Origin of the sequence: Rossellomorea sp. FM04394 (assembly GCF_041889765.1) — a bacterium.
Lineage (GTDB): Bacteria > Bacillota > Bacilli > Bacillales > Bacillaceae_B > Rossellomorea > Rossellomorea aquimaris_B.
Window position 1 is genome coordinate 4,030,001 of the sequence record NZ_CP168654.1, and the last position, 115,343, is coordinate 4,145,343.

The 115,343-nt window shown below is 41.2% G+C and carries 95 protein-coding genes, 17 tRNA genes and 1 riboswitch (1 of these 113 cut by a window edge); of the genes, 24 read left to right on the forward strand and 88 right to left on the reverse strand.

Annotation, left to right across the window (positions count from 1 at the left end):
• Window positions 1-80 precede the first annotated feature (80 nt).
• From ACCB35_RS20230 to ACCB35_RS20355, 26 genes are all read right to left on the reverse strand, one after another.
• Window positions 81-164 (reverse strand) — tRNA-Tyr (locus ACCB35_RS20230).
• 36 nt (window positions 165-200) lie between these two features.
• Window positions 201-276, reverse strand: a tRNA-Phe gene (locus tag ACCB35_RS20235).
• Window positions 277-337: 61 nt separating this feature from the next.
• Window positions 338-414: transfer RNA gene (locus ACCB35_RS20240), tRNA-Asp, on the reverse strand.
• A 106-nt stretch (window positions 415-520) separates the two neighbouring features.
• A tRNA-Met gene (locus tag ACCB35_RS20245) sits at window positions 521-594 on the reverse strand.
• Window positions 595-624: 30 nt separating this feature from the next.
• Window positions 625-717: transfer RNA gene (locus ACCB35_RS20250), tRNA-Ser, on the reverse strand.
• Window positions 718-725: 8 nt separating this feature from the next.
• Window positions 726-799, reverse strand: a tRNA-Ile gene (locus ACCB35_RS20255).
• Window positions 800-828: 29 nt separating this feature from the next.
• Window positions 829-902: transfer RNA gene (locus tag ACCB35_RS20260), tRNA-Met, on the reverse strand.
• Between the two features lie 46 nt (window positions 903-948).
• Window positions 949-1,024, reverse strand: a tRNA-Ala gene (locus ACCB35_RS20265).
• Between the two features lie 7 nt (window positions 1,025-1,031).
• Window positions 1,032-1,108: transfer RNA gene (locus ACCB35_RS20270), tRNA-Pro, on the reverse strand.
• A gap of 7 nt (window positions 1,109-1,115) precedes the next feature.
• A tRNA-Arg gene (locus ACCB35_RS20275) sits at window positions 1,116-1,192 on the reverse strand.
• A 56-nt stretch (window positions 1,193-1,248) separates the two neighbouring features.
• Window positions 1,249-1,337 (reverse strand) — tRNA-Leu (locus tag ACCB35_RS20280).
• A 7-nt stretch (window positions 1,338-1,344) separates the two neighbouring features.
• Window positions 1,345-1,419, reverse strand: a tRNA-Gly gene (locus tag ACCB35_RS20285).
• An 8-nt stretch (window positions 1,420-1,427) separates the two neighbouring features.
• Window positions 1,428-1,512, reverse strand: a tRNA-Leu gene (locus ACCB35_RS20290).
• 35 nt (window positions 1,513-1,547) lie between these two features.
• Window positions 1,548-1,623 (reverse strand) — tRNA-Lys (locus tag ACCB35_RS20295).
• 22 nt (window positions 1,624-1,645) lie between these two features.
• Window positions 1,646-1,721: transfer RNA gene (locus tag ACCB35_RS20300), tRNA-Thr, on the reverse strand.
• 25 nt (window positions 1,722-1,746) lie between these two features.
• Window positions 1,747-1,822: transfer RNA gene (locus ACCB35_RS20305), tRNA-Val, on the reverse strand.
• 41 nt (window positions 1,823-1,863) lie between these two features.
• Window positions 1,864-1,938 (reverse strand) — tRNA-Glu (locus ACCB35_RS20310).
• A gap of 262 nt (window positions 1,939-2,200) precedes the next feature.
• On the reverse strand, window positions 2,201-3,103 hold the full coding sequence (locus ACCB35_RS20315; RefSeq protein ID WP_374055055.1) for an AEC family transporter: 903 nt from the start codon (window positions 3,101-3,103) through the stop codon (window positions 2,201-2,203).
• Window positions 3,104-3,192: 89 nt separating this feature from the next.
• Window positions 3,193-4,623, reverse strand: coding sequence for an aldehyde dehydrogenase family protein (locus ACCB35_RS20320; RefSeq protein WP_374055056.1), 1,431 nt, complete (start codon window positions 4,621-4,623; stop codon window positions 3,193-3,195).
• Between the two features lie 20 nt (window positions 4,624-4,643).
• Window positions 4,644-5,534: a ketose-bisphosphate aldolase gene (locus tag ACCB35_RS20325; RefSeq protein WP_374055057.1), complete on the reverse strand. Its 891-nt coding sequence runs from the start codon at window positions 5,532-5,534 to the stop codon at window positions 4,644-4,646.
• A 13-nt stretch (window positions 5,535-5,547) separates the two neighbouring features.
• Entirely contained in the window at window positions 5,548-6,282 is a 735-nt protein-coding gene (locus ACCB35_RS20330) for a GntR family transcriptional regulator (RefSeq protein ID WP_374055058.1), read from the reverse strand.
• A complete protein-coding gene (locus ACCB35_RS20335) occupies window positions 6,272-7,435 on the reverse strand; it encodes a diphosphate--fructose-6-phosphate 1-phosphotransferase (protein ID WP_374055059.1) in 1,164 nt (387 codons plus the stop codon). The genes ACCB35_RS20330 and ACCB35_RS20335 overlap by 11 nt, the downstream gene beginning before the upstream one ends.
• Before the next feature lie 15 nt (window positions 7,436-7,450).
• Window positions 7,451-8,779, reverse strand: a complete 1,329-nt coding sequence (locus ACCB35_RS20340; RefSeq protein WP_374055060.1) for an L-fucose/L-arabinose isomerase family protein — start codon at window positions 8,777-8,779, stop codon at window positions 7,451-7,453.
• Window positions 8,780-8,870: 91 nt separating this feature from the next.
• Window positions 8,871-10,919 carry an alpha-glucosidase gene (locus ACCB35_RS20345; protein ID WP_374055061.1) on the reverse strand — a complete coding sequence of 683 codons (2,049 nt, stop codon included), beginning with the start codon at window positions 10,917-10,919 and terminating at the stop codon, window positions 8,871-8,873.
• Between the two features lie 29 nt (window positions 10,920-10,948).
• Window positions 10,949-12,718, reverse strand: coding sequence for a solute:sodium symporter family transporter (locus ACCB35_RS20350; protein WP_374055062.1), 1,770 nt, complete (start codon window positions 12,716-12,718; stop codon window positions 10,949-10,951).
• 18 nt (window positions 12,719-12,736) lie between these two features.
• Window positions 12,737-13,423 (reverse strand): DUF4867 family protein, encoded by a 687-nt coding sequence (locus ACCB35_RS20355; protein WP_374055063.1) that lies wholly within the window; start codon window positions 13,421-13,423, stop codon window positions 12,737-12,739.
• 564 nt (window positions 13,424-13,987) lie between these two features.
• Between ACCB35_RS20355 and ACCB35_RS20360 the strand changes: the two genes are divergently transcribed.
• Window positions 13,988-16,060, forward strand: a complete 2,073-nt coding sequence (locus ACCB35_RS20360; protein WP_374055064.1) for a hypothetical protein — start codon at window positions 13,988-13,990, stop codon at window positions 16,058-16,060.
• A gap of 306 nt (window positions 16,061-16,366) precedes the next feature.
• Window positions 16,367-16,452: riboswitch (cyclic di-GMP riboswitch) on the reverse strand.
• Window positions 16,453-16,788: 336 nt separating this feature from the next.
• On the opposite strand, the gene ACCB35_RS20365 is transcribed toward ACCB35_RS20360, so the two are convergent.
• The 3 genes from ACCB35_RS20365 to ACCB35_RS20375 form a co-directional block, all read right to left on the reverse strand.
• Window positions 16,789-17,892, reverse strand: a complete 1,104-nt coding sequence (locus tag ACCB35_RS20365) for an SGNH/GDSL hydrolase family protein (protein ID WP_374055065.1) — start codon at window positions 17,890-17,892, stop codon at window positions 16,789-16,791.
• A gap of 53 nt (window positions 17,893-17,945) precedes the next feature.
• On the reverse strand, window positions 17,946-18,728 hold the full coding sequence (locus ACCB35_RS20370; RefSeq protein ID WP_374055066.1) for a CatB-related O-acetyltransferase: 783 nt from the start codon (window positions 18,726-18,728) through the stop codon (window positions 17,946-17,948).
• Between the two features lie 152 nt (window positions 18,729-18,880).
• On the reverse strand, window positions 18,881-21,049 hold the full coding sequence (locus tag ACCB35_RS20375; RefSeq protein ID WP_374055067.1) for a S8 family serine peptidase: 2,169 nt from the start codon (window positions 21,047-21,049) through the stop codon (window positions 18,881-18,883).
• A 346-nt stretch (window positions 21,050-21,395) separates the two neighbouring features.
• Between ACCB35_RS20375 and ACCB35_RS20380 the strand changes: the two genes are divergently transcribed.
• Together ACCB35_RS20380 and ACCB35_RS20385 are read left to right on the forward strand one after the other, a co-directional pair.
• Window positions 21,396-22,424 (forward strand): hypothetical protein, encoded by a 1,029-nt coding sequence (locus tag ACCB35_RS20380; RefSeq protein ID WP_374055068.1) that lies wholly within the window; start codon window positions 21,396-21,398, stop codon window positions 22,422-22,424.
• A gap of 108 nt (window positions 22,425-22,532) precedes the next feature.
• Complete coding sequence (locus tag ACCB35_RS20385; RefSeq protein WP_374055069.1) at window positions 22,533-23,828, forward strand: hypothetical protein; 1,296 nt, start codon at window positions 22,533-22,535, stop codon at window positions 23,826-23,828.
• Between the two features lie 179 nt (window positions 23,829-24,007).
• On the opposite strand, the gene ACCB35_RS20390 is transcribed toward ACCB35_RS20385, so the two are convergent.
• The 8 genes from ACCB35_RS20390 to ACCB35_RS20425 form a co-directional block, all read right to left on the reverse strand.
• The gene (locus ACCB35_RS20390; protein ID WP_374055070.1) at window positions 24,008-29,590 is read right to left on the reverse strand and encodes a pullulanase; all 5,583 of its coding nucleotides are present in this window, start codon (window positions 29,588-29,590) and stop codon (window positions 24,008-24,010) included.
• 327 nt (window positions 29,591-29,917) lie between these two features.
• A complete protein-coding gene (locus ACCB35_RS20395) occupies window positions 29,918-32,026 on the reverse strand; it encodes an SA1320 family protein (protein ID WP_374055071.1) in 2,109 nt (702 codons plus the stop codon).
• A 15-nt stretch (window positions 32,027-32,041) separates the two neighbouring features.
• Window positions 32,042-32,986 (reverse strand): DUF1672 family protein, encoded by a 945-nt coding sequence (locus ACCB35_RS20400; RefSeq protein WP_374055072.1) that lies wholly within the window; start codon window positions 32,984-32,986, stop codon window positions 32,042-32,044.
• 343 nt (window positions 32,987-33,329) lie between these two features.
• Window positions 33,330-33,515, reverse strand: a complete 186-nt coding sequence (locus ACCB35_RS20405) for a hypothetical protein (RefSeq protein ID WP_374055073.1) — start codon at window positions 33,513-33,515, stop codon at window positions 33,330-33,332.
• Window positions 33,516-33,569: 54 nt separating this feature from the next.
• Window positions 33,570-34,493, reverse strand: coding sequence for a DUF1672 family protein (locus ACCB35_RS20410; protein WP_374055074.1), 924 nt, complete (start codon window positions 34,491-34,493; stop codon window positions 33,570-33,572).
• 40 nt (window positions 34,494-34,533) lie between these two features.
• Entirely contained in the window at window positions 34,534-35,328 is a 795-nt protein-coding gene (locus tag ACCB35_RS20415; protein ID WP_374055075.1) for a DUF1672 family protein, read from the reverse strand.
• Entirely contained in the window at window positions 35,261-35,443 is a 183-nt protein-coding gene (locus ACCB35_RS20420; RefSeq protein WP_374055076.1) for a hypothetical protein, read from the reverse strand. The genes ACCB35_RS20415 and ACCB35_RS20420 overlap by 68 nt, the downstream gene beginning before the upstream one ends.
• 24 nt (window positions 35,444-35,467) lie before the next feature.
• On the reverse strand, window positions 35,468-36,358 hold the full coding sequence (locus ACCB35_RS20425; RefSeq protein WP_374055077.1) for a DUF1672 family protein: 891 nt from the start codon (window positions 36,356-36,358) through the stop codon (window positions 35,468-35,470).
• Window positions 36,359-36,823: 465 nt separating this feature from the next.
• Here ACCB35_RS20425 and ACCB35_RS20430 point away from each other — a divergent pair, with 465 nt between their 5' ends.
• The 3 genes from ACCB35_RS20430 (at window position 36,824) to ACCB35_RS20440 (ending at window position 40,328) form a co-directional block, all read left to right on the forward strand.
• Window positions 36,824-37,396 (forward strand): DUF5317 domain-containing protein, encoded by a 573-nt coding sequence (locus ACCB35_RS20430; RefSeq protein ID WP_374055078.1) that lies wholly within the window; start codon window positions 36,824-36,826, stop codon window positions 37,394-37,396.
• 173 nt (window positions 37,397-37,569) lie between these two features.
• Window positions 37,570-39,399, forward strand: coding sequence for a diguanylate cyclase (locus tag ACCB35_RS20435; RefSeq protein WP_374055079.1), 1,830 nt, complete (start codon window positions 37,570-37,572; stop codon window positions 39,397-39,399).
• A 47-nt stretch (window positions 39,400-39,446) separates the two neighbouring features.
• Window positions 39,447-40,328: a helix-turn-helix domain-containing protein gene (locus ACCB35_RS20440; RefSeq protein ID WP_374055080.1), complete on the forward strand. Its 882-nt coding sequence runs from the start codon at window positions 39,447-39,449 to the stop codon at window positions 40,326-40,328.
• A 38-nt stretch (window positions 40,329-40,366) separates the two neighbouring features.
• Here the strand turns inward: ACCB35_RS20440 and ACCB35_RS20445 are convergent, their stop codons facing one another.
• The 3 genes from ACCB35_RS20445 to ACCB35_RS20455 form a co-directional block, all read right to left on the reverse strand.
• A complete protein-coding gene (locus ACCB35_RS20445) occupies window positions 40,367-41,122 on the reverse strand; it encodes a transposase (protein WP_374055081.1) in 756 nt (251 codons plus the stop codon).
• Between the two features lie 429 nt (window positions 41,123-41,551).
• On the reverse strand, window positions 41,552-42,523 hold the full coding sequence (locus ACCB35_RS20450) for a glycosyltransferase family 2 protein (protein ID WP_374055082.1): 972 nt from the start codon (window positions 42,521-42,523) through the stop codon (window positions 41,552-41,554).
• A 20-nt stretch (window positions 42,524-42,543) separates the two neighbouring features.
• On the reverse strand, window positions 42,544-42,921 hold the full coding sequence (locus ACCB35_RS20455) for a GtrA family protein (RefSeq protein WP_374055083.1): 378 nt from the start codon (window positions 42,919-42,921) through the stop codon (window positions 42,544-42,546).
• 183 nt (window positions 42,922-43,104) lie between these two features.
• On the opposite strand from ACCB35_RS20455, the gene ACCB35_RS20460 reads away from it, so the two are divergent.
• Window positions 43,105-44,604, forward strand: a complete 1,500-nt coding sequence (locus tag ACCB35_RS20460; protein WP_374055084.1) for a hypothetical protein — start codon at window positions 43,105-43,107, stop codon at window positions 44,602-44,604.
• Between the two features lie 103 nt (window positions 44,605-44,707).
• On the opposite strand, the gene ACCB35_RS20465 is transcribed toward ACCB35_RS20460, so the two are convergent.
• A complete protein-coding gene (locus ACCB35_RS20465; RefSeq protein ID WP_374055085.1) occupies window positions 44,708-45,010 on the reverse strand; it encodes a DUF5658 family protein in 303 nt (100 codons plus the stop codon).
• 293 nt (window positions 45,011-45,303) lie between these two features.
• Here ACCB35_RS20465 and ACCB35_RS20470 point away from each other — a divergent pair, with 293 nt between their 5' ends.
• Window positions 45,304-47,406 carry a GDYXXLXY domain-containing protein gene (locus ACCB35_RS20470; RefSeq protein WP_374055086.1) on the forward strand — a complete coding sequence of 701 codons (2,103 nt, stop codon included), beginning with the start codon at window positions 45,304-45,306 and terminating at the stop codon, window positions 47,404-47,406.
• A gap of 335 nt (window positions 47,407-47,741) precedes the next feature.
• On the opposite strand, the gene ACCB35_RS20475 is transcribed toward ACCB35_RS20470, so the two are convergent.
• From ACCB35_RS20475 to ACCB35_RS20490, 4 genes are all read right to left on the reverse strand, one after another.
• Entirely contained in the window at window positions 47,742-47,969 is a 228-nt protein-coding gene (locus ACCB35_RS20475) for a ferredoxin (RefSeq protein WP_374055087.1), read from the reverse strand.
• A gap of 12 nt (window positions 47,970-47,981) precedes the next feature.
• A complete protein-coding gene (locus ACCB35_RS20480) occupies window positions 47,982-49,004 on the reverse strand; it encodes an NAD(P)/FAD-dependent oxidoreductase (RefSeq protein WP_374055088.1) in 1,023 nt (340 codons plus the stop codon).
• 34 nt (window positions 49,005-49,038) lie between these two features.
• Window positions 49,039-49,518 (reverse strand): RidA family protein, encoded by a 480-nt coding sequence (locus ACCB35_RS20485; protein WP_253275557.1) that lies wholly within the window; start codon window positions 49,516-49,518, stop codon window positions 49,039-49,041.
• Between the two features lie 263 nt (window positions 49,519-49,781).
• On the reverse strand, window positions 49,782-50,129 hold the full coding sequence (locus ACCB35_RS20490; protein WP_044339899.1) for a 2Fe-2S iron-sulfur cluster-binding protein: 348 nt from the start codon (window positions 50,127-50,129) through the stop codon (window positions 49,782-49,784).
• 174 nt (window positions 50,130-50,303) lie between these two features.
• Between ACCB35_RS20490 and ACCB35_RS20495 the strand changes: the two genes are divergently transcribed.
• A complete protein-coding gene (locus ACCB35_RS20495; RefSeq protein ID WP_374055089.1) occupies window positions 50,304-51,110 on the forward strand; it encodes an aspartate dehydrogenase in 807 nt (268 codons plus the stop codon).
• Window positions 51,111-51,165: 55 nt separating this feature from the next.
• On the opposite strand, the gene ACCB35_RS20500 is transcribed toward ACCB35_RS20495, so the two are convergent.
• The 9 genes from ACCB35_RS20500 to ACCB35_RS20540 form a co-directional block, all read right to left on the reverse strand.
• Window positions 51,166-51,843, reverse strand: a complete 678-nt coding sequence (locus tag ACCB35_RS20500) for a GntR family transcriptional regulator (protein WP_044339901.1) — start codon at window positions 51,841-51,843, stop codon at window positions 51,166-51,168.
• Window positions 51,844-51,984: 141 nt separating this feature from the next.
• Window positions 51,985-52,518 (reverse strand): chromate transporter, encoded by a 534-nt coding sequence (locus ACCB35_RS20505; protein ID WP_044339902.1) that lies wholly within the window; start codon window positions 52,516-52,518, stop codon window positions 51,985-51,987.
• A complete protein-coding gene (locus ACCB35_RS20510; protein WP_374055090.1) occupies window positions 52,515-53,111 on the reverse strand; it encodes a chromate transporter in 597 nt (198 codons plus the stop codon). The genes ACCB35_RS20505 and ACCB35_RS20510 overlap by 4 nt, the downstream gene beginning before the upstream one ends.
• Before the next feature lie 49 nt (window positions 53,112-53,160).
• The gene (locus ACCB35_RS20515) at window positions 53,161-53,634 is read right to left on the reverse strand and encodes a heme-binding protein (RefSeq protein ID WP_299744478.1); all 474 of its coding nucleotides are present in this window, start codon (window positions 53,632-53,634) and stop codon (window positions 53,161-53,163) included.
• A 23-nt stretch (window positions 53,635-53,657) separates the two neighbouring features.
• Window positions 53,658-55,121 carry an aldehyde dehydrogenase family protein gene (locus ACCB35_RS20520; protein ID WP_374055091.1) on the reverse strand — a complete coding sequence of 488 codons (1,464 nt, stop codon included), beginning with the start codon at window positions 55,119-55,121 and terminating at the stop codon, window positions 53,658-53,660.
• Between the two features lie 102 nt (window positions 55,122-55,223).
• The gene (locus tag ACCB35_RS20525) at window positions 55,224-55,952 is read right to left on the reverse strand and encodes a TenA family transcriptional regulator (RefSeq protein WP_299744472.1); all 729 of its coding nucleotides are present in this window, start codon (window positions 55,950-55,952) and stop codon (window positions 55,224-55,226) included.
• A gap of 253 nt (window positions 55,953-56,205) precedes the next feature.
• Window positions 56,206-57,672 carry a hypothetical protein gene (locus tag ACCB35_RS20530; protein WP_374057083.1) on the reverse strand — a complete coding sequence of 489 codons (1,467 nt, stop codon included), beginning with the start codon at window positions 57,670-57,672 and terminating at the stop codon, window positions 56,206-56,208.
• A 32-nt stretch (window positions 57,673-57,704) separates the two neighbouring features.
• Entirely contained in the window at window positions 57,705-58,475 is a 771-nt protein-coding gene (locus tag ACCB35_RS20535) for a creatininase family protein (protein WP_374055092.1), read from the reverse strand.
• Between the two features lie 59 nt (window positions 58,476-58,534).
• Window positions 58,535-58,864 (reverse strand): 2Fe-2S iron-sulfur cluster-binding protein, encoded by a 330-nt coding sequence (locus tag ACCB35_RS20540; RefSeq protein WP_374055093.1) that lies wholly within the window; start codon window positions 58,862-58,864, stop codon window positions 58,535-58,537.
• Window positions 58,865-59,145: 281 nt separating this feature from the next.
• Here ACCB35_RS20540 and ACCB35_RS20545 point away from each other — a divergent pair, with 281 nt between their 5' ends.
• Window positions 59,146-59,481, forward strand: a complete 336-nt coding sequence (locus ACCB35_RS20545; RefSeq protein ID WP_044339910.1) for a hypothetical protein — start codon at window positions 59,146-59,148, stop codon at window positions 59,479-59,481.
• Between the two features lie 628 nt (window positions 59,482-60,109).
• Here ACCB35_RS20545 and ACCB35_RS20550 read toward each other — a convergent pair.
• On the reverse strand, window positions 60,110-61,495 hold the full coding sequence (locus tag ACCB35_RS20550) for a hypothetical protein (RefSeq protein ID WP_374055094.1): 1,386 nt from the start codon (window positions 61,493-61,495) through the stop codon (window positions 60,110-60,112).
• A gap of 660 nt (window positions 61,496-62,155) precedes the next feature.
• Here ACCB35_RS20550 and ACCB35_RS20555 point away from each other — a divergent pair.
• Together ACCB35_RS20555 and ACCB35_RS20560 are read left to right on the forward strand one after the other, a co-directional pair.
• Window positions 62,156-63,067, forward strand: a complete 912-nt coding sequence (locus tag ACCB35_RS20555) for a helix-turn-helix domain-containing protein (protein WP_374055095.1) — start codon at window positions 62,156-62,158, stop codon at window positions 63,065-63,067.
• A gap of 92 nt (window positions 63,068-63,159) precedes the next feature.
• Entirely contained in the window at window positions 63,160-63,702 is a 543-nt protein-coding gene (locus ACCB35_RS20560) for a hypothetical protein (protein ID WP_374055096.1), read from the forward strand.
• A 180-nt stretch (window positions 63,703-63,882) separates the two neighbouring features.
• On the opposite strand, the gene ACCB35_RS20565 is transcribed toward ACCB35_RS20560, so the two are convergent.
• From ACCB35_RS20565 to ACCB35_RS20580, 4 genes are all read right to left on the reverse strand, one after another.
• Window positions 63,883-67,302 carry a S8 family serine peptidase gene (locus ACCB35_RS20565; protein ID WP_374055097.1) on the reverse strand — a complete coding sequence of 1,140 codons (3,420 nt, stop codon included), beginning with the start codon at window positions 67,300-67,302 and terminating at the stop codon, window positions 63,883-63,885.
• Between the two features lie 341 nt (window positions 67,303-67,643).
• Window positions 67,644-68,273 (reverse strand): TasA family protein, encoded by a 630-nt coding sequence (locus ACCB35_RS20570; protein ID WP_374055098.1) that lies wholly within the window; start codon window positions 68,271-68,273, stop codon window positions 67,644-67,646.
• Window positions 68,274-68,353: 80 nt separating this feature from the next.
• On the reverse strand, window positions 68,354-68,899 hold the full coding sequence (sipW, locus tag ACCB35_RS20575) for a signal peptidase I SipW (RefSeq protein WP_374055099.1): 546 nt from the start codon (window positions 68,897-68,899) through the stop codon (window positions 68,354-68,356).
• On the reverse strand, window positions 68,868-69,626 hold the full coding sequence (locus ACCB35_RS20580) for a hypothetical protein (protein WP_374055100.1): 759 nt from the start codon (window positions 69,624-69,626) through the stop codon (window positions 68,868-68,870). Before ACCB35_RS20580 ends, sipW begins: the two co-directional genes overlap by 32 nt.
• Window positions 69,627-69,859: 233 nt before the next feature.
• Between ACCB35_RS20580 and ACCB35_RS20585 the strand changes: the two genes are divergently transcribed.
• Window positions 69,860-71,584: a M4 family metallopeptidase gene (locus ACCB35_RS20585; protein WP_374057084.1), complete on the forward strand. Its 1,725-nt coding sequence runs from the start codon at window positions 69,860-69,862 to the stop codon at window positions 71,582-71,584.
• Window positions 71,585-72,198: 614 nt separating this feature from the next.
• Here the strand turns inward: ACCB35_RS20585 and ACCB35_RS20590 are convergent.
• Window positions 72,199-72,483 (reverse strand): hypothetical protein, encoded by a 285-nt coding sequence (locus tag ACCB35_RS20590; RefSeq protein WP_374055101.1) that lies wholly within the window; start codon window positions 72,481-72,483, stop codon window positions 72,199-72,201.
• A gap of 272 nt (window positions 72,484-72,755) precedes the next feature.
• Between ACCB35_RS20590 and ACCB35_RS20595 the strand changes: the two genes are divergently transcribed.
• The 7 genes from ACCB35_RS20595 (at window position 72,756) to ACCB35_RS20625 (ending at window position 80,405) form a co-directional block, all read left to right on the forward strand.
• Window positions 72,756-73,118, forward strand: a complete 363-nt coding sequence (locus ACCB35_RS20595; RefSeq protein WP_374055102.1) for a DUF948 domain-containing protein — start codon at window positions 72,756-72,758, stop codon at window positions 73,116-73,118.
• 153 nt (window positions 73,119-73,271) lie between these two features.
• Window positions 73,272-73,400 carry a hypothetical protein gene (locus tag ACCB35_RS20600; RefSeq protein WP_374055103.1) on the forward strand — a complete coding sequence of 43 codons (129 nt, stop codon included), beginning with the start codon at window positions 73,272-73,274 and terminating at the stop codon, window positions 73,398-73,400.
• Between the two features lie 152 nt (window positions 73,401-73,552).
• Complete coding sequence (locus tag ACCB35_RS20605; protein ID WP_374055104.1) at window positions 73,553-74,344, forward strand: hypothetical protein; 792 nt, start codon at window positions 73,553-73,555, stop codon at window positions 74,342-74,344.
• Between the two features lie 75 nt (window positions 74,345-74,419).
• The gene (locus tag ACCB35_RS20610; protein WP_374055105.1) at window positions 74,420-76,015 is read left to right on the forward strand and encodes a zinc ribbon domain-containing protein; all 1,596 of its coding nucleotides are present in this window, start codon (window positions 74,420-74,422) and stop codon (window positions 76,013-76,015) included.
• Window positions 76,016-76,133: 118 nt separating this feature from the next.
• On the forward strand, window positions 76,134-76,907 hold the full coding sequence (locus ACCB35_RS20615; RefSeq protein ID WP_374055106.1) for a hypothetical protein: 774 nt from the start codon (window positions 76,134-76,136) through the stop codon (window positions 76,905-76,907).
• Window positions 76,908-77,809: 902 nt separating this feature from the next.
• Complete coding sequence (locus tag ACCB35_RS20620) at window positions 77,810-78,649, forward strand: DUF2599 domain-containing protein (RefSeq protein ID WP_374055107.1); 840 nt, start codon at window positions 77,810-77,812, stop codon at window positions 78,647-78,649.
• A 943-nt stretch (window positions 78,650-79,592) separates the two neighbouring features.
• Entirely contained in the window at window positions 79,593-80,405 is an 813-nt protein-coding gene (locus tag ACCB35_RS20625) for an alpha/beta fold hydrolase (RefSeq protein ID WP_374055108.1), read from the forward strand.
• Between the two features lie 210 nt (window positions 80,406-80,615).
• Here the strand turns inward: ACCB35_RS20625 and ACCB35_RS20630 are convergent, their stop codons facing one another.
• The 3 genes from ACCB35_RS20630 to ACCB35_RS20640 all read right to left on the reverse strand — a co-directional run bounded on the left by ACCB35_RS20630 (window position 80,616) and on the right by ACCB35_RS20640 (window position 82,300).
• Complete coding sequence (locus tag ACCB35_RS20630) at window positions 80,616-81,485, reverse strand: alpha/beta hydrolase (protein ID WP_374055109.1); 870 nt, start codon at window positions 81,483-81,485, stop codon at window positions 80,616-80,618.
• A gap of 146 nt (window positions 81,486-81,631) precedes the next feature.
• Window positions 81,632-82,069: a hypothetical protein gene (locus ACCB35_RS20635; RefSeq protein ID WP_374055110.1), complete on the reverse strand. Its 438-nt coding sequence runs from the start codon at window positions 82,067-82,069 to the stop codon at window positions 81,632-81,634.
• Window positions 82,070-82,162: 93 nt separating this feature from the next.
• Window positions 82,163-82,300, reverse strand: a complete 138-nt coding sequence (locus ACCB35_RS20640; protein ID WP_374055111.1) for a hypothetical protein — start codon at window positions 82,298-82,300, stop codon at window positions 82,163-82,165.
• Between the two features lie 355 nt (window positions 82,301-82,655).
• Between ACCB35_RS20640 and ACCB35_RS20645 the strand changes: the two genes are divergently transcribed.
• Both ACCB35_RS20645 and ACCB35_RS20650 read left to right on the forward strand, forming a co-directional pair.
• Window positions 82,656-83,711, forward strand: a complete 1,056-nt coding sequence (locus ACCB35_RS20645; protein ID WP_374055112.1) for a YeiH family protein — start codon at window positions 82,656-82,658, stop codon at window positions 83,709-83,711.
• Window positions 83,712-83,744: 33 nt separating this feature from the next.
• Complete coding sequence (locus ACCB35_RS20650) at window positions 83,745-84,683, forward strand: selenium metabolism-associated LysR family transcriptional regulator (protein WP_374055113.1); 939 nt, start codon at window positions 83,745-83,747, stop codon at window positions 84,681-84,683.
• 30 nt (window positions 84,684-84,713) lie between these two features.
• Here ACCB35_RS20650 and ACCB35_RS20655 read toward each other — a convergent pair whose 3' ends face one another.
• A complete protein-coding gene (locus ACCB35_RS20655) occupies window positions 84,714-85,598 on the reverse strand; it encodes a LysR substrate-binding domain-containing protein (RefSeq protein WP_374055114.1) in 885 nt (294 codons plus the stop codon).
• Between the two features lie 128 nt (window positions 85,599-85,726).
• Between ACCB35_RS20655 and ACCB35_RS20660 the strand changes: the two genes are divergently transcribed.
• Window positions 85,727-86,722 carry a D-cysteine desulfhydrase gene (locus ACCB35_RS20660; RefSeq protein WP_374055115.1) on the forward strand — a complete coding sequence of 332 codons (996 nt, stop codon included), beginning with the start codon at window positions 85,727-85,729 and terminating at the stop codon, window positions 86,720-86,722.
• 76 nt (window positions 86,723-86,798) lie between these two features.
• The gene (locus ACCB35_RS20665; RefSeq protein WP_374055116.1) at window positions 86,799-88,220 is read left to right on the forward strand and encodes a Na+/H+ antiporter NhaC family protein; all 1,422 of its coding nucleotides are present in this window, start codon (window positions 86,799-86,801) and stop codon (window positions 88,218-88,220) included.
• Window positions 88,221-88,645: 425 nt separating this feature from the next.
• Here the strand turns inward: ACCB35_RS20665 and galE are convergent, their stop codons facing one another.
• The 24 genes from galE to ACCB35_RS20785 all read right to left on the reverse strand — a co-directional run.
• Entirely contained in the window at window positions 88,646-89,677 is a 1,032-nt protein-coding gene (gene galE, locus ACCB35_RS20670; protein WP_374055117.1) for a UDP-glucose 4-epimerase GalE, read from the reverse strand.
• Between the two features lie 296 nt (window positions 89,678-89,973).
• Entirely contained in the window at window positions 89,974-90,984 is a 1,011-nt protein-coding gene (locus tag ACCB35_RS20675) for a Gfo/Idh/MocA family protein (RefSeq protein ID WP_374055118.1), read from the reverse strand.
• 33 nt (window positions 90,985-91,017) lie between these two features.
• Window positions 91,018-92,148: a DegT/DnrJ/EryC1/StrS family aminotransferase gene (locus ACCB35_RS20680; RefSeq protein WP_374055119.1), complete on the reverse strand. Its 1,131-nt coding sequence runs from the start codon at window positions 92,146-92,148 to the stop codon at window positions 91,018-91,020.
• A gap of 17 nt (window positions 92,149-92,165) precedes the next feature.
• Entirely contained in the window at window positions 92,166-92,729 is a 564-nt protein-coding gene (locus tag ACCB35_RS20685; RefSeq protein WP_374055120.1) for a DapH/DapD/GlmU-related protein, read from the reverse strand.
• A 523-nt stretch (window positions 92,730-93,252) separates the two neighbouring features.
• On the reverse strand, window positions 93,253-94,308 hold the full coding sequence (gene wecB, locus ACCB35_RS20690) for a non-hydrolyzing UDP-N-acetylglucosamine 2-epimerase (RefSeq protein ID WP_374055121.1): 1,056 nt from the start codon (window positions 94,306-94,308) through the stop codon (window positions 93,253-93,255).
• 318 nt (window positions 94,309-94,626) lie between these two features.
• A complete protein-coding gene (locus ACCB35_RS20695) occupies window positions 94,627-95,940 on the reverse strand; it encodes a nucleotide sugar dehydrogenase (RefSeq protein ID WP_374055122.1) in 1,314 nt (437 codons plus the stop codon).
• 261 nt (window positions 95,941-96,201) lie between these two features.
• The gene (locus ACCB35_RS20700) at window positions 96,202-97,662 is read right to left on the reverse strand and encodes an oligosaccharide flippase family protein (RefSeq protein WP_374055123.1); all 1,461 of its coding nucleotides are present in this window, start codon (window positions 97,660-97,662) and stop codon (window positions 96,202-96,204) included.
• A gap of 14 nt (window positions 97,663-97,676) precedes the next feature.
• Complete coding sequence (locus ACCB35_RS20705; protein WP_374055124.1) at window positions 97,677-98,996, reverse strand: glycosyltransferase; 1,320 nt, start codon at window positions 98,994-98,996, stop codon at window positions 97,677-97,679.
• Between the two features lie 56 nt (window positions 98,997-99,052).
• Window positions 99,053-100,273: an O-antigen ligase family protein gene (locus ACCB35_RS20710; protein ID WP_374055125.1), complete on the reverse strand. Its 1,221-nt coding sequence runs from the start codon at window positions 100,271-100,273 to the stop codon at window positions 99,053-99,055.
• 18 nt (window positions 100,274-100,291) lie between these two features.
• Window positions 100,292-101,569: a glycosyltransferase gene (locus ACCB35_RS20715; protein WP_374055126.1), complete on the reverse strand. Its 1,278-nt coding sequence runs from the start codon at window positions 101,567-101,569 to the stop codon at window positions 100,292-100,294.
• A 55-nt stretch (window positions 101,570-101,624) separates the two neighbouring features.
• On the reverse strand, window positions 101,625-102,788 hold the full coding sequence (locus tag ACCB35_RS20720) for a glycosyltransferase family 4 protein (RefSeq protein WP_374055127.1): 1,164 nt from the start codon (window positions 102,786-102,788) through the stop codon (window positions 101,625-101,627).
• A gap of 6 nt (window positions 102,789-102,794) precedes the next feature.
• Complete coding sequence (gene wecB, locus ACCB35_RS20725) at window positions 102,795-103,919, reverse strand: non-hydrolyzing UDP-N-acetylglucosamine 2-epimerase (protein WP_374055128.1); 1,125 nt, start codon at window positions 103,917-103,919, stop codon at window positions 102,795-102,797.
• Between the two features lie 4 nt (window positions 103,920-103,923).
• Complete coding sequence (locus ACCB35_RS20730; protein ID WP_374055129.1) at window positions 103,924-105,033, reverse strand: capsular polysaccharide biosynthesis protein CapF; 1,110 nt, start codon at window positions 105,031-105,033, stop codon at window positions 103,924-103,926.
• On the reverse strand, window positions 105,030-106,052 hold the full coding sequence (locus tag ACCB35_RS20735) for a polysaccharide biosynthesis protein (protein WP_374055130.1): 1,023 nt from the start codon (window positions 106,050-106,052) through the stop codon (window positions 105,030-105,032). The genes ACCB35_RS20730 and ACCB35_RS20735 overlap by 4 nt, the downstream gene beginning before the upstream one ends.
• 16 nt (window positions 106,053-106,068) lie before the next feature.
• Window positions 106,069-107,283 carry a glycosyltransferase family 4 protein gene (locus ACCB35_RS20740; protein ID WP_374055131.1) on the reverse strand — a complete coding sequence of 405 codons (1,215 nt, stop codon included), beginning with the start codon at window positions 107,281-107,283 and terminating at the stop codon, window positions 106,069-106,071.
• A gap of 95 nt (window positions 107,284-107,378) precedes the next feature.
• Entirely contained in the window at window positions 107,379-108,203 is an 825-nt protein-coding gene (locus tag ACCB35_RS20745) for a 3-hydroxyacyl-CoA dehydrogenase family protein (RefSeq protein ID WP_374055132.1), read from the reverse strand.
• A gap of 17 nt (window positions 108,204-108,220) precedes the next feature.
• Entirely contained in the window at window positions 108,221-108,859 is a 639-nt protein-coding gene (locus ACCB35_RS20750) for an acetyltransferase (protein WP_374055133.1), read from the reverse strand.
• A gap of 3 nt (window positions 108,860-108,862) precedes the next feature.
• Window positions 108,863-109,507 carry a sugar transferase gene (locus ACCB35_RS20755; RefSeq protein ID WP_374055134.1) on the reverse strand — a complete coding sequence of 215 codons (645 nt, stop codon included), beginning with the start codon at window positions 109,505-109,507 and terminating at the stop codon, window positions 108,863-108,865.
• Complete coding sequence (locus ACCB35_RS20760) at window positions 109,507-110,622, reverse strand: DegT/DnrJ/EryC1/StrS family aminotransferase (RefSeq protein WP_374055135.1); 1,116 nt, start codon at window positions 110,620-110,622, stop codon at window positions 109,507-109,509. The genes ACCB35_RS20755 and ACCB35_RS20760 overlap by 1 nt, the downstream gene beginning before the upstream one ends.
• Window positions 110,623-110,678: 56 nt before the next feature.
• Window positions 110,679-112,502, reverse strand: coding sequence for a polysaccharide biosynthesis protein (locus ACCB35_RS20765; protein ID WP_374055136.1), 1,824 nt, complete (start codon window positions 112,500-112,502; stop codon window positions 110,679-110,681).
• 80 nt (window positions 112,503-112,582) lie between these two features.
• Window positions 112,583-112,711: a hypothetical protein gene (locus ACCB35_RS20770; protein WP_374055137.1), complete on the reverse strand. Its 129-nt coding sequence runs from the start codon at window positions 112,709-112,711 to the stop codon at window positions 112,583-112,585.
• Between the two features lie 336 nt (window positions 112,712-113,047).
• Window positions 113,048-113,815: a tyrosine-protein phosphatase gene (locus ACCB35_RS20775; protein ID WP_374055138.1), complete on the reverse strand. Its 768-nt coding sequence runs from the start codon at window positions 113,813-113,815 to the stop codon at window positions 113,048-113,050.
• A 114-nt stretch (window positions 113,816-113,929) separates the two neighbouring features.
• Window positions 113,930-114,601: a CpsD/CapB family tyrosine-protein kinase gene (locus ACCB35_RS20780; RefSeq protein WP_374057085.1), complete on the reverse strand. Its 672-nt coding sequence runs from the start codon at window positions 114,599-114,601 to the stop codon at window positions 113,930-113,932.
• Window positions 114,602-114,626: 25 nt separating this feature from the next.
• Window positions 114,627-115,343, reverse strand: the 3' portion of a protein-coding gene (locus ACCB35_RS20785) for a YveK family protein (RefSeq protein WP_374055139.1). It continues 24 nt past the right edge of the window; the window shows 717 of its 741 coding nt (coding positions 25-741); its start codon lies off the right edge, out of view; its stop codon occupies window positions 114,627-114,629.

The window sequence follows — 115,343 nt, forward strand, 5'->3', positions numbered from 1 at the left end:
CTTTGAAGCATAATGCTCCGCTTCGCTGCGCAAAGTTTAAGGGAGATTATTTTACTTCGCTGACGCTCCGTAAAAAATCCTGGTGGAGGGGGGCAGATTCGAACTGCCGAACCCGAAGGAGCGGATTTACAGTCCGCCGCGTTTAGCCACTTCGCTACCCCTCCAAATAAAAGAAATACTTAAAGGTTCTTAAGTATAAATGGTGGCTCAGGACGGAATCGAACCGCCGACACATGGATTTTCAGTCCATTGCTCTACCAACTGAGCTACTGAGCCATATTATATAGAAGATTAAATTTTCAAGTGATCAACTTCAATGTTACCGAGTAAATGAAAATGGCGGTCCGGACGGGACTCGAACCCGCGACCTCCTGCGTGACAGGCAGGCATTCTAACCAACTGAACTACCGGACCAAAGCTTTTTGCGCCAGCAAAATAGGTTTCAATATTCTGCGATAGCGAAAATAACTATCCATGCGTGACTCTTCAAGGGATATCCTATCCTAAGTCAAAAATGGTATTGCGGGGACAGGATTTGAACCTGCGACCTTCGGGTTATGAGCCCGACGAGCTACCGAACTGCTCCACCCCGCGACGATATGTAATTTACCATAAAAGGAAATATGGAGGAGGAAGGGGGATTCGAACCCCCGCGGGCTGTTACACCCCTGTCGGTTTTCAAGACCGATCCCTTCAGCCGGACTTGGGTATTCCTCCGTGTATAATGGACCCTGTAGGACTCGAACCTACGACCGGACGGTTATGAGCCGTCTGCTCTAACCAACTGAGCTAAGGGTCCTTATAAATCGTGCATCATGTATTTAGTAATAGCGGCGGAGGGGATCGAACCCCCGACCTCACGGGTATGAACCGTACGCTCTAGCCAGCTGAGCTACACCGCCACGAAATATTCATATCAAGAATGTTTTTTACTATCGTAAAAAAACTTGGTGGAGCCTAGCGGGATCGAACCGCTGACCTCCTGCGTGCAAAGCAGGCGCTCTCCCAGCTGAGCTAAGGCCCCAAAGAAGTGGTCGGGAAGACAGGATTCGAACCTGCGACCCCTTGGTCCCAAACCAAGTGCTCTACCAAGCTGAGCTACTTCCCGAAATATATGGCGCGCCCGAGAGGAGTCGAACCCCTAACCTTTTGATCCGTAGTCAAACGCTCTATCCAATTGAGCTACGGGCGCTAAACAATTCATTAATGACAAATCAAGAAAAGTTATTTTGCTGAAGCAAAAAACTTTGGTGCCGAGGACCGGAATCGAACCGGTACGGTAGTCACCTACCGCAGGATTTTAAGTCCTGTGCGTCTGCCAGTTCCGCCACCCCGGCATATGTTTGGAGCGGAAGACGGGATTCGAACCCGCGACCCCCACCTTGGCAAGGTGGTGTTCTACCACTGAACTACTTCCGCGAAATAAATGGTGCGGGTGAAGGGACTTGAACCCCCACGCCTTGCGGCGCCAGATCCTAAGTCTGGTGCGTCTGCCAATTCCGCCACACCCGCATGTATGATTGATAATTTGCTATTGCAAAAATCAATGGTGAGCCATGAAGGACTCGAACCTTCGACCCTCTGATTAAAAGTCAGATGCTCTACCAACTGAGCTAATGGCTCATCTATATAGTGAGAAACCAAATGGTGCCGGCAAGAGGACTTGAACCCCCAACCTACTGATTACAAGTCAGTTGCTCTACCAGTTGAGCTACACCGGCACATTAATTACCTGTTAATGAAAAATGGTGGAGGATGACGGGATCGAACCGCCGACCCTCTGCTTGTAAGGCAGATGCTCTCCCAGCTGAGCTAATCCTCCAAAATGAAAATGGTGAGTTGTTCTGCTTGCGCAAAAAACTTTGGTGACCCATACGGGATTCGAACCCGTGTTACCGCCGTGAAAGGGCGGTGTCTTAACCGCTTGACCAATGGGCCATATTTTCTTAACGTCCCGCTTAAGGACAAGTATTACTATATCATCTGATTTCGCAGAAGTCAACTTCTAAATCAGAAAAAAAGAATTCTTTTTTATCTGCACATCAAAACCATTTTTGTAAGCCGAAGAAGAATATACCACATCTTCAAACCACTAATCAATAGTAAAAATAAGATAATCTTCAAAGACAAAGTAGAGTTAATCTACTGATCCCGCTCCACTCATAATGAATAGTTCAGAGATCAGTAAATAAACCTTTGACTACATCGCTAAATATATAACAACCGGCAGCGTGACAATGCTCATAATAGTAGAAATCAGCGTAGCACTTGAAACATTCTGCGGTTCTGTCTGGAACTGGATCGCATACATCGTAGTATTTGCGGCTGTTGGTGTTGCCGCCATAATGATCATGATTTGCTTAGTCATGGCATCCAAAGGCATAGGCAGAACCAATAGAGCTGCAATCATTGGGGAGGCAATTAATTTCAGTGATAAAGATGTATAGAGCTTCTTCCAGTCAATCGCTTTGACCGAGATATTGGCTAATTGCATGCCAAGGGTAAGCATAATGAAGGGGATTGCTGCATCCGCTATGAAATCGATCGCTTGCATGAATGATTTGCTGATTGGCACATGAAGCAATTGGAAAGCGATGCCCCCCATTGCCCCATACACCATAGGCATTCTTTTCACTGCTTGCAGTGCTGCTTTTACACCGTTCTGTTGGGCACTCCCTTTTGCTGCATAGAATACTCCCAATGTACTCATCAATAGTTGTTGAATGACCATGAGGATAATGGCGATTTCAAGTCCTGCTGCCCCGAAGAGAAAAAATGTGAGCGGCGTCCCATAGTTTCCGTTATTCATGAAAGCCGATGATAATACAAGCCCGCATCGCTCCGGCTCTGTAAACCGGTACACTTTCGATAATATGGTAACCAGTAAGATAATGATCAAACATAAACCAATCATGTAGAGGGTCAAGAGACCGTACGTACTGTTAATAGCCTGTTCATAGAAAGTTCGAAACACTAAAAAAGGCACCATTACATAGATGGCCATTTTTGAAAGGTTCTTAGTATCAAGTGACAGGTATTTTTGTGAGACAAATCCTACCCCGAACACAAAGAAAATCGGAAGCAAAATGGTGATGAATGACATGTTTTGGTCCCTCCGTTGATGATAAAAGGACTGTTTCCGATAAGAAGGCAAACCCTCTTAAAGACAAACAGCCCTTATGTTCATTCAATTTATAAATTGAATACCACGATTCTTTCTTCAGTCATTTCCTGGATGGCATATTTAGGACCTTCTTTTCCAGACCCACTCTTCTTTACTCCTCCGTACGGCATTTGATCGACACGGTATCCTGAAGTATCATTGATCATCAGTCCACCGACTTCGATTTCATCGGCCACTTTCATGGCGAAGGCTAAATTATTTGTAAATAAGCCTGCTTGAAGCCCATACTCCGAGTCATTCACTCTTGCAATTACTTCTTCTTCTGTTTGATAGGTAGTGACGGCAACAACGGGACCAAATACTTCCTGACGGCACACTTTCATATCATCATGTACATTTGTGAGGATTGTAGGTTGATAGAATACACCCTCACGTTTGCCACCTGTTTCAATGACAGCACCACTGCTTACGGCTTCATTCACCCACTGCTCAACACGGATGGCTTCCTTTTCTGCAATCATCGGTCCGATATTGACTGATTCGTCTTTCGGATTTCCTACAACCAGGGAATTGGTAACTTCCTTCATTTTTGCCAGGAACTCTTCGTACACCTCTTCATGGACGTATACCCGTTGAACGGATATACATACTTGCCCTGCATTATTGAAGCTTTTTTGAGCTGTGACTGTCGCTGCTTCACTGATATCGGCATCCCTATGGATAATGGTCGCTGAGTTGTTCCCTAATTCCAGGGCTACCTTTCTCAAGCCTGCCTTCCCCCGGATCAACTGACCCACACGGGGGCTGCCCGTAAATGTGAACATATTGACATCCTGGTTATCCAATAGCCACCCACCGATAGCAGGACCTTCCCCTGTCAGCACGTGTAATCGTCCCGGGGGTAGCTGGGCTGCTTCGAATACTTCCGCTAACACAAGGGCCGTGATCGGCGTGACTTCTGCCGGCTTCAAGATGACACTATTTCCAGCCGCCAATGCAGGCCCGATTTTATGGCAGGCCAGATTAAGGGGTACGTTGAACGGCGTAATGGCTGCGACGACACCTACCGGAACCCGCTTCGTATAGGCTTGGCGATTCTCAGAACCGGGTGCCGCTTCAACCGGGATCCCTTCTCCATGAATGCGCTTAGCTTCTTCAGCAGAGATTTCCAATGTTTGAGCGGCTCTGGCTACCTCGCCTCTGGCTTCATTAATTGGTTTACCAACTTCTTCTGCGAGAATTACAGCTAATTCTTCTTGACGGGCCATTAATCCTTCAGCAGCTTTCTTTAGTACGGTATAGCGCTCATATGGGTGAAAAGATTTACGGAGTGCTTTTTTTGCAGATTCAACTGCATGATCCACATCTTCTTTTGTTGAAACAGATACAGTTCCGATCACACTGCCGGTACATTTATCGATAACTTCATCTAGATTGACTGTTTCTTTCCATTGTCCATCAATAAAGAGCCCATAATTCCGAGTTGCTATTGCGCTCATTAAACATACCTCCCTATAGGTTATAACGTTACGACCTTTTTGTTTAAAAGTAGCTCTTCCGCTCTTCCCTGACTGCCGAAGACACGGATTTTCTCCTGTACTTTTTCTTTCATTCTTCTTTTTCCATTCCCCAGTGAATCCGCTAATACGAATTGATCAGGATTTTCGTTAAATACTTCTTGAACCCCTCTTGTGAAAGCCTGGCGCAGTTCAGTATCCACGTTGATCTTGGCTACTCCCAATGAAATGGCTCGTTGAACTTGCTCATCCGGTACATCTGATCCTCCGTGGAGAACGATCGGACGATTCACCGCGTTAGCAATTTCCTTTAAACGATCAAAGCGCAGATTAGGTACCTCTTTGTAAATACCGTGAGCCGTTCCAATCGAAACAGCTAAATAATCAACATCTGTTGCCTCGGTAAACGCAATCGCTTCTTCAACCGTTGTTATGAGAGCATCCTTTTCATCGACGGTGATATCATCTTCCGTTCCGCCAATTTTCCCGATCTCCCCTTCGTTGCCAATCCCTAATGCACGTGCTGCATCGACTACCTTCTTGGTGATTTCAGCATTTTCTCCAAACGAATAACCTGATCCATCAAACATCACCGATTGGAATCCCAGTTGGATGGCTTCCATCGTCTGTTCGTACTGACGGCTGTGATCGAGGTGTATACAGACCGGTATCGTAGTATTTTTCGCAAAAGTATCGATCATCACTTTCATCGGTTCAAGACCTACGCTTTGGATTACCTTTTGACCCACTTGTATCATGATAGGTGCTTTTTCTTCCTCAGCTGCCTCCAGGATCGCTTGGATCGTTTCGGCATTATGGGCACTGAATGCCCCAATGCCGTATCCGTTTTCTTTTGCGTGGTGAAGCATTTCTTTTCCGCTGATAAATGGCATAATGTTCTCCCCTCTACCTCTTCAATTGGATATTGTAATGATATTGATCACTTCGATATTTCGTTTTCGCATATTCAATCGGTCGATCGTGGATGCCATGACTTAAACGTGTCATCTCAAGGAGGGCCTCTCCAGGACGAATCCCAAGATAATCTGCTTCATGGATGGTCGCGTTGATCGCCGTTATCCTCTCATTGGCACTTTTAAGATAAACAGAATAGTTCTCTAAAATCTCGTAATAGCGGGCCTGATGAAGGTCGTGCTTCAATAGGAGATCGCCTATTTCTTTCGGCCAGCATGTTCTCTCAAGTGCTATCGGGGTATCATCGGCAAATCGGATCCGCTCGATCAAAAGAATCGGCTCTCCTTCTTTCACCTCAAGCATATCGCTTTCATGAAACAAATCATCCCGATACTGGGCACGTAACAGCTTCGACCTTGGAATCTGCCCTTTCTCGACGACTTCTTCGGCAAACCCCTTTAACTGACCAAGGTTCCCCACAAGCTTTTGTTGTTTCACTACTGTTCCGCGACCTTGCTTCTTTTCAAGGAGTTCATTCTGGACCAGGATGGAAATGGCTTGACGGATGGTGGTACGGCTTACGTCGAATTCCTTCATCAGTTCCTGCTCCGTTGGAATCAATGTGTCAGCCTTCCATGCACCGCTTTGGATGCGGTCAATCAGGACATCTTTTATTTGTAAGTACAAAGCCTCTCCCTTGTTCGGATTGATCTTGCTAGTTGACATATAGGTCTCTCCTTTGAATGGGTGGAGGATAACTGGACAGGCCGTCCCCTACGAGTGGACGGAGCCATTTATAGTAATCTTCGGGATGTTGGATAAAGTGCATTGGCAGCATTCGTTCTCCCGCACTCACGACATCCTCCAGTGCCACTGGTATTGTATCTACATTATACCCTCTATCCTTTGATCTTTGCAGTGATACCATCACGCCGGAGTGACCTTGCCTCACCCAATGACCACCTGCTTTACCACAAAGGAAAGCTTCATATTGGTCGACAGTGGAAACAGCGTAAGAAAAGCTTCGCTGGTTCATACCAAGAATTTCGGCTCTTGCTGTTACATGTAGTTCTTCTTTCAAAAAGGACTCGATTTGTTTGGAGATCCCACCGAGGATCGTTCTTCCCGTAACCGTTTCAAGTTCTATCTGTTCTCCCCCGGTCCACTTCACTCCTTCACTGACGACGATCGTTGCACAGCCGTATCTTGACACGGCCTCGTCGACGGAAGAAACAAGTTCTTCTACGTTCAATTCTTTTTCAGGAAGGGCAATATAATGCGGGCCTTCTTCCTCAAACCTGCGGAGAAGACCGGATGAAGCTGCGAGCCAGCCGGCATTCCTACCCATCGTTTCAAGGATCCTTACCTGTTCGAAGTTTTGCATGGAATGGAGATCCCGGCTGATGTCATTGGTCGTTTGGGCTACATAACGGGCTGAGCTCCCAAAGCCCGGAGCATGGTCCGTACACCCAAGATCATTGTCGACGGTTTTCGGAAGTCCGATCAGCTGTAAGTCATACTGTTGACGTTTAGCCTCAGCCCCTATCAAGGAGAGCGCCTCCATTGTTCCATTCCCTCCGATGAAAACCAGGCTGTCGATCCCTTCATTCTTCAGGTGTCGAACGGCCGTTTCCATTTGGGCGGGACTGAACGGATAGCGACCTGAACCCAGGCAAGCACCTGGAACTCGTTCATTCTTCAAGACCCATTCCAATAATTCATCGGTTCCCTTCAGGAAATTCCCTTTCACCAGTCCCTCATATCCGTTCCGGACAAAGGATAGTAAATGATCTTTCATTGTATTTTTCACGAAGCCCGCCAGCGTAGCATTAATAACGGTTGTTGGTCCGCCGGCCTGCCCGATGGCAATTTTCTTCATAATTCTAGCTCCCTTTTAATCCCTTGTTAACAAAGTGGTCGGTAAACCAAGCTGACGGCCAAGCTCCACCAATTCGCTGACGACATCTTCATAGACAAGGGCGTAATGAGGCTCGAAGCCTTCTTCCATCAATTGATAAAGAGTGGATTGTACGTCTGTTTCAAGCTTCACTTCCACTGACGTCCCATCGAATCGCTTAGGTGTATCCAATGCGTCCCCGCGCATAATGAGAAGTCTGTACCCTTCCGGAGTATAGCTGACACGGAACATGGTGACTCTTCCGGCTTTTAGTCCGAATTCCATCGTCATGCCCATTTTTCTGTTCGGATGAACGCCTGCCTGTGCCCCTTGATCAGGATGCGCAAGAGAATAGGCACCGGCACCACAATGCCAGAATACAACGGAATTCGCAGCTTCATTGACGTGAACCAGGTCCCCTAGATAAGGAGCACTTCCACCGCTTAACTGCCTTAGGATGAACATGGATACAGATCCGTGGATGTCTGATTCACACGAGGAAACCACACCATCTTCCGTGAATTGAGACAGCGTCGAGCACGCTGCCGCTCCAAGCTCATTGAAGAAGTCCGGCCAGCAGCGGACGGCTATGGCTGAGATGTCCCGTTCTTCGATTTGATCCTTCACATACGTGGAGAACTGGGCAAATCGTTCCACGGTTTCATCGTTGCGGTTTAATCCGATGACCTGCTGCTCCGCTCGTTCGATGGCAGGTTCCCATTTTTCCCGGGGAAGCTTCCTGCACTCTTCAAACGCCTGGTGTAAATCGAAATGCTCCACTTGAACGCCCCACTGTTTATGAAGCGCTTCCTCATCCGTACCGGAAAAGAAGAATCCTGGTGGGTGCTCACCGATGACACCGATCTTCAGGTTATGTAAGTCATCTAACAGATTCTGTACCTTCAGCTTCACCTTCAGCATCATTTGAACATTTGCTTCATCGGCATTACCGAAGATGAAACTGTACGGATGTCCGGCGCAACGAAGGACGTGACTAGTACTGTTCCCTCCTGTCAGGGAATTCAAACGCAATCTTCCCCCGACACTCGGCTCACGGACCGACCATACAATCACGGGTGCTTTCACCTGTTGGATGATGGTCTCGATGAACTCTCCATCCGCAAAGGTCACGCTTTGATAAATCGTCGTCGATACCCGGTCCAAATCGACACTATCCAGAAAAGCTTTCAGGTCTTCAGGTGACGTGACAATTGAATCCGGCTCTATGACATGACGGGACACTTCGTGGAGAAAAGAAGAGCTTTTTCTTCTCTCGAGTTCTGCTGCTTCTAAATCAAATGTTTTACGTCCTATAGGTATATACAATACAGATGGATGCACTGGTATTCACAACCCCTTTACTTCATTCATGTTTGACTTCACTATATCATAGATACCTACGTTTTAAAATAGGTTATTACCTTTTAGGTGTATTTTTTGCTATAGCTTCAAATAGATCACGATAGACAGATTTCTTCCGGTAAAAGACAGGCGGCTCTCCGATCGGGGCGTTGACCGTGATTTGCCCACCACTGTATGTGTCACCCGTCCATAGGTGAATCCATTCGTCCTCTGGAAGATAAACATTTCGTGTGGAAGCTCCTTCTTCATAAACAGGTGCCACCAATACATCAGATCCCAGCATGTATTGATATTGAATATCGTAGGAAAAAGTGTCTTCCTCATATTCCATAAATAGTGGGCGCTGTACAGGTATGCCATGTTCCGCGTTTTCCTTCACCAGCATCTTCAGGTATGGGCCCATCTCTACATACACATTCGTCATTCGGACGAAGTGGTCCAGTGTTTCGTCGTCTCCATCATATTGGAAGCAGTCGTCGGGACGATTCCCTTCGTGTGTTCTCATCACCGGAGTAAAAGCCGCCATATCCACCCAGCGTAACAGGAGTTCCTTAGAACGTTTATTTCCGTGAAGACTCGTGTAGCCCCCGATATCACTATGACTGATTCCACAGCCCGTCAAGCCTGCAGATAAAGCCGCTGGAATGACAGAAGCAAGACCATCATCCATGCTCCAGTCGACACTTTGATCGCCTGCCCATAACAGGGGACAATATGCCTGGTTCCCAGTGTATCCGGCACGCATGAAGTAAGTGATATCTTCAGAACGACCCGATTTTTTCACCGCATCATGATTCACCTTTGCCCACATGGCAGGCCAGGCATTATGCATCTTCATGGCTGATTCACCATTTGACAGATTCACGTCGGTAGGTAAGTACTCTCCGAAGTCTGCCATCCATCCGTCTAGTCCGAACTCGATCATATTTTTTCGGATGACACCTTGATACCACTCGTTTGCTTCTTCATTTGTGAAGTCAACGACCCCGCAATAAAACTCTCCGAAATCGACAAGGTATTCTCCATCTTCATCATCCGTCGCCAGGAAGCCACGATCAAATGCTTCTTTATATAAAGGGCCGTCCACTGCCAAATAAGGATTGATATAACCAAGGAAACGAATGCCCTCTTCTTTCCACTCGTGGATTTTCTTATCTAATCCAGGGTACTCCTCAGGATTCCATGCCCAGTTCCACATAAGCCTTCTCCCAAAGGAAGTCACCCGTTTGCCTTGCCAGTCCTGGCACCAGACCGCTCCAACTTTAAGCCCTTTTTCTTTAGCCACTCTCAGCTTTTCTTCCACCACATCGGTTCCACCTTGAATACCAAGCCAGATTCCATCATATGTCCATTCCGGAAGTTCAGGTTGACGACCGAGTCTTGCCGTTAAGCGACGAACGACGTCCTTGTAGTCAGATCCGCATTCAAACAGGATGGAAGTAGGGACTTCCCAAATATGCAACTCATGAAAATCATGATGACGGAAGTTAAAGTCTGCATAAGCGGTTGTATCCACATGGCAGAAATACTTCTTTGTCGAAATGAATGTCGGCTGCGGAAAGTTGGTTGTGTAATAGTCGCCGCCCGCACGATCTTTTACATCGGCCTGCCACGTCGTATAAGTACTTTTATTTCTGCCGACACCCGGTTCCGAGGTCCACAGTGGAAAATTCTTTCCTCTTAGATTTAAATGGGAAAGCTGCTCCCCGCATCCATACACTTTTTCTTCATGATCAGCAGAGAGTCGGATCCAGAATCGGTTCACAAGTTTATCTTTCATATCAAAAGTGACCTTCAAGCCTTCACCACTCATAGAGAAATGTAGAGACAACATTTCAGGTTCCCCTATGAAGCGCCTGAATTTGACCCTGTATCCACTCGGTTCTTCGATTACATTCGCATAACGCAATGCTGTGCGTTCATCGATATAATCATCGATCTGGAAATTCCCTCTATACATTTCAATCGACTCTTTTCCCGTACCAACGAACATAAATGGATTCGCGGTAGAGTGAGATAGAAGGAGTCTGCCTTCCAACCTTACTTCAAACCCTCCGTTTTCCTCGATTATCTGAAAAGGACGCATTGTTCTGCTTGTATTCATGAAAATTTCCCCCTACACCTTTTTTCGTTTTAGGCACTTTTCGTGTCAGTATGGTTTAACGCTTCTTCATGTTTGCCTTTTACGTACGATTCATATTTCGTACGCCAATTCTTTAATGCCAGGAAAAAACAAATCGTTGTCACTACTGCCAAAAGAACGATCGAAGGCCAGAACCAGCCAGATACAATTCCGCCAGCGTAGGCTAATCCGATTGGCGAGAATAATAGATACACAGCTACAACCAAGCTAAGAAGAATGGTCACAACAGGTAACGTGTATTTCCATGGGACCATATCGACTTTCGGTGTCGCCTTGAACTGATATGGCGTCTGAAGTGGACGGACCTTTCCAACCACCATCATGATCGCCACTTCAATGACAAATAAAATCGCTGAGATGTGAATGAAGTTGATCGTCGTTTCGATTCCGAACAACTGATTCAATCCCCAAACGAGCATATAATAGGTAACAACGTGGAAAATGATCGCAATTTTTGCAGCCAAGGCAGGTATCCTCTTCGATACGATCCCTACCAGTACAATTGCAATGATGGGAATATTAAAGAATCCCGTAAATCGGCGAATCAGATCCCAGATCCCATCCGGTGCATTCATGAGCATCGGTGCGATGAAAAACGACACTAGTGCGAGAATGCTTCCAAAATATTTACTGACGGTGATCAGCTGCTTATCGCTGACCTCTTTTTTCATTGCAGGTTTGTAGACATCCAATGCGAACATCGTCGCAGCACTGTTTAATAGAGAGTTAAAGCTTGAAAACACAGCCCCCAGCAATACCGCTAGGAAAATCCCTGACATGAAGGTCGGCAATAGATTGGAAACCAATGACGGGTAGGCTAAATCAACCGGATCCAACTTATCTCCATATAAATGAAACGCGATGACACCCGGAATCATCATGAGGAATGGTACGGCAAGCTTATAGAAGCCTGAGTACAGAACCCCTTTCTGGCCTTCTGCAAGGTTTTTCGCGCCTAATGTCCTTTGGATCACGTACTGATTGGTCCCCCAATAGAACATATTCATAAAGATCATTCCCGTAAAGATCGCACTGAACGGAACCGAGTCCGTGCTGGAGCCAATGGCATTCAACTTTTCCGGGTTTTCCGTCGCCATCGTTTTGAACCCTTCAGCAAAATCCCCATTACCTAAGGCAACAAGCCCGAGAACGGGAACGATGAGCCCGATGAGAAGTAAACCGATCCCATTCAGAGTATCTGAAACTGCAACCGCTTTCAATCCGCCGAAAATAGCATAAACCGCACCGATGATCCCAATCACCCAGATCGTCAGCCATACGGATTGTTCAAATGAAATGCCCAGCATGCTTTCTACATCAAATATCTTCAGTACCGCCAGCGCCCCTGAATACAAAACAGAGGGAATCGTGACGAATACATATCCAAGCATGAATAGAATGACCGTGTAACGACGTACCCCTTCATCGAACCGGGTACTTAAGAATTGAGGAAGTGTCGAGAACGCCCCGCCTAAATATCGTGGCAACAGTACAAGCGCCATGATCACAATCGCAAACGCCGCTGTGACTTCCCACGCCATATTGGACAGATTCGTCCGATACGCCTGCCCGTTCAGTCCGATCAATTGTTCGGCTGATAAGTTCGTCAGGAGTAAGGACCCGGCAATGAACCCCCCTGTCAAACCTCGCCCGGCAAGAAAATAACCATCTGAATCATCCACAGACCCCTTTGATTTTAAATAAGAAACCCAACCAACCAATGCCATGAAAATGGTACACGACAATAAAGTAAACCACATATCCTTTTCCTCCCCCGTTTATGAGTTCGCTGACGTACTTTCAGGAAACGCCACCGTTACATTCTCCCCTTTGATTCCTGCAACCGCTCCCTTTGACACAAACCTTTCCGTTTCTTCATGGGCGATGAGCCATTTATTTTTCATAAACAGCAACGGATCATGCCTCGTCTCATCCTCGGAAAGGGGCATGTTCGTTCCTTCAGGAAGAATCACCAGACATTTAAATCCGTCTGCACTGACTTTACATGGTGATAAATGAAGGGTCGTCTGATACAGCTCTACAGCTGTTCCCTTTGGAATAAAAAATGCTTCCACTCGATCACTGGAAAAGGTTGTTTCCTGCAAGTTATCCATATGCCCCACCAGAAGAACAAGATCCGTCATCGCTACATTGATTTCACTGCCCTTATGGAATTCAAGCCCGTTCAGCTTTGAATTTCTCCCGTTGCAATACCCGATTTGAATACTCATCCCGCCGAAATACCGATTCTGGAGGAATCCCTTTACCCCTTCTTCCTCCCACGCAGGAACCGAAGGAACATAAATATTCCCCTCATCTGGAATCGAAGTCGCTGCCATCCACTCTTCAAACGGACTCAACGGAAAATCACCCAATACCTTTCCGTACCTACCAAACATGCTGCTCCTGACATCTGAAATAATCAATGAAGGATTCAAAACTCTTAACCTCTCAATCAACATCATGCCCTCCTCCCGGATACGGAGCGGTGGGACATGAGGACAGGTCCCTTGTCCCAGAATACATATGACCTTTGATTAGAGACGTGCTTAACACTTGTAGTTTCCCAGCCACTCCGTTCCCTCCGTTCATAAAGTAATAACCTTTATACAAACATCATAACCTTTTAAGTTATTATATTGTAAACGTATTCATTCATGCAATACATTCTATTAAAATCTTCAGATTTTTTCATTGGAATTAGGAAAATAGGGTTGAAAGTCATAGAATTTAGGGGTGACTAGGACATAGGGACAGGCCCCTTGTCCCGGTACATGGAGGTTATCATCCGGACACGGTGCCAGTTATGAAGGATAGTGATACTGAAGTTACGATAATCGGATATGGAGAAACCAAAGAAATGTAAAGGTGAGCCGGAATAACAGATTCGTAACCTCAGCACATAGATTAGCGTAAGTGCATGCCTGTCTATACCAAAAGAGGTCCGTCCCTCATCACATTAAAGCGATGAGGGACGGACCTCTTCAGTTTTAAGCTTGTTTACACACTATCTTTAGGAGTTGAATACGATGGTAATAGATTATGAATGGGGTGATGGATTTATGGAGCTTCCAACGATTTTGTGTGGGCCGATCGTTCGTCGGGTTGACCCTGGACAAGCTTTTATTTGGATTGCATTGAGCAAGCCGTATGATATTAGAGCAGAGTTATTTAAGATAAAACAGGATAAAGAACCTCAATGTTTCCACTATATGAGGCTAGCCTGTGAAACTGAGACGAAAACGGTACAAGCCGGAAAAAACTTATATATAAGTTTAATAAACGTTTATCCACAAACAGGATCTTTTCCTACAAATAAGTTATTGGGTTACAATTTATTGTTTGATAATAGTAACGGAACACTGGACCTGGGCAGCTTTGACTTACTTTCCCCTACTCATCCACACTCGATTGTCTACGAAAATCTCGCTTACCCTACCTTTTATATCAACGAAGGAAATTCATCGAATATTTTATACGGTTCATGTCGAAAGCTCCACGGGGTTGGAGCAGATGTGTTGTCAGAAGCAGATAAGATCATCGCGTCGTCCTTTATGAATACTGATAGACCCTCCTCTCTATTTTTAATGGGAGATCAAATATATGCTGATGATGTGGCAGATCCCATATTTAGTATCATAACAAGGTTCGGCAAAGAGCTGGTGGGACAAGAGGAAGACCTATGTACCGTCGATCCCCGCTTAAAAGAAGAGCCTTTCAGACAGGGACTTCAACAGATCAATGGCAGACAATATATTACGGAACAGTTTTGCAAATTCACTTCCAGAAAAGCGGCAAATCATCTGTTAAGCTTCAGTGACTATGCAGCCATGTATATGTTTTCTTGGAGTCCCTCGTTATGGGAACTCGCATATAAGGAAGGGATGTTCGAGACCTTTCAAGAAGCTGCGCATAAGAATGAAGTCTATTTTGTTTTTAAGGATTGTCAAAGCAAAGAGCATGAAACGGAATATCGGCAGCTTCAAGACCGCTACCAAAAGCAGGAAAAGGAACTCGCTAACCTGGAGGAAGCTTTGTATGCTGTCAGAAGAGTACTGGCCAATACACCGACCTATATGATGTTTGATGATCACGATATAACGGATGATTGGAACCTGACACAGGATTGGAAGACGAGCGTTTGGAACGCTCCTTTAGGAAGACATGTGATTAGCAACGGCTTGGCATCCTATTGGCTTTTTCAAGGCTGGGGCAATGAGCCGGCTACGTTTACCCATTTCGGTCAAACCATGCAAACCTATTTCGATTCTTTTCAACCTGGTTCTCTCTCCCACTCTAACTGGGTACAAGCTCTATGGAACTATGACTCTTGGCATTTTACCGCCCCCACTGCACCAAAGGCCGTATTTCTTGATACAAGAACCCAACGCGGTTATGTAAATAAACCAAAACCTGTGAAAGTGTGTAAACGGATAGATGAGGAAAGGTATAGCCCAAACCTTCTTAGTCAGGAGGGATGGAATAGGCTTTCCACTAAACTGACCGCGTCTGGTTGGAATCAGGGTGAACCCTTAATCCTTGTATCCCCCGCTCCTCTTTACGGGATCGGATTAATTGAAAACTTTTTACATGACTACATGCTTCCACTGAGGGCGTTTGGTTTACCTGTGCAAAGCGACTTTGATTTAGAAGCATGGAAGTACAATGGGAAAGGCTTTAGCGACTTCCTCCATCAAGTATCGGCTTGGAGCCCGAGTGACTGCATCATCTTATCGGGAGATGTGCATTCAGCTTCGTCCGTTACATCTGATGTTACCTTTTCCGATGGTCGAACCCTTACGATTCATCAGTTTACAAGCAGCCCAATCAAGAATATGAGCTATACAGGAATTTGGGGCGCCATCATGAAATTCATCATTGGCTTGAATGCCAGAAAAAGGACCGACCGGACGATCTACCGCTACTGTGATCATCAATTTAATTTATTTCAGGAGGAACAAAGCAGCACTCCCTCTGACTATGTATGGAAGGAGAGCATTCGTTACCGGCGTATAAACGATTCTTCGATTATTGAAACTAAAAATAATATTGGGTTGTTAACGGACGGAGGGACAGGTCCGTTGTCCCGGATCATTGTTTAGGGACAATGGGATCGAACTAAAAGAAGCAGCCAACTTACTAAATGTAAGTTGGCTGCTTTTTTTTCTTATTGAGGGAATACGTGCTGAAAATCTTCCCTTTGTCCCACTAATACAAGTTATCCAATTTCATTTCATGATACGTTATTTTTTCTTGCAATTTCTTTTTGATTTGACAGTCTAAACAACCTTCAAGTAATACAAGGTTGTAATGGATTCTCAAGGAATGCCATTTTATTTTCATTTGTGATAGGAATCTGGATATCTTCATCATTTTCTCCTCCATGTTCATAAGTCGCAGGAGTCCGTTTCGAAAACTGGCAAGCATCGTCGTTAAGACATTAGCCCCTGAAGTTTTGCGTCCCCATTTTTCAATGGGTTTGCCTTTATCGTACGAATTATGAATGATTGGTACATGATAAACATGTGATTGTACCTAAATACAATTACCGAACCATAGTTCAGTATGAGTCGTTTATACCACTTTCGAATAATAACATACATTTACTGAAGGGAAGCGGAATATTCCTAAAAGAATAGAAACTGTGGCTGCTATTAATTCTGTATATATCCATTTTTCTTGTACTTTTAAACCTATATACTCAGCACATTGCATATTAGCTAATGTCATCACCATTATTTAGCATATTAAAAAGGAATCGCTCAATCGAGTGATTCCTTTTTTGCAAAGAAATGGGAGGAAATGGACTAGCCTATTTCCAACCATCTATCTATCTTGTTTGAACACCAATAACTCTGGCAATATTCCCACTAGAGTTTTTACTCTTTTCCCCGGTAACTACAAGTTTTACTGTATGTTTCCCTTTGCTGATATCTTTATCAATCAGGAAGTGCCGTTTTTTGGGATAAGGGGAATATGTACTTATTTTCTCTTTCATTTCGTTGTCGATATATACTTCTATAAACCCGCCATCTTTGTTCGTTATTAAGGAAACCCCCAGAAAGTCTCGATCCTTACTATCTACTTTAAATTCTATGAATGCTCCATTGGTATCACTTACGAAATAGGTTTCTTTTGCCTTGAAACCATTTTTAGCATTGGGTGTACCATGAAAGTCTGTGGTATGTCGCTTTAAATCTGCCATTACCTTAGCAAGAATTTCTGGTTTGTCCTTATCTTCAACCTTCTTGCCGATTTTGTTCAAGATTTCATCAGCATATAGTTGGTACCCTTCGTCATTAGGATGGATTCGGTCGTCAGACAATTGGGCCACATCTTTACCTGATTCATTAAATGCCTGTTGAGCATCAATTATATTCAAATCATATTGATTTGAGACATCTTCAATGGTCTCTCTATATTCTTTTTTTTCTAAGCCATGTTCAATAAAAGTAAAGACTTCTGCTTTTGGAAACCTTAACATGATGTTTTCAACTAAAGAGGAATAACTTTCATTGAATTCCTTCTCAGATAAATAATTTTGATCGTTTTGACCGAACGAAACAAATACTAAATCATAATCCTTACTAGTTTTATAGTTATTAAATTCTACTAACCCGTCAAATGAATCTGATCCACCCTTGGTTAGTCGGATAGATTTCACTTCAGATGTATATCTTTCAGTAATCTTCTCATTGAAAATTGAAGTCCATTTAGCAGCTTCCGTAGATGCTCCTACACCTTCACCTATACTATCTCCTACAACTAAATATTGGATTGGTTCTCCATGTTCTAACTTTTCGTAGACAGGTTTATGTGTTGGATGATCAGAACTTGATTGAGCAGTGATTTCTTGTTTAGATGAACAACCTATCATCATTCCAATCGCAACACACAAAAAGAATGCGAATATTAATTTTTTTCTATTCTTCATCAGACACCTCTAAGACACTTTACAAAATTTACAATAGTTGAACCTTAAGGAATTCAGGGTGTTTCAACCGACATACCACTTTTTTCTTCAACTGCTGCATCATTTTTGGGCTCTACTTTTTTCTTTACTACTATTTCGCGATTGATGACTTTGACACGGGGTTTCTTTCTAGGTACTAATTTCCCTTTTTCTTTTCTTTCTTCTAATTGTGATAATGCAAGCTGGATATCATCAAATTGAATCCCTTCTAATGACTCTAATGTGTAATCCCACCATTTAATGGCCATTAAACGTTGTCTAGTCTCTTCATCAAATCTATATTTAATATGCTTAGCAGGAATTCCCCCTACTATTTCGTATGGGCCAACATCTTTATTAACTACTGCACCTGCAGCGATGACAGCACCATCACCAATCGTTATCCCTTTTAAAATTGTTACATTGGCCCCGATCCAAACGTCATTACCTATGATAGGATTAGGTTTACTTTCCATCTTATCTACGGTTGTTTGAAAGTTTTGTGCTTCCTCCCAAAAATGAAACCCAAATTTCTTGCTATACTGGAAATCATGGGTACTTAAATAATCTAATGGATGTTCACCCATTCCAATCGTTACTCCCGGTGCTATATTACAAAATCTTCCGATTGATTTAACATTTCGAATGACTCCGCCTCTTATATTTGTGTAGGCACCTATTACACCTGAGTTCATTATTTTGGTATTTAACACTCTAACTGGTGGTTCAAACACAACCTTTGATTTCATTGGGAGACGTTCTATTGTATCCACGTAAATCCCTTTTTCCAGTAATAATTCTTCAGTTATTTTACTCATTTATGTATTTCCCCCTTGGCTGAATATTCCCTTATCATCATAACATTTCCTAACAAGAAAATGATTCCAAATGATAAAAAATAGTAACCTTAAAGGAAATCCAAAACGTAAAGAAGAAGAAACGCCCAGCGTTCCTTCTTCAACAAAGATGATTAATTACCCAGCACCTTCAAATAATCAACATTAATACTTGTAGCCGTCTTTTTACCTGATTTGCTGGACGTGCCAGTCCACTCAATTTTAATCGTATGCGTTCCATTAGATAATCCGGTCTTGCTAAATAATTTCTGCCTATGTCCTGCATTGGCAGAATATAAGTCAACATAATATACTTGACTGTTATCAATTGTTACTTTGGCTATTCCTGATGAACTGTCTTTCTTTCCAAAGTATTCAATTCCATTACCTTCGAAAGTCATTTCCACACTCGAGTAATCATCATTGGTTACAGTAAACTTCCCACCTGATGCATAACTGGAATTGAATGTATTCCAAAGTCCCTCATACATCAGATATCCATGGGTATCCTGATAATTACCAGGTTTTGCACCACTCACGCTTACTTCAAGCTTATAGCTTCCTTTTCCTTCAAAACCGTACGCATTCACATAATATGTGCCTGTATATGGTGCTACATATTTAAATGAGTCAATCGCATTCCCGGTTTTTTCGGAATATGCCACGATTCCCTTACTTGAATCCACCGTATCAGCATATGGATTATACAAATACAGATCAAAGTCTCTATAGCTACCATTGATTAATCGTGCTGAGATTTCTTGTCCCTTTTGAAGCTCTATACTATACACGTCATTTCGATCTGTCTCAGCGTCCAGAGTTTCATATACTTCTGGACCATTAAATGCGATTCCCGGAATATCATCATCAGGAACTGAGCCCAAAGCACGACCTGCGTCAACCATACCACCTGTCACAGTAATACCATCAACAGAAGACAGTTCCTTTGTACTGTCCATAATCATTGTTTTCATAGTCGAAGGATCATAGTCTGGATATTCACTTTGAATTAATGCAGCAACTCCTGCTACATGGGGAGTTGCCATGGATGTTCCGTTGTAATAGCCGTAGCTATTATCAGGCAATGAACTTAAGATAGATACTCCAGGTGCGGCAACATCTACAGAAGTGCGGCCATAGTTGGAGAAGTAAGCTAAATCCCCTCTGTTATCCACTGCAGCAACCGATAAGATATTGTCTAGATCGTAACCAGCCGGGTAAGAGCTGTAATAATCTATATTGCTGCCGTCATTTCCAGCCGCTGCGATAAATAAACTATTAGAGTCTCTAATTGCTTCATAAAGGGCTGTGCTATATCCACTTCCACCCCATGAGTTATTCGATATTTTGATACCCATTGATGCTGCGTATTCAACTGCTCTTACGGCATCAGAAGTGTACCCGGAACCATCTTCTGTTCCCAAGAATTTCAACGGGAGTATTTTAACATTAGGCGCTACACCAACAACGCCTATCCCGTTGTCACTATGACCTGCAATGGTTCCTGCAACATGGGTTCCGTGATCATCGACATACGGGCTGTCATAAACAGTGTTATCCTCATTATAGAAATCCCAACCGTTCACATCATCCACATAACCGTTGTTGTCATCATCAATCCCGTTATTAGGTACTTCATTTTTGTTAGTGAAGATTCTATATTTTAAATCTGGATGGTTTATATCAATTCCGGTGTCAATTACAGCTATGACCGTACTTGTACTCCCCATTGTGATATCCCAAGCATTACTGACATTAATATCGATACCCGGTGTACCATACTGATTGATATATTGCCCTGTATTCTTTAATCCCCATAAACTACTAAAATACGGATCATTTACATCACTCGCCGTAAGTTCATAGTTTGGTTCCGCATAGAGAACATCCGGTGATTTTTTCAGCATGCTAATTGCCTCTTCAACCGATTGACCACTAGAAAGCTTGTATAAACCAACTCCCTTTTTAGTGAGTTTCTCTTTCTTTTCTAATTTAACACCAGCTATTTCCGTCTTCGTGCTATGTACGACATTACCCTTGAACTTTACAATCACTTCATCTTTTTTGTGCTTTTTATTTTCAGAAGATGCCTTTACGGGTTTTTTAACCTTTACTTCTTTAAAGTCAGCTATTTTAGCAGGCTTCCCCATTTTCATTACTTGTTGTTCGGAAAATTCTTTGGACATTTTTTTATAGTTTTCAGTTTTTTTATCTCCACTCGCCGCACTTGCCGGCGCAACCAATCCTACAGCCAATACACCTGTAAGGATAGTAGAAACGACCTTTTTAGAAATATCCTTCAAAAAAACTCCTCCTTCTATATTTTTCTAATTTTTGTACTTTATTACCTAGTATAATTTAACTATAGTATTATTGTAAATACCCAATATAGGAAAATGATGGTTATTTTTATGTGGGGAATAAAATTTTTACCCGCTTTAGTACTATGCCATTGATTTGGGAAGAGATCTAATCTTACCTGTTTTAGCGGTCTGTAAGTTGGTCTGTAAGTTACTCACCACCGGCTATTTAACTATAATAAATGAACGTGATAGTCAAAAATACTCACTATTCCCTTTACAGGGTGTGAGGTAAAAGATATAATCTTAAACCGTGTCAAAAAATTCATATATTGGAGGTATTTTCATCATGAGCTATCCTTGGGCAAGTGCTGCAATTATTCGCATTCTTTTGTTTTTTACATTCTTATTCAGCCTAATCTTCACTTTTTCAGGAGAGGGTGTCACTTCTTTCTTCATTATGATTGGAAGCGGGTACTTTGTATTTGTACGCGATATCATACGATTAAACAAAGAAAAAACGAAAATAGAGGATTATACAGGAGAAAAACCACTATTGGTTAAAAGGGTTTATACCAGCATTTCCGGTGGTAAGGCCTATATTGGTCTCACCGATCACTACTTGGTTAAAAGTCAAAAAGGGAATATCAGCAAACTTAACTTACATACTATACTTGACACTAAAGTGGGCCAATCAGGTACAGGGAATTTTAATACGACGGTGAGAGAATGGGGTAAACATGTTACAGCAACTACAAGAGAGGAAAAGGTCCCCTATATTGCTTTCCTTTTTGAAGATAACGGGATTGAAGATTCCGTTATCTATTACTCAGAAATCTCCAACATCAGTAAGATTGCCAAAACTTTATCTAAATTAACAACTACGGGCATCATTGCTAAAGAACGAGAAGAGTCCCAACGTGGAAAAGAACGTCAAAGAGAACTGAATGACGCATTCAAAACTCATGTAGAAATGGTCATATCCTCTATGAAACTGGAGGAAATGAGCGAAACCTCATCCATTACAGAAAGCTTTACTTCAATTAAAAAGACCACCATTCAAAAATACATGTCTCAACACCCTCAACTTAATGCTTTAAACGAGCAAGAGCTTAACGACCTTGGAATGGTTCTGCAGGATAGCTTTACAAGAGGGGTTTATATTGCTCAAAAAACCCTTGGGGACAATTCATTTAAAGATGCTAGTTTACTAAATGTAAATGCAATTGAACCTCTGGTCTATAGTGTTTTAGGACTTCATCGAGGGGCTTTTGAAGAAAATTCATTTGTAACAAATGATCACTTGGTTTCATTTATTACGGAAGGATTAGAACAAGGATTTCAATCAGGTATGAAAGAGTATAAAATTGCTACCTAATGATAAAGAGCTCTTCTTTCAATGAATAAGAAGAGTTCTTTTGATCTGTGCAATATGCCTCATAGCATCATTTGGTACAAAAGATTTTTAACTTAAAAGGAGACCATTATGAAAGGTGCATTACGTTTTTTATTGCTATTATCTCTATGTTACCTAACAGGTTGCGCTGCCGAAGACCAAGCTCATACAGAAAAAACAGAAGCAGCCACAGAAGAGAAAAAACAAAAGGCTGCAGTCATAGAAGGAAAAGTTCCGGAAACTCTTCGTGAAGAAGAAATGATCTTAGAAAAAGAAGAAGTAGCTGAAATGACTAAAACCATACTTCATTTATTCTATGATTCCATGGTATCGCTTGGAGTTGAATACAACTGGAATAGTGAGAATCCGGCAGATTTCAACGTCGTAAAAGAAGAAATCCAACCCTATGTAACCAAAGGATTCCTAGAAACAGTAAAAGGATCTCTAGGGGATATTTATTGTCAATGTGATGCTTTTTCGGTTCCCCACTTTGACCCTGAGGTTCGATTTGAATTTGAGCAAGTAGAGGATAATAAGATAGAAATACAAGTTTTAGATCCCGGCTCAGAGATGATCACGATGGGATATGAATCGAATATAGAATTACTGAAGGAAGATAATGAGTGGAAGTTGAATAAGTTGAGCTCACGATCCCTTGAAGGTTCTGATCTGAAACTTACGAAAGAAGAAGCAGAAAAGCTCTTATCATCTGAGCAGGACACCATTACTTTTATAGAGGAATTCAACTCACCCCAAGGGGCTGGAAAAGCTTACTTATTTAATCTTAAAACACCTGAATGGGAAGAGTTGGTTGCAATCAGTTCCAAAGATGCAAGCCGTGTATTTGATTATGACTATGAACCGGAAGCTATAGAATCTTCAGTCGAAGGCAGCTTGTCAAATGATGCCCAAACGTTGATTGACCATGAAATGGAGCAACTAGGGTATGGATCATTAGAAGACGTAGAAATCATCGATTTTCATGGTGATGGGTTCCCGGAAATACTTGCTATTCACCATACCCCTGAAATTGATACGATTCTTATTCATGAGTATGACCAGGGCAGCCAGCAATGGAATATCGCATATAAAGAAATATCTCAAGAAAAAATTGATGCTTTCGACACTCTGCTTATCTTTGAAACAATGAATCTGTTAGAAGATGATTCAAAGCAGCAGGTTGTAATCGGAAAACAGATGGGAAGCAGTGCTTTTATAGGCTTTATTGTACTGAGCGAATATAACGGGGGAATTGAAAAGGTCTTCTCACAGTGGGATGGCGACTATCCAAGTGGAGAAGTCATTCAAGAAGGGAAAGATCTTGTTGTATTAAGTTATGGAAATGAAGTAGACCGATTCTCTCAGGATAGTTTTACAGAGAACTAGGCTGCTCCATCTTCCATTGTCGATACCCTCAAGAATAAAGGATATTTTCTTACTCTTTATGGTTATGTCTCATTAATAAAAAACCTCAACCCTTTCGTACACAAAGGTTGAGGTTTTTTCATATATAGCAGTAGAATGCTGCAGTTCCTTACCCTGGATTCAGGATGACGTTCTCTAATTTATTGCTTCTTTTTCTTCCCCTTCTCCTCTACCTTGATCACAACAGTAGTCAAAGGCTCCAAAGTCAAAGTATCTTTCGTTAATGTAAAACCAGACTTTTTAGAAACAGGAGTGGTGCCCGCTTCGTCGTTGTCCACTACAACCTTTCCTTTAGAGAGGTCATATTCACCCACCGATAGGGTACGTGCTTCGCTATCCGCATTGACGAATACGTAGTACTCTCCCGTACCATCCGTGGATGCATTCTTGTAAGCTAGCATCAAGTCTGTATCGGCGATCTCAGGTAAATCAAGCAGCGATACATTCTGATCAACCAGCTCTTTCTCACCCAAGCGGAAGGCATTGGTTGATCTTCTCAGCTTGATCAAACCTTCTGTATATTCTCTGGTCGTTGTATTCACTTCATATTTCTTCTTATTCGTTGCTTTTTCCCAGTCGAACTTGTTGATGGCGTCGGATGAATCGTATGAGTCGTGAATGAAGTAACCGAATGGGTCTCCATTCTCGTCCTCTAACTCATGATATTTCTGTTCTGGTACGCCTTCCCCTAGCCATTGCTTGGTTCTGCCATATTCCTGTCCTGCATGGATAAAGGCCGTTCCCTGTGATGTCAGGATCATGGAGTTCCCTAGGCGGATACGCTTATGAATCTCCAGATTATTTTCCGGAATGGCCGGGTCCTTTTTGATTGATTGGGCAATGACATCGTATAACGGCAGGTTGTCATGGGCCGCGATGTATTGGACCATGTCGCCCGGGTCGTCGTCTGCTGTGTTGCCAGGCTGCCCTTTGATGTTGTTAAAAATGGTGTTGATGTCGCGTGCGCCACCTGTCAAGAAGCGCGGCTCCCCTTCTGAACCGAATCCGGATTTCAGTTCGTTACGGATTTCGTCGGAGAAGACTCCTACATCATCGGTTTTGTCCATCCAATCCTGATCGGCCCCCATTCCTTCTAATGAAGGATCAGATAAGTGACCGGCAAATGTTCTCCAGCCTTCACCTATGAACAGGGCATCCGGATTGATTTCCGCCGCGGCATCATAGGCTTTTTGGATGGATGGATAGGTTGCGTCACCCATCATATCGAAGCGCATGCCATCGATCTTGTATTCATCGAACCAGTATTTCACTGAGTCGACCATCAGCTTTTCAGCCATTGTATGGTTGGTTGCCAGGTTGTTTCCGAAACCTCCAAGGAAGTTTCCTTTGTCATCCTGGAACGCATAGTAGTTTGGCACGATGTCGTTCAGTGTACTTGTTTTCGCCATATGTGTGTAGACCACGTCAAGCACGACACCCATACCCTTATCATGAATCGCGTCAATCAATCGTTTCGTTTCTTCAATTCGTAATTGTGGATCAGTGGCATCCTGTGAATACGCACCATCCGGGGAGAAGTAGCTGTGTGGGTCGTAGCCCCAGTTATATTCATTTCCTCCCGCTGAATACTCAAGCTCACGTTCGCCCATATTCGTTTCATCGCCGTAGTACCAGGCCATGATCGGAAGCAGTTGGACGTGTGTCACTCCCATTGACTTGATATAATCAAGCTTTTTAATGAAAGCGTCATAGGTGCCCCATCTTTCCTTCTTCAAATCTTTCTCGATGGATGGGTCGGACGTAAAGTCACGGACGTGGACCTCATAGATGACTGCATCTTCACGTTTTTCATAGCCATCGATGGAAGCATGGCTGAATTTCTTCGGATCGGTTCCTTTTAAATCGACGATTGCTGCCTTCCCTACGTTATCGCCGTCAGGTCCTGCTTCACCCTCAGTATTCACGGTAAAAGCAGCCATTGATTTCGCGTAAGGATCCAATACCTTTTTCGTTACGCCATCATTAGTTACTTCATATTGGTAGTAGTAGCCTTTCAGATCTTTTAACTTTAAGTCTTTCGCTTTTACTTCTGCTGACCAGACACCTTTTTCACCAAGGGTCAATTCCACAATGCCGATTGGTTTCGCAGCATCTTTTTTATCAAAGAAGTTCGCGACTACCTTGCTTGCTTTAGGCGCCCATAGTTTTAAGGTTGCGTTTCCTTTATTGTATGTGGCACCCAGGTCGTCACCATCGTAGGCATACTTGTTATCGATCAGTCTCCAGCCAGCTGCCGCTTTAACGGTTCTGCCCGAGTAGGTGATGGATAACGGCAATTTTTCAAGGTTAAAATCAGCTTTTACTTCCACTGTTTTGTCTCCGGTGATTTCAGCACTTTGCACCATCACGTCAGATCCGGCACTGTCCTGGATGGCTAAGCCGGACACTAATGCTTCTTCCGTCAGACCATCTGTCATCGTGAAATTCAAACGGATCGTATCGTCTGAAATGACCTCAGACGAAATCAGTCCTGTTGCCACGTCGCCGTGTGGGGAAATGTAGACGGTATCGTCACCCTGTTTCACCCATAGATGATTATATTTATCTAATAGATTGAACGTTTTGTTGCCTCCATCCTTACCGGCATCGCCTTTCGACTCATCCAGCATAATGAAGCCAATCTCTTTCGCATTTTCTTTTAGCGGGATGTCTACATACGCACCATAACGGTCTTTACCCGCTAAATCAGCCGCACCTGTCGGCCAGTTGTCTGAAGGTGCTTCAACATCTCCCCAATTCCAGACACCGTAGTTCTCATAATTCCCGTCTTCACGCTCATAATGAATACGCACCGTGTTCTCCGGCAAATCAACCGGCTCATACGTATACACCTTATCAGAACCTTGTTGGATCCAAATCTCGTTTACCTCAGGTGAAGGGATCGTAAATCCTTTGTCTCCACCATCTTTACCGGCATCGCCTTTGGTTACATCCATGACAAGGAATCCGATGTTTTTCGCTCCTTCAGCAAGAGGAACGTCGATATACGCGCCGTAGCTGTCGGTTTTTTCAAACATGGTTGCTCCTGTCGGCCATCCGGCAGATGGTGACGCTACATCATTCCATAACCATGCACCAAAGTTTTCGTAGTTTCCGTCGGTACGGTTGTAGTGGATGCGGATGTTGTTTTCCGGAACCGGCTCTACTTCAGGATTTTCCCCGCTGCCAGAACCTGATCCTGCTTCAGCGCCTGTAATCTTCCCGCCTTGGGCAGTCAACAACGCGGTACCACCGTCTGCTTTGGAAGGAAGAGTCAGCGTAATTTCATTTCCTCCGTCAGCATTGAATGTCTCACCGGAGTACGCATTCGTCACGACTGCATCCGGAGAATCCACTGTCAACGTAATCTCTTTCGCTTCGTCCGCCACGTTCAGCCCAACGTAGACAGAGTCCTCTTTATAGTCACGGGAGAATACCAGGAACTGATCGCTATTCGAACCACCGACAGTCTTTCTCTCCCCTTTAGCAAACACATCGGAATGTGCCCCTCTAAAGTTTAAAATCTTCGTATAATGCTCTAACACGTCATTATTTTCTACATCATCCCAGGCAAAATCATAGCGGTTATCGTACTGCGGATAATTGTTTGCTCCGCTTTGCCCGAGTTCTTCACCGTAATAAATGACCGGCTGTCCCTTCGACGTTGCCTGAAGAGAAGCGGCCACTTTCAGCTTGCCTTCATCTCCGCCTAACGAATACAGGAATCCGTCTTCATCATGACTTCCTAAAAATTGACCGAGTGTTGCCGTGTTATCAATTTTCCCGTTTCGAGCCGTCAGTTTATCATTGGCTGCTTTCAGGTTGCCGTTTACAAAATCTTTTGCAATTCCTTTGAAGCCGAAGTCCAGAAGGGAGTCCATCATTCCGGTATCAAGGTATCCCAACTGATTGTCTGCACTTGCTCCCCACGCTTCACCAATCATCTTGTGCTGAGGCATTTTTTCCGTGATGGCGTTTTTAAAGGCCATCCACGTCGTATCTTCCACGTGCTTTACAGTGTCAACGCGGAAATAGTCGATCGTATTCCCTTTTGCCGTTGTTGCTTTTTCAATCCAATCCGTTTGCCAATCGATGATTTGCTGGCGAACTTCTGGATTTTCCGTGATGATGTCTGGAAGCCCCGCTAATTCACCGACCACTTCATCCTCACCGACGTTACCTTGACGAACGATAGTACTGTACTTGTCTCTTTCTGCATCCGTCGGGTAGCCTGCAGGACGCTGATCGGCAGCCAACTCACCATCGATCTCTTTTAGTCCATACCCTGTATGATTCAAGACCACATCGACCATGATTTTTATGCCGCGGTCATGTGCCTCATCGATTAAGGTATGGAAGTCTTCCATGGATCCGAAGTGAGGATTCAGCTCGCCGAAGTTGCTGGCCCAGTATCCGTGGTATGCGAAGTATGGCTGGTCCTCCTCCCCTTGACGGACATCATACTTGATATTTTCAACGACCGGACTGATCCAGATCGTATTTACGCCAAGGTTATCCAGGTAATCAAGTTTCTCCGTGATCCCCTTGAAATCTCCACCCTGGTACGTTCCGCGCTTGCTTTTATCATAATTCAGCTTGTAAGGATCATCATTCGACGTATCCCCATTGAAGAATCGGTCTGTCAGCATGAAATAAATGATGGATTCGTCCCAGTCGAGATCAGAATCGCCGACAGACTGTCTTGCTTTTACTTCGATTTCAGTCGTTCCTTCATAATAGTTCCCGTATGAATCTACTACGGTCAGAGGAATCGATTTTATTCCCGCTGTTATATCGTCATCGACTGCTAAAGTCACTTCTTTTAATGAAGGATCGATTTCAAGTTTCTCCGACCCGCCTAATGAAGAAACATCCGCTGTGATCTTCTGAATTTTCACATCCTCTGTCAGTCCGTCGACAGCAACCGATAAGACAGCGTTTTCATTATAGTCCACAGCAGTTGGAACCACTGAACCAGTAACCGTCAGATCAGCTTTTTGGAAATCAAGAAACGATTCCCCGTCCACTGAATGATAAGGGTCACTTACTTCTGTCGTTACACCGTCTATTGTGACCAGGTATGAGTACGGGTTTTTTCCATTTGGAATGTTCTCGTATGAGAGAACAAATCTCTCATTCTCCGGTTCATACATCATTTCCTTTGTTTCCCCGTTGTATTTCAACTCTACTTTTTCAATCGTATTCATCGCATCGTTCGCGAACAATTCTTTATCTCGATAATAGAACATCGCATTCCCTTGATCGATGACCGGGGCCGATCCATCAGGCACAATGCGGATTTCCTCGACGCCACTTGTTATGTACGCCTTGGTGATGGTGTCGTTTTTATTCACTTTAATAAAACGATCGCCAAACTCCTTCTCCGCCGTATTCCAATCCTCCGTACTGCGAAGAACGAAGCCGAATTGCTCTGTTTCAGGTGCAACGGCAATGTTCGCTACCGCCACTCCGTTTTCATAGGAGTCAAAGTTGATTTGATCATTCTTTACTCCTGTGTTCCAGGCCCATATATTCCAGCCGTCATATGTTTGGTCTTCACGATCATACGTGAAGCGTACTGTGCGATCACCTGTATCAGCTGTGTCTGCCGCGGTATTACCATCGGCTACAGCAGAAGCTGCCGGTGCAAATGGAGACCACAGACTGATAAGCATCATTAGAACCATAAAAATTGAGAATCGACGCTTTGTCATTTTTCTCATTCACGCTTTCCCCCTCTTAAATTGGATTAATAGAATAATAATAGTGCTCGTGATGATTGTGGAAACGTTTGCACAAAGAGTTAAAAAAATGTGAGATTCATATTGAGGTAGTTATTTTGAACTAGTGCAAACGCTTGCAATATTCTGTCTTTTTTATTTTACAATAAATTCAAAGGACTTGCTATATGACAAAAGGGGGATTTTATTCCTATTATTAGCGTAAACATAGTGACTGCTTTATCTGGAACCAATGCTTATTCAAGTCGACGTTTCTCATCTACCGATTGCAAAAGAACCAAAAAAAAGGAACAAGCGGAGGACCTGTTCCTACAATGTCACACGATCCACTTGTTGACGAAGTTGGATCATATTGTCTTTCACACGTTGTGAAATTTCACACAATGCCTGAATCGAATTTCCTTTATGTTGACTGAGCTGGTGGACGATGTCATCAAAGAGCATTTCCATTTCTTCATGGATGGCCATGGCTGATACATTGTATATATGGATATTGGAGTAATTCGTTTTATCAAAAATCGCAGAGTCGATATATGGCCTGAAGCTGTCAAGTAACGCTGGGAATCCGATCGTCAACCTGGTTAATCCGTCCCTGAGTCCTTCAATGGTGGCAGCGAGTTCGTCTATCGGCTCCAGTGCGGAACAAACGTACGAGCGGATTTTGTCATCGAAATCAGAGAAGATGCTGATGAGCTTTCCAGGAACCGTCCCGCTAAGGGCAATATTCATGGCACCCTTGATTTGAGCAGAGATGACCTCCAATGTACTTTCGATGGCAAAAGCAAGACCCGTTAAACCACCCAATAGCGGTAATAGAAAGCGGTGGGAAATTAACTTGAAAGCTTCAAAGGATCCATCCAGATAGATCTCTTTCACTTTCATACCGATGAGCATGTGACTAGAAGTTTCCAGTACGTAGTCGTTTTTCTTTGGCATCACTACTTCATGTTGAACCGAAGCCCCTCCCGAAATGCTCGCACTTAAAGAAGAATCACGTTCTCCAAAGTTCTCCCCCAGCTTTTCAACCTGACTCTGAAATTCTGCTATGTGACTATTCATTTTCACACTATTGGCTTTGATAATTTCATAGTGTGAAAGCATCTCGTTCACAAGGAGGTCCTCCAGGGTTTCTTTCCCTCCGCTAAACAGCTCAGGGATTTCTTTATGAAGGATGTTCTGCAGGAATCCTGTCAGACTGGTAATCTCCTGTTTGAATTCAAGCAGCTGATTCCGGGCCTGGCCAAAAATACTTTCGACACTGACGCTTCGGTTGAATAAGTGCTCCACGAGTTCGACAGGCGGGGAATTCAACACACCGTTAAGGGATCTACTGGCGTTTTCAGCCATATTCAAGAGAGAAATAAGATGGTCGATTTCCGAGGTCAAACGATGTCCCGTCGTCGTGATCCCTATGAATAAAGGATTCCCGATCAAATTTTCGAAAGAATCCTCAAAGATCATCTGCAGACGGCTCAACCGCTCCGAGTACCTGTCTCCTTCATGCTGGGCAATTTCCTGTGAATTGGTCAAGTAGTCCTGTGCATACCCCAACCTTGTGGTGACATCCCCTGCCAGGGCCTCAGCCAACAGGTTCAGATTCTCGCGATTGATTTCGATCCTGTCCGAATGACCGCCATAAAGAGGTTCCCCCGTCCAGATGCTTGTCATGATGTGGGCATCGGCTTCGTCGTGGATTTCACCGTAACCAGGGTCTCCTGGTTGACCAATCTTATAGGTTCCTTTGTCATTATAACCTGTATGATTGTTCGTCAGGATGCTGAACTTCTCACCGATCACCGGTATCCCTGTCGAAATATCGTATCTCTTACCTGGAATTCGCGAATCAAGATTCAGGGCGATAAGAGTTCCGGTTAAGACGTCATAGTTGGTGAAGTAGTTGGTGATGTTGTCGTAGGTTTTGTTTGGATCAATTACTCCCTTTGGGAATAATGCTGGATTTAAAGTAACGGATTTTATATCTGGACGATTTTTAACAGCATAGTTTGCAAGGGGACCGCCTAGGGAGTTTCCGGTAACGGAGCTAACTCCCCCCTCATTAATATATTCTTTTTGTATTCTATTTAAATATTCGGCAGAAGCTTCAAGTTGAGGCAAAGTTTGGTCACTTAACAATTGAACATCCGTTAATAAGTCTTGCTTTCCATTCTCAGCAGCTGCGTCTGTACCTACATATACTATTGTTATTTCTTTTGTTGATTCATTTCGGACAGTAAACGCGTCTAGTCCAGTGTCGTCGAGGAAATTTACATCTAATACCTTAAATGCCTTTCCATTAACTTTTATGATGTCAAATCTATTAATTTCTGAATAAGCATGTAATCCCGCTAATTCAACCAAGTCCCTATCAGTGGTTTCTGTATTAACATTAACTTGATTAACATTATTTACTGATGGCACCTTACTCAACTCTTTCTAATGTTTATTTTTTATAATATAATTGGGGTCGGCTCTATCAACAGTGGTCTCTTTATCTCCGCTACCCGTAACTTTATCAATTACATTGTCATGTAGTAGGAGATTATACGCCCCAAAAGGAAGCCCCTCCGCATCTTCAATAACTTTTGCAATTTCCTCTAACTCTTCGTTAGTTGGATTCGAATCTTTTTTATCTTTAAAAAGCTGAATAGTAATATTTATTGAATCAGGGCTTAATTTCTCTAAATTTAACCCTTTTAAATCTTCTTTCGTAATATCAGGATTTTCTAAATAAATCTTAACAATCCTCTCTGATATTTCCATATCAAAAAATGACACAAAATAATACTCATTTCCAAATCCAAATGATTTAGTATTATTAATGGCTTGGATATTTTCTCCAGTAAATGGATATTTTTCTGTAATTTCTTTCAGTAATTTATCCAACTTGCTAAACTGATCTTCATATATCAATCCATAAACACCCGAAGTGATGGCATTTTCCACCTCTCCTTCTAATGAATAAACCTGGTCAGTCAGGATTTTATTCTCAATTGAATCTATGGGCACAACTGCAAAGGTATGGAAATGGGGCTTACCCACAGACTCCACAAACACGCTAGCTCCATCAACATTACCAACAATATTATGAATTTCAACATCAGTTTTATATTGTTTTAAGAAAAAATCTTTGACGGCTTTTTCCACTTCTTCCCGTTTTGCTTCAGCAATTTTGTCATTTTCTTGACCATTTTTCAGAGAAAACCCTTCTCCATCATATTCCTGGACGCTTACTAAACGATTGGTTTGATCTTCCACTTCATCCTGCGTACCCTTCTTCTCATCCACACCATTACCATTTGCATTATCCATATTCATACATCCTCCAAGTAATAATGAAAGTCCGATTCCATATATAATCCATTTATTTTTCGTATTCATGAATGTCTGATCCTCCTAATTGGATGGGTTCATTTAAAGAATTACCTTTATATTGTATAAAAGTCTGTAAAGTATTAACAGTTCAATCGGGTAATACTTAGAGCAATCAGGTAAAACAGGAAAAAAGTAGGGGAGCAGACTTCTTTCTTACGTTTCTTTTATACTATTCATTTCGCATAATCAAATTATGCCTTAAGACTCATATATTTGTATAATTACCCCAATTATTCAAATAATAACCTATAAGTCCTGGAAATGATCTCCTGAAATTAACCTTATCACCAGATCGGGAGTAGTTAGATAATATAGTGGGTCACACCTCTCTCCACCTTAACTTTACTTCTTACTCTTCTCCATTTCTAAGGACATATCCGTCACCATTATAATCTTGCACGCTCACAAAAGTATCTTTATATTCTCCGGTAGCCTCTTTTGAATCAACACATTCTTCATTATCCATATTCATACATCCTCCAAAGAATATTGATAGACCGATTCCATATATAATCCGTTTTTGTTTAGCATTCATATATGCCTGATCCCCCGAGCTTCATAACATCTATGTACTTGGATAAATACTACCCTACTCCTTAACTATCTCATCCGGAGTAGTCTTTTCGAGAGAATTTTCTTTCACCCCATCAAACGACTGCTTGTGGACTGTATTGTCGTTGACAAAAACACTGTAAGTCCCGGTTGGTATATCACCCATGCTTTCGATATCATTTACTACTCTATTAAATACCTTCTCATCCGGATCAGCATCTTGATCTCTCATAAACAAATTAATGACCACCTCAAAATAAGTCGGATTAAACACTTGATCATTATAAGCAGCTCTTAATTTTTCAATACTAACCTGAGGATCCTTCATATATAAATCATAAACTGGTTTTATCGCTTCATTATTTACAACGGAAGAAGACAAGAAATAATAGGGTGTCATATAGCCTGAACCTCCAACATTTTGAAGGGATTCAATCGTTCTCCCGGTAACAGGTTCTTCCTCTACAATTTTTTTTAAATAATCATCCAAACGATCAAACTCGTTATGAAAAACCTTCCTGTACAAGCCTTCTGTTATGGCGCTCTCCACTTGTCCTTCTTGAGAAAACACACTCTCAGACAGGATTTTTTCATTTGATTGATCAATTGGAACAACTGCATACGTGTAAAAATGAAGCGGATCCGTTGATTCCACAAATACTGTAGCCCCGTCTACATTACCCACAATATTATGTACCTGTACATCTGTCTTATATTCTTTAAAGAAAAAATGTTTCACCGCTCTCTCTACTTCTTCTCGATTCTCTTCGGCAATCTTGTCTGTTTCTTCGCCATTTTTAAGGGTGTATCCTTCTCCAGTGTATTCCTGGACACTTACAAATTGATTCTTCATCTGCTTTTCAGGGTTTTCTTTTTCATTCACACCATTCCCATTCACACATCCGCCTAGCAACAATGGAAACGCGATTCCGCATATAAACCATTTATTTTTAGTGACCATGAACGTATACACCTCCCTCAATAAAGTTAATTTTTCTTCATCACTCAACAACGATATAATCTGGAACGCCAATCCGTAATGAGTTATCTTTATACCCATCATCTACTTTCTTATTTATGAGATTGTCATTAATGGTCAAACTGTAGCTGCCTTTAGGGATCATGGTCATTCCTTTTAAATCTTGAGCGATTTGATGAAATAACCGATCATCAGGTTCGACGTTCATTTCTTCCATAAATAACATATGATTAATCTTTAAATATTCAACAGAGAATGCCTCCTGGGCAAATTGTTCTTTAAGTTCACTAACCGGTGCATTTGGATTTTTCATATATGCATCATAAACAGGCTTGATGGCTTTGTCCGATGAAGAAGTGGTTAGGAAATAATAAGGGGTCATATAGCCCGTACCTCCAACGTTTTCGATTGACTCTATCGTTTTCCCCACAACTTTATTTTCTGCTACCACTCTATCAAGATATCGATCCAGTTCATTAAATTTCTCCTCAAATATTAAATGGTACAATCCACCACGAATGGCGCTCTCGACTTCACTGTCCATGGTAAAAACTTGATTCACCATGATCCCTTCTTTACTTAAATCAATCGGGATGATGGCGGTCGTATAGAAATGAACTGGCCCAGTCGACTCGACAAATACCGTTGCACCATCCACATTTCCGACTATATTATGGACTTTCACATCCGTTTTATAGGTTTCCTTGAAGAAATTCTTAACAGCTCCTATCACTTCTTCCCGGTGGGCTTCAGCGATTTGATCCGCTTCTTCCCCCGCCGCGTAAAACGTATCCTTCTCCTTTGTACTCCTGGACACTAACAAAGGTATCTTTATATGGTTCGTTGTTATCCTTCTCACCAATGCCTAAGCAGCCCCCAAGAACCAGCGAGGCTCCTGCCAAATAGATAAGGGATTTAGTTTGGTTTCTCATGAAATCCTCCTTCGATTTGACCTATTAGAGATTTGGTGTCAGCTCTGTTTTTAATGAATTATCCTTATATCCTTCGAAAGATTCTTTATGAACCCGGTTATCATTGATTAGGAGTGTATACAGTGCACGGGGGATCCCCTCCATTTCTGTTAAGTCCCGTTCCACTCTTTTTAGTACTTTTTCACTTGGCGTGGCATTCTTGTCCTCCATAAATAACATGATGTTTATATTAATATATTCCTTGTCAACCGATTTCTCATCGAAAGCCCTTATTAATTCTTCTTTTCTGGAATCCGGATTATTCATATATAGATCATACACTGGCTTGATTGCCTCATCCCCATGGAACGAGGTAATTGTATAATGGGGGGTCATATATCCCGAACCGCCAACATTTTGAAGGGATTCAACCGTTCTCCCGACTACCTCACCTTCAGAGGCGACTTTCTCAAGATAATGTTCCAACCTTTTAAATTCTTCGTCAAATAGAATCCTATATAAACCTTCCCGGATGCCTTCCTCAACCACATCGTCCCGAGACCATACTCTTTCAGGTACTACTTCCCCCGTTCCCTGGTCGATAGGTACAATGGCAAAAGAGTAAAAATGAACCGGTCCTTTCGATTCGACAAATACCGTCACTCCATCCACATTCCCTACCAGATTATGAACCTTTACCTCTGTCTTATAGTTTTCTATGAAAAATGTTTTCACCGCTTGTTCGACTTCTTCACGATGGACTTCAGCGATCTTGTCGTTTTCTTCACCGTTGTTCAGTGAGTAGCCTTCTCCTTTGTAGTCCTGTACCCGTTCATATTGGGTGTTAGGATTAACTTTAGGCGCCTCTTCTTTTACAACACAACCGCTTACCAGTAAAAGAACTGATGCATAGGTGATAATTGTTTTTTTCTTCAATATTCATCATTCCTTTATATATAATCCCTATGGGTCCGCATGAGGGAAGCGTAATCCCAAATGAGACCTTATCCCACGCTCTTCTTCTCTTTCTTCCTCAAACACCGAGGTCAACCACTAGCTTTTCCTCTCTGAAATCAAAGGGAAAATCGGGCGCATTTATTTATAAACCATAGCGATTACAGAACTCATTCCTTGTTCCTAATAATAATTCCATTAAATCTATAACTCTATCCAACTTTCATACCACTCTATATATATTACATAATTGTATAAATACCCCAATTATACCTGTATAACCTGCTATTTAGTATTTTGATAGAATACTGATTTTGAAAAGAAAGCACAAGGAAATACCCAATCTTCAAAAATAACTAAACATTTCCAATTATCTTCCGTTATAATGGAAAAGAGGTTATTTTAATCGGTCGTTAACACTTTATAATGTTTACCGGAGGCTGTTATATGGTTTTTGATGGGATATTGATTGCAATCATTATTGGATTCATTCGTGGGGGAAGCTTTAAGAGGTTTGCCGATATACGTTTTAGAATGGGGTGGGTCTTCCCCGTATTGCTGGTGCTGCAGCTTGTCATTTTTTATTTTCAGAATAAGGTGGCGTGGGTCGGGCAGGTCAGTAATCTCTCATTTATGCTCATATACGTCGTAGGGCTCACATTTTTATGGATGAATCGCCATCATCCTCATTTCATCGCGATTTTCGTAGGGGTTCTATTGAACTTCATCGTCATGGCCATCAATGGGGGAAGGATGCCGGTCTCCATGGAGGCGGCATCGGTGATCGATCCTCAGTATCTGGAAGCGACGAAGAATGCGCTATATGCCAAGCATACGCTCGTGACGGAATCTACGAAACTTGCTTTATTGGGAGATATCATCCCTTTGTCAGCCCCTTATCCCCGTGAGCAGGCGATCAGCATCGGGGATGTGGTCATGAATATCGGTGTATTCCTTTTCATCCAATCCGTGATGGTCCGTAAGAAGGACAAGCTTGTCGCATCGAAGTCGTCACTTTAAGGAGGTGAGATTATAATGAAAAATAAAACGAAAAATGCTATCATTAACCTTGTCATCATTGGTTCTGCCGTTGTTGCCCTGACTTCAGGTTGGAAGTTCTGGTAAAAAATACAGGGCTGACCACGGTTCATCCCGGGGTCAGCCCTAATATGTTAATGAGAGTGTGAATACCTATGAAAGTACAGCTGAAACCAGAAAATCTATATATTGCATTTATTTCCTTCCTTGGAGTTCTATTATTTGTGAATCACCTCAATCCCCAGGTGGAAGACCTATCAAACTGGGTGCTCATTTATACCCTTGTCGGAGCGATTCTGCTATTGAATCATTTTAATATCATCATTCCTCTTTCCGGCAATACCCTCTCTATGGATTCCTCTATTTATTTAGCAGGTCTTTTTTTGTTTGGGCTGAAGATCCCTTTGTTGGCACTAGGAGTCAGCAGTATCGTGTTTCTTATGATCCGCTTCAAATTGGCATGGTGGAAACACCTCTTTAATTTTGCCAACTATTCTCTTATGCTGATCTGTACTTATTATACGTTCATTCTGACAGGCGGGGTCGTCGGTGAAACGGACTTTCCCAACATCATGCCGTACGCCCTGTCCCTGTCTGTTTACTTCATCTTGAATGTCATGATCATGTGGGTCTATTTCTATCTGGCACAGAAGCCATCCCTGAAGACCATCATCCGTACCGCTTTTCAAAAGCAGCTCATTCAGGAGGTCTTCACCAGCTACCTCTGTACGCTGGTCCTTGCGCTCGTACTGACAATCCTTATCAGCCAGCAGCCGATATTCGGGATATTCCTATTCCTGACACTTGCCATCATGCTTTCCTTCGCTTTCAGGAACTTCTTCAACCTATATAAAGAGGAAGAAGCGAAGGCCAAGAGGGATTTCTTGACGGGCTTATATAATCATGGATATTTCAAGCTTCGCCTCGATGAAATGCTTATAGAGAACCGGAAAAAACCCTTCTCCGTTGCCTTGATCGATTTAGATGATTTCAAGAAATACAATGACGCCAACGGGCACATCCAAGGGGATGCACTATTGAAGTTCTTTGGCACGTTCATGCTTGATAAAACAAAGGACCTGCCCTTGATCGCTGCACGCTACGGAGGGGAAGAATTCGGTCTCATCCTGCCCGGGGTATCGAAGCAGGATGCCTTCACCTTCCTCAATAAAATCAGGAAAGAGATCAATGATACTTATTTTCCCGGGGCAGAGCATGCTCCACTTGGATGTATATCCTTTTCTGCCGGAATCGTGGAATATGAGAATGGGACGTACAGTTCATCCGAACTTTTATCCAAAGCCGATAAGGCCCTCTATTTTGCAAAATCTCAAGGGAAGAACGCAATACAAGTGTACAAGGAAGACCAAGTGTATCACCAGGACTGTCAGTTTGCGAAAGAGATCGACGCCCTCGAACAACAGCTGCAGATCTTCCTATCCAAGGATGTCTATACTTACCAGCACAGCAAACGGGTCTTTTCCTATGCGATGGAAATGAGCGATCGCCTGAACCTGAGCAGCGAAGAACGTCGCACCCTGATCCTTGGGGCACTGATCCATGATATCGGGAAGCTTGAAATCCCACGGGATATCATCAACAAAAAAGGAAAACTCGAACCCCATGAATGGGAGATGATGAAAAAGCACGTCATCTATGGAAAAGAAATCATTTCTTCCATTAAAAAGTATGACGAGCTCCTGCCATTGATCGAACTACATCATGAACGCTATGACGGCAAAGGCTATCCATATGGATTAAAGGGCACAAACATACCGAAACTTGCCCGGATCCTCTGCATCATCGATTCCTTCGATGCCATGACAACAGAAAGGCCTTACCAGAAAACCAAAACCTTCACAGAAGGTATCATCGAACTTCGGGCGTGCTCCGGCCACCAATTCGACCCCGAATACGTCGAACCATTCATCCAAATGATCGTGGGACAGGGGGACAGGCACCTTGTCCCAGCGGATCCTAATTAGGAGTAAGGGGAAACTACACTCCCCGCCCCACTTGAGGAGGTCTATCAGTGGATTACTCAGTGATTGGAAAGAAGATTAGGGAGTTAAGGAAAGCGGTTGGTCTCACACAAGGTGATCTCGCTGAAGGCATCTGTACCCAAGCCCTGATCAGCCGCATCGAAAAAGGGGATATCTACCCCAGTGCCACCGCCCTTTACCAAATCTCGAACAAGCTGGGGGTGGACGTGAACTATTTCTTTGAAATCGGGACCACCCCGAGACTCGATTACCTTCGCGAGGTAGAAAAGCAGCTAACCAAATTGCGCGTGGATCAGCGATTTGAGGAAATGATGGAGATCGTCAAGACGGAAGAGAAAAACCCTCTTTTCTATAAAGACAATGAAAAGCTTCAACTTCTTTACTGGCATAAAAGCATCTACTTATTCGAAATCGAAAAGGATTCCCCCGCCGCTTTCTCCATGCTGCAGAAAGCCTATAAACTGACATGCCATCAGAAAAAAGCCATGACGGAAAGGGAAATGGAGATCCTGACTACGTTCGGAACATGGGAATCACTATTAAACAATCATCAAAAGGCCCTAGAATATTATAAAATGGTGGAGAACGCGATTAAACCTGCAGAACAACTACATGATAAATCGATTAAAACCCGATTGTTTTTTAATACGGCGAGGGTCCTTACACGACTCAGGGACTTTGAGTCTTCGACGGACTATTGCTTAAGGGCCATCGATTGGTGCATAGAGGAAGAACTACTCTGGGGATTTGGAGAGCTCTATTATCAAGTGGGCTATAACTATGAACTGAAGGAAGAATACGAACAGGCTATCCCTTACATGAAAAAAGCGCTTGTCATGTTCGAACTTCTCGGTAACACGATAAACACTTCTTTCCTTCAAGAAAAATTGGAAGCTTTAAGCGGGACGTAGCCATGGGTAGCCATGGGGACAGGTACCTTGGCTACCTTTCACCTTACTTTTTGAATCACTTTCCTGGATACTCCAGTCACCCTTGATATTTGTCTTTCTGATACACCTTTTAACGTTTTCAAATTTACCAAGACTTCATTTCTCTGTTCTTTGTTCATTCCCTGCAACATGCTTTTATTTGAAACTCCCAGCTTGCGCAAATATATTCGGACTTCGTCATCTGTTATACGCTGGCTTGGTGGATCTTCTAAGCATAAGTCATAGGTACTCTCCGACATGTATTCTTTAAATAATGTGACGGCTCTGGTTTTGTTATTTGAAAAAAGATTAAGAGGAAGTTCAATATCGAGAGGTCTCTCATTTTTACAGTATTCGTGGATACTGGTCCACCTACTTTGAAATACATCTTTTACGAGGCCTGCTTTTAGGGGGTTTTGGTGAATATATCGTAGAACTGTTAGAAAATAGGCTTTGGTTTCAACATTTTCACTTTTAAACCGTGCTTGAAATAAATGTCCACATCGATTGTATTTCATGTTATACCAATAAACGTAGCTTGAACTGATTCTTTTAATGAGATCAGATAGAGGTTCGGATGTTTCTTTTAGTAAAACATGAACATGGTTATCCATAATGCAGTAGGCAAAAAGATAATAATTATGTTTATACTTTAGCAACGTGTCCACAAATCTTTTCTTATCTTCGTCGTCTTCGAAAATTATTTGTCTGTTGATTCCTCTCAACATAATATGATAAATACCACTTCTACTCTTTATCCTTGCCTGCCTTGGCATCTGTAAAATCACCTCACCCCTTGTATTTTTTCATATTTAACCACCTCAGAAATCATTCATTATCCTTTTAGTAAGTGGTATATGCTCACTCTGTCATTCACATGAAGCTAGCCATTTAATATGAGTAAGCTCACTAATAAGGATATTTTACCTCTCCCCATAATTTTGACATCCTCTATTTATTTAAAAAATGAAGGGCTGTTTTAATAGTTAAGGAATTAGGTGAAAGTAGAGTAGAGATGAGACCGAGGAAAAAGATGGTGATTTGATTGGTAGTTGTAATTAGTATTCGCCATTAGTTTTGTAAATCCTTCCATAAACCTTTCGAAAAAGGAAAAGGAGCCATCGGACCTGTCCCCTTGGTTCCTTTGTTCCAGGTTCCCCAAAAAGAAAAAGGAGCCAAGGTACCTGTCCCCTATGGCTCCCATCTCACACATACTCCACCGATTCCCGTTCCCTCTTCCCCGGTTCTTTCAGATTGACGGTTTCCTTCACAATGTAAATCGGTCTGTTTTTGCTTTCGTCATAAATCCTCGCGATGTACTCCCCGACGATGCCCATGCCTAACAGTTGAACTCCGCTAAAGAAGGTGATGGCCACCATGATCGAGGCCCAGCCTGTTTCCACCCCTTGCCCGAAAAGTTTGACGGCAATCGCATACACAAGGACGAAAAAGGAAATCAATACCGATGCGAAACCGATGGTCATCACGAGCTTCAATGGCTTGGTCGAAAACGCAATGATTCCGTCCGAAGCAAATTTGATCATTTTCTTCAACGGATATTTCGTTTCCCCGGCAAAGCGCTCGTCCCGTTCATATTCAATATAGGTCTGGTTAAACCCTACCCACGAAAACATCCCTCTGACAAAACGGTTACGCTCCGTCATCGTCTTGAACACGTCCGCCGCCTTTCGGTCGATGATCCGGAAGTCTCCCGTATCCTTTGGGATGTCGATGTCCGACATATAGTTTAGGAACTTATAAAAATACTTGGCTGTCAGAAGCTTGAATTTCGTTTCCCCGGATCGCTTTTTCCGTTTCGCATAAACGATTTCATAGCCTTCTCTCCACTTTGCTATGAGTTCCGGAATGACCTCAGGCGGATCTTGAAGGTCGGCATCAATGATGACGATCGCATCCCCGGAAGCATAATCGATCCCGGCGGTCACGGCCGTCTGATGACCGAAGTTCCGGGCAAAATTCACAATTTTTGCCTGACTGTCCTTCAGTGCGATGTCATTCAGAATATCCAGGGTCCTATCGGTACTGCCGTCATTGACAAAAATGAATTCATACCGGATATGATGATCCACCATGACGTTTTTGATCCTGTTATAGCATTCCTGTGCCACTTCCTCTTCAAAGTACATGGGAATGACAATTGAAATTAATTCCCGCATGATATCCTCCACTTTCCTTATTAATGACTGCCCTTGGCTGCGAAGGTCCATCTCGCATTCAAAAGATAGTTCACTACCATAGCAGAACCAATGGCCACAATATTCGCCACAACCGGATGGAAACCGGCATATTGAACCAGCAGATACAGAATCAGCGTATTAAAAGCCAGGGTGAAGACATTCACGGAAGCGAACTTCACGAATACATCCGCCTTCGTGTCGCGAGCCTCGAACACCCACCGTTTATTCCAATAATAGCTATTTAATACACCAAGCACATATCCCAGCACGTTCGCAAGCAGATAATGTATGCCTATATAGATAAAGAGCGTGTAGCTCCCCAACGTGATCAACGTGTTGAAAACGCCGACTGTCCCGAATTTCAGGAACCTTTTCATCCTATCGAACTCCTACTCTTTCATTCTCGGTTAAAGATACCAATAATTGAAGTTTATATCAATCATGGGAACGACTGTATTGACAAACTTTACAAATTTTTAACAATAGAATGGAGAAAAGAAGTCCTAAATGGTGTGCGCTTTGATATAGTAGAAAATGTATTTTTAAAAAGGAGGCAAATCATGGGTTCCCGGATCTTTCATTTTTTACATAGATTCATCTTCTACATCTTCTTTGCAGTGATACTACTTTTAGTAGGATTGAACATCTTTATGAGTAGAGGATACAGTACGCTAAGTGTGGAACCACCAGCGTATTTCAATCCCATCACCCTGGTGATTGCCATTCTGCTGGCCGGATTGGTATACCGCTTTCGCCTGCACCTGGTGGCGTTCCTCGGAAAGATCCCTGGAATATACGCGGTCATCGGGCTATTGGGTGTTAGCCTGATTCTACAATTGCTCACGATAAAAGAATTGAACGTCAACCCCACCTGGGACTTCGGGGCGATCGTCGACAGCGCGAAGCTTTTCGTTGAAAAAGGGGAAATCGGGGATTATTTCACAATCTATCCTAATAATATACTGCTCGTCTGCATCCTGGCGGTGATCGGCAAGCTCTCCACACCTGCACTGCTGGTCTTCCAGCTCTTTAACGTCATGGTCATCACGACCAGCCAGTATCTCATTTATCGAATTGCGTCCAAAGTGGCGGGGCAGGCTGTCGGAATGGCAAGTTTACTGGGCAGCGTCCTATTCTTTCCCTATTTCTTTTATGCTCCTGTCGTCTATACGGATACGATTTCATTAATCTTTCTGCTCTTGCCATTGCATGTATTGATCAACAAGGATGGGAATTTCAGAGATCATCCGCTTGCCGTCATGGCAGCTTCCATCATCTTTTCTTTCGGGATGCTGTTGAAAGGGTCCCTGATCATTTTCACGATTGCCTTCGCGATCGTTCTGTTCCTCTATATGAAAAAGTGGAAAAAGCTTTATGCTGTCATTCCATTCATCGTCCTGCTGATTGTCAAAACCTTATTCACAAACGGAATTTATCAGTTCGGGATCCTTGATAAGGAAACTGTGGAAAAGAGGAGCATGCCCGTCACTCACTGGATGGTCATGGGGCAAAATGAAGACCGCTTCGGGAAGTATGCACAGACCGATGTCGACTTCACGACCAACCTCTTAAAGGAATATCCAAGAGAAGAAGTAACCGAGGCCCACATAAAAGAATTAAAAAATCGTCTCACCGAAAAAGGACTGTCGGGAAACATCGCATTCAATATGGAAAAGATCGGTCACACCTGGACTGACGGAACTTATTATTCTTTAAATAAACTAAGGAGATATCCGGTCCATCCCGAAAACTTCCAGCGGTTGACGGAGGATAAATCAGGACATGCCTTACAGGGATATGCGAGGGTACAGCATCTCTTATTATTCTTTGGATTACTGTTGTTAGCGTTCAGGTTCAAAGGGAATCACCCCTTCACCTCCTTCGCCATGCTGTCCATCATCGGATTCTTCCTCTTCTTCATCCTGTGGGAAACCCGCTCCCGCTACCTCGTCAGCCTCACACCGCTGATCATCATGCTGAGCTGTATGGGATATCTGGACGCAGGACGGAGGCTGGGTGTGGGACGGAGGGACAGGTCCCTTGTCCCGGATTCTAAGTAGGACGTACTTTCACTTAGCGGTTTTGCCAGCTCCCTATGTATATTGGGGGCTGGTTTTTCTTTTAAGATCTAAGTGGGACGGGGTGCCTGTCCCCCCGTCCCTCCTAAATAACCTCCACAATCCAATACCCATGCAAAACACAGGTGAAGGTATAAGAAACGGCTGCCACTCCTGCGACACTCAGTAATATTCTTGAAGCTTTTTTCTTTGGATTCAGATAGTATAAGAGAATAAGTAACAGAACCGAAAGTTGGACTTTGATGAGCAGGAATAGCCATGGTCTTGTGAGATACAGGTAATTCATGAGGGGATTGCTTTCGGTTATATAGTTCGAATCTAACCCATACATGGTGAGTGCGGCATCCAGGAGGTTCAGGAGGGCTATGTAAAAGAGTAGTAGCCTCATGGACTTTCATTCTCCTCTTTGTGTTTTTTTAGTACCTGACGTTCTCTTTAGAGAACAATTTCTTTAATCATACTACAACCTACTTCTAATCATCAACTTTATTAAGAACAACACTCCATAAAAATTCCGCTAGACCACAATACAAATCGGGACAGGGTGCCTGTCCCCACGTCCCACCACTACCCCGAAAAAGGAAAAGGAGCCAAGGGACCTGTCCCCCCTGGCTCCCCCATGCCTATATTCCCCCGCTCCCTCATATAGTAAAATAATCAACTAAAAAAGGGGTGAACCATATGAAAAAAGTGATTTCACTGTCGTATTTATTCGGGGTTGTGTTTCTTTTGGCAAGTGCACTTTATTTTTTCGCTTCTAACTGGCAGGTGTTTTCCCGGCTTGAGAAAGTGGCTTTGGCAGGGTCTTTGATTGTATTGTTCTATGGGGCGGCTTTTCTGTTGGACCGTGTTTTGAAGGGGGCCCACTTCCTTTCAAACTGGCTGTTGGTCTGCGGGGTGATATCCTTTGGCTTGTCCGTCGCTTTACTCGGGCAACTGTACAATTCACATGCGGACAGTTACTTGTTGTTTCTGGTTTGGTCTATCCCGGCCTTCCTGTTCAGTTTGTACACAAGGTACAGCGGTTTTTACGCATTAACCCATATCCTCTTCCATTTGACGATTTACTTTTATCTGTTCCCTTCGTCTCCATTCGGGCACTGGACACTCGCCCATACATGGATCGCGTTCGGAGTCGCGATCGTGAACACTCTCTTATTTTTAATTACAAAAAAAGGCTACATCGATTCTAAGCCGCTCCTTTATCTGAGCCTGATTTCAGCCAACCTCCTTTTCATGGTCACTGCATTCGATAACGCGTATTCCCTTTTCTTCAGCCTGTTTTATCTAGTCATCCTGGGCGCTGGGGTGTACAGGTACTTTCATAAAGAAACATCCGTCTTCATCATTCTTTCGATGTTTGGAACAGGCTTTATCATCATCAAAATGTTCGAGTTGATGGCACGGTATGTGTCCAGCCTTTTCTTTGTCGGACTCCTGTTTGCAGCCGTTCTGTTATTAGCGGGAAGTGTGTTCCTTGTGAACTACTTACGAAAGCATTCCTCTTCCCGTCATTGGACGAAGACGATCTTCGTGGCAAGTGTCACAACCATCGCCTCTGTTTTCATCGTGGCATCTGTTTTCGGTCTGCTTTCTTTACTCATGGTCGATGTCTCAATGGTCACTCTATTTGTCTTTGCGACGGTATTTCTTGTCACACCAAGCACGTTAACCAGCTGGCCGTCCCCTGTAAAATATTCACTCATGATGACCGGCCTCATCATCGGGATGATAGCAAGTGCCTTTGATGACTTTTCATTTGTGATGTTCTTCGTTCTGGCGTTTGTGTTTTATGTCGAGAAACGGTCCGCTGCGAGGTTTGTATTCTATGTTCTGTTTCAACTCAATCTGGGTATTTTCATTGGGGAAACACTGGAATTAGGCGCCCATCCCCTCCTTGTCGTCATGATGCTCTTGAATATTGGTGTGTACCTGGCTACTTATAAAAAACATGTCCTCCAATATGGAGCATTTCTCATAGGATTCCTTGCCTTTTTCTCGTTAACTACAATCGATCTTTCATTAACGCTTCACAGTATCTATACCGCTCTATTTTTTCTGATCACAACGTGCTGCGTCTACTACTTCAAAAAACAGGACCGCAGCTTCTATTGGGTTTCATCCCTTGTATTCTGGTTCATGCTCATCGTCCAGCTGTATTATGATCTGGCCTGGAAGCTCGTCCATAAATCCCTGCTCTTAGCCGTGTTGGGTATCCTCTTCTTACTGTTGGCTGTTTACTTGGATAAGAAAGTTGGCTCCGTTCAAGAATCACACTCACTTCTTGCCGGAAAAAGACTCGGAATCCTTCTTATCATATGCCTTCAAGCCGGGTGGATCGGGTACCAGGTCTATTCCAACGAAACCCTTTTACAAAACGGGAAAACGATTATGCTAGAGCTTCAACCTGTCGATCCGCGATCACTCCTCCAGGGGGACTATGTGGAATTGAACTACACGATTTCCCAGCTTGAAGACATCTCCATTGATGATAGCGGGCCCATCACGATTGTGTTACGCAAAAATGAACAAGGACTCCACGAATATGCAGGAGTTTATCGCTTTAGTGGAAAATGGAATGTTCCTTACGAAAAGAAACAAGGTGATGTCCTCCTCAATGGAAAGGTTACAAGCTCATGGGACAACAGCGCCCAGATCACATACGGAATCGAACATTTCTTCATCCCGGAAGGAACCGGGCTGGACGTTGAAGGGAACGTGAAGGAAGCCGTGGTGAAGGTGAGTGATAAGGGCGATGGGATTCTAGTGCGGTTAAGGGACTAGGGCGTCGGTGGGACGAGGGGACAGGTCCCTTGTCCCATTCAAATTGAAAAGAGGGTGACCGATAAGTGAACTTGCTGCTTATTAGTCACTCCTTTTTCTGTGCTCTTTCTAAAAAATTAGTATCTTGTGCTACTTCAATCATTTTTTTAATTTCTTTACATTCAGCCTTCTCTATTTTTCCAAAACAAAAAAGCCCTCTCATTCATGAGAAGAGCTAATTCCATTAACCATATCAAGAATCGTTCTAATCCTATTTACTATTGATAAAACTTTACCCCGATACGCTTAGGGTTGCGGGGACAGCGGGACAAGGTGCCTGTCCCCGTGTCCCACCGTTAATCAAACGGTGTATCCGACAGTTTAATAGATTCCGTCGGACAATCTTCATACGCCTCTTCCACATCTTCTATGAACTCTTCCGGGATTGGCGTTGTCCCTTTGTTATCATCCAACAGGACGAATGCCAGTCCTTCTTCGTCGTAGTCGTATACGTCAGGGGAGGATACTCCGCATGATCCGCAGGCAATACAGGTTTCCTGGTCTATGATCGTGTATTTACCCATTTTCAATCTCCTTTACGCTTTGATGGTTTCTTTCTTGTCCGTTTGCCCCATCACGCTTGTACTATGTAATGGCTGCACACGTGCACTTGGATCGACATATTGCTTCGCATGGCTTACTGCTACTGGTGCCTCTCCGAACCCGGTGGCGATCAGTTTGATCTTCCCTTGATAGGTGGCGATATCGCCGACGGCAAAGATCCCTTTAATATTCGTTTCCATTTTATAATCAACGACAATTGAGTTCTTCTCGATTTGAAGCTCCCAGTCTTTTATGGGACCGAGGGAAGAAATAAATCCGTAATTGACCAGGACATCATCCACATCAACGATTTCAGTCCGCTCCTCTTTCGAGTGGTGCAGGACGACGTGACGAATCGTGGAGCCCTCTGTATTCAATTCAGCTACGTTGAAGGGGGTCATGATTCGGACATTCGAATTCATCAGCTGCTGGACACTGTGTTCATGGGCCCTGAACTTATCCCGTCTATGAACGAGTGTCACCTCGCTTGCAACCGGCTCGAGCATGTTCGCCCAATCGACTGCAGAGTCCCCGCCTCCGCATACCATTACTTTTCGGTCCTTAAAGCGGCTTAAGTCGTTCACGAAGTAATGAAGATTTTCATATTCCTCGTTCAGCTTTTCGATTCCTAACGGTCGGGGTTTGAATGCGCCGGCGCCCGCTGTGACGATGATGGTCTTGGTCTGGTGGACTTCCCCATCATTCGCCGTTAATAAGAAAGACCCATCAGGAAGCCTTTCCACTTTTTCCACGGTCTGCCCAAGGCTTACAGATGGATTGAATTGATAAGCCTGTTCCTTTAAGCCGTCAACTAAATCCTGCGCAAGGACTTTAGGGAACCCCGCTACATCATAAATATATTTTTCCGGGTACAGAGCCGACAGCTGGCCACCTAATTGAGGCATACTTTCAATGATCTTCACGCTCATCTGCCGCATACCTGCGTAAAAGGCCGTAAATAACCCAGTCGGTCCTCCCCCAATGATTGTGACATCAAAAACTGGACTTTCTTCCATACACTCGAACCCCTTTTCTTCAACCTTGTTTGACTTATAACTTCTTCAATAAAAGAAGCAAGTCCGTCTCTACCGCTGCATTACCTGGCAGGGAACTGACTCCCACTGCACATCTGGCATGCTTCCCATTCTCACCGAACAATTCAACCAAGAGATCGGACGAACCGTTGATCACCTTCGGAACATCTGGAAAACCTGCTTCACAACTGACATATCCCGTGACTTTCACCACACGTTCGATAAGGCTGAAGCATCCTAATACATCCTTCACGATCGCGAGCTGATTAAGTGTGGTCAACCGCGCTGCCTCGTATCCCTCCTCTATCGATACATCCACTCCAACCCTTCCTTTATAGGGGAGATCTCCATTCCACTTACAGGTCACCCCGCTGACGAATAAAAATGGATCCGCACGGACAGAACCCAGATAATGCCCGGATGGTTTGGGCTTTTCCGGCAGGATCAGCCCCATCTCTTCAAGCCTGTCTTCAACCTTTAGCAATTGTTTCTCCACATCGATCTTCCTTCCTGGCGATTGCCATTAAATCAAGAAGCAGCAGATTATGATGTTTGCAATAGCGTATCTCTTCTATTTTTGAATTTACTTGGTTGATGGGAATAAAACACATTGAGGTTTGCCTGTTTATTGCAAAAAGAACATTTCACACCCTCCGGAGCCTTGCGGATATGAGGGACATCCAATATCTCAATTGCCTTCGTCACATGTTTTTTACACGTCCACATTTGCTACACCTCTTCCTTTTAATGTGTTTGTTCTTATTTATTTACTACTTGTTTTTGGATTTTATCGGGCTTTCTTTTCTTCACTACCTTAGTGGTTTCTTCATCCCAGGAAATCGTGACATCCCCATCCGTGACAAATGTTTGGCATCCTAAGCGATACCCTTTTTCAAGCCATTCTTCGCCGAGCTTTCTCCGTTCCTGGACCTTCACGTTGTCCAGGTTCTCAGCCCCCTCCTCGATCTTGCAAAGGCAGCTTCCGCAAATCCCCCCACCGCATTTGTTTGGAAGATCGCCATCATATCGTAAAGACATTCGTAATATATTCGAGTTTTCAGGTACATCCAGAACTTTTCCACTAGTAGAATAATTGATTTTAGGCATCGAGTATTCCTCCCTTGATCCTTCTTGGTATACAATATACCACAAACGAAATATTCTGACAATATATTTTTAGTCATTTCTTAACTTTCTGAATTTTAATTTGAATAACGAATGCTCTACTGCTATACTTTTTGGTATACAAAATTCCATCAATATGAAACGGAGGATTCCAACATGTTAAAAGTAGGATTAATAGGTTACGGCGCGATCGGGAAAGATGTTGTCTCATATATAAAGGAAGATAAGGTAGAGGGGGCAGAGGTACACGCGATTCTAGTAAGGAACTCTGAGCAATATGAAGAATTAAAGACTGAGAGTTTCATGGTGGTGGACAGCGAGGAAACGTTCTTCTCTTCAGGGCTCGACGTAATCATAGAATGTGCTGGTCATGATGCTGTCTATCAATATGCAGTGAAATCCCTATCAACGGGCAGTCACTTTATAACAGTATCCGTAGGGGCCTTCTCTGATGGGGCGCTATATGATGAAGTCATAGAAGCAGCGAGGAAATATGGCCGTAAATTGATTCTTCCTTCCGCTGCCATAGGTGGCCTGGACCGCATCGCTGCATCCTCCATCCATGAGCTGGATGAAGTGAAGCTCATTACCCGGAAGCCCCCTGCCGCATGGAGGGGAACGGTCGCTGAAGAAAAAGTAGATTTAGATACCATCAGTGAAGAGTTTACAATCTATGAAGGCACTGCCCGTGAATCTGCTAAACTCTTTCCTCAAAGCACAAATGTTTCGGCTGCCCTCAGCATTGCCGGTGTCGGCTTTGATCAAACGAAAGTACAGGTACTGGTAGACCCGGGCGTGAAAAATAATACCCATCAAATCGTAGCAAAAGGATACTTCGGCGAGGTGGAACTGACCATCCAGAATACCCCGTCGGCAGATAATCCTAAATCGGGCTACATTGTAGCCATGAGCATTTGCAAAGCATTGAATAATCTTACCTCCCCTGTTGTGATTGGGGTTTGAATCTGTCAGCGCCCACAAAAAAGACTGTGTCTCATCATCCAGACACAGTCCCTCTTTATTTTTTCTTCACTTTTTCTTTTTGCTTTTCAATGAAATGGATATAGGCTTTTTTGGAATTTTCGATGTGGATCTTCGTTAAGAACTCGGCCATATCCGCTTCTTTATCCCTTACCGCTTTCATGATCTGGATATGTTCTTTTAATGATTCCTTCCTGCGCCCAGGGGTTTCATATCCCATACTGGCAGACATCTGAATATAATCGGTCAACCCGGAAAGGATCTGGAAAAGCTTCGGGCTTTTGGCGGCTTTATAGAGAAGGAGATTCATCTCGATATGTTCCGTATCGATTCCTTCTCCCTCCCCTTTTTCCAGGGCTTCCAGCTTTTCAATCTTCTCATTGAACTCTTGTTGTATGTCATCATCCATTTTCTGTGCGGCAAGCTTTGCAGCCAGTACCTCGAGTGAAGACAGGATTGTAAACACTTCGATGACTTCCTCTTCAGAAATATTGGAAACAATGACGCCCTTTCTAGGGACTGTCTTGACGAAACCTTGAGACTCAAGCCGGAACAGTGCTTCACGAATCGGGGTCCGGCTGATATTCAGTTTACTCGCCACTTCCCTTTCGATCAGGCGGTCACCAGGCTTGTACTCCCCGCCCAGAATCAGATCTTTTAAATAAATATATGCACGCTCACGGATTGAAAGTAATTCCTCTTCTTCCCACTTCATTTCATTATCCCCTTCTCCGATATAAAATCTCTTATCTACCTATTTTATCAAAGACTTTGTCATTTTTATATTATTAAGACATTTTTAGCGTAGAATAGGTGAAATGCAAAAACGATCAAGCAGAACTTGATCGCCCTTCCATTAATTCGATAAAAAGATCCCTCCATAAAATAGTGCACATACGATCACGAGTGCCGGATGGATTTTCAGCTTTTTCATGACTAGAAACCCTGCAGCAGTCAGGATCACAAGATGCAGTACTCCGCTTTTTTCAAAGGCAGACAGGAAGAATTGATACGCCAATACCCCGAGTAAAATGGCGATGACAGGCTGTACGGACAGTGTCATCAGCTTGACCTGCGGGGAATCCTTGAAAAGGTTCACGAATTTGAACAGGATGATGACGGCGATGGCTGATGGAAGAATGGTTGCAGCAAGGGCAATCACCATCCCCAACACGCCTCCCATTTCATAGCCGATGAACCCTGCCATCTTCGTCGCGATCGGTCCGGGCAGAACGTTTGCAATCGCGAACAGATCCCCGAATTCGCCCAGGGTCATCCATTCATAGCGGTTGACCACTTCATTTTGAATCAATGGGATCGTTGAAGGCCCGCCGCCATACCCAAGTAGATTCGATATGAAAAATGCCCAAAAAATATCCCAATAAATCATACGCTCTTTTCCTTTCTTGGCTCATACATGTCCTCGGAAACATCTTTCATCCGGTTCTTATATCCAGCCACGATGAATGCCCCCAATAGGCAAGCCCCGATCATGATTCCAGGATGCAGATTCAGGAACTGGATCAGTACAAGGGAAACGCCGCCAAGTCCAAATGCGATCGGCAGTCCGAGACCTTTACGTGCCTTGTCTGCGAATTTGTACGCCATTTCAAGGAGCATGATTCCGATGATCGGCGTCACCCCCTGCACCATCCCCCCTACAATCGGGGACGTCCGGTACTTGTAAAGGAGCCCGAGCATGAACAGCATCCCGAACAATGAAGGAAGGATATGGGCCAGGATCGCTACTGCCGCTCCCAGGTTACCATTCACTTTGTATCCGATATACGCAGCCATCTTCGTAGCGATCGGACCCGGCAGCGTGTTGGCAAGTGCCAGGGTCTGGCCGAATTCGTCCTCTGTCATCCATTCGTATTTCTTCACTGCTTCATATTCGATCAACGGAATCGTGGAGGGTCCTCCACCGTATCCGGTCACTCCCGTTCTGGCAAAACCAACCGTAAGGTCCAAATAAGATTTCATGCTACTCCTTCTTTCATTATTTTATCGTCAGGACCTCGGCTGCAATGAATTATTTCTTAATATCTGCATCTGTTACGACGTCATGATCCTTTAAGTGGGACTGCAATGCTTTCAGGGCAGCCGTTCCGACAGCCGTATCCTGTTCACCGTTACCCCCGCTGACCCCGATGCCGCCGATGACTTCACCATCCACTACGATCGGGAATCCTCCGACGAATACCGCGAACTTCCCCGGGAGCATCTGCTGGATACCAAATGCTTCATTCCCAGGCAAGACAGGCCCGTTCGGTTCCTTGTTAAATAAATGAGTGGAACGCTTGTGCCCCGCTGCCGTAAACGCTTTGGCAATGGCGATGTCGGGACCGGTGATCCGGGCACCGTTCATACGTTCAAGGGCAATCACATGTCCTCCGTCATCGACAACTGCGATGGTTTCAAGCACATTGATTTCTTCTGATTTTCTTTTTGCCTCTTCTATGATTACTTTTGCTTCTTCGAGTTGGAGTCTTAGTACAGTTTTCATATCGTCGTTACCCCCAGAGATTTTTAGTATCCAATATATACGGTCTTGATTTGAGTGAAGAAATCGAGTCCCGCTCTCCCTGACTCACGGAAGGTGGACGTACTTGACTTCTTGATGCCTCCAAATGGAGCGTTCATCAGGTTACCGGTCGTTGTCCGATTCACTTTCACGGTGCCTGCTTTAATATCCTTCGTAAACTGTTGGGCCGTTTTTAAGTTAGTGGTCACAATCGAAGCAGACAGACCGTATTCAACGTCGTTCGCTACTTTGATCGCTTCATCATAATCAGCAACCTCGATCACCGCGATGACAGGACCGAAGATTTCTTCCTTGGCAATCCTCATGGATGGATCGACGTCTGTAAAGATGGCAGGACTTACATAATAGCCTTTTCCGTATTCACTTTCCGTTACGTGTTCTCCTCCATACAGTAAGGAGGCACCCTCTTCTTTACCGATTTGAATGTACTTTAATACATTGGTCAATTGCTTCTCACTAGCCAACGGACAAACCGTGACCCCTTCTTCAAAGCCGTTACCGATCTTGAGGTTCTTTGTTTTTTCTACCAAAGCACTGAGGAATTTCTCTTTGACCTCTTTCATGACGATGACACGACTCGTTCCCGTACACGCCTGGCCGCTCAGATTGTAGCCGCCATTTACAGTCAATTTGGCTGCAAGCCCGATATCGGCATCCTCCATCACGATCAATGGATTCTTCCCGCCAAGCTCCATCTGTGTTCTCGTATCGAAGGAAACATTGCGATGAATGCGTTCCCCGGCGCCAGTAGATCCTGTAAACGTCACAGCCTTCACCGCTGGATGGTCGACCAGGCTGTCACCTATTTCACGGGAGTTCCCCGTTACAAAATTCAGCACCCCATCGGGAAGTCCTGCGTGAACCAAAGCTTCCACTAATCGATAAGCAACCAATGGCGTTTCAGAGGATGGCTTGAACACAACCGTATTTCCGGTGATCAAAGCAGGCGCAATTTTACGGGCAGGTATCGATAATGGAAAGTTCCATGGAGTGATGACGGTGATGACACCCAGTGGCTCAAGCTTTGATGATACATCCATGTTGGGATCATCCTGGGGATAGGTCTCTCCGCTGTGACTTTGACCTTCCACCGCATAGTATTTCAGAGTTTCGGCAGATCTCAGCACTTCCCCGCGGGCAGCCCCGATCGGCTTCCCTTCTTCCAGTGTTAATTCCTTTGCAAATTGATCCACATGGTCGATCAAGTATTGAGCTGCCTTGTTAAGGATCGCTGCCCTTTTGGAAGGCGCCGTTTCAGACCAGGAAGGAAAAGCGGCATCCGCAGATTCAATGGCTCTTTTGACGTCCTCTTGTGTGGACGCCTGAAAGACACCGATCACTTCTTCCTTGTTGGCTGGATTATGGCTGATAAACGTTTTTTCACTGGAGGAATCCTCCCATTGACCGTTGATGTAGTTTTTGTATAATTCGGCTTTTGCTACTAGCACTCGAAACATCCTTTCCTATTCATTTCTCGGATATGATGAACAAATGGCAGTTCCCATACAAGGAAACTGCCACTTATGCTTTTTTACAATGTTCTAAGTATCTTAAGCCTGTACAAGAGCACCTAAATCTTTTTCAAGATACTCTTTCCATAATCCGTCCATGTACATGCGGCGCATTTTCGCTCCTACACGCACAATCTCCAGACATTCCTGCTGAAGCTCCGGTGTATCAGCATGCTCCAACACGATTTTGTATCCGCGCTCTCCATGGATTTCATCCGATACGATGTGCAGGTCGAAGAATTCGATTTCTTCATCTGTGAATCCGTATTTTTCACGAAGGACAGGCGTTTGTTTACGATAAATATCAGGTACCTGAGATTCCAACCCTACTACTAATGCTGCCGTAGCCACTACAAAGTTTTCACGTGCTGCCACTGAGTAGCACCAGCTTTGCAGTCCAAGAGTCGTCGCAGCCATATTCTTCGGATCTCTTACTCTATCACCTGTCGTTCCACATGCTTCAGCAAAACGGATCAACAGGTCGGTATGGCGATCTGCGGCAATTTCTTCTTCATACATATTTTGAAGGGTGAAATCTTTCGCGTCTTCGAATTTAGGATGATCAGGCGTATTGTGATAGATATAAGAAAGATAGTTCGCGAAAGGCCCAACATAGTGGTAATGGTTTTCAGCCCATTTCGCAAAGTGCTTTCTCTCAAGTTTTCCTTCTGCCCAAGCGGTTGTAAAAGGAGCCTTTTGACTATGATTTCCCTTGATTGCCTCTTCCAGCTCTTTACGGAATTCATCTTTAGATAATAGTTTTGTCATGATCATTCTCCTCCTAAAAGTATGCTGCAGGTGACCTGCACATTGTATTGGGTATTTTGTATACCAAATAGTGTTGAAAAAACAACCATATCTTCCTTTTCGACTGAAGTGACAGAATCTAAAGAGATACAGTTCGTGAAAACAACTACTTAGCTTGTTCATTTGGTATACCATTGACTTTATACTACCCTATGAATCTTACTTTGTAAATATACTTTTCTGATTTTTTTAAAAATTATAATTTTAAGGTTGTCTACATAAACAATATGGCCGCAAGGGTTGCCACCACGAGCCCCGTCATGACGGGAATGAAGTTCTTCCTGGCGAGCTCCAGCACGGAAACGCCGCAAAAACCTGCCACTGCCACAAGGGATGACCATGCGATCAATGTCCCACCGCCTGTCCAAACAGATCCCATCTGACCGATCGCGGCCAGCGTACCAGGATCTATCCCAGCCGAACCTGACATGGCACCTGATAATGCCCCCACTAAAGGAAGGCCTGAGAAGCCCGAACCATCCAAACCAGTGATGATACCAACTAAAAGGATACCAAAGGCACTGAAGAAAGCGTTTTCAGGAATGGATGCCTGTGCAGACTGAACGAGATCAAATAGGAAGGCTGGCTTGGCCGCTTCTTCCCCAAGCGATAGAATCGAACCGGTAAAATCCGAGCTCCCCAGGAAAAAGAATCCTGCAATCGGGATAACCGGCCCCATGGCACGGAACGCGAACACAAAACCGTCTGTAATGTGATCCCCGATTTTATCGAGTGCATGGATCCTGCCGAAAGCAACCGACGCCAGAATCAGCAGTACGGCTGCGACTCCACCGATAAAGGCAGCTCCGTCCCCACCTGCAAATCTTCCCGCCTCAGCATCACTGAACTTGGTAGAAAACATAAAAATCATGACGGCAAGCATGGACAATGGAACGAGAACAGCAAACACTTTCCCCCATATCTCTTTTCTGCCTCTGTAAACCTCAATCTCAGACGCCGCGGATACTTCAGCTTCCACAACACTTTTGTCAGCAGTCATGGCATTCAATAGGTTGACCGCATTCTCTGCTTCTTCGCTATTCGGCTTTGCGATCGACTTATACATCATCGCATAAGCGACCCCGACAGCTGTCACTCCGGTAATGATTGATAAGATCATCGCTTTATCGGCAACTTGTACCGTTTCCATCCCTCCGGAAGTAGCCGTCAGCATCGGTGCAATCTGCATGATGTAGTCAGACGAAAGCGCCATCCCCTGCCCGGCAATCGCCACGATCATCGCGGCCCCCATCGCAGGCAGCCCGGCACGCATGGCAGCAGGAACAAGTAGGGCACAAATGAGCGGAACAGCCGGTGTCGGCCAGAAGAATAAGGATATGACATATGTCACAACCATTAATACGAAAAAAGCGATATGACCGTTGACCATGACCTTCTGTATGGGCACGATCATCCGTTGATCGGCTCCGATATCTTTCAATGAGTTTAATAGAGCGACCATCAGGGTAATAATTAAAAAGATACTGAATAATTCTCTGGCTGCAACCAGATTGGCGTTAAAGACCGCCATGAAACCGCCGACGAGGGATCCTTTATACAACCAGGCAACCAAAAAGGTCCCGACGATCGTCGGCAGTACAACCCCCTTGCGAAACAACATCGTAACAATGACAAGTGCAGTAACCAATGCATACAACCAATGAGCAGCAGATAAATCCAAAGCATTCACCCTTCCCACTTTTTTGTAGCGATTTAATTCAGCATTTCAACTTCGATCTTTAATAATTCTCTTAATGCTTGTGCGATATTCTCTGTTGCTTCTGTCACAATTTGTTCCCCTATCTCTCTCGTTGCCTTCCTTGCGTCCCCGATACATCCATTTTTCGTCATTTCTTCATAATGATAAAATCCTTGAATCGCTTTTCCCGGTCTTAATTGTTGATATCTCCCCCCTTCACAGAAATCTCCCGGCGTCAATTTCTCCGGTCTAATCAAGTAAGGTGCTAAGTAAAGTGCTTCTGATACTTCGCGTTCACAGCTGTGCCCGAAAATGGGAGAGTCAATGAAATGCCCGATGGACTCTTTGGCTGATGCCGTGGTTTTGGCATAATAGATCTCTACCTTTTCCTCCTCTGATAACACAGTGCTTGCCACACTTAAAGTCGATTGATTTCCCCCATGCGCATTTAGGAATAGAAATTTATTGATCCCATGATGCTTTAAAGATCGAACCATATCCCTTAAGATCGCAATCAATGTATCCGGCTTTAAGGAGATGGTCCCCGGGAAATTCATGTGATGGGGAGACACACCCATATTGACCGTCGGCGTAACGAGCAGGTGCGGATGCATCCGCTCGGCGATTTTTTTCGCCATCTCGGTTGCAAGGACCGCATCACAGCTTTCGATCATGTGAGGACCGTGCTGTTCATGAGCCCCGATCGGTATGACCGCCATCTTAACGGTTTTTAATGCATCCTCTACCTCTTCCCAGGTCATATTTGTCAGTACGTACGAATTCATATTGTACACCCCTTACGCTTTTACGGTATTTTGTATACCGATTAAAATCCCCAAAAAAATTAACCCTTCGCCTCTGCTGCAGCCCTTCTTTTCTTGACGTCCACCCCTTCCTGAGTCAGTTCGATATCCGCTTTAATATTCAGCTGACACGTAAGGCGATAGTTTTCATTCACGAGTTCCCCAAGCATCTTATCCTCTTTCCAATTGGGTGGATCCAGGTTTTCACCACCGCTCAACACTTTACACGTACACTTCGTACATTTCCCCATCCCGCATCCATATTTCAATTTCGGGAACTGCTTAATCCCTGCCAGTACAACCAAATTAGCGCCATCTTTCACATCCTGTTCAACGATTCCACCTTCGACATACAGCTTGACATTTGGCATACCAAACACTCCTTTACTGTGACATTTATCACAATTTTTAGAATTTTCTTAAGTATACATATGAATCTATAAAAATGTAAACCCTTTCGTCAGGTTTTCTTACAAAAACCCTGATTGGAAATGACTGTAATTTTGAAGGTGGAAGGCTACAGTTAGAAAAAAATAAAAATTCTGAAAACAATATTGATTTCATCCGACTCTTCCTTTACACTGTAGACAAGAAGGTTTGGTATACAAAATACAATGTATGCCAGACCCATCATGAAGGAGTGGGTTTAATTATGGAAAAGTATATTGTACTGACCAACAAGGATACCTTTCAGACGGTACTAGAAAATGACGGATTCCAGCCTGTAGAAACGTATCATTTTTATTTCTTCGACAAGTTGAAATCCACCTACACCATTGCCAGGGTCCTGGATGATGATGCGAAGATTCAATTGTATGAGAAGTATGAGGGAAAAGAGTATATCAATCATATCCGGGTGAAGTTCTTTGAATCCTTTGAGACGATCGAAGGTGCACGCGAGGAGTTATATGAAATTGTGAAGGCGAATGGAAACAGCGAAGACTCGAAGCATTCGAAGCTTGTTAAGTCTGATGAATTAGCTGTTTAGTAAAACCGTTTTTACCTCAATCTATTTTTATACAGGCTTACTCTATCCTTTGGAATCTGGAGGGTTAGGTAAGTCTGCTTTTTTGTGGGATTAATAGTTGATTCTCTCTACGGATAAAGTGATAGTGTGTGAAACATAGACCGTTCTTTTTGCAAAGTTTGGGGTTATCTTAAGAAAGAAAGCAGTAGTTGCTTTCCGCTCCAGGATGCTCGCTTTCCGCGGGGCGTGAGTTGAGCCTCCTCGGGCTTTGCCCTGTGGGGTCTCAACTTTCCCGCTATTCCCGTAGGAGTCGAGCATCCTTCCGCTACAATCAACTTTCTAAGCATGTTTCTTTTAATACATATAAATAAAATCAAAAACTATTAGCAAACAAACTCTTTGGAGGTTAGTAGAATAAACATCCTATTGAAAAAACTATCCTTTAATTAGTTCGTTTTTTTACACCTTTAGCTCTGTCACTAAAAAACGTTTAAAGTTGGGGATGGGAACTGCGTAGGCTCCGGCGGATTTTGGTCGTACCCCCCTTCAATAAACTCTATTTCTCTACTTTTTTTAAAAAACCCAACGCAAAACACCTCCGATTCTAGTACTTGGAAACATACTATAATCGAAGGTGTTTTATTTAGCCTCATACGAGGATTTGCAATATCATGAGGTAGATCACGGTCAATGCCAGGAAGGAAAACGTAAATGTGAAGTTCCAATTCGACACTTTGAATGAGCTTGTCTTTACAATGGTGGACATTAGACCGATCGTTGCGTTATAGGGTCCCATGAGAAACGCGGATACTGCCCCTGCGAGCATGGAAACCGTCAGGATGTATGGTGAAACATCCAGGCTGTGGGGATCGAGGGTTCCTGCCAGTAAGGCTAGTGCCACCGCCGGATGAAGTCCGATAAACGCCAGGGTCAAAGGTATCAGAGGGATTAATAGGACAAAGATTTCAATCCCGATTGTATCCTTGAAAGCGGTAATCCATTCATTCACCAGATGATCCGTATGGGAGAATTCAATCGCCGATATAAAGAAACCTGCAGATAGAAAGATGAAAAACTGATCTTTCATTTTCATTAAATGGTGCTGATAGTGATTCACCAGCCCATTTTTAAAATCCCCTGTTCTTCCCAACAATAGACACCATATGAACGCAAAGGGAATGACGAGCAGTGAGACGACGATCAAGAACGAAAGGGATAACCAATGCTCGAGGAATGAAATCACGATATTAAAGGCAAGTATCGCCAGCAAAATGTGTGAAAGCTTCCCTGCTCCCGCCTTTCCTTCCATCCCCTCAATGGCTGCAGCCGTTTCGTTCGCGGCAGTGCTTGTACGATAGGAAGGACGATTCCTCCTCTTTCTGAATCCACCTGTATACCAATCAAGCAGCAGCCCCATCACACTTAAAGGAAGGACATAAGGAAGCAACTCGCCCCACTTCACCCCTGTCATATCGATCACAATCCCGACAATCGGGGTGACCGGGGCCCACATCAACGGCATGGAGAATCCGTGAGTGATGGCTCTGCTCATGAACCTTTCTTTATCTTGGAGCGGAAAAGCATCCGCAGCCGGCCTGACAGAGAAATAGGTCATAGGAAGCGTGGCCAGATTCATGAAGATACTAAAGAAATAAGAAATCCCGGACGTCAAACTGTATAAGCTTGTGGAAGACTTTACCCTTCTGGATATAAAGCCTTGAATATTCTCAGAATAGTTTCCGAGCTTGATAGGGAGTGCCAACAAAGGGACCAAAGCAAACAACGTCAGAAGATTGAGCATCGGGCCGAATGAAAACAGAATATCCTGCCAACCGGCGTCACCCCTCAACAACATAATGAATCCCAATATAAGAAACGTTCCCCCTATCACCCTTACAAACTTGTTTACTCTGAATAAAGTGATCATGACAATCATGAAGCAAATCACCGAGATGATGGGAGAAATATTGATACCACTGAAAAGTTCATTGATTAAATAAAATAGGATAGCAGCAACGGATAAAAGTTTGATCATCTAATCACCAATTCTTTTTTTCTGATTATTCTTTATATTAAACCTCTTGAGAATGAAAATCAATTATATGGTATACATTATTTCAGGAAAGGGGACGTTTTTTGATTGTGATTGTAGTTCCCAATTCTGACACGCGAACCGTTCCCTTGATGATAATCGCGTTTCTATAGGGATTTGAAGCGTTTTTCAATAAAAGGGCTATTCATTATGGTATACCATAATTGCTTTTATAACTGTTTTTTAAGTCAATAACACCGAAAATTAGGTATTTGGTATACAATAATTGTTGACTTATACATATCTCCCTCTTATAATAAAGACATAACGATCAATATAAAATCTCCGGGAGGGGTCCATATGTTCCAACTATTATTTGGATCTAAACACGCTTTAGAAAAAGCAAACCGCAAATTTGCCAGACTAAAACGTACATTAAAGTTTTAATGATATAACATTCTGTCCTATATAATTCTCATTTGGGAGACAGTTCAGTCCCCGATCTAAAAGGTGGTCCAATCCTAGGACCACCTCTTTTTTGGGACACGGGGACAGGTCCCCTGTCCCGACACCATCCATGAAACGGGACAAGGTGCCTGTCCCCCCGTCCCACCATCTGTTAATATAATAGAATAGAATAGATTTGTTCGTGGAGGTGAGGAGATGGATTATTCCGTTATTGGAAAGAAGATAAGAGAGTTGAGGAAAGTGGTGGGATTGACGCAGGGCGATTTGGCTGAAGGGATATGCACGCAGGCACTCATCAGCCGGATGGAGAAGGGAGATATATACCCAAGTGCCACGGCGTTATATCAAATTTCTTTGAAACTCGGAGTGGATGTGAACTACTTCTTTGAAATCGGCACCACTCCTCGCATCGACTATTTTCGAGAAGTTGAAAGACAATTGAGGAGTTTCCGACTGAAACGGAAATTTACTGAAATGATGGAAATGGTCAGAACAGAATTGAAAAATCCATTTTTCTATAAAGATGACGAAAAGCTTCAGCTCCTTTACTGGCATAAAGCCATCTATCTATTTGAAATCGAGAAAGATCGAGAGACCGCTTTCGCCTTAATGGAACAGGCGTATCAGCTGACAGCCCATCAAAAAAAAGCCGCCTCTGAAAGAGAAATGGAGATCCTGATGACCTTCGGGACATGGGAAACACTTTCCCACAACAATCAACAGGCTCTCTACTATTATAAAAAGGTAGAAGGAATCTTGAAACATACCGAACAGCTTCATGATAAATCGATTAAAACCCGGTTATTTTATAACTTATCCCGGGTCCTGACACAATCAGGCCATTACGAAGAGTCCATTGACTATTGTCTCAGAGCCATTAAATGGTGCATTGAAGAAGAACATCTGTGGGGGCTCGGGGAGCTGCATTATCATGTTGGCTACAATTACGAACTAGTCGGAGATTATGAAAAAGCACTTCCTTATGTAGATAAGGCCATCCTTATGTTTGAATTGAGGAATGATGATACTCACCTGGCGTTTCTTAAAAAGAGAAAAGAAGAGATTCTGGGTCGGAGGGACAGGTCCCTTGTCCCGGAATCTAAATAGAGATGAGGGGATTAGTCCCTTCGTCTTTTTCAATTTTGGGACTGGTTGCCTGTTCCCACATCCCTGCAAAATAATCTTTAGGAGGAAGTCTGATGAGAACTTATAAGTTCCGACCACCAATGATGAACCGATCAACAAAGACTTTCGCTATTACTGATGATTCGGGCAAAAAAGTTGGAGAAATCGAGAGATATTTCAATTTTATAGGACAAAATGTTCTTAGTACATTTATCAATATGTCAAATGTGAAGGTCAGAAGCGTGTTGGGGGAAACTTCCCTGGACTTTAAAGAAAAAAGTCTTCTTAAAAATTTATTGTTTAATAAATGGGACGTGAACTATAAGAAGGATGGGAAACTTCATCACTTTGAAATTAGAGATAAAACTAAAATTAAGACACACCAATTATTTTTATATACTTTTCTGGGGAGAAATATGCAAGTGAAATCAAAGGTAATGGATCGTACAACTCGTTTTTACAAAGAGCAAAGCGGACACTTAAAAATTGTAGCTGAAGTATCTTATGATACCTTAATACCTCCCTATACTTACACCATCAATCTACACGACGATTCCATCCATTATTGTGAAATTGCCGGAGTCTATTACTTAATGCATATCAACAGTAGTGACTAGTTTAAGAAATGTTTGGACAAAAGTTTTTTGAGCTGTTAAATTGCAGTTACTACGTCAGCGGGGGAATCGGGACGAAGGGACAGGTCCCTCGTCCCAAAACCAAAATAAAGACGAGGGAATAAATCCCCTCGTCTCTATTAATTTCGGCGGGACACGGTGCCTGTCCCCCCGTCCCACATTCTATCGCTTAACCGTGAATTTTCTCGGAACAGATGATAGCGTCAATCCACTCTCATCCTTCACCGTTACCTTCACATAGTAGTCCCCATCCGGATAATCACTGTCAGGAGCCCATGGCAGGTTATAGATGGAATGTTCGTCATGGATGTCTGCTTCTTCAAGTGTGTTCCCCTGTGCATCGGTAATTTCCAAATGCCAATCAAGGCGTTTGTATCCGAAGAGCGTCAGGCGCAGTGGCTTGGTTTCACTTACGCTTGAAGCGTTGTTGATGCCTAAATAGTTAATAAGGGGTTCGGCGTTTAAATACGTTTCATCCCCCTGGTACGCAACTCCCACATTTCGGGCATTGTCGACGGCGGAGATGGTGACCAGTTCCGGTTTCACTTTTGAGATGTACTCTGATCCCCCGTTTTGAATCCGTTGGGACTTTCCGTTCACCCAAAGCAGGCTGCCAAGAGGACCGGTACCCGTGTCTGTTATATCCCAGCTGATATGATAGTTTCCATCCGGCATTTCCTCTACCTTGATGTCTTCCACTTTAGGAGCTTCGGAATCTACTTTTATCGGAATCTTGGTCTCTTGAGGTTCAGCACCCTCATAGTTTAACGTGCTCGTATAGACGTAATAATACTGTCCATCCTTTATCGTTTTCCCATCGTCGTCAGTAGAATTCCAGAATAATCCTTCCATGTTATATGAGTAATTTCTGTAGCTCATGATGTTCTTTCTGAATTTAAACGGACTTCCATCCTCTGTGAATTCACTAAAGTTGCTTATCTCTTTAATGGTATTCCCTTCCTCATCCTGAATGCTCAGGGACAGTTCTTTCAGGTTGCGCAGCGCGGTAAAAGAAGGATAAGCCCCCTCACTTATGGATCGTGGTGACACGCCTATCTTTTCTTTATTGAATGTTCCAGTGGCCGGATCATATCCGATTGGCAACGAATCAATTTCATTGAATAGGACCGTATACCCCAAGAATGCATCCCCTGTCACCGGGCTTTCATCCACATTCGCCATGGAGTCCCAGTCTCCGTAGTACCCCATAAGCGGTACGGAAAGTGTCGTCAGTTCTTTTACGGAGCTTCCTTTTGGTACAAAACGGACAAACCCTTCAATGAAGCGCCCTTCACTCAGCTCTTCAGGCAATTCAACTGAAATCTTTACTTCGCCGCCATGGTGTGGTTTGTATTGGATAGGTTCTTCCGGATCGTACGTCTTGCCGTTGATCTTGATGTCTGCTCCTGTAACCGGTACAGAATGAAGCGTTAAGTACTCTCTTTCCACTCCATCATGCGTTTGCTTCGTTGTTTCGTCTGTGATCAGGTCGATCACAATCTCATATTGGTGCTGAGGCTTTACAAGATTTTTCTTTAACGGCTCCACATTCAAAGTGAAATCAAAGCTGCGTCCCACTTCCTTCAGGGCAACGGAAGCGGCCTGCTCTAATGGAACCCCGGCACGTTCAAGGAGATATGGCGTCTCTATCGCACGGTCGATCTTCATGATTCCGGAACCTTGTCTACGAGATGAATATACCGAGTGATCATCGGTAGGATTTGTCAGTGTTTCAGACGTATTCATCAAGGCATTTTTCGCTCTCAGCACCGTTTCCTTATTCTTCGGAAGACCCAGCTCCTGATAATAATGTTGTAAAAGAAGGGCCGCTCCGCCTGCTACCTGAGGGCTCGCCATGGACGTTCCGCTCATAGTTTCATACTCGTTATTGATCACTGTAGAGTAAATCTTCCCGCCCGGTGCCGTGATCTCAGGCTTAAAGCTCAGGTCTGTCGGGGATCCGAAAGATGAGAAGGTCGACATCGGTTCCGTTGCCGTATTTTGAACCTTCAGCACTTCGTCAGTCAGTTGCACCGTTAATTCTTCTCCTGACTTCAATCGCTCTGCGAGTTCATTTCCATTCACTTGATCGGTTGTGACCGCCGGAATGAAGTATGGACTGAAATAGAGGTTAGCATATGCCGTCACCTGAGGAGGTGGAATCACCATCACCGCTACCGCACCTTTTCCTGCAGCCGCTGACTGCAAATAGGTTGCTGGGGCATAGTATTGCGATGGCTGCGCGACCGCAATCTTCCCTTTCAAGTCAAGGTCCTTGACCGCTGCCGAATTCCCCTCACCAACATAAACCAATTCATATTCCTTAGATGGATCCAGAGTCCCGATTAATTTCTTGATCCCCGGCTGAATTTGATAGCCGAATAGACTTCCATCTGACAAACGCAGCCCGTCCACTGTCATCATGTCATTCTCTGATGAAGCGACCTGCAGAGCATATGGTGTCACACCAGGGTCTCCTACCAGCCCGATGTCAGGATTTTTCGCTAAAGGCAGTTGAGATCTTTCCAGCAAATTGTTTTTGGTGCTGTAAGCCGCATTCCCTGCAGCCGCAACGACCAGGACGCCTTGTTCAGTTGCATATTGAATCGCACGCTGAACAGGATCGTTCGGATCGACGTTACCTGCTTCCGAACCGAGGCTGAGGTTGATGACGTCCGCCCCCATTTCAACGGCATGATAGATCCCTGCTGCGATGTCGTCGTCATAAGCGCCGCCACCCTTATCGGAGAATACTTTTTCCGCTAAAAGCTGTACGTCCGGAGCGACACCTTCTGCTTTTTTCTTGGTTTCTTCATAGGCTCCTACGATTCCCGCTACATGGGTTCCGTGAGAATTGGAGGATGGAATGACGTTGGAATCATTGTCCGCCCAGTCATACCCAGTCGGGACTTTATCTGTATACCAGGTTTCGTCTACTTCGGTTTGTTGAAACTCATCCTGAAGATTGTCTTCCGTTAATTTCGCCGCCTTTTTTCCTTCTTCCGAAAGCTGCATCGCTTCGTGGCGGTGGTCCACACCTGAATCGACCACCGCTACGACCATCCCTTCCCCACGCGTATTATACTTCGTCCACGTATCTATCGCCTTCACGAGTTCTTTGCTGTCTACAGCGGTATGCTCATATTGTTTGGAAATGCGGACATCCTTTACACCATCCAGTTCAGCGATCTTTTGGGCTTCTCCAAGCGTCGTATCCACGCTGAAGCCGTTGAACCCTTTTGAAAATGTGTGTCTCACTTTAGACGTTGAAGATTTCTTTCCAGAGATGGCCTTCTTCACTTGTTCCACCTGTGACCCGGCCGGTGACTTCAAACTTTTGTCCGCCTCGACCTCCACGATAACCCTTACCTTTTCGTTCGGATTGAAGGCAGATTGATCCTTGCCATACAGCGGATCATCACTCTGCTGAAGTGCTTCCGCAAACGGATTGGACTTCTCGGCCAAAACGGAGTGTGGAACCTTCTCTTGCTTGGAAAACTGAAACTCCGCACCTGCTGATGCCCCGAACGCACTTGCCGTCATCACACATGCTAATAAAGATGGTACGACCTTTTTCTTCATGCCTCTTCTTCCCCTCTGCTATCTTGTATTCTAACTATTCTTACTTTTAATAGTAGATAGAGAAGCCGCACCCGTAAATGGGGGTTTTCATAGCGCATTTCCATAGGAAAACAGAGGTCTTTTTTACTAAATCGATCGGAGAGCCGCTAGATTTATAGTTATAGAGTCATTGATTTTATGCATCACACTGCCTTTTATGAAAATAAGTGACTTCCTATAACCCCAAGTTCCCCAGTGGGACGCAGGGACAGGTCCCTTGTCCCAGAACCCAAATAAAGACGAGAGGATTCATCCCCTCGTCTCTATCATCTTGGGACAGGGTGCCTGTCCCCACGTCCCAATTAGTTGCTATCCGGATCTGTATCGTCATGGTAAGTTGAGTTACCTGTCTTGGCGTCGAATGTCCAGTCTACTTTTAATGTATCACCTTGGAATTGGTTTTGGTCTTCGCCGTTATCGACAAACTCGAATAGCACAAAGATTTTTTCTTCTTGCCCTACAGGGATCCCATCCGGTACTGGCAGGGCTCCATCATCGCTGCTTCCAACAAAGGATCCGATTGCCGTTACATCAGGTGTTTCCCCTTGTAATTCAGCTAACGTCGTTTCGACCGCTACGTTGGTGGCACTGCTTGTGTTGTACATGATCGTTACTTTGATATGTTCTGCCATGTCCCCTGTGTTATCACCTTTTACATCCTCCACTTGATACTTGGTATCTAATAGCACTTGATAGATATCAAGCGTCCCATTGTTTTTCAGCGTGAATTCCCGGTAAATTTCGTCGCCGGGCTTGATGTTATCGATGTTGACAACGGTGCTCGGGTTCATCGCCAGATCCAATGTACCTGCCGCAAAGGTATTCTGCGTGGCCTCTGCATCGCTGAAGTATGAAAACGTCCCTCCCCCGATCAATGATAAACCCAGCGCTGCACTCATGATCCCTTTACTTACATTCTTAGTAAAACTCATCAATGAATCCTCCTTAATAATAGAAAATATAGTAAACTCTTATGTACGTTTGTTGATACATAGGAGATGAAACCAATACATCATGCTTTGCTTCCTTCAAGTTCATTCTTCGCCACAAGAATGGAACGGAATGCGGAAATCAGCAATAAGATCCCTGGAACAATCAATAATAGAGCAGAGCCTGCTTTTGAATTAGCGTAATTCAGGGCATATCCTATATATGGAATCGTCAAGTTGGTGTACTTTCCGATGATATTTTGTGCGGGAACCGTCCATAGATCGGGGCCGTTATTGTTATCCCCCTTGGTTTTATACACGACTTGTCCATTCTCTTGTTGAACATCGATGATTCTATGTGTAATGAGCTTATCGTCCATTCGGAAGGTAATGATATCGCCTGTTTTATAAGAAGTACGCTCATCTCCCTGCTTGATGGAGATGATGGACCCTGTCTGGAATGTCGGTTCCATGGATCCTGATAATACCGCTTTCACCTGGTAGCCCAGAAAGGTTGGTTCCCCTCCTGATAGCCTGGAGGAGAGGACGATGAATGCTGTTAAACAGATCATCACCAGAAAGATCGCTCCTATCGCACTACTCACTATGTTCCACAGTTTCTTCTTCATGTTCTGTCACCTGCTTATCATTTGTTATTTCCGATGGTGCTTCATCAGTAATTTCCGTTGAGTCTTCATCAGTTTTTTCCGTTAATAATGCTTCATCCTGAGATTCAGATTTCTCTGGGTCTGGATTCGTCTTAGGTTGTTCTATTGAAGGTTTTACTGGATCTGGATTCGTTTGATTTGAATCTATAGAAGGTTCCACTTGATCTTCCAGGTCTTGTATCTGCAATAAGATAGAAGAACGAATGGCCTCTATATGTGAAAAGTCGACAGTTGCTCGAACCTCTTCCATCATGTCTTCAACATGCTGAAAACCCTCACGTACATAATCATATGTATGGACGTTCGTGACTTCCTTTTTCTGAATGTCCATATGATACGCGGACATTTCATCATACAGATTTTGCATAATGCTTAGTTGGCGAGTCAGCTCCTCTTCCATGGCTCTCACCTCATCCAGTTGCTTATGTAATTCTTCTATTGATGCTTTAGGTAAGGGAGCAACAATGGCATGAAAAGTGTGTTCCATACTTTTTGACACCTTCTGTGCACGATCCTCAATCCCTAGAATGGTTGCCGGAAAAACAAATGCCGCATTCATGGTGATCGGACCTGGTGAAACCTGGCTTGAAAATGCCGCTTCTGTTTCTCCTACCAGCTGAGTCCCTGCATAAAAGGCCATACAACATAAAGAAGGCAGGAGGAGGGTTTGTTGAATTCGTCTTCTCACTTGATCACTCCCTTTTGCTGATTCTAAGTATACAGAATTATCAAACAAAGGAAATTGGGTTATTCTGACCGGAAAACGGGGAGGAATTTTGTCGAATAATGCCGTTATTGCGGAAAATCACACAGTAATTAACCCAATTGATTTCACCTTCAACTTTCTCAATAATTTAAATTGTTAGATATCTTATCTCGACGAGAGGGTGAAAGTGTTTGAAAAAGAAAAAGCAGAAGAAAATGAGTAAAAAAGCAGCCATTCCCGCAGTACTGGCTCTGTCGGTCACATTGGGAGGATTAGTGCCATCCGTACCTGGATTAGCCGGATCATCAAGCGTCGTTTCTGTACAAGCCGAGGGACTGAGTAAGCAAGAGGTTGTAAAGGCGTTCCTTCAATCAAAAGTACTCGAGAAAACAAAATCCCTGACGGCAGGAGATCAGTTCAAAATCATCAGCGAGGAAACGGATAGTGAAACAGGTACATACCATGTACGCACGGTCGAGCAGTATCAAGGTATTCCAATTTATGGTTCCGGACAAACCGTTGCGTTAGATGCGAATAACAACGTATATGCATCGTTTGGTAACGTGACCCAAAAGCTTGCCCGTACCATCATCCCGACAGAAGCAGCCATTGAAAAGGAAGCAGCTGAGAACATCGCCAAAGCTGGTGTAGCATCTGACATTGGGGTAGATGAGCTGAAAACGTACGATGGGCTCGATACAGAGTTGACGATTTATCCCCATGAAGGGAAATACTTCTTAACCTACTTGGTGAAAGTATCCACTTCCACCCCGACTCCGGGCTATTTCCATTACTTCGTGGATGCGACAAACGGGGAAGTGGTCAACAGCTTTAACGCCATACATGAAGTGGATCCGACAAGTCTTTCTGTAGCGGTAGGCAGAGGGTTGAACGTATTCGGGAAAATGCAGTCATTCCCTGTAGGAAAGGATACGGCAACCGGAACCAGCTATTTATATGGAGGTTCTATCGCGGGGGGATCATTCAGTAAACCTAATATTGTACCTATTGCGACGTTTGAAGCCCGCCGTATGGGTGAAACTCCATTTATCCTGCTTTCGGCATTATTTGGATTCACTGGATTTGAAATCAAGACCAATAGTTCTACGAATTTCTTCTACGACCCTGCAGCCGTTTCAGCACATACAAACGCTGATAAAATAAACAAGTACTATCAACTTGCCCACAAACGCAACGGGATCGACGGCAAAGGTACGCCATTCATCAGTACGGTCCATATTGGTTCTAAGTGGAATAATGCTGCCTGGAATGGAAAGCAAATGCTGTACGGGGATGGCGACGGGAACCTTCTTGGTTCATTAGCCGGCGGATTGGACGTGGCTGGTCATGAAATTACGCACGGTGTCATTGAACACACTGCAAATCTGACGTATCAAGATGAATCAGGGGCCATCAATGAATCATTAGCGGATATCTTCGGGGAAATATCTGAAATGTACTCATCCGGTTCTTATACAAATCCTTCAGAGTGGGAAATGGGTGAGGATATCTATACTCCGAATAAAGCGGGAGACGGCGGGCTTCGGTCAATGAAAGATCCTCGTTCCAAAACCGTCCCTGCTGCATACGGCCTGAGGGATAACCGTTACCCGGATCACTATGAAGACCGCTATGTCGGGGAACTAGATAAAGGCGGCGTGCATATTAACAGCAGTATCAACAATAAAGCAGCCTACCTGATTTCAGAAGGTGGTACACATAACGGCGTAACCGTCACCGGAATTGGTGCCGGTATAACAGGCACCATCTACTACGATGCATTAACAAAGTATCTGACACCTTCTTCTGGATTCAAAGAAATGCGCGAAGCCGCCATCCAGGCCGCTCGAGACAAGTATCCGGATAAGAATGGACAACCATCACTACAAACAAAAGCAGTCATCGATGCTTACGATGCTGTAGGTGTTCCGGCTGAATAATGGGACGGAGGGACAGTTCTTTGTCCTAGGAGCCATCTAGAAACGAGGGGTTTTCCCTCGTTTTTTTTAGATTCTTTACTATTAATAGAAGTCTATTTATTTATGATGGTAGTTTTAGAGAACAGGCTCCTTATAAACTCTTCCATTATTTGAGGCAGTAAAAAGTTTCAGAGTAACCACGTTTAACTGATCACCTAAAGAAAATTCAACAAGTAGGATCAATTATTAAAAAAGAGGATTAATAAATTGAATACAGGACATATAATCCGCATTCAGGATTGAAAATAGTCCGATCAGGATTAATTCTTCAGCAGAGAGACCCTCACCATCATTTCCGGCCCCAATATGTACCCATGGAACTCTCAATATCCCATCTCAACTCAATATTCTGCAACTTACCGGCAGATTTCGGAGAAAAAAGAGAGAGTAGAATCCTATGAGCATCTACTCAATAACAAAATCCAGCGGATGCATTTTCTGCTGAAACTAAAAAATGGAACGGGGTCCCTGTCCCCCATCCCTCCATAAAAAAAGGATTCATACTCCTATGAGAATAAATCCTTTTAGTCTGATCGTTATTGAAAAAAGAGGTAAGATTCAACCTCGCCTACACCTTACATTCCTGCAGAAGATCCTGCGGCCACAAGGATCCAAAACCCAAATTTATAAAGGAAAGTTACGATTCCAAGAATAAGACCGGTATAACTCATACCCTTCGACTGGCCACGTTTCAAGCCCACGGCACCAAAGACGATCGCAAGTATCCAGGCAGGTAGCATGAACCATCCAAGAAACGGCACTATACCAAGTACAAGCCCTACAATTCCCAGAACAAGGGCTGACACCGCCATCCCATTTCCATTTGTATGCACTTCATTCAATTCTTTTTGCATCTCCATCTCATCACCTCATTTCAAAATATGGTGATGCGAGGAGGTTTATTCCATAATTTCACAAAAGTATTGCTGATGATGGGACGAAGGGACAGGTCCCTTGTCCCAGACTCTAAAAAGAGACGAGAGGATTTGCGATCCTGGCCTCTAGAAACGTCTTTTCATTTTTAAGGGGAGGTGTAAACTGCTCCCCAACCATTCTGCCCAACCTGTCCAGGAAAGAGAATAACCGTCCCTCCATTTTCATAATTATAGAGTAAACGAAGGGAGCTGGTCTCATGCTTGAATGGAGTGCTGTCATTGCAGCCGTCGCGTTCACCATTCTCGTCATCTATTTAATTATGACATTAAGAAAAGTCATGACAACACTTACAGAAACGGAAAAGACGTTGTCTGACGCCCGGAAAGCCGTGAACGGAGTGACAGAGGAAGCAGAAGAACTGATTCATACAGCAAACCAAATTTCAGATGATGTAAAAGGAAAAATGAAAGCCGTCGACCCTTTACTTGAGTCCGTACATGATGTGGGTGATATGTTACACAATGTGACCAGCTCGGTGAAAAGGACCGCTCTGCAAAAGAGGAATCCCAAAACCATTCATGCGCAAGAGAGGAATTCGGTGCAGATTAAATTGAAGTGAGTATAGAGGCCGGGCAACCGGCCTCTTATTTGTGTAAGGAAAAGTGAGAACAAGTCCCCCTTTCAAGCGTCTTCGATAATCATTCTCTGGTTATAAAAGCAGACTACATATACGTAAAATCTAAAGTCATTCAGTAAAAAGGGAGGAAATCTAATGGGAAAAGAACAGGAAAGTCTATCAGAAGAAATAAAGAAAAAGGACTCTGATTTTGACAAAGAAATGTTGGGATACGATGAAGATATAGAAAAATTGAAGGAAAGTATACTCAATAATAAGGATTAAGCGAGACACAGGGACAGGCACCTGCCCCTGTGTCTTTTCAATTTCTGGACAAGGTACCCGCCCCAAAGTCCCTATCTCCAAAACAAAAAGTAGTCATATTTTCACATCTAATTGGTATTTATTAGTTATATGCCCAGAAAGGAGTTTTGCTGATGAAGTGTCCTGGTTGTGAACATATGAATGATGGAGGGAATTTTTGTGAAAATTGTGGAACACGATTAGTGCCGGGGGGCTCTGAATCCGGTTCTTCTCAGGCAAGGCCGGCTGGTTTAGAAGGGGCAGCTGCCCATGCACCGATCCCTGCCGCACCCCAACCAAATGCACATGTTGAAAATGTGAAGAATGTCTCGAAAATGTATTTCTCATATTTTATGGAAGTGCTAAAGAAACCTGTTGCCGCCACGCAGAACACGAATCGCGAACAGCTTGTCAACGGATTGATATCGATTGGGATATTTGCTCTTATCATTCCTTTAATCATTTATTTAGGGCTCAAGGAAGCCGGGGTGGATGGCGAGTTTATGTCCATGGTCATCAAGCCCGCTTTTTCTTACGCTATTTTCATTCTGTTAATTGCTTCTTACTCGTTTGTTGCGGTTAAGCTCGGGAAGGTTCCGGCGGGGTATACAGATGTCATTGCGCGATTTGGTTCCATGCTTATTCCCTTTTTGGCCCTCTTCCTGCTAGCCTTTTTGATGTCTTTATTGGGTATGGGTCTATATCCTGTCTTTCTTGGGATCGGTTTTATGGGTTCTACTTTTATCGTCCCTCCTTTAGTGATTTCAAGCTTTAAAAGGGATTATCCTTCAGGGTTGGATACTCTGTATGGAACTCTATTGACCTATCTGGCCATATTCATCACGATGGGGGCAATGGCGGCATTTCTCCTTTCGACACTCCTTGATCTCATTGAGTCCAAGTTGACCTCTTTCTTTCTATTTTAAGGAATGTGTTTGAGATCCCCCTTGATGTATCCTGGGGGATTTTTCTAAGAAAATGCCTAATGGAGGAGGAAACGGATGAAACCATGTAATCATTGCGGGCACCCCCTTTCAAAAGACAGTGGATTCTGCCGGAACTGTGGCAAACCTGTCATCTCTGAGAAATCTGTACGGTTTTGTAAGCTGTGTGGAACACCATTCATGTCAGATAATGAGGAATGCTCAAACTGTGAGGATTCCAACGAAAAAAAGCTCTCCTTCTGCAAGGAATGTGGAAGTGAACAGACAGATGGAGAATGCCAAAGGTGTAAGAGTGTCAGCCAATTGGTTCACTGTAAAAAGTGCGGCTCTCCCCTCCCTTCAGCTGATCTGCCATGTGATCAATGTACGGAGCCGACCAGGAGACGCGTTCAATCCAAATCCACCTGGATAAAGCGAAAGTCCACTGTTTTTTCGCTTATACTCCTTGTGATTCTTCTTGGCGCGGGCACGTACGGATTTTGGTATGTGAAAGATGCCTCCTTACCGGTCCATACGACGAAATCATTAACGTCGGCCATCAAAAGTAAAGATGCGTCAGCCGTTCGTTCCTTACTGGAAGATACGCATCCAGAAGAAAAGATCAGCCGCCTTTTAACGGATTTACACAGTGACCCTGCTCTATTGGCAAAACTTTATAAGAATCTATCAGACCAAGAGAAAGTGCTCACGTCTAAAGAACAAATCGATCCCGTAACGCCCATCGTATTTCAACTTAAAAAATTCCCAGAAAAAAAATGGGGACTCATCGACCAATATTCCCTCCACCTCACTCCCATTACCTTGACCATTCAAACGGACCCTGACGCCAAGCTATTCGTAAACAATGTCGAAGTCCCACCATCAGGGACGGACCTTCGCCAGGTAGAGAATCTATTACCAGGAGAAATCTCGGTCAAGGCTGTCAAAACCGGGGAATATGGTGAATTTGAAACGAACGAAACCTTCCCGTTGTGGGAAACGAACACCACCCCCATGCCGCTTTCGTTTCAAGAGCAATATGTGACCGTCAGCTCGGAGAAAAGCGGCGTGGATGTTTACTTGAATGGAGAGTTATACGGAACGCTTGATGGAACAGATATGAAGGTTGGTCCTATCACAGCTGGGGATTCCGTCACAATCAGCGGCGTGTACCATTACCCCTGGGGAGATGTGACGAGTGAGGAATATAGAGTAGGAGCCACCGAAGAGGTCGAACTCCTCTTTCCGATTCCTTCTGAAACGATTCTCGATCAAGTTGTCGATGCCGTCAACGACTACAATCAGTCCTATATAGAGGCGATTACCATCCTGGACAGCTCTGTATTAAGGAGTGTAAAAGGTCCCAAACTTGAAGAAACCATCGGAATCATCAACGATTTGAAGCAAAGGCGAATCACGTATGGTGGGTACATCAAGGAGTTAATCTTCGACGGTCAGTCTTTTACCCTTGAAGAAGAAGGAACCAAAGCGAGGATCAGTGTTGCAGAGCATTACGAGAGCAGCTGGAATGACCCATCTGACCCTGAAGCAGCAACCTTCAAACCGAAAACCTATTATTTTACCTATGAATGCGAATTCGATTCAGATACGAATGAGTGGGTTGTGGTGGATTCTAAAGAGCATAAAGGATTGACGATCTCAGATCCATTATGAAGGAGGAAAATAAGATGAAGGAAAATCTATTTTATCCATCCTTTCCATACAGAGAAAATGGCACACACACCGTTCCCCCATCGCATACAACCGGGCAAAGAATCAAGGGGTGGAAACAATGACGAAAAGGCTCTTACTCTTTCCAACTCTCATTCTGTTACTCTCTGGTTGTTCCATGCCTACTTTCATCAAGAATCAAATGATCAACCCTGAAGAGATTCTGGACGATGCCATGAACAATATGAGTACGTTAGAATCGATCCGCACACTGGGAGAGACCACCTTTCAGGGGAAACTCCTTGGCACTTCTTATGAATACACGGTGACCAGTGAAGGCCAAACGAGAATTGAAAATCATCAAACCGTTGAGGCATACATGACGACAAGCATGAAGGGAAGCGGAATCCCCGACTCCACAGACCGTTTCTACTTTAACCAGACACAATATGGAATCTACGATCAAACATCGCAGCAATGGGAGATAACAGACTTTCACCCTGAAGATCAACTGCTCGTCAACCTGTTCCTCTCTTCCTTTGACCCGACCAATTCAGTGAACCAATACTATGATTCAAAAATAGAGAAGAAAGTAGACATCATAGGAAGGGAAGAAAGAAACGGGGTGAGCTGTATTGGACTGTCATTAGAGATGAATGCGGATGAGATGATGAAAGAAGTATCACCGATCCTCAAAACGTTTGCGGGTTCCAGCGGCTCCCTGGCTTCTTCCCTCACAGGGACGATGGTCAAGAATATGACGATGATCTATTGGGTTGGCGAAGAAGATCAACTGGTTTACGGAATCGATACGGCATTACCTACGCCGATCGGAGAATTGACTACGAGCACAATTGTATATGATCATAATGGGGAGTTTGTGGTGCCAGAGTAGGGAAGGAAAGATAATTATACTGAACAAGCTTGGTTTATTCTCTAGTCTTCTGTTAGAACAGGCTGCCTAGTCTTATTCCTTCATGGGTTGGACTAACACCTTCAAACATAAATACTGAGCCTGCACATTACATAATGAGCAGGCTTTCTTCAACCATGGATGTCAAGGCGCTATTCCGATACTCATCGTCAGTGATAAGATACCTTTCATCGTTACTCGTGTCCCACTCCGTTTTCTTATTGCTTTAGATTCTTGTGAGACAAGCTACCTGCCCCCACATCCCATTGTTACCTCTTCATGTAATTGCCTCCTTCGCTATCTCATTTATGTATGACTTTTTTATACTTAAACTTAAAATGATGAACGATTGGAATTGATAGGCTTAATAACAGAATCACTCCAATGGAAAGGATGTCTCTATTACTAACTACGAGATTGTATTGATCGACTATATAACCCAACGATAATGCACTAGTTATACTAACGCCGACTCCAAACAAGGCGATAATGAACACCCCGACATAACTAAATGATTTCTCTCTAGAAAATAATAAATAAAGAAAAGTAGTTATTAAAAATAAAGTAATTGTGAGCAACACTGGAAAAAAATAATTAAAACTATCCAATTCTATCACCTCTATATTTTTTATGAATGGTACAAATTTAATCATGTTTAAATACCAACCATGGTTTTTGGTATTTAAATGGTCTTCTTTTATACTCTTATAAACTTATCTCCCCTTCCGAATCTATTAAACAACACAAAAATGTCAACGTCAATAATATATAAGTTTACATTTTATTCTTTTGGGAATATTTAGATATTAGTATTCCAATGAAATGATAAATATTATACGATTGTCCATGTTGCGCAACAATTTACAAAAAAGGAGAATTTTAACATGGGTGTTTTTAAAAAAGCTGGTTTGATATCTTTAGGAATGGTAACGATGTTTAGTTTTAGTCAAGGGGCATTAGCAAGTACGGAGACTAAATCACCTCTGACAGAAGTGTCTACTGAAGAAGGAAATACAATCGGTATCGGGGCTCCAGAAATTAACTCTTTCTCTGCAAAGTCAATCGGATTAAAGTCTCGTGTTTCTAACTTTCAACATAAACAGACGATAGATGACAATCGGATTAAGCAATCTATTTTTATAAACCCATCTCAGACCGGGACTACTATTGATGTTCCTTTTGACTTTGAAAATGGTGAGTATATCATTCTTAGTCAGGATGAAGAAGGTAATTCGAATACAGGTAACGTCTACAATAAGGATCATGAGTCTATTGGAATCATTTCTACACAAGTGGCTGATAACGTTGAAAAAGTAAGCATAAACACGGAAATGACAGATACGGATCATTTAGAAATAAACGTTCAATCGGATGAGCTTAATGAACCGACTGAAATAATAGTGACGTTGGCTGCAACATACTATTCCACTTACTTTTCTGATTTTTCATGGATTACTAGAGATGGCGTCAAATCTCTTAGTCTAGCACCTACATCCTATTTAAGGGACGCACCTGGGTTTGAATTATCAGTGAGAATGGCTGATGCTTGGAATAAGCTATATGCGGTTCATAGCAGTAGTTCAAACTGGTATAACACAGGAGGTATGAAAGATCAATTTGATTGTCATGCTACCTATGCCAGGACAAAAACACGCTGGAATTTAGAGCCTTCCAGGCCTAATGTCAGTTATGCGGAAACAGTTGCTAAAGCGTGTAATCCTTAAATCATCTACAACATTAACTAACTATTTTATGAGATAAGAAGCACGGGGACAGCCCCGTGCTTCTTCTTTGAAGTCGCTGGGACAAGTTGTCCCCACATCCCGCTTTCACCATCTCCTATTACAAAGACAGCCCACACCATCGTTAGAGTTACCAGGGGGACAGGTCCCCTGGTACCCATTCCATATCAAGATTCTCAGGGAGCCAAGGGACCTGTCCCCATGGCTCTCCCCTGATTAGAAGAACCAGTAGCAATCTACCCGGGCAGGTTCATACACAAATCCCCAACCTCACATGGAACGACACACTTTTAGGTGCTGTCACTTACTCTATTACACTTGAAGTTACTGAATCAGTGGGGATCAACAGCGTGGTAGCTAACACTCGTGCACTGAATGTTATTGTGTTTTGAATACTTCATGTAATGAAGTATTCAAAACATTAATTTAAAAAGACTGCAGATTGTATTCTTTTGGAGAGGGCCATATTACTAACCTTTAAAAATATGGCCCATTTTCTAAGACAGTCTTACTTTTTGATTATCATTATGCGTCTTCACTAACTTCTCCTTCAAAATAAGAACTACTTATTAATCCCTACATAGTTTGTAAAGTGAATTCATTAGTGAATGAGGTAGTTCGATAATGGGGAAGCCCATTTATTTAGTACGCTTAGCCTGATAATTCTACCAATGTCCCAGCCGTCTGATCCACTACCAGATAACCTGATTTCATCTTCTCTTCCACCCTTCTGATTTATTCATGAATTAAATAGGTTCGAAGCGTGAAAAAGGACAACCCTTGTAGAATATCTCATTTAAAAATCCTGTCATTACGACAGAAATGGGACAGAGCATTTACAGTTTATCAATCATTTCCGATATGAAATGGCGTTTTGAAGAATATACTTTAGAAACGAATGGATAAAAATTCAGGGGGGAAAGCCATGAACACCTATATTGAAGTGGAACCCGGCATCGAATTATTCGTGCAGGATACCGGCATTGGGGAGCCCATTGTCTTTATTCCGGGGTTTACGTTTACGACTGAAGTCTTTTCCGAGCAGGTGAAGCACTTTTCAAAAACCCACCGCACGATTGTGATTGATCCGAGAAGCCATGGCCGCTCCACCATGACGGTTCACGGGAATGACTATGTCACGCATGGAACGGATCTCAAGAAAGTACTGGAGCAATTAAAGGTTGAGAATGTAACGCTTGTCGGCTGGTCATTCGGATGCTTGACGGTTTGGGAGTATATCCGCCAATTCGGTAACGATGGGATCAAATCCCTCGTCCTCATTGATATGCCGCCCAAATCTTTATCCGTTCAACAAGACGAGGAGTGGGTTGAAGGTCCCCTTGATGACATGGCTGCGGCCTACACAAACTACCTTCGAAACCCAAAAGGACAACGGGATTTCATTGCTGCCTATGCCAAGGCAGTCATGGTCCAACGGGAGCTGAAGGATGAAGAATTGACGTGGATTGTCGAGCAATCCCTGAAAACCCCTTACTATATTGCTGCTAATTTGTTTTCTTCGGGACTCTTTTCTGATTATCGTGTGGAGGCGGCAGAGAGCAGTGAAGCCGTGCCGACTTTGTTTGTGGTTGCTGAGCACTGGGCAGAAGCCGCGACCAATAGCCTGAGAAAGCTTGCTCCTAAAGCGTCGATTGAGGTATTGGGTGGGCATCTTATGTTTTGGGAGTATGGTGGGAAGTTTAATGGGATTGTTGATGGATTCTTGGAAGGGAAGTAAATAACACACCATTTTCTTTATTTTAAGGCCAACCAATGCAACACAAAATAGCCTCCAATAATAAGAATTCAATGAATAAGAGTGTACCATTATTAATGGAGGCTCTATGTACCAAGCAATGTTTTGAAAAAACTGATTTAATATAACTTTATATATATAAGTCACAAACAGTCTTCATAGCAATATATTTGTCTTCAGAGACTATAACGATCATAGTCGTTCCATCCAATTCACAACCATTTCCGCCATTTCCTGTTCATTTCCTTCATAGTTGTGATCGGCACCTTCCAAAACCATATATTCGAACTTTTGGCACGCTGTCGCTTTTTCCCTCATCAACGCCAGATCTTCACTCGGTGTGTGAATGTTTACTTCGTTCACGTCTCCCATGAACGCAAGGATAGGGATGCGTAAGGTAGATAGCGCGGCAAAGGTGTCTGGATTTTCCAAGATAGGGAGATTATCTGCCTCACACCCTTCTAAGCAACGCTTCAAGTACGTTTGTGAGCTGATTTCAAGCCATCCATCGTGAAGATGTGAGAGAAGCTTTGTTGGGTCACCGTTATTCACATTCGTTTTTGCTTCGTGAATCATGTCGTTTCGATGAGGGTCATAGCGTTTGGAGAGCCCCACAAGATCAGGAGGGGATGCGAGTATCAAACCAGTGATAGCCGAGGAACCCTCTTCAGATAGATAATGGATGGCTTTATTTGCACCTAAACTATGGCCCATGAGGATAATGGATTTATAACCCAGTTCACGTACTTTCCTCACCCATAAGTCAATGTCGTAGAGGCACGCGCTGAAGATTTCATACCTAGCGCCAATCGTGCGATGGTTTCCATCTTTCGTCACAATGTCATTCATGTGATTGTATCCACGGGTGTGTCCGTAAAAGAAACCATACCCACTCTCCACTAAGTGTTGTGCTAAAACGTGAGCAAAGTAATTTTCGATAACATTCCCACTTGTACCGTGAATAAACAATACACACGTGTTGTGTCGAAGTTCCTGCCAATGAACCCCTTGCAGACGTAATCCATCTTTTGTCCAATCATACACAAATGATACGTTTGACATGCGCACCTTCCTCTCTCGGGTACCAGGGGGACAGGTCCCCTGGTACCCATTCAATATCAAGATTCTCAGGGAGCCAAGGAACCTGTCCCCATGGCTCCCCGTCCTTCCAATTCACCCCTTGGAAGGACTGTCTCTATTGTACTTACCTACCTACACTTTTCAAAAGTTCGTAACACCGCTTTGCCGAGCTCATCATCAGAGACGTTTAGCTTAAGCTCTTCTGATACTTCTCCCTTGCCGGTATACCCGTTGTTTTGTGTGTTCCTTGTCTTTGGTTCAAATTCAAATCCTTTTTGTTTGACCAAGAAAACCGTCTGGAAAAGATTTCTCTTTGTGAATGTCTTTTCGCTCTTATCTCCCGTGATACGCTTGATGTCTACATCTTTCATATCATCCGGAGTGTATTCCTTATTTTCAATCATGCCAAAGCATTTACGCAGCCTGGAGCCGATATCAGCGGGATCTGATGATACAATTTCATGTTGTTTTAATCCGCGCGATACTCCACTTTCATCGATTCCAAACGGAACCAAGATGATATCGCTGTTTTCAATATTTTTAAATATTCCCACGCTTATATCCATTTTCCCACATCCTCAAATACTACTTTAGGATGGTCACTTGAAGTTCAACATCCTTATAATTATTCAGGGTTTCAGCATATTCTTTTGCTGCATTTACATAACCTGCTTGAGCATCTTTAATCCATGGTCAGGAAGCACTACCTGAAGGACCTTTTTATCGTATGACCTGGTCGTGACACTTGTAAATGGCTTGGTTCCATCATATAAAGTCACATTTTTCGAAGCCTTCAAGTTTCTTTAAATCCTCCACGATTTTATCTTACATTCTCTTTGGACGGTCTGTATAGATTGCAAATCTTGATAACACCACTAAAAATACTACTTTTTTGAAAAAGGAAGCGTGAGAAACGTCCCTCCGCTTCCTCACACCCAACCCTTTAACACACTAACGCTGTATCTGGTTGGGGGTCAGACCCCAATATTCTTTTATTTTGTCATAAAAGCTTGATTTGACGAGGTTTCTTTTCATCAGATAAGTCACCCTCCTACATTTATTCAAATTTCTAATAGCACTTATTAGCATTTCGATTAAATGAATGCTCTTCATCGTGTTAAGTTGAAAGAAAGTTGAAGAGGAGGCATTTGAATGGGATTACCAAAAGTTCGGGAAGAAGAGTTTGTCCATTATCAAAAAGAAAGCAAGGCTCTGGGTTACGGCAAAGGCATCTTACTGACGTTTGCTTTGGCGATGCTTGCGAGCCTCATTGCGAAACTCCCGTTTTTTTCAATATTGGGGATCATGATTTTAGCAATTTTGTTAGGGGCTCTGTGGGGGAATACTCTTTCCATTCCTACGGGTGCCGGGGCAGGAGTGAAATTCAGCAGTAAAGTACTTCTCCGGGCCGGTATTATCTTGCTGGGTTTCAGGCTCAATCTGCAGGAAATCGTGGCAGCGGGGATGGCTGTATTCGTTGTGGATGTTATAGTGATTGCGTTTACAATGGTATTTATGATATTTTTAGGAAAAGCCTTTGGAATCAATAAGCAGCTGGCTTCATTGTTGGCAGCCGGGACAGCCATTTGCGGTGCTGCAGCCATTGTAGCGATTGCCCCCATTGTAAAAAGCAAGGAAGAGCATACGGCCATTGCCGTTTCATGTATAGCCGTGCTGGGAACGATCGGTGCCATCATGTATATTATGCTGTTCCCTCTTCTCCCCATCAGCGAGCAGGAGTACGGCATGCTAGTCGGTGCGACTTTGCATGAATTGGCCCACGTCATCGCGGCAGGTATTTCAGGCGGGGACTTGAGCGCCGATTCCGCCGTTTTAGTGAAATTGGGTCGTGTCCTTTTACTCATTCCCGTAGCTTTCGTCATCAGCTATCTTTTCAATAGAAAAAGCCATCAAGACCCTGCGAGAAAATCCCGTTTAAAGGATTTTCCTTTTCCATGGTTCATTCTAGGCTTCTTATGTATGAGTCTAATAAATACATTCAGTACGATCCCGAACCAGGCCCTCGACATCCTTTTATTGCTCAGCACTTATCTATTGGCAATGGGGATGGCTGGATTAGGACTGAATATCAAATGGGGAGATTTTGTGAAAGTGGGCGTGAAGCCTGTAGGCACAGCCGTCCTTGGTTTTCTTGGTCTATTAGCTTTGACACCGCTGCTATTATTCATCTACCGTCTCCTGTCCTGAAACTATCAATAAGCGAAAGAAAGTGAAGATACTATGAACCTCGATTATTTAAAAGTATTTTATGTTGTAGCCAATAATAAAAGCTTTTCAAAAACAGCAACGGATCTTCACCTTTCACAATCGAGCGTGAGCACTCAGATTAAGCAATTGGAAGAACAATGGGGTTGTCAATTACTAGAGCGGACAACTAAGAAGATTTCGTTGACCCCTGCTGGCGAAATACTCTATAAGAAAGTGAACCAATTCTTTGCTTTGATGAATGAAACGAAGAACGAGCTGGAAGAATTGAAAGGGACAGTCCACGGAGATTTAAAGATAGGTGCAAGCTTGACCATCGGGGAACACATCCTCCCCGTACTATTGGCCAATTTCCTAAAGGCCTATCCGAAGGTCAAGCCACAATTAAAAGTATATAATTCTGAACAAATAGTCGAAAAACTTCTCAAACATGAAATCAACTTGGGTTTCATTGAATCCATGCTTTCATACCCGACACTGAAACAAGTCCCATTCTTACGGGATGAACTCATGATCATCACCTCAACTCAGCATCCACTGACACAGCATCAACAAGTGTCCATTGAAGATTTCTTAACCCTCCCTTTCATCATCCGTGAGAAAGGATCCGGCACAAGGCAGGTAATGGAAGATACTCTTAGAAGAGGCGGAGTAGATGCTTCCAAACTTAATGTCATACTGGAGCTCGAACACACCGAATCAATCAAGTCTTCGGTCGAAGCCGGAATGGGAATTTCCATCATATCCAAATCAGCCGTCCAAAAAGAACTGGAGCTCCAAACCTTAAAACAACTAACAATCGAAGGAATCTCACTCTACCGGGATTTATACATGATCTATCATGAAGAAGCACTACAGCATACGAGCAGAAAACTGCTTGAATTTATTCATTCAAGGGATGGGTTCCTTGTTCCAAGGGACAAGGGGACAGGTCCATTGTCCCAGAATAAATGAAAGACGAGTGATTGGATTCACTCGTCTTTCTTACTTTTTGGGACAGGGTGCCTGTCCAATTGTATCAATGAACATTTCTAATATCTTAGTTGAAGGTTGGGACTTATTAATAACATAGTAAAACTTTCTCGAATCTTTATAATTCTCTAAAGTCAAAGATTTTATCATACCCTTTTTTAATTCGCTTTGTACAGCCAATTTGGAAATATATGATACTCCCAGGCCTTTTCTTACGGCTTCTTTAATTATTTGGGTACTACCAAACTCTAATATATTTTTAGGATTAATCCCCGTTTTGTTAAACATATTATCCGTAACTTGCCTTGTCCCTGATCCATTCTCTCTGATTATCCACGTTCTATCAGAGAGATAACTGATATCAGCTTCATTATTATTTATAAAATTAGTTGGTACTATAACCACCATGTCATCCTCTGCAAACGGTATGGTTTGAAGGAGGTCGTCTGTAACCTCCCTCTCGATGATGCCGATATCCAAGTCATTTTCCCTAACCTGATTTGCAATGCGTATGGAATTTTTAATAGTGATTTTAGGTCTTATTTTGGGGTGCTTGGTTATAAATTTTGAAATTAGATCAGGTAATAGGTATTCTCCGAATGTAAAACCTGATCCTATATTCAATGGACCACTAATACCTTCTTGTAATTCGTAAATCAACCTTTCCGTTAGGGTATATTGATTTATTATTTGCCGTGCATGAAAATAAAGAATTTCTCCTGCTTTTGTTAAACTAATTTGCTTGTTTGTTCTATTTAGTAATTGGGCATTAAATTTTCTCTCCAATATTTTTAGGTTCTGACTTATTGCGGATTGAGTGATGAACAGTTTTTCGCCAGCACGAGTCAAATTTCTTTCTTCCACTACAGTGATAAAAATATTTAGCAAACGATCCATAAATAACAGACTCCCCCTTTTATAATTAGATTTTCTTATGATCATAGTAATTAAAATTAATTTCACTAATAACCATCTTAATGCTAATATTGAGAATATTCAAACAAAACCATTAGGAGGGTTATAAGATGAATTTATCTAGTATGCCTAGAAGGAAGTACAACTATGGACCAACACCAATTGAAAGATTGAATAACTTATCTGAATATTTAGATGGACCTGATGTCTATATGAAAAGAGATGATCTTCTTGGACTAACTGGAGGAGGTAACAAAACAAGAAAATTAGAATTTTTGGTTGCAGATGCCTTAAAAAAGAACGCCGATACCTTAATCACTTGTGGAGCTGTCCAGTCCAACCATTGCAGGTTAACGTTATCGGCAGCAAAGAAAGAACAGTTAGATTGTCGGCTTGTGTTGGAGGAACGAGTATCTGATAGTTACAATTTAAACGCCAATGGCAATAACTTTCTTTTTAATTTGCTTGATGCGGGAGATATTACAGTAGTACCAGGTGGGTCGGATATGATGAAGGAAATGGAAAAAGTTGCAGACCAGGTCCGTTCAGAGGGTAAGTCCCCATATATTATTCCAGGAGGTGGTTCAAATGAGATAGGTGCTACTGGATATGTTGCCTGTGCACAAGAGATAATGATGCAACTGTTCGAACATTCTTTAGATATTGATTACATTGTCACAACTAGTGGCAGCGCTGGCACTCATGCCGGACTTCTCGTGGGAATGGAAGGTAATAACAATCACATCCCAATTGTTGGCATCAGTGTTAATAAAGAAAAGAAAGTACAGGAAGAAAATGTTTATAATCTAGTCAAGAAAACATCAGATTATTTAAATGTATCAAATAGAATAGAGAAAAAATCAGTAAACGTTTTTGATGATTATGTGGGTCCCGGTTACTCTTTGCCTACAGATCGTATGAAAGAAGCTATCAAGCTACTAGCACAGAAGGAAGGTATTCTATTAGATCCAGTGTATACAGGTAAAACAATGGCTGGTTTCATTGATCTGACACGTCAAGGTTATTTTAAAAAAGGGGATAAAATTTTATTTATTCATACTGGTGGTTCTCCAGCTCTTTATGATTATACTTCTCTATTTCAATAGTAGGGTTCACTTTAAATTTGTATATGAGGCTAAATAGATTTCTTGTTAATAAAGGAGACATTAAGGGGGGAAAGTAATGAATCCAGAAAGTAAAAAGCTAGAAATGTATGGTGGTACTTTTGGAGGGATATTACCTTTACTGGTTTTTCTCACTTTTTTAATTGTACTGTCTGTATTTGAGCGAGGAGGTACCCAAGCATTTTGGGCTGGAGGCTGGATAGCTATAGTAATAGGTTTGTTCTTAGCTAAAAACAAGCTTTCGTATAGTGAAACAATCATGAAAGGTATTGGTGACAAGAATGGTATAGTGATCATCACTGCATGGATTTTTGCAGGTGTCTTCGGAAAACTGATGCAGGCAGGAGGCTTAGTTGATGGCCTGATATGGTTGGGCCTGGAAACGGGGGCACAGGGGGCCGTTTATACGGCACTCGCCTTTGTAACCGCAGCAATTTTTGCCACGGGTGTAGGTACCAGCACAGGTACAGTCATCGCCTTAACGCCTGTACTATATCCAGCGGGTATTTATATGGGTGCTGATCCAGCTATGCTTGCAGTCGCTATATTGGCTGGGGGGGCATTTGGTGATAATTTGTCCCCAGTCTCAGATACAACAATTGTTTCCTCCTATACGCAAGGTGCCACCATGCGTGAAGTTATTTTAACTCGCCTTCCACTCGTAGTCGCTGCAGGAATCATTACGATTATCGTATTATTGTTAACTGGTGGAGGAAGTGAAGTTAGAGCGCTGGCAGACATTGACCAAAATGCAAATGCTTCCGGACTATTGATGTTATTAAGTTTAATTATTGTAGTAAGTGCAGCAATATTCAATAGACATATTATAGAGGCATTAATATATGGCAATATTACGGCAGTCATCATTGGGTTGATGATCGGGAATATAAAACTAACTAATTTATTCCATATTCCTTCTGAGAGAGGACAATCTACAGGCTTAATTGAAGACGGGATACTGGGAGTAACTGGAGCAATCATGTTTGTTTTGCTTGTCTTGGCCATAACACAGGTTTTAATCGAAAGTGGAGCAATGTCAAAACTTTTAAAATTAATACAAAAATCAGTGGCCAAAACTGTAAGAAAAGCAGAGGCTGCTATCATACTTGTAACTTTGATAGTTTCAATACCGATTGCGAATAACGCACCCGCATTAATGGTAATCGGACCTAGTTTCGTAAAACCACTTGGGGAAAAGTTTCGTTTGGCACCATCAAGAAGAGCCAATTTAATGGATTGTGCCGTAAATACAATTTTCTTTATTTTACCCTGGCATGTAGCTGTAATCGTATGGCACAGTACCTTAGCTACAACAGCAGAGACATATAACATACCGCTTCCCTCAATATTAGTTGCGGCCTTTAATCCGTATACCTGGGGCTTATTGCTAGTATTAGTTTTTTCTGTAATTACCGGTTGGCGTCGGACATTTTCTGAGCAACGCCAAGAAGAAGAGAGCATCAAAAAGGCAGCATTATAAATCAAAAAGTATTCTTAGCTACATGAAATCATTCACTTTGCTAAGCTTCTAATTTATCAACCTGGATGTTGCTATCAAAAACTTAATTGTGTAGAAACATCCAGGGCGATCTATAATAGCTAAGACCGCTGGGAAAGTCAATTATACCAATGATTTCTTGCTGCCACTACTATATCACTCGATATTTTAAAAATATAGTAAACTCTAAAATTGACCTCTACATTGACAGTCAAGGGATCAAACCCCAACATTAAACTCCACTTTATTACATTAACGCTGGACACTTTAGCTGGGTGGGGGTCAGACCCCAATTTTACAAATTCTTTCTTATAATAGAAGCGCGATAACCGCGCCCCTGCGCTTCTCAAATATAAATAAAATCCCTAACTCTATTTAACATAAGCCTTAGGGATTTTATCAACCTGTTATTTTATTTCTACTGTTTTACTTAGATACCCATCCGGATTCCTCTCCTGCCATCTCCAAGAATCCAAACACATCTCCTCTAAGCTCTTCTCTGACTTCCAATCCAACTCTCTCTCAGCCTTGGATGGATCAGCATAACATTCCGCAATATCACCTGGCCGACGAGGTGCTATTTTATAAGGAATTTTTTGCCCAGAAGCCTTTTCAAAGGCATCTACTAATTCAAGTACGCTATACCCTTGACCAGTACCAAGATTATAAGACTCAACTCCGTTGGTAGACAATACTTTTTCCAATGCTTTAATATGTCCCTTTGCCAGGTCAACTACATGAATATAGTCTCTTACCCCTGTACCATCTGGAGTAGAATAATCATTACCAAAAACACTTAGCTCAGGTAGTTTACCAGTAGCTACTTGAGTAATATATGGCATTAGATTGTTTGGAATACCCTTAGGATCTTCCCCGATCAAACCACTTTCATGTGCTCCAATGGGGTTAAAGTAGCGTAGTGAAGCAATACTCCAATCTTTATTAGATACATTTAAATCTCTTAAAATCTTTTCAATCATTAACTTTGTACGTCCGTATGGATTCGTTGCAATTAATGGGAAGTCTTCAGAAATAGGAACTGCTTTAGGAATACCATAGACAGTAGCAGAAGAACTAAAGACCAAATTGTACACATTGTATTTTTGCATCATTTCAGTAAGTACTAATGTTCCGGTAACATTATTTTGATAATAATAATTAGGTTTCTCAACAGATTCTCCAACTGCCTTTAAACCGGCAAAATGAATGACTGCTTCAATGTGATTTTCTTTAAAAATGTTATCTACATTTTCTTTATCAAGCAAGTCAACGTCATAAACCTCAAAGTTCTTACCCGTTAATTCTTTCAATCTATTTAATGATTCAATATTGCTGTTTGAAAAGTTATCCAATATAATTATTTCGTAATTTGAGTTTAGTAGCTCAACACAAGTATGACTACCAATAAACCCGGCTCCACCTGTTACTAAAATAGGCATTTTTGAACACCCTTTCATAAAATAATTATCAATAAGAAGGGTACTTCGTATTTATATACGAAGTACCTTTTTCAATAGACCTATTTAATCCGCTAGGATCATATATATTCACTGCAACAAAAAACAAATCTAAAACAAGTTTCTTCCATCACTAAACTCTATATGTAAGAGTTGATCTCTACTAATAGTAAAGGCTTTTTCTAAGCTCTTGAGAATATGTTGCATATCTTAAAGAGATAACTTACTTTCATGCTTTAACTTGGTGGGGGGTGTAACCAGATATTTGAATCAACTTATTAAAATTGCACAGGTTGATTTAATTTTGAAGATTCGTAGAAAGATAATACTAGTTTTAATACATTTTCACCGTCTTCACCAGTAACAGCAGGTACTCGATTTTCATTAACTGCAGTAACCATGTCCTCAATAATCCACTGATGACCTGGAGTTCCCCATGGGTCTGCTTTTATACTTTCTTTCAAATCTTCAATTTCGTCATCTGTCATATCCATAATATCAAGATGTTCGAAATATAATGCGTTTGTACCACCAATTTTTACCGTACCTTTTTCACCGAAAATTGTGATAGATTCTTCATAATTTTTAGGATACACAGTAGTTGAAGCTTCTACTGTTCCAAGTGCTCCTGAATCAAATTTTATTGTTCCCACAGATACGTCCTCGGCTTCTATGTTTCTAAATCTTGTCGCCTCCATACTAAACACTTGTTCAGGAGTACCCATAAACCATAACAATAAATCAAGATTGTGAATCGCTTGATTCATTAGCACTCCACCATCATGCTGTTTAGTTCCTCTCCAAGGAGCTTGGTCATAATATTCCTGATTTCTGTTCCAATTCACTATACAGTTTGCATGGCTAATCTTTCCTAATAAGCCTCGATCCATAATTTTTCTCAGCTCTTGAACAACTGGTCTAAAACGGTTCGGATGAACCACAGCCAATTTTACATTATTGGTCTTACAAGCATTTATAATTTTCTCGGTATCTTCCACTGTCATCGCGATTGGTTTCTCTACAATAATATGCTTTTTTGCTTCTGCTACTTGAACTGCAATGGAAGCATGGAAGCCACTAGGGGTACAAATACAAATTATATCAACATCTTCTTTTTCTAGCATTTTTTCTAATTCAGTATAAGGTTCTGCACCATATTCTTCTTTATAGAATTTCATCGTAGCTGGAACTTTATCACAGACTGCAACGAGCTTTGCAGCATCAATTTTCTCAATTGCTGCTGCATGCTTTTTTGCTATAAAGCCACATCCGACAATTGCAAAATTCATAACTAAACCTCTTCCCTATTCAATATATTGATATTAAGCGTTCATAAATTCTTGTATTACATCACATACTTTTGTAATTTCTTCCTCTGTCAGATATGGATGCATGGGAAGTGAAAGAACGGTATCACAAAGTTTGTTTGTTACAGTAAAATCTCCCTCTATAAATGTAAGGTCAGCGAATGCTTGTTGGCGATGCATTGGCTTAGTATAGTAAATCATACTTGGAATATCATTTTTCTTCAGCTTGTCCTGTAAAGCATCTCTTTGTTCTTTTGAATTAAGCTTGATTGTATATTGGGCAAAACTAGAGTAATAACCTTCTGGAATAAAAGGTGTTTCAACAATATTCTGCAGTTTTTCACTATACAGTTGATAAGCTCTATTTACTCCATCTAGCTCATGTTCTTTAAATGCATGTAATTTTACTTGCAAGATGGCTGCTTGTATGGTATCTAGTCTTGAGTTCACACCAATTCTTACATTGTCATATTTATTTTCACCTTTACCATGAACTTTATAGGAACGAAGCAGTTCAGCTGTTTCATCACTATCCGTAAAGATTGCCCCACCATCTCCATAACATCCTAAAGGCTTAGCTGGAAAAAAGGATGTAGTTGCAGCGTCACCAAAACTGCAGGCCATTTTCCCATTAATATTTCCACCAAATCCTTGTGCACCGTCTTCTAATACAAGCAAATCATACTGTTTAGCAATCTTCTCTAGCTCAGCATAATTAGCAGGGAGTCCAAACAGATCAACTGGTATAACCATTTTAGGATTTAATTTTCCTTCTTTTTTCACTTTTTCAATTGATTGTATAAGCATAACAGGATCAATATTGAAAGTCTTTTCATCAACGTCTACAAAAACTGGTGTAGCTCCATTAAAGGAAACTACTTCACCTGTTGAAAAGAATGTAAAGTCAGGTACAAAAACAGCGTCACCCTCTTTTACATCCCAAGCCATTAAAACCAATGACAGAGCATCCGTTCCATTAGCACATGTAATACAGTGCTTAACACCTACATATTCAGCTAGTTCTTTTTCAAGTTCATTGACTGGTTTTCCACCTATATATTGGCCAGTGTTTAGCACATTTTGAATAGCATCATCAATAGCTGATTTATACTGAGTATATTGAGCTTTTAAGTCACGAAACTGCATACTTTACCTCTCTCCTCTTATTTAACTTCAGTTAAACTATGTTCTTTTAATTCATAAGATCTATTACATTCTTTACAATGATAATCTTCCTTTAAAGGAAGACCACATTCACAAACCCAACCAATTTGTTTTGCCGGAACTCCAGCCATTAATGCATAGTCTGGAACATCTTTGGTTACAACGGCTCCAGAAGCAATCATGGCCCAGGAACCGATGGTATTTCCACATACAATCGTTGCGTTTGCTCCTATAGAAGCGCCATATTTAACTAATGTTCTTTTATACGCAGCACTACCTTTAGGGTATTTACTTCTTGGTGTTAAATCATTAGTAAATACCATAGATGGACCACAGAAAACATAATCTTCTAATTCCACACCCTCATATACAGAAACGTTATTTTGAATCTTTACTCCACTGCCAATTTTGACGTTGTTAGATACATTTACATTCTGTCCTAATGAACAATTCTCCCCTATTTGAACACCTCTATGAACATGACTAAAATGCCAAATATTAGTATCTTTCCCAATTCTCACATCTCCATCTATATAACTACTTTCATGTGCAAAATAGTCCATTTCATATCTCCTTATCTATTTATATATCATCTGAATTGAGTCTTGCAAAAATCTCTTCGAAACAATTCACTAGTTTTGTCAATTGTTTACTCCCTAATCTGTTTTTATCTAGTTCATTGCTTCTCATTAATTTTTTCAAAAACGAAGCATAAACTTACGTCCTTATTTCTGAAACTAATATTTCCATAAAAACCCAAAACATACATAAGTAAGACTGACTAGCCTTGGAAATGATTTCAGGAATTCCAGCTAGTGATGAGGAGCAGGAAAATACCCTCATGGACAACTGTTACATGTTAAGCACTAATTCTGAACAGTAATAAAATAGGTTCATGTATTAGCACATTCTTTTCGCAACTAAAGTTTGTTCATGAAGGTCGTGTGCAGATTCTGCTTTGAGGGTTCCGTTTCGGATAGACCTCTTTATTGTTGGTTTTAAATGTAAGACTCAAGTAAGTAACTTGAGTTATTAAAATATTTAAAATAAGTACAGGAACTTGCTAACATTCTATCTAAAAATATTTTATTGAATAATTATGTCTAAAATTTTCTCAGCAGCATGCCCGTCCCCAAAAACATTCAAATATTCTGGAGTTGTTTCTTTCGCTACAGCTTCAAGAATACTTTGTTTATCAGTACCTGTTAGTATGTTGGCATCGTATTTTAAAGTTTCTATCCATTCTGTTTGATCTCGAACGGTCACACAAGGAATTCTCATAAAGTACGCTTCTTTTTGAACGCCGCCTGAATCGGTGATGATTTTCTTTGCTTGTGATTCAAGAGTCAGCATGTCAAGATACCCTACTGGTTCGATCACTTTCAGATTATGAATATCATCCAGGTTGTACCCCATTGATTTAAGGACATTTTTGGTTCTCGGATGAATCGGCCACACTTTTAATGTGTCAATTTCATTTAACGCTTCTAAAATATTTTTGATTCTTTCTGGATCATCCGTATTCTCTGCGCGATGAATTGTGATAAGATGATAGTCCTCATCGGAAATTTCCAGGTTCTTAATGATTTCAGATTTTTCGTTTGCTAATTCCCGATTATAAAGTACCGCATCGTACATTACATCGCCAACATTAATAACATTATTTGTAATATTTTCATTTTTAAGATTTCCTACTGCAGTATCTGTAGGACAGAATAGATACTCAGAAATATGGTCAGTCAAAATTCTGTTTACTTCTTCCGGCATCTTTTTATTAAAGCTTCTTAAACCTGCTTCAATATGGATGATAGGGATATTTAGCTTAGATGCAGCCAGTGAACCAGCAAGTGTTGAGTTCGTATCACCGTACACTAATACATAGTCAGGCTTTTCTTTCAGAAGAATTCTTTCAATTCCAACAAGCATTTCTCCTGTTTGTTTTCCATGGGAGAATGATCCGATTCCCAACTGGAAATCCGGTTTTGGTATATTAAGTTCTTCGAAGAATATATCAGACATATTGGTATCGTAATGTTGGCCAGTATGGATAATTAGCTCTTCAACATGCGCTCTAAGTACTCTTGAAACGGGTGCTGCTTTAATAAATTGCGGTCTTGCGCCTATGATAGTAATTATTTTCATTTGTATAGTTCCTCCCCTAAAATATTTTGCTTATTTTCTTTAAAATTGTTAACTTCTGTAGCTCTTGAAATTTTTGTAACAAATAATAGGCAAGAACGATACCAGCCGTAAACATTTTAGGTACTTAGAAAATAATAATAACTCTCTCACCAACCAAACGAGCTTATTTAGTCGGTACGCCTTTATGTAAAGGTCTTAGGTTACGTATCTTTCCTTACCTAGGTAGGGGCAAAAATTAATGGTTCATCTTTTATGGCAATGCGGATGGATAATGGGTGCCAACACTTAAATGAACAACATCCTTTGTCCTCTCTCCCATTACAGCTTAATGTATTTATTCGGTTTCGCTACATTATGTAACGCATTTCGTGTATCAAAAATGACCTTGCTTTCTTTTGCGATCATCTCATAATTAAAGTCTGTGTGATCTGTCGTTAAAAGAACGAGATCAGAATCATTCAGAACCTCCCTATTCATTTCAATAGTGTCAATTGTTTTACCAACTGCTTTGAATGAAGACACATATGGATCTACTACCACATAGTCTGCACCTTGTGCTTCAAGGATTTCAATGATTTTCAGAACTGGCGATTCACGAACATCGTTGATATCTTTCTTATATGCGACTCCTAGAACGGTTACCTTTGCTCCCCGTAGAGCTTTTCCATCTTCGTTCAGGATTTGCATCATTCTGTTCACGACATATTCAGGCATCGTGTTATTGATTTCACCCGCTAACTCGATCAGACGAGTATGGTAATTATACTCTCTTGCTTTCCATGTTAGGTAGAATGGATCGATTGGGATACAGTGACCCCCTAGTCCAGGTCCTGGATAGAATGCCATGAATCCGTATGGCTTTGTTTTCGCCGCATCGATTACTTCCCATACGTCGATCCCCATCTTTTCACATAGAATTGCCATTTCGTTTGAAAGGGCAATGTTAATATGACGGAATGTGTTCTCAAAGATTTTTTCCATTTCGGCAACAGCCGGGCTGGATACTTCAAATACATCCCCTTCAAGAACATTTTTATAAAGGCTTGCCGCTACGGCCGTACATTTCTCCGTGATACCACCGACAACCTTTGGTGTGTTCTTTGTTTTGAATTGTTTGTTACCTGGATCGACACGTTCAGGAGAGTACGCAATAAAGACATCTTCTCCTGTTTTGTAGCCTTTTTCTTCTAGTACCGGCATCACGATTTCTTCCGTAGTTCCCGGATATGTTGTAGATTCAAGAACAACCAATGTTCCTTGCTTCGCATGCTTGGCAATTTCTTTTGAAGAACTTTCTACATAAGATGTGTCCGGCTGTTGGTAAATATCCAATGGAGTAGGTACACAGATTGCAACTGCGTCCACTTCAGCGATCATGGCATAATCGGTCGTCGCGATTAAACGCTCAGATTTCACCATCTCCACTAAATCTTCATCCACTACATCGCCAATATAGTTAATCCCTTTGTTCACTTCGTCAACCCTTGATTGCTGTACATCGAAACCAATGACTTTGTATCCAGCTTTCGCTTTCTCTACAGACAGTGGCAACCCAACGTAACCAAGTCCTACGACACCGATTACCGCTTCTTTTGTTTCTATTTTAGCTAATAAATTTTCATAATGGTTCATCGTTTTTTTCCCCTTTATAAATCGATTCTTTTCCAGCTTTTTTAGATTCTAAAATTGCGTGTATTAATAGAACAGGGCCCTTCCCTTTGGCACCTGTTACAATTGGAGATTTTCCTTCTTCAATCGTCTCACGTGCAGAAAGGATTTTTCTGAATACCTTCAGTCAGAGCTTTGACTTCCAATATAAGCTGCTCCTCCAGTTATTAATTTGGTCATAGCACTAACGTGTTTCAACAAAAATAGTCTATAATTATGGACTGACTATGGTTTATTCTTATAAAAATAATTTTTCAACACTTTTATTTCTTCATCAATTTCCCCTGTCAATTTAATAACTAACAAGAATATAACAATTCCACTAATAGCCCCTAGAATTAGAGTGATAGAGGTTGAATTAGAGTAAATAGTTAAAATTGATAAAGATGAGGCCATAATAATTGAAGATAGTAATATATTCATAATTGACTTTAATTGAATTTTAATCCTAAATACCTTTCTTGACTTTATCAACGAAATCATTAAATAAAATATATATGAAGCTGCAGTCGTATATGCGGCTGCTATAAAACCAAATATAGGTATAAAAATAATATTAAGTACTAAGTTCAAAACAGCTGTGATTATATTTAAATACATTATTATTTTTGTTTTTTTTGTGAGTTCCCATACTTTATTAGAGTATTGACTAACACCCATTAACAATATTCCTAAAGATACCATTGGTAATACTCTATCCCCACTTAAATATTCTTCCGAACCTAACATTTCCAATACCTCAGAAGAAAAACAAATAAACCCAAAAAATAGTGGAATGGTCACTAATAAATAGTATCTAAGCATTTTTCCAACAACTACCTCAGTGTCACGCCTTCCACTGGTATTCCAAACTTTCACTATTACAGGATATCCAGCTAACATCATAACAGTAATTATCAAACTGAGGATCGTATTGGCAATAGAATAACTAACGGAATATATTCCAACTTCTTTCGAAGTTTCAAAGATTTTTATTATATACCTATCAGATAATGCTATTATCCAAGATGTAAAAGTCAAACCTATAAGAGGAACACCATAATCTCTAAATGTTTTCAAGATAGAAAAATCTATAACCCTAAAATTTACATTCGAAAAAGTTAAGGTTCTAATGCTAATAATAATTGTAGAAGTATGAGCTATAATTAAAGCAATTAATATACTTTCTATATTGAAATTATAATAACTTACTAATAGATAAACGATTATTAACTTACTTAGCGATACTACTACATTATTTAAACTAAAAATTTTCACTAACCTGTTCGCTCTTAGTATTGACTGAAAAGTGCTGTCGAAAGCTTGAACGAAGAAAAGAAAGAAACCATAATAAGTAAGTTTCATAAAGGAATTGCTCACGTTTCCGTAAGTTAATATAAAGATAGGTATTGAAACAAGTAGAACTGTAATATTTATTAGAAGTACAGTATATATTATTGTGCTAATATAAGAATCATTTTTTTTAAATTCATAATTAAATCTAATAATTGATTGATTTAACCATCCTATTAAAACAGAATTCATAAAACCTAAACTACTTATTACTAGCGCATAATCTCCATAATGTTCTGGTGTAAATAGTCTAGTATACAAGATTATTGATAAAAATCCGCTTATTCCTTGTGCAACATTACCAGGCAAGTACCATAATGTATCCGATCCAAAATTCTTAAATGTTTTTTTCATAATAGACCCATTATTTAACATTCATTAAAAACGTGAATGAAATTTTCAGTTATCTCTTTATAGTTATATCTATTGATTTCTCTTTTATTTGGAGAAAATATTATCTCACCTTGCTTATACATTAAATAATGTCTTAGTAAGTACTCTTTTAACTGATTAAAGTCTTTATCATGGTTTGGAGATTCGTATGTGATACCCAAATCACAATAATTCATAATCTCTTTTACTTTACTGCCCTCTAAGTTTCCATTTACCAAGGATATTATGGGATTATTTATCATCATATATTCCAAAAACTTCCCGGTTACTATCCCTCTACTATTCGAGTTATTCCAAGTAGCCATAACTAGAATATGACTTCTTTTCTGTAAAATTAACGCATTTTTTCTTTCGATAAGGCCATTGTCACTAATAATATTAGTTAGATCATATTTATTCGCCTGATTGAACAAATCATTGTACGAGTTTCCAGCATAAGAGAACATTATATCCGATTCATTAACTACACCCTCAGTGATGAGTTCTTTAATAGCTTTAAAAAGAATTGAAAGATCTCTTTTACCACTATACAATTGACCTGTATAAGTTAACGTAAACTTCTCGAATTTTTTTTGTTTTTGTATATTAGAGTCAATATCCTCTAAATCATATCCATTTGGTATCACTTGTACTAATTTTTTGTAGTTTTGTAGAAAAAGATTTTCCTGGGTTCCTTCTGAAACTGTTGTTATAGCGTCTATATTATTTAAGTATTTATTCAAAAATAATTTCATAAACCTTTTGAAACCAAAGGGGATTGAATCTACATAAATGGGATCCCGGAAATCAGCAACCCATTTAACACTCTCCCCTTTCTTCTTTATAAAATTAGCTATCAAAACGTTCCCTAATGTGCTATAAGTGGAAACCACAATATCATATTTGGCATAGTTTATCTCATGCTTTTTTAATTGACGATAATAATCGTATTCATTAGCTATTAATAAAGCATGCTTTACAAACTTTTTGAACCAATTAAGAATTCCATTTTTATTATTTTTCCTAACTTTTAAGACATTTCGAGATGTTTGATTTTTGATGTTATTTGTATTTAATAAAATCGATTCTACTTTATTAAATTTTTCACTGTTTGATATTCTATAGATATTAGGAATATCTTTAACATCTATTTCTAAAATTGAATCTATTGAGTACTTGTCATCTTTAGATGTAATAACATCGACTTCAAAGTTTTCATGTTGATTTAGGTATTTAGATAGTTTTGTTGGTCTGATTGCACCAATTGTATTATAAGGGCTAAATAATCTGCTTACGATAAGTACTTTTTTTTTCATTATTTATTGTTCTCCTTAGAACTTGAAAATCTACAAGTTTAATAACATGTGTGAGGTTAATTCTCTTTACTCTTATCAACTCTGGGGATTTCATTAAATATTAAAATCGCACATAAAATTAACCCATTCCACAAAAACCTTTTGACTAATGCATCTAGAAAAAGTGAAGGTATAAGTCCACATAAAAGAATTGCAAGTGCAAAATAATTTCTGGACTTAATTATTTTCAAAACAAGTATAATGATACTCGACATAAAAAAAGTTATTCCTAAAAATCCCGTTTCAAATAATATCATTAAATATGAATTATGCATGCCTTTAACATGCCCAAAATAATTAACAGATGTATTTAGAAACGAACCTATCCCAAATCCTATAATTGGGCTTTCATAAAGTTGTTGTATTGCAAAATCCCAAATAACAGTTCTTTCGCTTCCGCCTTCATAACTCTCAAAGTCTAGAAATCTATCTAATAGTTCTATTGGTATAAATAAACTTAAAATCCATAAACCAGTTAAAACTATTAACGTAATTTTCAAGCAATACACTAATGAATTGAAAAAAGATTTATTCTTCATTAAGGAAAAGGTAATGATTATAATGCTAAGAATACTTGCTACAAACCCTCCCCTAGAACCCGTGAAAAATAAAGCTACTGCATTAATAATGAAAAGAGCTAAGTGAAAGATAGAAAAGCCTTTTTTATTATTAAGTGTTTTAAAAAAAGAAATTGCTACCCCATATACTAAAAAAGCCGCAGCATTATTTGGATCTAATTCTGCACCTAAGAAAGAAAAAGTATACCTAATCCCTTCTCCGTGATACAGTGACATTGAATTTAACATTAATATGGCAGCGAAAGTACTTCCTAACAAAGTGAAATTTAGAAATAAATTTATCTGTGAAATAGTGTACTTAAATACTGTAATTATAGTAAAAAAAATTATTACATTGATGTAACTGGATAAATAAACTAGTGCATAATGTATTGAGGGAGTCCAAAATATACTTAGGACTTCAATAAAGCACCAGCTGATTAATCCCAAATGAACCCAACTAATAATTAGGTGAGTTTGTACAAAGTATGCTCTAAATAATATGACTAGTATTATTATAATCCCTAAATATTTAATAGGAGGTCCAATAGGACTTATTGAGTTAAATACAAATTCTATTGGACAAAGAAAAAAATAAAGAGAAATCAAAAATGTAATTAATTTATTTCCCGCATAATAATTAACGTTCATTTTATTATTAATAGATAACATCTTGGCCATTCCTACTAACATAATTATTTAAGAATCCTTCTTCGAATTTAAAGACTCTGCAAAAGCTCTAAAATTTATATCCTTGTTATATTTTTGAATAAAAAGTTCACGTGAATTACTGCATAGTTCTTTATACTTAGCTGCATCCATTGAAAAAAAAGATTTAATTTGAGCAGTAAGTTGAGCAGTAGTGAAGTCATGAGGTATTAGAGTACCATTATATCCACTAATGCAAATTTCACTATTTCCACCAACATCAGTTGCTATTATTGGGATTCCGAGTGAAATAGCCTCCATTATCGAGACTGGAATACCTTCAATTGAAGAAACATTAATAAAGATATGTGGAGATTCTTCTTTATAATAAGAAATAATTTCACTATTTGTTTTTTTTCCCATTAATTTAACTTTAATATTACTTGGTAGTTTATTTATGCACATTTGCTTTATTTGATTATAAAGTGGACCATCCCCAAAATGAGTCCAAGTTACATTAATATCGGTAATATTAGCTAAAGATTTTACTAATAAATCTATTCGTTTTATCTCATTAATATATGAGCAGCTAACTATCTTTAATTCTTTCCCTATTTCCCTATTTGCAACTAAGCCGTTATCCTTCACACCTAGTCTATTTACAATTACTTTATCACTAGGTATTCCTAGAGACGATAAATATTCTTTCCCAGAAGCACTTATTGAGTATAGTGTATCTAAACTTGCTTTAATATTTGTCAAACCTATCTTATAGTTATTCATTTTCTTTGGGAAAAACACATCGCTTGAACCATGCGCCCTAGAAACGACACCTAAATTATTAAAGCCTCTTTTTAATAATTTATTTTTAATAGAGAGTGCTGAGAAGACTAAATGTGAAAACCAGTAAGAATATATTATTATCCTATCATCCTTATTAGAGTTATTTCTAATTATACTTAAAGTTTGTCTTGTAATTATATGATCACTAATATAATTCAGAAATAAATCCTTTAAAGCAGTTTTATTGAAAAGTAACCTGTTTTTACCTAAATTATATACTTCTTTATAAATAGATGGGTTTAGAAATAATACAAGAGGTAGATAAATAAGCACTTCAATAAACTTTTTTCTTCTATTAATTCTTTCAGTAAAGACATTAGTAAACGTACCTTCGTAAATATCATTACTATATGATGCATGTGAGGTTGGAACTAGTATAATTTCGTCAAAGTAATCATTTAGAACCTTTAACTCTTCATGAATAAATTGTTCAGATGGTGGCGTATAAGGGTAAGTATAAGTTAGGAAAACTAATTTATTCTTCAACTAAAACAACCTCTTTTTCTATTGGGGTAACTAAGTATATTTAAAATACTCATTTTCAAGGAATTACCTGTTTCGAAATTCTTTCATAGGAAAAAGTATCGTAACCCTTTGTTTCAGCAATATTTTTCATTTGAACTAATAATCTGTTATCATTTCTTAATTTATTTATACTATTTATAACAATATTTTCATTATCGTTTTCTAAAAAAATGCAATTCCCCCCAATATCAACATATTCCATACCTTTCCATTTTTTGCATATCAAAGGAAGACCACTACAGATTGCTTGTTCCCACAATGCGGACTTTGTACCAGGGAATATCGCAATATCTGAAGCTAAATAATAATCATAAACATCTTCACCATTTAACCAACCTATATACGTTACTCTATCATCTAATTCAATTAGTTTTAACATTTCATCCTTTATATCATCGGAAAAAGCACCAAATATTATTAATTTTAGTTTTTTATCATCTATTTTTTGTATAGATTTGAGTAAAAGTTCAGTATTTTTCCCTTTAGTTAACTTTCCACCTGTTATCAATACACAATCATCATTATCAATATTTAAAACTTTTCTTATTCTTCGCTTAATTTCGTTCCGATTATTAAAATTTATCATTTCAGTATCTGCTCCCAGATATAAGTACTCCATTTTATCATTTGTAACATTATACATTTCTCTCACAAAATCTCTGCAACCTGGTGCTAGTACAAATATTTTCTCTATACTAGGTAACGCCTTTTGTATGACCCTTTTGTAAATCCTTTTGTGCAAAATTTCTCTTGACAACTTATTTGTACCACTATTAATATAAGCTGCATGATTATCAGCTATTAGTTTACAATTCGGATTATTTTTTACGTATCTAGCAACCTCTAGAAGATCTAAAAACTGTATTCCGTGATTAAATATTAATTCAGGTTTTTCTTTTTCAAGTAGATTATAAGTTCCTTGATATATTTTTAATTTGTCATTTAATTTACCTAACCATTTATGTTTGTAATCAATTCTTATTACTTTAATACCATTAGAGTTAATATATTCTCCAGATTCGGCCAAATCTGGCTGTCCATTATCTTTACGATAGGTGAATCTTGAAGCAATTATTGTAACATCGTGCCCATTTTTTTTATGATACTTAGGGATAAGGTTTTCTTGATAACCAAAATCTTCTATATAAAAGTTAGATAAACATAAGTGTACAATTTTCATCTATTCTTACCGACTCCAAACAATCCTATTTACATAATCTGTATATGACAAAATTATTCTTAATACTTTAAAAGATACATTAGGAATATTATAATCTGATACTGTTCTTAAAGTTCCTCTATCTTGACTTTCTAATATACTTAGGCCTTGTAGTATCCTTTCCTTCTTTACCCCAACCATCATCACTGATGCCTCTTCCATTGCCTCTGGTCTTTCATGAGCTTGTCTAATATTTAATGCCTTAAATCCAAGAATAGAAGATTCTTCACTTATAGTTCCACTATCACTTAGCACAGCCTTAGCTTTTAGTTGAAGTTTCACATAATCATTAAATCCTAAAGGTTTCATCGTCTTTACCAATGAATTGAATTTTATTTCTTTAGCTTCAATCATATTTCTAGTTCTAGGATGCGTACTTACAATAACAGGCATATTATATTTTTCCGCTATTGAATTCAAACTATTAACTAGATCAAGGAAATTAGTTTCATAATTAATATTTTCTTCTCTATGTGCTGATACTACAAAATATTTTCCCTCTTCAAGTTCTAATTTTTCTAGTATTTCAGAGCTCTCGATATCTTCTTTTCTAGAATTTAGAACTTCAAACATAGGGCTACCTGTTTTAATAACTCTATCTGAAGGAAAACCTTCCTTAAGTAGATACTCTCTTGCAATATCACTATATGTTAAATTAATATCCGCGGTATGATCCACGATTTTTCTATTAGTCTCTTCAGGAACTCTTTGATCAAAACATCTATTCCCAGCTTCCATGTGAAAAATAGGAATCTGCCTTCTTTTCGCAGCAATTGCACATAAACAACTATTAGTATCACCAAGGACCAAAAAAGCATCCGGTTTTACTTCTTCCATAATTGGATCGATTTTAACCAGAATATTTCCAATCGTTTCTACAGCAGTTCCTGTAGCTGCATTAAGAAAATAATCAGGTTTTCTTAAATTAAAATCATTAAAAAACACTTCATTTAATTCATAATCGTAATTTTGGCCTGTGTGAACTAAAGTATGTTCTATAGCATTTGATTCTTCTAATCTATTTATAACAGCTGATAGTCTAATAATCTCTGGTCGAGTTCCAACAACTGTCATCACTTTTAATTTCTTCATTAGGTTATACCTCCAAGTAGTAAGTATCAGGTTTCTCTGGATCAAATAATTCATTGGCCCACATGATAGTGACCATATCAGTATCACCTAGATTTTCTATATTGTGCGTATATCCAGTTGGTATGTCTATTACTTCTAATTTATTTCCACTCACAAAATATTCAATGACAGCTTCTGTATCAATCTTTCTAAATCTGATAACACCTTTACCACTTACCACTAGAAATTTTTCATTCTTTGTGTGGTGCCAGTGATTACCTTTTGTAATACCTGGTTTAGATACATTAACAGAAACTTGGCCTCTTTCTGGCGTTTTGATAAATTCTGTAAAAGAACCTCTTTGATCTATATTCATCTTAAGGTCGTAACTGAACTGGTCTTCTGGCAAATAGCTAAGATAAGTACTATACAACTTCTTTGTAAATGCATCTGTCATATTGGGTACAGATCTTTGTTCTCGACTTTTTTTAAATGAGTAAATTAACTCAACAATTTCACCAAGTGGTTTAGTGTGAACTACCGGAATTTCACAAAAATCACCTATAGAATTTTCATTACTATTTAATGCATTTACCATTTCCTCAATTACGTCATCAATATATACCAGATTCATAACTACACTTGGGTCATTTACCTGGATTGAAAGATCGTGTGAAACATTGTGACAAAAAGTTGCCACAGCGCTGTTATAATTAGGTTTACACCACTTTCCAAAAACATTTGGAAAGCGATAGATAAGTGCCTTTGCCCCAGTTTCTTTACTATAATCAAATAGTAATCTTTCACCTGCTCTTTTACTAATACCGTATGGATTATCCTTTATTGCTTGTGTAGAAGAGGAAATCATTACTGGACAGTTATTTTGATACTTTTTTAAAGTATTCAGGAGCACCGAAGTAAATCCATAGTTCCCATCCATAAACTCAGACTGATCTTGAGGACGATTTACTCCTGCAAGATGAAAAATAAAATCTGCCTCTTTACAATAATCATCGAGTAATGCTGGATTCGTGTCTCTACTATATTCATAAATATCAGTAAAATTGCGATTCTTAAGTTCTGCTACGAGATTCTTCCCAATAAAACCTTTTGCACCCGTTACTAATATCTTCATATTTGATTCCACGCCTTCAATTCTTCACGAACATAGTCAAGCATAAGCAACCTATCTTTAATCTCTTCGATATTTAGCCTATCTGTATTATGAGAATTATATTCCTCTTCGGTAGATAACTTTTGATCTCCCTCGACAAAATACTTGTCATAGTTTAGATCTCTTTTATCAGCAGGAACCCGATAAAACCCGCCTAAATCTTCGGCTACCACATGCTCTTCTCTAGTAAGCAAAGTTTCATAAAGTTTCTCTCCATGACGGGTACCAATTACTTTAATTTCATTTTCTACATTAAACAGTTCTATGATTGCTTTTGCTAAATCCCCAATTGTAGAAGCGGGTGATTTTTGAACCATAATATCTCCGGCTTCAGCATTTTTAAATGCAAAAACTACAAGTTCCACCGCTTCTTCAAGACTCATTAAAAATCTAGTCATATTAGGATCTGTCACTGTTAAAGGTTGACCATTTTTTATTTGATCAATAAATAATGGTATAACTGATCCTCTTGAGGCCATAACATTACCGTATCTAGTCCCACTTATTAGAGTTCTCTCTGAATCTACCGTTTTTGCTTTTGCCACAAACACTTTTTCCATCATAGCTTTAGAGATTCCCATTGCGTTAATAGGATAAGCCGCTTTATCAGTAGATAAACAGATTACTTTTTCAACCCCGCTTTCAACTGCACCTGTCAGAACATTTTCCGTTCCAATAACATTTGTCTTAACAGCCTCTAATGGGAAGAATTCACAAGAAGGAACCTGTTTTAAGGCCGCGGCATGAAAAATATAGTCAACCCCATGCATTGCATTTTTAACACTAGCTAAATCCCTGACATCACCTATATAGAATTTTAACTTTTCACTTTTGTAAACTTTACGCATATCGTCTTGCTTTTTTTCGTCTCTTGAGAATATGCGGATTTCTTTAATATCTGTATCTAAAAATCTTTTCATTACAGCATTTCCGAACGAACCTGTTCCTCCAGTAATGAGTAGGGTCTTGTCTTTAAACATATTTAGTACCTCTTTTCTATTCACTAAAATGACGCATAATAATTTTATATGAGTGCTTTGCAGTATAATTATTCTCTAAAAATTTTCTTGAGTTCTTCCCCATTTTCTTTCGCTTAGGTACATTGCATAATTCACTTAGATGATTATTAAATTCCTCAAGTTCTCCACTTTTACACCATTTACCAAAATTTCCTTTTTCAATAACTTCTCTAATATCCGTATTGTTATCTGTTGCTGCCAATATAGGCATTGAGGCTTGCATATATGAAAGAAGTCTTGATGGAAAGTTTGGTATAGTAAATCTACTATCTAAAAATATTAGTCCAACATCGCATGAATTAGCTAATATCTCATAATCTTCTTTAGGCAATTGGGCAAATAATTGTGCATTGGATAACTTTTCATTAGAAAAAAAAGTATCAAGCTTATCAAACTCCGTACCGGATCCAGCAATAACGAAATATGCTTGGTCATTTGCTTTGTTGGCTCTCAAACACTTCATTAAGAAGTCAATACCTTGGGGTTTTCCTAGGTTTCCACCATAGATAAATATAGTTTTATCAAGTGGTATGTTATATTTCCTCTTTATTTCCAGAGCCTTGGTTTCATTTTTTTCAATCTTTAGGGGTTCTATGCTGTTTGGACATACCTCTATAATTTTAGTGGATAGTTCGGGATTATGTTTTAGTATAAAATCTATATTTGCGGGCGACATACACCCAATATAGTCTGATATTTGATATAATCTTTTTTCTTTTGCTCTAAAAAAATTATACAATACTCCTTTAACCCCATTTTTCTTTAACATACCGAGATCTACAGCGTTTTGAGGGAAAATATCTTTGAGTAGCAAATACGATTTAGCATTATCTCGTTTTTTTACATAGCTAACGGCTTTTTGCAAAGTAATAGGTGGTGTTGAATATATGACTAGATCAAATCTGATGTCTGAAAAATATTCTTTAATTCCTTTTTTGAATTTTGATTCCAATGTTAGGGTTGAGAGACCCTTTTCAAATATATTAGTTTTTTGAATATTACCTATTTTCAATTTTAGTACTTTGTAATCCCCATTATTTATCAATTGTGTCTTTTGTTGGTTACGCTTCTCTGTAGGAGATATAATATAAAGTTTATGGTTATCTTTTACAAACTCTCGCATTAAATCAGTATAAATATTATTGTTTTCAATAGTTTCAAAATCTAATAGTGTTAGGAATAAAACATTCATAATTTTTACTCTCCCAAAAATTATTGCAATATTAAAAGAAAACTTTTACTTATATAGACTGTTTAAAGATTCTGTATTACATGGGAAAATTATAGTTAATTATAAGAATAAAAACCTTTTTTAGTCTTTCTCCCTAATTTCCTTTCTGTTACTAATTCTTCTAAAGTCTTTGAAATCTGAATATTAGTATTAGAAGAAGATTGAAGTTCTCTTAGAATAGATAAAGTAATATCATTCCCAATTAAATCTGATAATTTTAATGGGCCAACAGGAAAATTTGCACCTAATTTCATTGCATTATCAACGTCTTGAGGGGTGGCTATTCCTTCTTCCACAATCTTTACGGCTTCGTTTATCATTGGTATTAATAAACGGTTGACTATGAATCCAGGTGAGTTCTTAACTAATACATATTCTTTATTTATTGAGGTAACCAGTTCTTTAACCCATGAAACGACGCTGTCTTCTGTTTTTTCCAAGTACGATATCTCCACAAGTTTCATTACTTGAACCGGATTAAAAAAATGTAATCCAACAACTTTATTTAATGGAACGATTCCTTCAAATACAGCGGACACAGATAAGGAAGAAGTGTTAGTAGCAAATATTGTTGATAGTGATTCAGTGTGCTTGCAAACTTCTTGCATAACCTCTCTTTTATAAGTTGAATCCTCAGCCATAGCCTCAATTATCAAATCACAATTACTTAATTGGTCAAACGTATTCGCAGTAGTTATTCTCGCTGAAATTTCTTCAACATTTTTAATATTATATCTCTCTGCAACTTTTTTAATTTCATTTCTTAATTCTGAAACTTCTAAGTTACGACTAATAGAAACTAGTACAACTTCTACATTATTCCTAGCGAATTCTATCGCTATACCTTTGCCCATTGTTCCTGATCCAATAACAGCTATCATCTATTCAAACTCCTTCATTAATTGCTAAACTTAATCGGCTTTGCTGGAGCTCCAACGGCTGTACAGTTATCCGGTAAATCCTTAACCACTACAGAACCTGCGCCAACCACCGTATTTTTTCCAATTTTAACTCCCTGAATAATCGCAGAACCTGTACCGACACTTACAGATTCATCAGTTACAACGAAACCAGAAACATTAACGCTTGGAAGTACTGTAGTGTAATCCCCTAATGCAGCGTCATGTCCAATAGTACAATCTAAATTAATTATTACATGGTTACCAATCTTAATATCCGTTGTGATAATGTTGGCGGCACAAATAATAGATCCTTCTCCAAACGTTACTCTATCAGAGTGGATGACACTCGGATGGATAAGAACAGGAAAAGTGTTATTACTACCATTTAGTCTTTCAATAGTTCTCTTTTTAGTAATCGGATCACCAATAGCACAAACTACATTCAGCTCTTGAGTTTTTAACCATTCAATATCACCTAAAACTTTGTAGCCATTCATTTCTGTTCCATGGATTTCTTTGTTATCATCAACAAACCCCAAAATGTTCCAGTCGTCATTTACCTTATTAATATCCTCAATCAACCAGGCTACCTCTCGTCCAAAGCCGCCTGCACCAATAATAACTATGTCTTTCATAAATTATTCCTCCGTTCCCGCATTCCCTTTAAATGCTTCCATGGTTGCTGCTGTTTCTGAATTAATCCCTTCTCTTACAAAAACCTTCTTTAAAGTAGTAAAAATAACTTTCACATCACCAATAAAACTCACATGATCTACATAATGTACATCGAGATCAAATTTATCTTCCCAACCAATAGCATTCCTACCACTCACCTGAGCCAAACCGGATAACCCTGGTCTAACTTCATGACGACGCTTTTGACGCTCATTATAAAGAGGCAGATACTGTACCAATAATGGTCTAGGTCCTACTAAGGACATATCTCCCTTTAAGATATTAAAAAGCTCCGGAAGTTCATCAAGTGACGTAGAACGCAGGAACCTTCCAAACTTCGTTAACCTAACACTGTCAGGCAGTAATTCTCTATTATGATCTCTTTCATCCGTCATCGTTCTAAACTTATACATCATAAAAATCTTTTCATTCAGTCCTGGTCTTTCTTGTTTAAAAAGGACTGGACTACCTAATTTAATTCTCACAAGGATGGCCACTATAGGAAAAACTGGAATAATAGTAAGAATGATAATAGCAATTAACGAAAGAATGAAATCCATCGGCCTTTTTATAAACCTTCTATAAATACCCCCCTGGGAATTATTCATTATTTAATCCACAACCCTTTAAAAATCTCCACAACTCTTTCCAAATCCTCATCCGTCATCTTTGTATCAGACGGCAAACAAACACCATTCTCAAACAACTTCTCCGAAACACCAGCCCCAACAAAATCATACTTCTCAAAGAACGGCTGTAAATGCATCGGCTTCCAAATTGGTCTCGATTCAATATTTTCTTTTTCAAGAGCATCCATAACATCTATCGGTCTTACATGACCATTCAAAGTCATCGAACTTAACCAATAATTCGGCTCATCCCATTCATTACTAGGCATAAAATCAACCCCATCTAGTTCACCAAGCTCTCTTTTATAAAAATCAAAGATATATCTCTTCATCTCAACTCTCTGATCTAACACTTTAAGTTGCCCTCTACCAATACCAGCGACCACATTACTCATCCGGTAATTAAACCCTAATTCGCTATGCTGATAATGTCTTGCTTGGTCTCTACTCTGTGTAGCCCAAAATCTTGTTTTCGCAATACGTTCTTCATTATTTGAAACTAACATCCCACCACCAGAGGTAGTGATGATCTTATTTCCATTAAATGAGAAAATCCCGTAATCACCGAACGTTCCTGTATGTTTACCTTTGTAATAGGTACCTAAACTCTCAGCAGCATCTTCTATCAGCGCAACATTATGCTTCTTACAAAGCTCTACTATTTTATCCATATCAGCAGATAGTCCATAAAGGTGAACCACAATCACTGCTTTCACTTCAGGATACTTTTCGAAAGCTTCTTCTAAAGCTTTAGGACACATATTCCACGTCTTATAATCACTATCTATAAAAACAGGAATAGCATTTTGATAGATAACTGGATTCGCTGTAGCAGAGAATGTTAGGGTCGGACAGAAAACGATGTCTCCTTCCTCCACTCCAGCCGCTCTTAAAGCTAAGTGGATAGCACCAGTACCCGAAGATAGGGCTGCTGCAGCTTTAGAGCCAACTTTAGCAGCCAGTTCCTTTTCAAACTCATTTACATTCTCTCCAAGAGGAGCGATCCAATTGGTATCAAAAGCTTCTTTTACATATTCCATTTCATAACCCTCATCACTCATATGTGGTGATGAAAGAAAAATTCGATCTCGCATACTATAAATCTTCCTTTCACAATTATGTAAATGCTTATAGATACTCTTTAACATGTTTAATTTACATTTTTAACCAAAACGCGCTCTTTTTTATTCGCTAACTCTAGTACATAATTTGAAAGATATTTTGGATCGAAATCAGTATGATTCTCTATCAAGTTTGATACTCTACCATACTCAAAATCCACCGTCTTCCCAATAAAAATCTTCGGAAACACAGCCTCTCCATGTACCTCATTCTCACCCAATAATTCCTCATACATCTTCTCTCCAGGACGAATCCCGGCATATTTAATCCCGATTTCTTCTATTGAATAACCGGATAGTTTAATCAGATTTTTCGCCAGATCCACGATTTTGACCGGTTCACCCATATCCAGTACGAAGATCTCTCCACCACGAGCCAAAGCACCCGCCTGCATGACGAGTCGCGATGCTTCAGGAATCGTCATAAAGTATCTCGTCATATCCGGATGGGTAACGGTAACCGGTCCACCTGCTTGAATTTGCTTTTTAAATAATGGAATAACACTTCCGCGACTTCCAAGTACGTTACCAAAACGAACCGCAACGAAATTGGTTTGGCTTTGTTTGTCCAGATTCTGAATGACCATTTCAGCGATTCTTTTCGTTGATCCCATTACGTTTGTAGGATTAACAGCTTTATCAGAGGAAACAAGCACGAACGTTTTAACTCCAAATGTATCAGCTGCTTCTGCTACATTCTTCGTACCGATAACATTGTTCTTCACGGCTTCTTTCGGGTTATATTCCATGAGTGGTACATGCTTATGAGCTGCCGCATGATACACCACATCAGGTGAGTGACTCGACATGACTTCAAAGATGCGAGAACGGTCTTGTATATCTGCAATAATCGGAATAATTTCAAACTCTGTTTTATATTTATTTCTAAGCTCCATATCAATTCCGTAAATCGAGTTTTCCCCGTGCCCTAATAATAGAAGCTTCTTGGGTTTGAACTTACTAACCTGCCGACAGATTTCGGATCCGATTGACCCGCCTGCCCCAGTAACGAGAATGGTTTTACCAGTGAGTTTTTCAGATATGCTTTGTGTATCCAGTTCTACGGGATCTCTCCCTAATAGGTCTTCCACTTGGACTTCCCGGAACTGATTCACTGACACCTTGCCTGAAACGATATCTTCAATCATCGGCATGATTTGCGTTTTCGCATTGGTTTTGCTGCATTCTTGATAGATTTTTTGAATTTCAGTTTTGTTGAGTGAAGGTACTGCAATAATAATGTTTTCTATTTTCAGCTTTTCGACCAATGTCGGAATGTCTTTTGTTTTTCCATGGACGGTGACCCCGTAGATCTGAAGCTTTTGTTTCTTTGGATCATCATCGACGAATCCTACTGGCAATAGTTCTGCATCGTGACTCTTCATGAACTGGCGCACGAGCATAGACCCGGCGGAACCCGCACCAATGATTAGAGCACGTTTCTTTTCTTGTTTCGTTTTCATATAGTAATCCCTGTACATTCTCCAGGAGAATCGAGAGCCTCCAATGAGAATAATATGTAGCATCCACGTAACGCCCAGTATTCTTACATACACATCACCGTTAACAATGAACTGAATGGCTCCTGTTGTGAGGATCGACCACGTGATTCCACGAACGATGGCCAGCATTTCACCTACACTGGCATACTCCCACGCTTTCTGGTACAAACGGTAAACGAAAGCAAACAGATGATGCGTTGCAAGTAATGCTGCAGAGGTAAGAACGAGTGTCGGAAGTGTACTGTTTAACGTAAAGGTAGGAACGACAAGATAATAACCGATATAAATAGCTGTTAATACAATCATGGAATCCAGTAGCATCAGCATGGAAACTCGTTTCGTATAACTCAATTGGACCTCTCCTTTTTTCTGTTTTCGACAAAATAAATACCTAAGGGAAAAATATAATCGTATATTCTTTCCTTAGGGATTTATATTCTCTTAGATTCTTTTAGTCTTTTTTCAATAGCTTGATTGATCAGTTGTTGAATTTCTACTAATTGCTCGGTTGAAGCATCCTGGTAAATGTAGCGTATCGCTTTTTTGATGCTTTTAGGCATTACGTTAAAGCTTTTCAATCTTATTCTCCTTATAACCATTTCCCTCTTACTAACAAAATATGAAATCATTACATAAGGCGTTTTCATTATTTATCTTTACAGCTCTCAATTAATATAGTAAATATGGGCATCTAACCCTTCCTCACATCCCACCACTGACGACAAGCGTCTAAGGTTAAAGCATCTAGTCTTTACCCACGGTGTGACCGAGTGCCTCCGGTGATAATGGTAAGGAGACATTCCCAAAATTCTACTGTTGGTTTTGTGCAACATTTCATTTCTATTTTACCAACGACAATAGTACCTTAGGACCTTATTGATTCTATTCTGCTTCTCTTAAAAAATGCCCAGGAATTTTCTCTTTTTTATCTTCTCTGGTATTTCTTTATAGATGTTCTTTCCTTCGATCAGCAGCTCTGCGTTTTCTGTAAAGTAATAGATCATGTCTATTCCGTACTTTTTCTCTAGTGTATCCATGGCCTCTTCCATCTTGAAAGAGCGATTATGTATATTGTGTGCGTCTGATGCAATGAAGTGTGTCAGGTTGGCTTCTATCAGTTGTTGTGAAAATCTCTGGATGTTCTTGCCGAAGTAGCCTGTGAGGCTGGATGCCGTCAGTTGAGTGGCAGCGCCGTTTTTGACCAGGTTGTATAGTTTGTCCGGCCGCTCGATTAGTTCTGCGTTTCGTTCCGGATGCACGATGATGGGGATTAGCCCTTCATTTTGCAACTCGTAAAACAATCTGTCTGCATATCTTGGTACTGAACTCGAAGGGAATTCGATAAATATGTATGGGGAAACTCGGTTTAAAGACAGGAGCTTTCCATCATGGTAGTCTTCAATCATTTCTCCGAATATTCTGCATTCTTGACCCGGGAGTACTTTCAAATCAATCTTCTCTTGTTTCAGGTGATCGTTGAGGTCATCCACCCTATGGAGAATATCGACCCGTTCATTCTCATATTGTCCGTTCATATGATGAGGAGTCGCGATGATGATATCGATTCCTTCCGACACGGCAAGCTTGGCCATATCGACACTATCCTGCATGGTTCGAGCTCCGTCGTCCACGCCAGGTAAGATATGACTATGTATATCAATCATCGTCATCCTCCTCACATTTGTTAGTTCTTTCGACTTATCTCAACATCTACCATTTTACTATACTAGGTATTTTTGTAAACGGGTGAAATTTGTCGAATGGCAACTATTTCATTGTTATCTTTTACCATAATAGTAATAATAGCTTGTATCTTTCACTTCACGGTTGTTCAGGATGACTCCAAGCAGCTTACCTTTAGCTGATTGCAGGAGTTCTTTCGCTTTCTGGGCACTTTCGATTTCCGTCGTTCCGGAGCTGACTACAAGGACTGAACCGTGACACTGGTTGGCCAGGACTTGAGCATCGGTCACCGCTAATACTGGAGGCGTATCGAAAATAACCAGATCGTAATCAGCGTAAGCGTCCACCAGGAATTCTTCCATTGATCTCGAGCTTAAGAGCTCTGCCGGATTCGGTGGTACAGGACCGCATGTGAGCAGGTCTAAATGGTCGACATCCGTTTGGTAAGCAACTTCTCTAAGGGTTTTTTGTCTAGTAAGAACGGTTGTGAAACCAAACGTATTGTTCACATTGAACGTGTAATGAGCCGTCGGTTTCCGCATATCCGCATCCACAAGCAGTACGTTCTTCCCTTGCTGGGCAAATACGACAGCGAGGTTTGCCGCAGTCGTTGATTTTCCTTCCCCGGGACCTGAGGAGGTAACCATGATCGAACGCATTTCCCGATCGACGGAGGAGAAGTTGATATTGGTACGGATCGTTTTATACTGTTCAGAAATCGGTGACTTAGGCGATGTTTTCGTAATCAACTTACGCTTCGTGTTCATCATAAGCTTCTTCAGTTTCTTATTCTTACCCAACCTTCTCACCTCTTTCTCTCGTAGTACGATCCGAGCGGCCACTCTTTTCTTCTTTCACATCATCGATTATGGCGATGGAGCCCAAAACCGGCAGTCCCAACACTTTCTCTACTTCTTGTTCCGTTTTCACTGTGTTATCCAGGAATTCCAATAAGAAGGCAAGTCCGACACCGATCATTAAGCCCACTACTGTTGCGATGGCGATGTTAAGAACCGGTTTCGGTTTGATCGGCGATTGCTTTTCGCCTACTTCCGCTTTTGCTAGGATGCTGACGTTATCGACATTCATGATCTTCGTAATTTCAGTTTGAAAGACTTCCGCTGTTTTGTTGGCGATATCTGCCGCCGTTTGCGGGTCTGTATCTGTAACGGAAAGGTTGATCACCTGAGATTCCGCTTCACTTCCAACGGTGATTTTCTGATTAAGCTGGGAAGCATCATATCCATTATTCAGATCGTTTGCTACCTTTTCCAGAATGGCAGGGCTTTTAATGATGACATTATACGTATTGATTAATTGCAGATTCGTTTGTATTTCACCAGGGTTGTATGCCGGCTGTTCGGATTTCGCCTGGTTTACCAACAGCTGAGTGGAAGATTGATAGATCGGCGTCAATAGAAAAAAGCTTACCGCTCCACTTACCAAAATCGCTGTCAGGGTAATTAAAATGATTAAACTCATGCGCTTACGTAACGTTTCCATCAACTC

What these genes read in the sequence shown, in the direction of transcription:
- ACCB35_RS20605 (WP_374055104.1), top strand. Translation starts at nt 73,553, where the DNA reads ATGAAGTGTCCTGGTTGTGAACATATGAATGATGGAGGGAATTTTTGT.
- ACCB35_RS20390 (WP_374055070.1), bottom strand. Translation starts at nt 29,590, where the DNA reads ATGAGAAAAATGACAAAGCGTCGATTCTCAATTTTTATGGTTCTAATG.
- ACCB35_RS20595 (WP_374055102.1), top strand. Translation starts at nt 72,756, where the DNA reads ATGCTTGAATGGAGTGCTGTCATTGCAGCCGTCGCGTTCACCATTCTC.
- ACCB35_RS20540 (WP_374055093.1), bottom strand. Translation starts at nt 58,864, where the DNA reads ATGCCAAATGTCAAGCTGTATGTCGAAGGTGGAATCGTTGAACAGGAT.
- ACCB35_RS20745 (WP_374055132.1), bottom strand. Translation starts at nt 108,203, where the DNA reads ATGATAGCTGTTATTGGATCAGGAACAATGGGCAAAGGTATAGCGATA.
- ACCB35_RS20535 (WP_374055092.1), bottom strand. Translation starts at nt 58,475, where the DNA reads ATGAATTCGTACGTACTGACAAATATGACCTGGGAAGAGGTAGAGGAT.
- ACCB35_RS20335 (WP_374055059.1), bottom strand. Translation starts at nt 7,435, where the DNA reads ATGAAGAAAATTGCCATCGGGCAGGCCGGCGGACCAACAACCGTTATT.
- ACCB35_RS20380 (WP_374055068.1), top strand. Translation starts at nt 21,396, where the DNA reads ATGAGCTATCCTTGGGCAAGTGCTGCAATTATTCGCATTCTTTTGTTT.
- ACCB35_RS20630 (WP_374055109.1), bottom strand. Translation starts at nt 81,485, where the DNA reads ATGTCAAACGTATCATTTGTGTATGATTGGACAAAAGATGGATTACGT.
- ACCB35_RS20700 (WP_374055123.1), bottom strand. Translation starts at nt 97,662, where the DNA reads ATGAAAAAAACATTTAAGAATTTTGGATCGGATACATTATGGTACTTG.
- ACCB35_RS20385 (WP_374055069.1), top strand. Translation starts at nt 22,533, where the DNA reads ATGAAAGGTGCATTACGTTTTTTATTGCTATTATCTCTATGTTACCTA.
- ACCB35_RS20555 (WP_374055095.1), top strand. Translation starts at nt 62,156, where the DNA reads ATGGATTATTCCGTTATTGGAAAGAAGATAAGAGAGTTGAGGAAAGTG.
- ACCB35_RS20695 (WP_374055122.1), bottom strand. Translation starts at nt 95,940, where the DNA reads ATGAACCATTATGAAAATTTATTAGCTAAAATAGAAACAAAAGAAGCG.
- ACCB35_RS20550 (WP_374055094.1), bottom strand. Translation starts at nt 61,495, where the DNA reads ATGATCAAACTTTTATCCGTTGCTGCTATCCTATTTTATTTAATCAAT.
- galE (WP_374055117.1), bottom strand. Translation starts at nt 89,677, where the DNA reads ATGCCTATTTTAGTAACAGGTGGAGCCGGGTTTATTGGTAGTCATACT.
- ACCB35_RS20740 (WP_374055131.1), bottom strand. Translation starts at nt 107,283, where the DNA reads ATGAATGTTTTATTCCTAACACTATTAGATTTTGAAACTATTGAAAAC.
- wecB (WP_374055121.1), bottom strand. Translation starts at nt 94,308, where the DNA reads ATGAAAATAATTACTATCATAGGCGCAAGACCGCAATTTATTAAAGCA.
- ACCB35_RS20465 (WP_374055085.1), bottom strand. Translation starts at nt 45,010, where the DNA reads ATGAGGCTACTACTCTTTTACATAGCCCTCCTGAACCTCCTGGATGCC.
- ACCB35_RS20755 (WP_374055134.1), bottom strand. Translation starts at nt 109,507, where the DNA reads ATGAATAATTCCCAGGGGGGTATTTATAGAAGGTTTATAAAAAGGCCG.
- ACCB35_RS20620 (WP_374055107.1), top strand. Translation starts at nt 77,810, where the DNA reads ATGGGTGTTTTTAAAAAAGCTGGTTTGATATCTTTAGGAATGGTAACG.
- ACCB35_RS20705 (WP_374055124.1), bottom strand. Translation starts at nt 98,996, where the DNA reads ATGAAAAAAAAAGTACTTATCGTAAGCAGATTATTTAGCCCTTATAAT.
- ACCB35_RS20735 (WP_374055130.1), bottom strand. Translation starts at nt 106,052, where the DNA reads ATGTTTAAAGACAAGACCCTACTCATTACTGGAGGAACAGGTTCGTTC.
- ACCB35_RS20590 (WP_374055101.1), bottom strand. Translation starts at nt 72,483, where the DNA reads ATGGAGATGCAAAAAGAATTGAATGAAGTGCATACAAATGGAAATGGG.
- sipW (WP_374055099.1), bottom strand. Translation starts at nt 68,899, where the DNA reads ATGAAGAAGAAACTGTGGAACATAGTGAGTAGTGCGATAGGAGCGATC.
- ACCB35_RS20610 (WP_374055105.1), top strand. Translation starts at nt 74,420, where the DNA reads ATGAAACCATGTAATCATTGCGGGCACCCCCTTTCAAAAGACAGTGGA.
- ACCB35_RS20665 (WP_374055116.1), top strand. Translation starts at nt 86,799, where the DNA reads ATGAATCCAGAAAGTAAAAAGCTAGAAATGTATGGTGGTACTTTTGGA.
- ACCB35_RS20435 (WP_374055079.1), top strand. Translation starts at nt 37,570, where the DNA reads ATGAAAGTACAGCTGAAACCAGAAAATCTATATATTGCATTTATTTCC.
- ACCB35_RS20775 (WP_374055138.1), bottom strand. Translation starts at nt 113,815, where the DNA reads ATGATTGATATACATAGTCATATCTTACCTGGCGTGGACGACGGAGCT.
- ACCB35_RS20560 (WP_374055096.1), top strand. Translation starts at nt 63,160, where the DNA reads ATGAGAACTTATAAGTTCCGACCACCAATGATGAACCGATCAACAAAG.
- ACCB35_RS20400 (WP_374055072.1), bottom strand. Translation starts at nt 32,986, where the DNA reads ATGAATACGAAAAATAAATGGATTATATATGGAATCGGACTTTCATTA.
- ACCB35_RS20585 (WP_374057084.1), top strand. Translation starts at nt 69,860, where the DNA reads ATGAGTAAAAAAGCAGCCATTCCCGCAGTACTGGCTCTGTCGGTCACA.
- ACCB35_RS20315 (WP_374055055.1), bottom strand. Translation starts at nt 3,103, where the DNA reads ATGTCATTCATCACCATTTTGCTTCCGATTTTCTTTGTGTTCGGGGTA.
- ACCB35_RS20655 (WP_374055114.1), bottom strand. Translation starts at nt 85,598, where the DNA reads ATGGATCGTTTGCTAAATATTTTTATCACTGTAGTGGAAGAAAGAAAT.
- ACCB35_RS20350 (WP_374055062.1), bottom strand. Translation starts at nt 12,718, where the DNA reads ATGTGGTTTACTTTATTGTCGTGTACCATTTTCATGGCATTGGTTGGT.
- ACCB35_RS20470 (WP_374055086.1), top strand. Translation starts at nt 45,304, where the DNA reads ATGAAAAAAGTGATTTCACTGTCGTATTTATTCGGGGTTGTGTTTCTT.
- ACCB35_RS20490 (WP_044339899.1), bottom strand. Translation starts at nt 50,129, where the DNA reads ATGCCTAAAATCAATTATTCTACTAGTGGAAAAGTTCTGGATGTACCT.
- ACCB35_RS20455 (WP_374055083.1), bottom strand. Translation starts at nt 42,921, where the DNA reads ATGAAAAGGTTCCTGAAATTCGGGACAGTCGGCGTTTTCAACACGTTG.
- ACCB35_RS20475 (WP_374055087.1), bottom strand. Translation starts at nt 47,969, where the DNA reads ATGGGTAAATACACGATCATAGACCAGGAAACCTGTATTGCCTGCGGA.
- ACCB35_RS20680 (WP_374055119.1), bottom strand. Translation starts at nt 92,148, where the DNA reads ATGCAGTTTCGTGACTTAAAAGCTCAATATACTCAGTATAAATCAGCT.
- ACCB35_RS20460 (WP_374055084.1), top strand. Translation starts at nt 43,105, where the DNA reads ATGGGTTCCCGGATCTTTCATTTTTTACATAGATTCATCTTCTACATC.
- ACCB35_RS20780 (WP_374057085.1), bottom strand. Translation starts at nt 114,601, where the DNA reads ATGAACACGAAGCGTAAGTTGATTACGAAAACATCGCCTAAGTCACCG.
- ACCB35_RS20430 (WP_374055078.1), top strand. Translation starts at nt 36,824, where the DNA reads ATGGTTTTTGATGGGATATTGATTGCAATCATTATTGGATTCATTCGT.
- ACCB35_RS20345 (WP_374055061.1), bottom strand. Translation starts at nt 10,919, where the DNA reads ATGAATACAAGCAGAACAATGCGTCCTTTTCAGATAATCGAGGAAAAC.
- ACCB35_RS20505 (WP_044339902.1), bottom strand. Translation starts at nt 52,518, where the DNA reads ATGATTTATTGGGATATTTTTTGGGCATTTTTCATATCGAATCTACTT.
- ACCB35_RS20360 (WP_374055064.1), top strand. Translation starts at nt 13,988, where the DNA reads ATGGTAATAGATTATGAATGGGGTGATGGATTTATGGAGCTTCCAACG.
- ACCB35_RS20480 (WP_374055088.1), bottom strand. Translation starts at nt 49,004, where the DNA reads ATGGAAGAAAGTCCAGTTTTTGATGTCACAATCATTGGGGGAGGACCG.
- ACCB35_RS20420 (WP_374055076.1), bottom strand. Translation starts at nt 35,443, where the DNA reads ATGAGAAACCAAACTAAATCCCTTATCTATTTGGCAGGAGCCTCGCTG.
- ACCB35_RS20330 (WP_374055058.1), bottom strand. Translation starts at nt 6,282, where the DNA reads ATGTCAACTAGCAAGATCAATCCGAACAAGGGAGAGGCTTTGTACTTA.
- ACCB35_RS20450 (WP_374055082.1), bottom strand. Translation starts at nt 42,523, where the DNA reads ATGCGGGAATTAATTTCAATTGTCATTCCCATGTACTTTGAAGAGGAA.
- ACCB35_RS20660 (WP_374055115.1), top strand. Translation starts at nt 85,727, where the DNA reads ATGAATTTATCTAGTATGCCTAGAAGGAAGTACAACTATGGACCAACA.
- ACCB35_RS20365 (WP_374055065.1), bottom strand. Translation starts at nt 17,892, where the DNA reads ATGAAGAATAGAAAAAAATTAATATTCGCATTCTTTTTGTGTGTTGCG.
- ACCB35_RS20650 (WP_374055113.1), top strand. Translation starts at nt 83,745, where the DNA reads ATGAACCTCGATTATTTAAAAGTATTTTATGTTGTAGCCAATAATAAA.
- ACCB35_RS20685 (WP_374055120.1), bottom strand. Translation starts at nt 92,729, where the DNA reads ATGGACTATTTTGCACATGAAAGTAGTTATATAGATGGAGATGTGAGA.
- ACCB35_RS20645 (WP_374055112.1), top strand. Translation starts at nt 82,656, where the DNA reads ATGGGATTACCAAAAGTTCGGGAAGAAGAGTTTGTCCATTATCAAAAA.
- ACCB35_RS20565 (WP_374055097.1), bottom strand. Translation starts at nt 67,302, where the DNA reads ATGAAGAAAAAGGTCGTACCATCTTTATTAGCATGTGTGATGACGGCA.
- ACCB35_RS20410 (WP_374055074.1), bottom strand. Translation starts at nt 34,493, where the DNA reads ATGGTCACTAAAAATAAATGGTTTATATGCGGAATCGCGTTTCCATTG.
- ACCB35_RS20445 (WP_374055081.1), bottom strand. Translation starts at nt 41,122, where the DNA reads ATGCCAAGGCAGGCAAGGATAAAGAGTAGAAGTGGTATTTATCATATT.
- wecB (WP_374055128.1), bottom strand. Translation starts at nt 103,919, where the DNA reads ATGAAGAAATTAAAAGTGATGACAGTTGTTGGAACTCGACCAGAGATT.
- ACCB35_RS20730 (WP_374055129.1), bottom strand. Translation starts at nt 105,033, where the DNA reads ATGAAGATATTAGTAACGGGTGCAAAAGGTTTTATTGGGAAGAATCTC.
- ACCB35_RS20760 (WP_374055135.1), bottom strand. Translation starts at nt 110,622, where the DNA reads ATGCGAGATCGAATTTTTCTTTCATCACCACATATGAGTGATGAGGGT.
- ACCB35_RS20600 (WP_374055103.1), top strand. Translation starts at nt 73,272, where the DNA reads ATGGGAAAAGAACAGGAAAGTCTATCAGAAGAAATAAAGAAAAAGGAC.
- ACCB35_RS20510 (WP_374055090.1), bottom strand. Translation starts at nt 53,111, where the DNA reads ATGAAATCTTATTTGGACCTTACGGTTGGTTTTGCCAGAACGGGAGTG.
- ACCB35_RS20770 (WP_374055137.1), bottom strand. Translation starts at nt 112,711, where the DNA reads ATGCCTAAAAGCATCAAAAAAGCGATACGCTACATTTACCAGGATGCT.
- ACCB35_RS20720 (WP_374055127.1), bottom strand. Translation starts at nt 102,788, where the DNA reads ATGAAAATTGTACACTTATGTTTATCTAACTTTTATATAGAAGATTTT.
- ACCB35_RS20625 (WP_374055108.1), top strand. Translation starts at nt 79,593, where the DNA reads ATGAACACCTATATTGAAGTGGAACCCGGCATCGAATTATTCGTGCAG.
- ACCB35_RS20320 (WP_374055056.1), bottom strand. Translation starts at nt 4,623, where the DNA reads ATGAGCGCAATAGCAACTCGGAATTATGGGCTCTTTATTGATGGACAA.
- ACCB35_RS20405 (WP_374055073.1), bottom strand. Translation starts at nt 33,515, where the DNA reads ATGAATGCTAAACAAAAACGGATTATATATGGAATCGGTCTATCAATA.
- ACCB35_RS20500 (WP_044339901.1), bottom strand. Translation starts at nt 51,843, where the DNA reads ATGAAGTGGGAAGAAGAGGAATTACTTTCAATCCGTGAGCGTGCATAT.
- ACCB35_RS20675 (WP_374055118.1), bottom strand. Translation starts at nt 90,984, where the DNA reads ATGAATTTTGCAATTGTCGGATGTGGCTTTATAGCAAAAAAGCATGCA.
- ACCB35_RS20545 (WP_044339910.1), top strand. Translation starts at nt 59,146, where the DNA reads ATGGAAAAGTATATTGTACTGACCAACAAGGATACCTTTCAGACGGTA.
- ACCB35_RS20515 (WP_299744478.1), bottom strand. Translation starts at nt 53,634, where the DNA reads ATGAAAACTGTACTAAGACTCCAACTCGAAGAAGCAAAAGTAATCATA.
- ACCB35_RS20370 (WP_374055066.1), bottom strand. Translation starts at nt 18,728, where the DNA reads ATGAGTAAAATAACTGAAGAATTATTACTGGAAAAAGGGATTTACGTG.
- ACCB35_RS20325 (WP_374055057.1), bottom strand. Translation starts at nt 5,534, where the DNA reads ATGCCATTTATCAGCGGAAAAGAAATGCTTCACCACGCAAAAGAAAAC.
- ACCB35_RS20615 (WP_374055106.1), top strand. Translation starts at nt 76,134, where the DNA reads ATGACGAAAAGGCTCTTACTCTTTCCAACTCTCATTCTGTTACTCTCT.
- ACCB35_RS20570 (WP_374055098.1), bottom strand. Translation starts at nt 68,273, where the DNA reads ATGAGTTTTACTAAGAATGTAAGTAAAGGGATCATGAGTGCAGCGCTG.
- ACCB35_RS20635 (WP_374055110.1), bottom strand. Translation starts at nt 82,069, where the DNA reads ATGGATATAAGCGTGGGAATATTTAAAAATATTGAAAACAGCGATATC.
- ACCB35_RS20495 (WP_374055089.1), top strand. Translation starts at nt 50,304, where the DNA reads ATGTTAAAAGTAGGATTAATAGGTTACGGCGCGATCGGGAAAGATGTT.
- ACCB35_RS20525 (WP_299744472.1), bottom strand. Translation starts at nt 55,952, where the DNA reads ATGACAAAACTATTATCTAAAGATGAATTCCGTAAAGAGCTGGAAGAG.
- ACCB35_RS20355 (WP_374055063.1), bottom strand. Translation starts at nt 13,423, where the DNA reads ATGATGTTGATTGAGAGGTTAAGAGTTTTGAATCCTTCATTGATTATT.
- ACCB35_RS20750 (WP_374055133.1), bottom strand. Translation starts at nt 108,859, where the DNA reads ATGAAAGACATAGTTATTATTGGTGCAGGCGGCTTTGGACGAGAGGTA.
- ACCB35_RS20710 (WP_374055125.1), bottom strand. Translation starts at nt 100,273, where the DNA reads ATGGCCAAGATGTTATCTATTAATAATAAAATGAACGTTAATTATTAT.